At 60.2% G+C, this 102,471-nt stretch carries 85 protein-coding genes and 1 pseudogene (1 of these 86 only partly in view); 40 read left to right on the top strand and 46 right to left on the bottom strand.

The window, feature by feature from the left end:
• The first annotated feature begins 275 nt into the window (after positions 1-275).
• A complete protein-coding gene (locus IB245_RS18245; protein ID WP_192228219.1) occupies positions 276-1,919 on the top strand; it encodes an anti-phage dCTP deaminase in 1,644 nt (547 codons plus the stop codon).
• 526 nt (positions 1,920-2,445) lie between these two features.
• Positions 2,446-3,939: a YifB family Mg chelatase-like AAA ATPase gene (locus IB245_RS18240; RefSeq protein ID WP_008037951.1), complete on the top strand. Its 1,494-nt coding sequence runs from the start codon at positions 2,446-2,448 to the stop codon at positions 3,937-3,939.
• A gap of 5 nt (positions 3,940-3,944) precedes the next feature.
• Here IB245_RS18240 and IB245_RS18235 read toward each other — a convergent pair whose 3' ends face one another.
• The gene (locus IB245_RS18235) at positions 3,945-5,156 is read right to left on the bottom strand and encodes an aldose 1-epimerase family protein (RefSeq protein ID WP_192228218.1); all 1,212 of its coding nucleotides are present in this window, start codon (positions 5,154-5,156) and stop codon (positions 3,945-3,947) included.
• 266 nt (positions 5,157-5,422) lie between these two features.
• On the opposite strand from IB245_RS18235, the gene IB245_RS18230 reads away from it, so the two are divergent.
• The 11 genes from IB245_RS18230 to IB245_RS18180 are packed head-to-tail and all read left to right on the top strand — an operon-like array spanning position 5,423 to position 21,869.
• Positions 5,423-6,811: an SrfA family protein gene (locus IB245_RS18230; protein ID WP_192228217.1), complete on the top strand. Its 1,389-nt coding sequence runs from the start codon at positions 5,423-5,425 to the stop codon at positions 6,809-6,811.
• Positions 6,812-6,828: 17 nt separating this feature from the next.
• Positions 6,829-9,894, top strand: coding sequence for a virulence factor SrfB (locus IB245_RS18225; protein ID WP_008037957.1), 3,066 nt, complete (start codon positions 6,829-6,831; stop codon positions 9,892-9,894).
• Positions 9,891-12,605 (top strand): putative virulence factor, encoded by a 2,715-nt coding sequence (locus IB245_RS18220; protein WP_192228216.1) that lies wholly within the window; start codon positions 9,891-9,893, stop codon positions 12,603-12,605. Before IB245_RS18225 ends, IB245_RS18220 begins: the two co-directional genes overlap by 4 nt.
• A gap of 3 nt (positions 12,606-12,608) precedes the next feature.
• Positions 12,609-13,640: a hypothetical protein gene (locus IB245_RS18215; RefSeq protein ID WP_192228215.1), complete on the top strand. Its 1,032-nt coding sequence runs from the start codon at positions 12,609-12,611 to the stop codon at positions 13,638-13,640.
• A complete protein-coding gene (locus IB245_RS18210) occupies positions 13,640-15,631 on the top strand; it encodes a vWA domain-containing protein (protein ID WP_008037963.1) in 1,992 nt (663 codons plus the stop codon). Before IB245_RS18215 ends, IB245_RS18210 begins: the two co-directional genes overlap by 1 nt.
• A 10-nt stretch (positions 15,632-15,641) precedes the next feature.
• A complete protein-coding gene (locus IB245_RS18205; RefSeq protein WP_008030527.1) occupies positions 15,642-16,343 on the top strand; it encodes an ABC transporter ATP-binding protein in 702 nt (233 codons plus the stop codon).
• Entirely contained in the window at positions 16,327-17,550 is a 1,224-nt protein-coding gene (locus tag IB245_RS18200; RefSeq protein ID WP_192228214.1) for an ABC transporter permease, read from the top strand. Before IB245_RS18205 ends, IB245_RS18200 begins: the two co-directional genes overlap by 17 nt.
• Positions 17,540-19,084, top strand: coding sequence for an SUMF1/EgtB/PvdO family nonheme iron enzyme (locus tag IB245_RS18195; protein WP_192228213.1), 1,545 nt, complete (start codon positions 17,540-17,542; stop codon positions 19,082-19,084). Before IB245_RS18200 ends, IB245_RS18195 begins: the two co-directional genes overlap by 11 nt.
• Positions 19,085-19,118: 34 nt before the next feature.
• Positions 19,119-19,850 carry a hypothetical protein gene (locus IB245_RS18190; protein ID WP_008037967.1) on the top strand — a complete coding sequence of 244 codons (732 nt, stop codon included), beginning with the start codon at positions 19,119-19,121 and terminating at the stop codon, positions 19,848-19,850.
• A gap of 4 nt (positions 19,851-19,854) precedes the next feature.
• A complete protein-coding gene (locus IB245_RS18185; protein WP_008030533.1) occupies positions 19,855-20,361 on the top strand; it encodes a hypothetical protein in 507 nt (168 codons plus the stop codon).
• A gap of 56 nt (positions 20,362-20,417) precedes the next feature.
• Complete coding sequence (locus tag IB245_RS18180) at positions 20,418-21,869, top strand: vWA domain-containing protein (RefSeq protein WP_192228212.1); 1,452 nt, start codon at positions 20,418-20,420, stop codon at positions 21,867-21,869.
• A 114-nt stretch (positions 21,870-21,983) separates the two neighbouring features.
• Here IB245_RS18180 and IB245_RS18175 read toward each other — a convergent pair whose 3' ends face one another.
• Both IB245_RS18175 and IB245_RS18170 read right to left on the bottom strand, forming a co-directional pair.
• On the bottom strand, positions 21,984-23,960 hold the full coding sequence (locus tag IB245_RS18175) for a methyl-accepting chemotaxis protein (protein ID WP_192228211.1): 1,977 nt from the start codon (positions 23,958-23,960) through the stop codon (positions 21,984-21,986).
• Between the two features lie 181 nt (positions 23,961-24,141).
• Entirely contained in the window at positions 24,142-25,062 is a 921-nt protein-coding gene (locus IB245_RS18170; protein WP_192228210.1) for a LysR substrate-binding domain-containing protein, read from the bottom strand.
• A 158-nt stretch (positions 25,063-25,220) separates the two neighbouring features.
• Here IB245_RS18170 and IB245_RS18165 point away from each other — a divergent pair, with 158 nt between their 5' ends.
• A complete protein-coding gene (locus IB245_RS18165) occupies positions 25,221-26,618 on the top strand; it encodes a NorM family multidrug efflux MATE transporter (RefSeq protein ID WP_192228209.1) in 1,398 nt (465 codons plus the stop codon).
• 107 nt (positions 26,619-26,725) lie between these two features.
• Here the strand turns inward: IB245_RS18165 and IB245_RS18160 are convergent, their stop codons facing one another.
• Positions 26,726-28,399, bottom strand: a complete 1,674-nt coding sequence (locus IB245_RS18160; protein WP_008037990.1) for a putative bifunctional diguanylate cyclase/phosphodiesterase — start codon at positions 28,397-28,399, stop codon at positions 26,726-26,728.
• Positions 28,400-28,662: 263 nt separating this feature from the next.
• On the opposite strand from IB245_RS18160, the gene rep reads away from it, so the two are divergent.
• Together rep and IB245_RS18150 are read left to right on the top strand one after the other, a co-directional pair.
• Positions 28,663-30,672: a DNA helicase Rep gene (gene rep, locus IB245_RS18155; RefSeq protein ID WP_008030544.1), complete on the top strand. Its 2,010-nt coding sequence runs from the start codon at positions 28,663-28,665 to the stop codon at positions 30,670-30,672.
• Positions 30,673-30,741: 69 nt separating this feature from the next.
• Positions 30,742-31,314, top strand: a complete 573-nt coding sequence (locus IB245_RS18150; protein ID WP_084317786.1) for a xanthine phosphoribosyltransferase — start codon at positions 30,742-30,744, stop codon at positions 31,312-31,314.
• Between the two features lie 128 nt (positions 31,315-31,442).
• Here the strand turns inward: IB245_RS18150 and IB245_RS18145 are convergent, their stop codons facing one another.
• From IB245_RS18145 to dadA, 6 genes are all read right to left on the bottom strand, one after another.
• Positions 31,443-33,365: an acetyl-CoA hydrolase/transferase family protein gene (locus IB245_RS18145; RefSeq protein ID WP_192228208.1), complete on the bottom strand. Its 1,923-nt coding sequence runs from the start codon at positions 33,363-33,365 to the stop codon at positions 31,443-31,445.
• Between the two features lie 249 nt (positions 33,366-33,614).
• The gene (locus IB245_RS18140) at positions 33,615-34,028 is read right to left on the bottom strand and encodes a c-type cytochrome (protein ID WP_032828815.1); all 414 of its coding nucleotides are present in this window, start codon (positions 34,026-34,028) and stop codon (positions 33,615-33,617) included.
• A gap of 182 nt (positions 34,029-34,210) precedes the next feature.
• Positions 34,211-34,759 carry a cupin domain-containing protein gene (locus IB245_RS18135; RefSeq protein WP_007947433.1) on the bottom strand — a complete coding sequence of 183 codons (549 nt, stop codon included), beginning with the start codon at positions 34,757-34,759 and terminating at the stop codon, positions 34,211-34,213.
• A 124-nt stretch (positions 34,760-34,883) separates the two neighbouring features.
• The gene (gene alr, locus IB245_RS18130) at positions 34,884-35,960 is read right to left on the bottom strand and encodes an alanine racemase (protein WP_192228207.1); all 1,077 of its coding nucleotides are present in this window, start codon (positions 35,958-35,960) and stop codon (positions 34,884-34,886) included.
• Between the two features lie 97 nt (positions 35,961-36,057).
• On the bottom strand, positions 36,058-36,411 hold the full coding sequence (locus IB245_RS18125; RefSeq protein WP_008030554.1) for a RidA family protein: 354 nt from the start codon (positions 36,409-36,411) through the stop codon (positions 36,058-36,060).
• Positions 36,383-37,687, bottom strand: a complete 1,305-nt coding sequence (gene dadA, locus IB245_RS18120; RefSeq protein WP_008030556.1) for a D-amino acid dehydrogenase — start codon at positions 37,685-37,687, stop codon at positions 36,383-36,385. The genes IB245_RS18125 and dadA overlap by 29 nt, the downstream gene beginning before the upstream one ends.
• Before the next feature lie 156 nt (positions 37,688-37,843).
• Here dadA and IB245_RS18115 point away from each other — a divergent pair, with 156 nt between their 5' ends.
• The gene (locus tag IB245_RS18115; RefSeq protein WP_003177284.1) at positions 37,844-38,332 is read left to right on the top strand and encodes an Lrp/AsnC ligand binding domain-containing protein; all 489 of its coding nucleotides are present in this window, start codon (positions 37,844-37,846) and stop codon (positions 38,330-38,332) included.
• Between the two features lie 140 nt (positions 38,333-38,472).
• Here IB245_RS18115 and IB245_RS18110 read toward each other — a convergent pair whose 3' ends face one another.
• Positions 38,473-38,826 carry a YkgJ family cysteine cluster protein gene (locus IB245_RS18110; protein ID WP_007947437.1) on the bottom strand — a complete coding sequence of 118 codons (354 nt, stop codon included), beginning with the start codon at positions 38,824-38,826 and terminating at the stop codon, positions 38,473-38,475.
• A 147-nt stretch (positions 38,827-38,973) separates the two neighbouring features.
• Here IB245_RS18110 and IB245_RS18105 point away from each other — a divergent pair, with 147 nt between their 5' ends.
• The gene (locus tag IB245_RS18105; protein WP_192228206.1) at positions 38,974-40,266 is read left to right on the top strand and encodes an NAD(P)/FAD-dependent oxidoreductase; all 1,293 of its coding nucleotides are present in this window, start codon (positions 38,974-38,976) and stop codon (positions 40,264-40,266) included.
• Between the two features lie 118 nt (positions 40,267-40,384).
• Here the strand turns inward: IB245_RS18105 and IB245_RS18100 are convergent, their stop codons facing one another.
• Positions 40,385-40,630: a DUF1127 domain-containing protein gene (locus IB245_RS18100; protein ID WP_008030560.1), complete on the bottom strand. Its 246-nt coding sequence runs from the start codon at positions 40,628-40,630 to the stop codon at positions 40,385-40,387.
• A 179-nt stretch (positions 40,631-40,809) separates the two neighbouring features.
• Between IB245_RS18100 and IB245_RS18095 the strand changes: the two genes are divergently transcribed.
• Together IB245_RS18095 and IB245_RS18090 are read left to right on the top strand one after the other, a co-directional pair.
• Positions 40,810-42,243: a PLP-dependent aminotransferase family protein gene (locus IB245_RS18095; protein ID WP_192228205.1), complete on the top strand. Its 1,434-nt coding sequence runs from the start codon at positions 40,810-40,812 to the stop codon at positions 42,241-42,243.
• A gap of 60 nt (positions 42,244-42,303) precedes the next feature.
• Positions 42,304-43,872 (top strand): phospholipase D family protein, encoded by a 1,569-nt coding sequence (locus tag IB245_RS18090; RefSeq protein ID WP_192228204.1) that lies wholly within the window; start codon positions 42,304-42,306, stop codon positions 43,870-43,872.
• Positions 43,873-43,979: 107 nt separating this feature from the next.
• On the opposite strand, the gene IB245_RS18085 is transcribed toward IB245_RS18090, so the two are convergent.
• Both IB245_RS18085 and IB245_RS18080 read right to left on the bottom strand, forming a co-directional pair.
• On the bottom strand, positions 43,980-45,125 hold the full coding sequence (locus IB245_RS18085; protein WP_192228203.1) for an MFS transporter: 1,146 nt from the start codon (positions 45,123-45,125) through the stop codon (positions 43,980-43,982).
• A 189-nt stretch (positions 45,126-45,314) separates the two neighbouring features.
• Complete coding sequence (locus IB245_RS18080) at positions 45,315-46,808, bottom strand: aldehyde dehydrogenase (protein ID WP_008038003.1); 1,494 nt, start codon at positions 46,806-46,808, stop codon at positions 45,315-45,317.
• Positions 46,809-47,057: 249 nt separating this feature from the next.
• Between IB245_RS18080 and IB245_RS18075 the strand changes: the two genes are divergently transcribed.
• A complete protein-coding gene (locus IB245_RS18075) occupies positions 47,058-47,420 on the top strand; it encodes a cupin domain-containing protein (RefSeq protein WP_192228202.1) in 363 nt (120 codons plus the stop codon).
• 181 nt (positions 47,421-47,601) lie between these two features.
• Here IB245_RS18075 and rpmG read toward each other — a convergent pair whose 3' ends face one another.
• Complete coding sequence (gene rpmG / locus IB245_RS18070; RefSeq protein ID WP_007894709.1) at positions 47,602-47,757, bottom strand: 50S ribosomal protein L33; 156 nt, start codon at positions 47,755-47,757, stop codon at positions 47,602-47,604.
• An 11-nt stretch (positions 47,758-47,768) separates the two neighbouring features.
• Positions 47,769-48,002, bottom strand: coding sequence for a 50S ribosomal protein L28 (gene rpmB, locus IB245_RS18065; protein WP_003176907.1), 234 nt, complete (start codon positions 48,000-48,002; stop codon positions 47,769-47,771).
• Between the two features lie 446 nt (positions 48,003-48,448).
• Between rpmB and IB245_RS18060 the strand changes: the two genes are divergently transcribed.
• Positions 48,449-50,035 carry an ABC transporter substrate-binding protein gene (locus tag IB245_RS18060; protein WP_192228201.1) on the top strand — a complete coding sequence of 529 codons (1,587 nt, stop codon included), beginning with the start codon at positions 48,449-48,451 and terminating at the stop codon, positions 50,033-50,035.
• Positions 50,036-50,157: 122 nt separating this feature from the next.
• On the opposite strand, the gene radC is transcribed toward IB245_RS18060, so the two are convergent.
• Complete coding sequence (radC, locus tag IB245_RS18055; protein WP_008038019.1) at positions 50,158-50,832, bottom strand: RadC family protein; 675 nt, start codon at positions 50,830-50,832, stop codon at positions 50,158-50,160.
• 135 nt (positions 50,833-50,967) lie between these two features.
• Between radC and coaBC the strand changes: the two genes are divergently transcribed.
• The 4 genes and pseudogenes from coaBC (at position 50,968) to argB (ending at position 55,220) form a co-directional block, all read left to right on the top strand.
• Positions 50,968-52,176, top strand: coding sequence for a bifunctional phosphopantothenoylcysteine decarboxylase/phosphopantothenate--cysteine ligase CoaBC (gene coaBC / locus IB245_RS18050; RefSeq protein WP_008030577.1), 1,209 nt, complete (start codon positions 50,968-50,970; stop codon positions 52,174-52,176).
• Positions 52,177-52,181: 5 nt separating this feature from the next.
• Positions 52,182-52,637 carry a dUTP diphosphatase gene (gene dut, locus IB245_RS18045; RefSeq protein ID WP_008030580.1) on the top strand — a complete coding sequence of 152 codons (456 nt, stop codon included), beginning with the start codon at positions 52,182-52,184 and terminating at the stop codon, positions 52,635-52,637.
• Positions 52,638-52,893: 256 nt separating this feature from the next.
• Positions 52,894-54,297: pseudogene (locus IB245_RS18040) on the top strand (phosphomannomutase/phosphoglucomutase); the annotation flags it as partial.
• Between the two features lie 17 nt (positions 54,298-54,314).
• The gene (gene argB / locus IB245_RS18035) at positions 54,315-55,220 is read left to right on the top strand and encodes an acetylglutamate kinase (protein ID WP_008030582.1); all 906 of its coding nucleotides are present in this window, start codon (positions 54,315-54,317) and stop codon (positions 55,218-55,220) included.
• 170 nt (positions 55,221-55,390) lie between these two features.
• Here the strand turns inward: argB and pyrE are convergent, their stop codons facing one another.
• Entirely contained in the window at positions 55,391-56,035 is a 645-nt protein-coding gene (gene pyrE, locus IB245_RS18030) for an orotate phosphoribosyltransferase (RefSeq protein WP_008038033.1), read from the bottom strand.
• A gap of 82 nt (positions 56,036-56,117) precedes the next feature.
• Between pyrE and IB245_RS18025 the strand changes: the two genes are divergently transcribed.
• Entirely contained in the window at positions 56,118-56,897 is a 780-nt protein-coding gene (locus IB245_RS18025; protein WP_008030595.1) for an exodeoxyribonuclease III, read from the top strand.
• Between the two features lie 173 nt (positions 56,898-57,070).
• Here IB245_RS18025 and IB245_RS18020 read toward each other — a convergent pair whose 3' ends face one another.
• The gene (locus tag IB245_RS18020) at positions 57,071-57,439 is read right to left on the bottom strand and encodes a DUF4870 domain-containing protein (protein WP_008038052.1); all 369 of its coding nucleotides are present in this window, start codon (positions 57,437-57,439) and stop codon (positions 57,071-57,073) included.
• 29 nt (positions 57,440-57,468) lie between these two features.
• Positions 57,469-58,191: a ribonuclease PH gene (rph, locus tag IB245_RS18015; protein ID WP_008030600.1), complete on the bottom strand. Its 723-nt coding sequence runs from the start codon at positions 58,189-58,191 to the stop codon at positions 57,469-57,471.
• 281 nt (positions 58,192-58,472) lie between these two features.
• On the opposite strand from rph, the gene IB245_RS18010 reads away from it, so the two are divergent.
• The 6 genes from IB245_RS18010 to IB245_RS17985 all read left to right on the top strand — a co-directional run bounded on the left by IB245_RS18010 (position 58,473) and on the right by IB245_RS17985 (position 63,780).
• On the top strand, positions 58,473-59,336 hold the full coding sequence (locus IB245_RS18010; protein WP_192228200.1) for a YicC/YloC family endoribonuclease: 864 nt from the start codon (positions 58,473-58,475) through the stop codon (positions 59,334-59,336).
• 12 nt (positions 59,337-59,348) lie between these two features.
• Positions 59,349-59,969 (top strand): guanylate kinase, encoded by a 621-nt coding sequence (gene gmk / locus IB245_RS18005; protein ID WP_192228199.1) that lies wholly within the window; start codon positions 59,349-59,351, stop codon positions 59,967-59,969.
• A 167-nt stretch (positions 59,970-60,136) separates the two neighbouring features.
• The gene (gene rpoZ / locus IB245_RS18000) at positions 60,137-60,400 is read left to right on the top strand and encodes a DNA-directed RNA polymerase subunit omega (RefSeq protein WP_008030604.1); all 264 of its coding nucleotides are present in this window, start codon (positions 60,137-60,139) and stop codon (positions 60,398-60,400) included.
• Positions 60,401-60,457: 57 nt separating this feature from the next.
• On the top strand, positions 60,458-62,563 hold the full coding sequence (gene spoT, locus IB245_RS17995) for a bifunctional GTP diphosphokinase/guanosine-3',5'-bis pyrophosphate 3'-pyrophosphohydrolase (RefSeq protein ID WP_008038056.1): 2,106 nt from the start codon (positions 60,458-60,460) through the stop codon (positions 62,561-62,563).
• A 25-nt stretch (positions 62,564-62,588) separates the two neighbouring features.
• On the top strand, positions 62,589-62,969 hold the full coding sequence (locus IB245_RS17990; protein ID WP_003229509.1) for a RidA family protein: 381 nt from the start codon (positions 62,589-62,591) through the stop codon (positions 62,967-62,969).
• A gap of 70 nt (positions 62,970-63,039) precedes the next feature.
• Entirely contained in the window at positions 63,040-63,780 is a 741-nt protein-coding gene (locus IB245_RS17985; RefSeq protein WP_192228198.1) for a hypothetical protein, read from the top strand.
• 136 nt (positions 63,781-63,916) lie between these two features.
• On the opposite strand, the gene IB245_RS17980 is transcribed toward IB245_RS17985, so the two are convergent.
• Positions 63,917-64,774, bottom strand: coding sequence for an SDR family oxidoreductase (locus IB245_RS17980; protein ID WP_192228197.1), 858 nt, complete (start codon positions 64,772-64,774; stop codon positions 63,917-63,919).
• Positions 64,775-64,962: 188 nt separating this feature from the next.
• On the opposite strand from IB245_RS17980, the gene exbB reads away from it, so the two are divergent.
• The 6 genes from exbB to IB245_RS17950 all read left to right on the top strand — a co-directional run bounded on the left by exbB (position 64,963) and on the right by IB245_RS17950 (position 71,872).
• Positions 64,963-65,931, top strand: coding sequence for a tonB-system energizer ExbB (gene exbB, locus IB245_RS17975; protein ID WP_192228196.1), 969 nt, complete (start codon positions 64,963-64,965; stop codon positions 65,929-65,931).
• 6 nt (positions 65,932-65,937) lie between these two features.
• A complete protein-coding gene (gene exbD, locus IB245_RS17970; protein ID WP_008030611.1) occupies positions 65,938-66,366 on the top strand; it encodes a TonB system transport protein ExbD in 429 nt (142 codons plus the stop codon).
• Entirely contained in the window at positions 66,363-67,109 is a 747-nt protein-coding gene (locus IB245_RS17965; RefSeq protein ID WP_008038061.1) for an energy transducer TonB, read from the top strand. The genes exbD and IB245_RS17965 overlap by 4 nt, the downstream gene beginning before the upstream one ends.
• A gap of 269 nt (positions 67,110-67,378) precedes the next feature.
• Positions 67,379-68,308, top strand: coding sequence for a hydrogen peroxide-inducible genes activator (locus IB245_RS17960; protein ID WP_008030615.1), 930 nt, complete (start codon positions 67,379-67,381; stop codon positions 68,306-68,308).
• Between the two features lie 9 nt (positions 68,309-68,317).
• Positions 68,318-70,393 (top strand): ATP-dependent DNA helicase RecG, encoded by a 2,076-nt coding sequence (gene recG / locus IB245_RS17955; RefSeq protein ID WP_008038062.1) that lies wholly within the window; start codon positions 68,318-68,320, stop codon positions 70,391-70,393.
• A gap of 78 nt (positions 70,394-70,471) precedes the next feature.
• A complete protein-coding gene (locus IB245_RS17950; protein ID WP_008030618.1) occupies positions 70,472-71,872 on the top strand; it encodes an aminoacyl-tRNA deacylase and HDOD domain-containing protein in 1,401 nt (466 codons plus the stop codon).
• 98 nt (positions 71,873-71,970) lie between these two features.
• Here IB245_RS17950 and IB245_RS17945 read toward each other — a convergent pair whose 3' ends face one another.
• Positions 71,971-72,360: a hypothetical protein gene (locus tag IB245_RS17945; protein ID WP_008038063.1), complete on the bottom strand. Its 390-nt coding sequence runs from the start codon at positions 72,358-72,360 to the stop codon at positions 71,971-71,973.
• A gap of 487 nt (positions 72,361-72,847) precedes the next feature.
• Between IB245_RS17945 and IB245_RS17940 the strand changes: the two genes are divergently transcribed.
• Positions 72,848-73,231 (top strand): DUF6124 family protein, encoded by a 384-nt coding sequence (locus tag IB245_RS17940; RefSeq protein WP_192228195.1) that lies wholly within the window; start codon positions 72,848-72,850, stop codon positions 73,229-73,231.
• Between the two features lie 190 nt (positions 73,232-73,421).
• Here the strand turns inward: IB245_RS17940 and IB245_RS17935 are convergent, their stop codons facing one another.
• From IB245_RS17935 to tssA, 24 genes are all read right to left on the bottom strand, one after another.
• On the bottom strand, positions 73,422-76,052 hold the full coding sequence (locus IB245_RS17935; RefSeq protein WP_225609912.1) for a T6SS phospholipase effector Tle1-like catalytic domain-containing protein: 2,631 nt from the start codon (positions 76,050-76,052) through the stop codon (positions 73,422-73,424).
• Positions 76,037-76,519: a DUF3304 domain-containing protein gene (locus IB245_RS17930; protein ID WP_225609916.1), complete on the bottom strand. Its 483-nt coding sequence runs from the start codon at positions 76,517-76,519 to the stop codon at positions 76,037-76,039. The genes IB245_RS17935 and IB245_RS17930 overlap by 16 nt, the downstream gene beginning before the upstream one ends.
• Before the next feature lie 131 nt (positions 76,520-76,650).
• Complete coding sequence (locus IB245_RS17925) at positions 76,651-77,172, bottom strand: DUF3304 domain-containing protein (RefSeq protein ID WP_225609911.1); 522 nt, start codon at positions 77,170-77,172, stop codon at positions 76,651-76,653.
• A gap of 29 nt (positions 77,173-77,201) precedes the next feature.
• On the bottom strand, positions 77,202-78,008 hold the full coding sequence (locus IB245_RS17920; protein WP_192228193.1) for a DUF4123 domain-containing protein: 807 nt from the start codon (positions 78,006-78,008) through the stop codon (positions 77,202-77,204).
• Positions 78,009-78,019: 11 nt separating this feature from the next.
• Complete coding sequence (tssI, locus tag IB245_RS17915) at positions 78,020-80,086, bottom strand: type VI secretion system tip protein TssI/VgrG (RefSeq protein ID WP_192228192.1); 2,067 nt, start codon at positions 80,084-80,086, stop codon at positions 78,020-78,022.
• A 28-nt stretch (positions 80,087-80,114) separates the two neighbouring features.
• Positions 80,115-81,116: a serine/threonine-protein kinase gene (locus IB245_RS17910; protein WP_192228191.1), complete on the bottom strand. Its 1,002-nt coding sequence runs from the start codon at positions 81,114-81,116 to the stop codon at positions 80,115-80,117.
• Entirely contained in the window at positions 81,113-81,841 is a 729-nt protein-coding gene (locus IB245_RS17905; RefSeq protein ID WP_192228190.1) for a PP2C family protein-serine/threonine phosphatase, read from the bottom strand. The genes IB245_RS17910 and IB245_RS17905 overlap by 4 nt, the downstream gene beginning before the upstream one ends.
• On the bottom strand, positions 81,841-85,380 hold the full coding sequence (gene tssM / locus IB245_RS17900) for a type VI secretion system membrane subunit TssM (protein WP_192228189.1): 3,540 nt from the start codon (positions 85,378-85,380) through the stop codon (positions 81,841-81,843). Before tssM ends, IB245_RS17905 begins: the two co-directional genes overlap by 1 nt.
• A 13-nt stretch (positions 85,381-85,393) precedes the next feature.
• Entirely contained in the window at positions 85,394-86,269 is an 876-nt protein-coding gene (icmH, locus tag IB245_RS17895) for a type IVB secretion system protein IcmH/DotU (RefSeq protein ID WP_008030654.1), read from the bottom strand.
• 5 nt (positions 86,270-86,274) lie between these two features.
• On the bottom strand, positions 86,275-87,606 hold the full coding sequence (gene tssK / locus IB245_RS17890; RefSeq protein ID WP_008030656.1) for a type VI secretion system baseplate subunit TssK: 1,332 nt from the start codon (positions 87,604-87,606) through the stop codon (positions 86,275-86,277).
• A gap of 2 nt (positions 87,607-87,608) precedes the next feature.
• Positions 87,609-88,109 carry a type VI secretion system lipoprotein TssJ gene (gene tssJ, locus IB245_RS17885; protein ID WP_008030657.1) on the bottom strand — a complete coding sequence of 167 codons (501 nt, stop codon included), beginning with the start codon at positions 88,107-88,109 and terminating at the stop codon, positions 87,609-87,611.
• A gap of 5 nt (positions 88,110-88,114) precedes the next feature.
• The gene (tagH, locus tag IB245_RS17880; RefSeq protein ID WP_008030658.1) at positions 88,115-89,311 is read right to left on the bottom strand and encodes a type VI secretion system-associated FHA domain protein TagH; all 1,197 of its coding nucleotides are present in this window, start codon (positions 89,309-89,311) and stop codon (positions 88,115-88,117) included.
• A gap of 17 nt (positions 89,312-89,328) precedes the next feature.
• Positions 89,329-89,469, bottom strand: a complete 141-nt coding sequence (locus tag IB245_RS17875) for a hypothetical protein (RefSeq protein ID WP_008030659.1) — start codon at positions 89,467-89,469, stop codon at positions 89,329-89,331.
• A 93-nt stretch (positions 89,470-89,562) separates the two neighbouring features.
• Positions 89,563-91,080, bottom strand: a complete 1,518-nt coding sequence (locus tag IB245_RS17870; RefSeq protein WP_192228188.1) for a sigma-54 interaction domain-containing protein — start codon at positions 91,078-91,080, stop codon at positions 89,563-89,565.
• 10 nt (positions 91,081-91,090) lie between these two features.
• Positions 91,091-93,733 (bottom strand): type VI secretion system ATPase TssH, encoded by a 2,643-nt coding sequence (gene tssH / locus IB245_RS17865; protein ID WP_192228187.1) that lies wholly within the window; start codon positions 93,731-93,733, stop codon positions 91,091-91,093.
• Between the two features lie 13 nt (positions 93,734-93,746).
• A complete protein-coding gene (tssG, locus tag IB245_RS17860; protein ID WP_008030662.1) occupies positions 93,747-94,754 on the bottom strand; it encodes a type VI secretion system baseplate subunit TssG in 1,008 nt (335 codons plus the stop codon).
• Positions 94,718-96,505 (bottom strand): type VI secretion system baseplate subunit TssF, encoded by a 1,788-nt coding sequence (gene tssF, locus IB245_RS17855; RefSeq protein WP_008030663.1) that lies wholly within the window; start codon positions 96,503-96,505, stop codon positions 94,718-94,720. Before tssF ends, tssG begins: the two co-directional genes overlap by 37 nt.
• Positions 96,506-96,529: 24 nt before the next feature.
• Positions 96,530-96,997, bottom strand: coding sequence for a hypothetical protein (locus tag IB245_RS17850; protein ID WP_318652972.1), 468 nt, complete (start codon positions 96,995-96,997; stop codon positions 96,530-96,532).
• A gap of 280 nt (positions 96,998-97,277) precedes the next feature.
• On the bottom strand, positions 97,278-98,183 hold the full coding sequence (locus IB245_RS17845; protein WP_192228186.1) for a hypothetical protein: 906 nt from the start codon (positions 98,181-98,183) through the stop codon (positions 97,278-97,280).
• A 3-nt stretch (positions 98,184-98,186) separates the two neighbouring features.
• A complete protein-coding gene (locus IB245_RS17840; RefSeq protein ID WP_192228185.1) occupies positions 98,187-98,693 on the bottom strand; it encodes a PAAR domain-containing protein in 507 nt (168 codons plus the stop codon).
• Between the two features lie 10 nt (positions 98,694-98,703).
• On the bottom strand, positions 98,704-99,111 hold the full coding sequence (tssE, locus tag IB245_RS17835) for a type VI secretion system baseplate subunit TssE (RefSeq protein WP_008038101.1): 408 nt from the start codon (positions 99,109-99,111) through the stop codon (positions 98,704-98,706).
• A gap of 13 nt (positions 99,112-99,124) precedes the next feature.
• Positions 99,125-100,600, bottom strand: a complete 1,476-nt coding sequence (gene tssC / locus IB245_RS17830; RefSeq protein ID WP_008030678.1) for a type VI secretion system contractile sheath large subunit — start codon at positions 100,598-100,600, stop codon at positions 99,125-99,127.
• Between the two features lie 25 nt (positions 100,601-100,625).
• The gene (gene tssB, locus IB245_RS17825) at positions 100,626-101,129 is read right to left on the bottom strand and encodes a type VI secretion system contractile sheath small subunit (protein ID WP_008030679.1); all 504 of its coding nucleotides are present in this window, start codon (positions 101,127-101,129) and stop codon (positions 100,626-100,628) included.
• A gap of 32 nt (positions 101,130-101,161) precedes the next feature.
• A protein-coding gene (tssA, locus tag IB245_RS17820) for a type VI secretion system protein TssA (protein ID WP_008038109.1) crosses the window boundary here: on the bottom strand, positions 101,162-102,471 show its 3' portion. Its footprint extends 247 nt past the window's final position; only the last 1,310 of its 1,557 coding nucleotides appear in the window; its start codon lies off the right edge, out of view; it ends in the stop codon at positions 101,162-101,164.

The following is a 102,471-nucleotide window of genomic DNA, read 5'->3' as shown; positions in this document are numbered from 1 at the left end:
GAGCACAAGGTCGGCAGCCTCGCGCTTGAATTCAGGAGTAAAGGAGCGGCGTTGTTTGGTCATCTGACACCTCGATCTGGCGAGCATTCTCGCCTAAATGGGTGTCCGGTTTCATTAGACCACTACAGAACTCCAACATTGTTGGCTTCGCGTCCTTCAAAGAAAAAAAAGCCGAGTCTGAATACAAAAAAGCCATCGAAAGCATTTTAGCTAGGGCGCAAAAAGCAGACTGGTAACGCAATCGACCTTTTGCTAGTGCCTCAAGGACTCAGAGAATGTCAGCACCAGCAGCAGCACCGGCCCCCGCAAGAGCGCCGGCCAAGTCCGATTCAGCGACCGGTACACGCAACATAAGGGACCGCATTGAGGGAAGGCGTAGTGACGAAATAATCGTTGCGTTTTGCGGTCCGGTCGGATGCAATTTGGCAGACGTCATTCGAACCACCCGACTGCAATTTGAAGAATATGGATATTTAACTGTCCATATCAAAGTCAGCGATATCATCAAAGCCCATTATCACGAGCATGGGTTGCCAGAAAATCTCTCACACCTTTCTATAGACAATAACGTCGGAAAGGAGAGATATACTGCCCTGCAAGATTTGGGCAACGATCTTAGAAAACGCTTTGATCCACAAATTTTAGCTGCCCTTGCCATGGCGAAAGTTGCGGCAAATCGCGAAATCGCGATGTCAAGAGCCGACACAACAAAACCACCAAAAACGGTCTATATAATAGACCAGCTAAAGCACCCTGAAGAAGTTGAATTATTCAAACTGGTTTATGGCGACATATTCTATTTGATCGGTGTTCTTAGCCCTCAAAATGTTCGCTTCAACTACTTAACTCGAACCGAAAGAATTCCTGGCCATGAAGCGCAGTTCCTTATAGACAGGGACAGAAATGAAATAAACGCGACTTATGGCCAAAAGCTTGAGAAAACGGTTCAGCTTGCTGATTACTTTATTAGAAACAATCAGGATTCGATATCCAATCTGTTAGAGCCGTGCCAACGCTTTGTAGCACTAGTGCATGGAAAAAATGGTGTTACGCCGACCAAGGACGAGTCCGGCATGTACGCTGCGTATGCAGCCTCGTTGAAATCTGCGTGTCTCAGCAGACAAGTGGGCGCTGCTATTGCCAATAAAGAAGGCAACGTTATTTCACTAGGTTGGAACGACGTACCGAAATTTGGTGGCGGACTTTATACGTCTGACTCTGTAAATGACCAGCGGTGCATCCACCATGGAGCTAAATGCTACAACGACATCCATAAATCGGCGCTTATCCAAGACATTGTCAAAATCGTAAGCTCTAAAGTTGAAGTCTCTGACGAAATAAAGGACGAGTTGGCTAAACTCATCCAGAAAGAAACTAGAGCCGGGTCTATTATCGAGTTTTCGCGCGCGATTCATGCTGAAATGGAAGCGATTTTGGGATTAGCTCGTTCTCAAGGTAATTCTACGGACTCCTGTGAAATGTTTACCACTACGTTCCCATGTCATAACTGTGCAAGGCACATCATTGCAGCGGGTATTAAACGCGTAGTTTACATTGAGCCTTACGAAAAAAGCTTGGCCCTAGACCTGCATGAGGACGCCATCACAACTGACGTAAACCATGCAGGAAAAACACTCTTCGAGACTTTTTCGGGCGTTTCTCCAGGAAAATACGCATCATTTTTTGTTGCTCGTGGAAATCGTAAAGATAGCAGTGGGCAAGCTGTCGACATTATTAAAACCGATGCTTTACATATCGGAACCGAATACCTTGACCCTTATCAAACCATCGAAAGCAAAGTAGTCCAGGACCTGATGTCGAAAGTCGCGCCGACGTCAGCGTCTCCTCCTCCGTCAGCTCCAGATATACCTCCTACGCCTCCGGCTCCAAATACACCACCTACGCCTCGCGCGGCTTAAATCCAGCCTGCCCGTTGAAAAACTGGTGAGCCATCTAGACCCGTGAAGCCTGGCAACTGGCTTCACGGACAACCTGCTGTGACCTCCCCAATCATCGCTTGAACGTTAATCAGGCGAATCGCTGAATATCCCACTCAAACTGCCAACTCGCTAAGGCTCGATTGTGCGAGCTCGCGGATGAAAAGAGACGCAAAGTTGAGCCGTGCCCTATAACGCAGTGGTCTTTCATCGTATAAACGGGACAGATATTTAAATCGTTGGCTATGCTTGCATCGACGATCGAACATCCAGAAACTCAACACACGCGAGTGTATCCACCGAAGATGCACGGGCCATGGCCTCACCAAAGCCTGCAATCGAAAAACCGTCTCCTCAAGACGGTTTTTTTTCGCCCGCGATTCAGACAAAAGCCTTCGCAACATCCAGCGAAAGTTTACCCCCTCTCCCACCCCACCAGAATCTCCCTTCCGGTCTACCCTTCAAAAATCCGCAGGAAGCGGCTTCCCGTAAAGCTCAAGGAATGACCATGTCCCTCTCCATCGTCCACAGCCGCGCCCAAATCGGCGTGGATGCGCCCGCCGTCACCGTCGAAGTCCATCTGGCCAACGGTCTACCATCGCTGACCATGGTCGGTCTCCCCGAAGCGGCGGTGAAGGAAAGCAAGGATCGGGTGCGCAGTGCGATCATCAACTCAGGCCTGCAATTCCCGGCGCGGCGTATCACCCTGAATCTCGCTCCAGCTGATTTGCCGAAGGACGGCGGACGATTCGATCTGGCGATTGCCCTGGGGATTCTGTCCGCCAGCGTGCAGGTGCCAACGCTGACACTGGATGATGTGGAATGCCTGGGAGAACTGGCGCTATCAGGCGCGGTACGTGCCGTGCGAGGCGTGTTGCCGGCCGCACTGGCAGCGCGCAAGGCCGGGCGCTCGCTGATGGTGCCGCGGGCGAATGCCGAGGAGGCGTGCCTGGCGTCGGGGTTGAAGGTGATCGCGGTGGATCATTTGCTGGAAGCGGTCGCGCACTTCAATGGGCACACACCGGTCGAGCCTTACGTTTCCAACGGTTTGCTCTATGCCAGCAAACCCTATCCAGACTTGAACGAAGTACAGGGCCAACTCTCGGCCAAACGCGCGTTGCTGATTGCGGCGGCGGGCGCTCATAACCTGCTGTTCAGCGGACCACCTGGCACCGGAAAAACCCTTCTGGCGAGTCGTTTGCCAGGACTGCTTCCACCCCTGGCCGAACATGAAGCGCTGGAAGTCGCCGCCATTCAATCCGTCACCAGTTGCGTGCCCTTGAGCCACTGGCCGCAAAGGCCCTTCCGCCAACCCCATCACTCCGCCTCCGGCCCGGCGCTGGTCGGCGGCGGTTCGAAGCCGCAACCTGGCGAAATCACCCTCGCCCATCATGGGGTTCTATTCCTCGACGAACTGCCGGAATTCGACCGCAAAGTGCTGGAGGTTTTGCGAGAGCCGCTGGAGTCCGGCCATATCGTGATTTCCCGCGCCAAGGATCGTGTGAGGTTTCCGGCCCGCTTTCAATTGGTGGCCGCGATGAACCCGTGTCCCTGTGGATATCTTGGCGAACCCAGTGGTAAATGCAGCTGTACACCGGACATGGTCCAGCGCTACCGCAATAAATTGTCGGGACCATTGCTGGACCGTATCGACCTGCACCTGACCGTCGCCCGGGAAGCCACGGCGCTGAATCCTGCACTCAAACCCGGCGATGACACCGCCACCGCCGCGTTGCTGGTCGCCGACGCCAGAGAGCGTCAACACAAACGCCAGGGCTGCGCGAACGCTTTCCTTGATCTGCCGGGCCTGCGCAAACACTGCACGTTATCCACAATCGACGAAACCTGGCTGGAAACAGCGTGCGAACGACTGACCCTGTCGTTGAGGTCTGCGCATCGACTGCTCAAGGTCGCACGAACCCTCGCAGACCTTGAGCAGGTCGATGGCATCACCCGTGGTCATCTGGCTGAAGCGCTGCAATACCGGCCAACCTCCAGCTGATGAAATCACTCCTTCGTCAGATCCACCAACGGCGTCTGCCGAACCTCGGTTTCCCGCCCGCCCTGAATGTCACTCACCCGCTTCAGCGCCTGGTCCACAGCGCCCTTGTCCGCCAACAAGCTGTAACTGATCTGAAACTGCTTGTGCTCCTTCGGCGCAATCGTCGGCACCAGCCCCAGCGGCCGCTGATAGCGCCGGTTATAGGAAAAGCTGGTCCCCGGTTCGAGACCGGTGACATAGCCCTGGCCTTGGGTATCGGTGTTTTTCCACAGCGAAAACACGGGCAGCGTTTTAGTGTTAAAGCCGACCGAAACGCCGAGGCTACCTGCCTTGTTATGCAACACCGTCAACGTGTCACCCTTGGCGTCGCCATACGGCACCACGTTGTAAACCGTTTCGTCGTAGTCCTTGGTCGGCGCGCGGTAAGTCTGCCAGTCCGGCAGATCGCCTTTGGCCTTGTCGTTGAACGGCGACACCTGTTTGACCGGCGCAACGAAACGGGCGCCCTGCTCCAGGAATGGCGTGCTGAAATTACTGTGGTACAGCGCCTGATATTCCTTCGGGTAGTCGCCGTTATTGGTCAGGGTATCGTTGAGCGTGAACGCTGCGCTGCCGGGCTCAGTGACCAACTCGGTGATCACCGAGAAGTCGACTTTCTTGAAGGCCTGTTCTTTCAGTTCGCCACGCAGGCTGATGGCATAAGGCGGTTTTTCGTCGATATGCAGCGTGACTGTGCTGGCCGGAATGTTGGCGGCGCGACCATGCAGGGTCAGCAGTTCGCCGTTGTCGACGCCTGGGTGGCCGACCCATTCGTAACCGCAACGGGCGACCAGTTCGTTGAAACCTTCGAGCCAGCCGAGTCCGCCGCGACCATTGAGCTCAATGAAGGACGGATTGACCACGTCCTTGACCGGCGAATCCCAGCCCATGCGCACATTGCCGACCGATGCCTGCAGGACGTTCATGCCACGGGTCGGCACCACCGAGAGTTTCATCGTGCCGTTATCGATGTCGACGATGCTGACACCCTCCTGCCGACCACCGTGCAAGTTACGAAGGGTCACGGAGAAGGGTTTGTCGGTTTTCACACCGAGTTGCTGGCTGGTGATCTGCCAGTTTTGAGCAGCCTTGTCGCTGTCGAGCAGGACGTAATCCCAAGCCATGGCGTGGGAGGCGGACAGAGCGCCAAAGGCAACGACGAATTTGAGCGGAGTCATGGGGAGGCCTTTCTTGGAGTTGTGCATTTTTTATAGCGCTGATGAAACGATTCAGCAAGCTTAAAAAGCTTACACCCAAGCCTTCCCAAGCCAATTTAAATTGACCCCATGCAACCTCTGCACGCTTACGCTAGTCTCATACGGTTTTGGACCTCCGGATGATTGACGGCGACATCATTATGACATTAAGGTCGCCAGCTAATTGCAGGAGCAAGAACAGACAACTTTGTCTGTCATTTTTGCGCAACAGAACATATGGAGTTTGAATGCGCGGGGCACTATTACGCAGCGGTAAGAGCGGGTCATTCACAGCCTTGGGCGAAACAGGTCAACCGGTATACCGGGCGGCCCTGCAATTGCGCGAAGCCATTCGCCGCAAGAACCCCGAAATGGTCGATCATCTGGCCATCCCTCAAAGCGATGAGCTCGGTAACCAGATCGATTGGTACAGCGGCCTCGACGGCGATGTGATCCCGTGGAGCAGTGCGACCGAAGAAGAACGCGTCCCTGCCCGCCGCCAACTTGAAGCGCTGAAAACCGCGCTCGAGGAATTGAGCCAGCGTTTCCTGGGCACTGAATCCGGCGAACAGCAGCAAGGCGACAAAGCCGTGTTCGGCAAGCTGCTCAAGCGCGTGATTCATTTCCCCGATGAGAATTTCGTCTACCTGGTGCAAGGCAAGCCGGTGCTGACCTTTTGGGGTTTCGAGCATGCCGGTACCGGCAATCGCGATCCCCTGCACTGCCTCTATCAGGCTCCGCTCGCGTTTACGCTGCCCCCGGTGGTCGAAGCCGCGCCTGTCGTTGCGCCTGTAGTTGCGCCCGTCGTGCCGGTGGTTGCTCGTCCGTGGTGGCGTCGCTGGTGGTGGCTGTTGCTGCTGCCGTTCCTGCTACTGCTTTTGTGGCTGTTGCTTGGTCTGCGTGGTTGCGTGCCGATTCCGTTGGTGGCGGTAGACCTGCTGCCTGAGGGCATCGTGCCGGTGGAAAAACAGCTGGAAGAACCGCAACTGACCGGCAATGCCACGACGCTGAACGGCGTTCCGGTGACGGGCACCGTTGTAGGCTCTACCACTGGAACCGGCACCGGTACCGCCGTGACCGAAACCCAAGGAGTGGAAGCGCCGGCGGTCGAGGGCAACGAGGCAGATGCAGCGCCGGCCGACCTGGCCAAAGACCCAGCGAAAGACCCGGCAGCCGAATCGCCCGCCACCCCGCCCGAAAACAAAACCGCGCCGCCGGATATCACATCGCCCGAGGCCGAAAAATCCGCCGCCGCAAAACCCGGCCCTCCCCTGAGCATTCCACCGGACGCCGCCGACGGTGCCGCCAAGTTCCTCGACGGTCAGTTCCGCGCCGGCGCCGGTATTCAGGACCGCCGGACCGGCAAACCGCTGCGTCTGGAATACCAGCTCAAGGACGGTAAGGGCGAAGTCACCGTACACCAGGCCGACGGCACGAAATGCACCGGGCCGGTGAGCGCTACTATGAAGGGTGGCAGCTTGGCCATCGACAGTCAGGGCCAGGCCGTGTGTGGCGATGGCAGCACTTACGACATGCCCAAGGTCAACTGCCGCAAAGGGGCGACCACAGTCGCAGACTGCACCGGCGGTTACGGCAAAGAACAATTCCCCATGTCCATGCGGCACGTGGCCGAATAAAAACGGAATAACCCGACATGTTGCCTGAAGTCACCCAATTCGAAGACACCGTCACGCTGGTCAGCGACACCGGCATCCAGTTCATGGATTTCGCCCTGCGCCTGGACCCTCGCAAAGAACCGGCGGGCGAGTTCGCGCCGATGATCAGCGGGTTGATCTGCCGCCTGTCATATAACGAAGAGAAAGACTTCTTTTTCTACGAGCCGGAGCCGGAAAAGGTCGAAAAAGCCAAACCGGCGTTCAGCGTTGACATGAAAAGCAGCCTCGAGCTGCTCGACGGTGTCTGGCTGCCGACCCCGTTTTTCCGCTTCATGCCGCCGCACCGCTTCGACGAAGGCCCGACCAACTGGTCGCGCATGCGCCTGGTCAAACTGGCGACGCCCGACATCGACGGCAACACCCACCGCCTGACGATGGCCTTCGACAGCCGCGTGATGCCCAAGCGTGACGGCACCGCTTACCTGGCGCCAAACGAAGAAGACATCAGTTCCGGCGTGTCCTTCAAACTGGCGACGAAGGCCAGCGAAACCCGCTGGTTCCTGGCCCAGCCGTGGGTCAACGAATGGCTGCTGGAAGTATTCAACGAGGGCAATGCCCACCGTTCGCGCGCAGAGCTGGACACCGACATCCGCGCCAACTATCACCTGGCGCACTACCTCAACTTGCTGAGCCTTCTGAGCAAGCCATCGGCGGCGGAGCAGTCGACTGCCCGGCCGAAAGTCGAGATTCCTGAACTCAAAGTGGTGGCCAACGACAGCAATGGCCTGGTCAAACCGATCCCGGTGGACCTGGTGCTGGACGTCGGCAACTCGCGCACCTGCGGCATCCTGATCGAAAACCACGGTCAGGCCGGTTCCGGGTTGAAACAGAACTACGTGCTGGAACTGCGCGACCTGATCACCCCCGAACACACTTACAACCTGCCGTTCGAAAGCCGTGTGGAATTCGCCCAGGCGTATTTCGGCAAGGACCACTGCTCGGTCAAAAGCGGCCGGCATGATGCGTTCCAGTGGGCGACGATTGCCCGTGTCGGCAACGAGGCCAGTCGTCTGGCCAGCCGTCGTCGCGGCACCGAAGGCTCGACCGGGCTGTCCAGCCCGAAACGCTACCTGTGGGACGAAAACGCCTACGGCCACGGCTGGCGCTTCAACTGCTCGTACATCAAGACCGACAGCGAGCCGTACGCCACTGCCGCGCCGTTCTCGCACCTGATCAATGAAACCGGCGAGGCGCTTTACAGTCTTGAAGAAGACGATCGTCTGCCGGTGTTCATGCCGCGTTATTCGCGCAGCTCGCTGATGACGTTCATGCTCGCCGAGGTCCTGGCCCAGGCGCTGTCGCAAATCAACAGCCCGGCCCAGCGCTCGCGCCAGGGTCACACCCGTGTGCCGCGCCAGCTCAACAGCATCACCCTGACCGTGCCGCCGGGCATGCCGCAGGCCGAGCGCAGCATCCTCAATGAACGCATGCAGCAAGCCATCGGCCTGGTGTGGAAAAGCCTCGGCTGGCATGCCGGCGAGGAAGACCCGCATCAGGACCAGGCCGTCAGCCCGCGCACGCCGATCCCGAGCATCCGCGTCGAATGGGACGAAGCCTCCTGCGGCCAGTTGGTGTACCTGTACACCGAGGTCAACGAGAACTTCGCCGGGCACCCGGAAGAGTTTTTCGACACCCTCGCCCGGCCGGACAAAACCGACCGTGAACGCATCACCCTGGCGACCATCGACATTGGCGGTGGCACCACCGACCTGGTGATCACCGACTATCGCCTCGACCGCGCCGGCAACACCGGCAGCGGCAGCAACGTGCACATCGTGCCCGAGCAGCGTTTTCGCGATGGCTTCAAAGTGGCCGGCGACGACATTCTGCTGGACGTGATTCAGGACTTCGTCCTGCCGAGCTTCGAAAAAGCCTTGCAGATCTCAGGGGTCAAATCGCCCGTCTCGCTGATGTCGCGGCTGTGTGGCGATGAATCGGTCAGCGCCCAGGACATGATCCTGCGCCAGCAACTGAACCTGCAGGTTTTTGCCCCACTGGGCCTGGCGCTGCTCAAGGCCTACGAGCATTACGACCCGCAAGACCAGCAGGAAGTGAGCACCCAGACGTACCGCCAATTGCTGGGCGACAACGCAATCAGCCAGACCGTGCTCGATTACGTCAATGCCGCCGTGCGTCGTGATGTCGGCAGCCAAAGCGCCTTTGACCTCTACGATTCGTTGATCAGCTTCGACCTGCAAAAGCTCCATGCCGCATTCCTCAACGATCAGATCAACATCACCAAGATCCTCGGTGCGCTGTGTGAAGTGGTCGCGCATTACCCGTGCGACGTCCTGCTGCTGACCGGCCGCCCTTCGCGCCTGCCCGGCATTCAGGCGTTCATCCGCAAGGTGTTGCCGCTGCCACCGGGGCGCATCCTGGCGTTGCAGAACTACCGCACCGGCGGCTGGTACCCGTTCCACAAGAACGGCCTGATCGACGACCCGAAAAGCACCGCTTCGGTCGGCGCGATGCTGTGCCTGTTGTGCGCCAACCACAGTGTGCCGAACTTCTACTTCCGCGCTTCGGCACTCAAACCGTATTCGACGGTCAAAAACATCGGCGTTATCGACCTGAACAACGTGATCAAGGATGCCGACGTGCTGTACCGCGACATTCAGTCCGAAGACTACAAAATCAAGCTGCCGGAAATCGGCACGGGCGACGCCGCCGACACGCCTCAGCTGGAAATGCGCGGCGATCTGCGCCTCGGTTTCCGTCAGCTGGCCGCCGACCGCTGGGCCGCTTCGCCGCTGTACACCTTGCGTTTCACCAAGGCCGGTCGGGAGAAGTTCTCCCGTGCGATCGGTGAAAACGGCAGCGCGCCGCTGCTCAAGGTGCGCTTCGAGGTCAAACCGGCGGACAAGTACACACGCAAGCAGGATCTGGTCAGCGACCGCCTCTCGGTACGCAACATCGAATCCAACTGCAGCAACGTCAACTTCAACCCGCGCAGCGACCTCGAGCTGGAACTCAACACCATGCTCGACGCCGGCCTGAGCGAGACCAAGTACTGGCTCGACAGTGGAAGTGTGAAACGCAAATGAATGACCTGACCCCCGATCAACATCAGCTCTCTACCCGCTGGGCCGCTGTTTATGAAGGTGCCGGTCAGGCGCTGGAATGGATTGGCCAGACCCGTGTCAACGCGCCACGTCTGGACAGCGAAGCCGACAACCTGAACATCCGCCTGCATCGCGCCCGCAACCTGGCCCACAGCCTCGGTCGCGTGGCCTGCACGCCGATGACCATCGGCTTTTTCGGTTTGTCCCAGGCGGGCAAGTCCTACCTGATCTCGGCCCTCGCGGCCGGGCAGAACGGCAAACTGGAAACCGATTTCGGCGGCCAGCGCCTGGACTTCATCAAGCACATCAACCCGGTGGGTGGCGGCAAGGAAGCCACCGGCCTGGTGACGCGCTTCAGCCGGCGGGCCACACCGAGCCAGGACCCGGATTTCCCGGTGGAGCTGACGCTGTTCAAGGAAATCGAGCTGGCGAAGATTCTCGCCAACTCCTGGTTCAAGGATTTCGACCTTGAACGGATTTCCTACGAGATTGACGAAGAACGCATCCAGCGAGTCCTCAAGCCGTTCGAAGGCCGCGAGACCGGGCCGATGCAGCCGGGTGTCAGCGCCGACGATCTGGTGTCGCTGTGGGATTACCTGCGAGACAACTTCCGTAACTCGGTGAAAAAACTCGAGCACCTGTATTGGCCGAAAGCCTTGCAGCTCGCGCCGCGCCTGAATTTCCAGGAACGTGCCGAGCTGTTCGCCATTCTTTGGGGTGAGCAAAGCGAACTGACGCGCGTGTATCAGCAACTGGCCGGCGCGCTGCACAAGCTGGGCCTGCCCGAGACGGTATTCGCGCCGTTGAAGGCCTTGGTGAGTTTCGAAAACGACAATTACACCCAGCGCGACAGCATCATGAACGTCGACATCCTCGAGCGCTTCGGCAGCCCGCGGGACTTGCCGATCGACGTGCGGCCACGCATCGACGGTCGCCTGCAAAACAGCCAGGGCATTCCCGTCGCGCAACTGGCGGCACTCACGGCGGAAATGACGTTCGGCCTGATCGAAGCCCCGGCCGATGACATCGTCAACCAGGTCGATCTGCTCGACTTCCCCGGCTATCGCGGACGCAAGAAGCTGCACGAGATCGCCAACTCCAACGACCCGGAATCCGCCACCAAGGACAACTCCGTCTCGCAGCTGATTCTGCGCGGCAAGGTCGCGTACCTGTTTGAGCGCTACACCGACAATCAGGAAATGAACGCGCTGGTGGTGTGCACCGGCTCGACCAAACAAAGCGACGTCAACGACGTTGGCCCGGTGCTGACGCGCTGGATCGAAAAAACCCAGGGCGCCGACGCGGCCGCTCGCAGCAAACGCGACACCGGTCTGATCTGGGCATTGACCATGCTCGACCTGCGCATCACCAACTCCCTGAGCCTGACACCCGATCAGTACGACGAGAGCTGGAACGGCATGGTCAAGCTGACCATGCTGGAGCGTTTCGGCAGCTTGAGCTGGATGAACGACTGGGCCGGCACGCCGTTCCAGAACACCTTCCTGGTGCGTAAACCGCGCATGGACGCGGCATTCATCGTCCAGGACGCCAGCGGCGCCGAAACCGGGATCAACGCCAGTTACCAGGAACGCGTCGATGCGCTGGGCGAAAGCTTTGCGAGCAACGCGCTGGTGTGCAAACACGTCAGCAATCCCGCCAATACCTGGAAAGAAATGCTGCGCAACGATGACGGTGGCATCAGTCACTTCAGCGGCAGTTTCAAGGGCGTGGCCAATATCGAATTCAAGCTGCAGCGCATCCGCGAGCAGCTGGACGAATGCCTTGAAGGCCTGACCACGCATGGTCTGAGCACCTGGTATCACGCCGACGGTGACGGCGCCGCCGCTGCCAAGAAAGCCCAGGCACAGATGATTCTGTCGACCCTGGGCCGTCGTCCGGCGGTGCTGGGCGAACTCATCGATCAACTCGACATGCCGAGCGAAGAGGTGCGCGACCTGTACCTCAGCGGCGTGTACGAAACCGATGACGAGCCAGCGGTCAGCGATGAGCCGGTCGCCCTGACACCGAGCCAGAGCCTGTACGGCAACGACGCCGGTTTCGATTTCGATTTCGGCGATGACGCCAGCCCCGACAGCACACCGGCCAGCAGCAAGCCCCACACGCCGGTCCCGGAACTGCAAAGCAACGAACACCGTTTTGCCAAAGCGGCCTTCAAGGCCTGGGTCGCGCACTTGCGCGAACTGACCACCCGGCAAAGCCTGCTCAACCTGCTGGGGCTGGAAAAAGCCTTGCTCGAAGCGGTGGTCGACGAGCTGATCACTGCCGGTTATCGCCAGGATTTGCCGGGGCAATTGAGCCGCGCCGTCCTCAAGCGTGCCCAGAGCGGTGCGCGTCGCGATCAACTGGTCGAGCGCCAGGTTCTGGAAGTACAACGCGTGCTGCGCGATTTCGTGTCCTGGTTCGGCTACCTCCAGAAACCCGTGAGCGAGCGCCCACCTAGCCGGACCGGTGCCAAAGCGCCCTTGTTCTCGTTCTATACCGACATCGGTCCGGGACAGGTGCCGGAGTTGCCGCCGCAACCGGCGAACCAGGCGCAACGGTATCTCGGCGACTGGCTTTCGGGCCTGGCCTGTATCACGCAGGACAATGCCGGCCATGGTGCCGGTCGCGAAATCACCCCTGAACAGAACGAACGGCTGGGCCAAGTGCTGACAGCCTTCGCAGCGAGATAAGCAATGCCAATTCGTGTCGACCTGCTCGCCTTAGAGCCCAATGTGCCTGGCCGGGCCTGCCTTACTGTGAAGAAATGGCAGGGTGGCGAAGAACAGCTGGAATTCTCCATTCAGCGTAACCAGGACGGTTTCTACCTCCAGGACCAACAGGCCTGGAGCAACAACCCGTTCTGGTTCAAGGTTTCGCGCTTCACTGTCGCCGCCAGTGGCGAAGCTCTTGAAGCCCAGGTCGGCCCGGAAGTGGTCGACCCGCTGCTGGAAGGCAGCGCCAACTCGCAATTCCAGATCGAACTGCGCGAGCAGAGCCTGGGGCATGCCGACAAAGGCGTGGTCCGGCCAGGCGTCGGGCTGTTGCCATCCACGGCGGGTGGCCAGACGCGCTCGACGTATGGCGGCGCAGATTTGACCGCGCCGGCGGCACCGGCACCGGCACCTGAGATCCCGGAAATCCCGGAACTGCCGGAATTGATCTTGCCCACCGCCGAGCCAGAAATCGAACTGGAATCGGTGCCCAACGAACGCGAATACACGCCTGCTCCGCCACCGGTGAAGAAGAGCAACAAAGGCCTGCTCGGCCTCGCGCTTGTGCTGGTACTGCTGCTGGCGGCAGCGGCCGGGTTCTGGTTCTACAAACGCACGCCGGCGCCTGCCCCGACGGTCGCGGCCGCCGCACCGGCCGGTGCCGACGCACAAGCCTGCACGCTGGAAAGCATGAACAGCCTGCCCGAGCTGACCTTCGTCCAGACCTGCATCAAGGCGGCACCCGACAGCGCCAAGCTGCTGGAAATCATCAACGAAGCCAAGGCCGGCAAACACTGCGGTGTCGCCCAGCGCCTGTACGCCAACCGTGCCCAGGCCGGTGACGCGCTGATCGCCAACGCCTATGCCCGCGAATACGACCCGAAATACCTGAAGGCCAGCGAGTGCTTCCCGGTAGCGGATAACGCCACCGCGGCCTACTGGTACGAAACGATCCTCACCCAGGACCCGAACAACGCCGAAGCCAAGCAGCGTTTCGAGGAGTTGCAGAAGTGATGCGTTCACCCGTGAGTCGTTTCCTGCTGAGCAGCGCTGCGTTGTTGGCGCTGTGCATCAGCCCGTTGTCCCAGGCTGATGACAAACCGCTGATCCAGGCCGGTAAAAAGACCTTGTTCCAACGCGTATTGACCACCCCGGGCTGCAAGATCAGCCCGACGGCGGGCGGTGCGGCAGGCGAGGCGCAACCGGTGTTCAGCCGTTTCTACGTATACGAACGCGCCCAGGCGGCAAACGCCGAGTGGCTGAAAGTCGGCCCCGACAGTTATGGCAAAACCATTGGCTGGCTGCCTGCAAGCTGCACCACCGACTGGAAAATGCAACTGACCCTGGCCTTCACCAACCCGGCCAACCGCGACCGGCTGCTGTTCTTCAAGGAACGCACCACGGTCGAAGGCATTCTCAATGCACCGGACCCGGTGAGCAAAGTCGCCCCGCTGCGCGCCACGTTGAAAAAGGGCAAGCAAGCACCCGGCGTGCTGGCCGAAGAACCTGAATACTTCGTCGACCTGCAAAAGCAGTTCTACCTGTTGCCCGTGCTCAGCGGCGAAGAAGTCATGACCGAAGCCGGTTTCCGCACGCGCCTGCTCAATGTCGCATCGGTCAGCAAGCCCGACGAAAAAGACCCCAAGGGCGGTGCTGCCAACAGCGCGGCCGGGGGCAAGGAAGCTGAGGACAAAGCGGCCAGCCAACTGAAGGAATTCAGCGCGGCAGTGGTGTTTGTCATCGACTCGACGATTTCGATGGACCCATACATCGACCGTACCCGCGAAGCGATCCGCAAGGTTTATCAGCAGATCGAATCGCAGAACCTCGGCAAGCAGGTCAAGTTCGGCATGGTGGCTTTCCGTTCCAATACCCAGGCGGTGCCGGGCCTGGAATACACCACCAAGATGTACGCCGACCCTACCAAGGTGAAAGACAGCGCCGACTTTTTCGCCAAGATCGCCGACCTCAAACAGGCCAAAGTGTCGAGCAGCAGCTTCGATGAGGATGCCTTTGCCGGCGTCATGGAGAGCATCGACAAGGTCGACTGGAGCCAATTCGGTGCGCGCTACGTGGTGTTGATCACCGACGCGGGCGCCATCGAAGGTGACGACAAACTGTCGAAAACCGGTTTGAGCGCTGCACAGGTGCGTATTGAGGCTGCCAACCCAGGCGTAGCGATTTACACCCTGCACTTGAAAACCCCGGCCGGGGTCAAGGATCACGCCAAGGCCGAGGCGCAGTACCAGAACCTGTCGACTTACCCGGGCACCAACACCTCGCTGTACTACCCGGTGAATGCGGGTGATGTGCAGGAGTTCGGGCGCAAGGTCGACGCACTGGCCACCGCGATCACTACACAGGTGAAAGCCGCCTACATGGGCGAAGACGCCATCGGCAGTGCGGCGAACGCCAAGCAGGACCCGGCCGAGAAGAAAATGCTCGAGGACGCCGCACTGATCGGCCACGCCATGCAACTGGCCTATCTGGGCGAGAAGAACAACAGCAAGTCCCCGCCGGTGTTCAAGGCGTGGATCACCGACCGTGACCTGATCAAGCAGAACATCCCCACCACCGACGTGCGGGTGTTGCTGACCAAGTCCCAGCTCAGCGACTTGAGCGACGTGATGAAGAAGATTCTCGACGCTGCCAACGAAGGCCTGATTTCGCCGACGGAAATGTTCGACCGCCTGCGCTCGGTGGCCGCGACCATGGGCGCCGATCCGAACCAGCTCAAGCAGAACAACAACGCCAAACTGGCGGACATGGGCGTGCTCGGCGAGTACATCGAAGACCTGCCGTACCAGAGCGAAGTGCTGAACCTGGATGAAGAGACCTGGAAGAGCTGGGACGGCCTGGCGCAGGAGAAATTCATCCGTACGCTCAACACCAAACTGCGGCACTACCAGCGTTACAACGCTGACGTCGACCGTTGGGTGGCGCTGGCCAAGGACAGCGATGCGCGGGACAACGTGTACCCGGTGCCTCTGGAAATGATGCCTTAACGAGACGCCCATGCTCGATATCAGGAACTTGCTGGTGCGCCGTGGTGAAGGCGCGCTGGCCCATCACGTGCGCCTGCCGCACTTGCAGATCGGCGGCGGGGAAATCCTCGCCATCACCGGCGAGAGCGGCAGCGGCAAAAGCACATTGCTTGAGGCCATCGGCCTGCTGCTGGCGCCGGTCGAGCTTGAGCGCTTTCGCCTGGGCGCAACGCAGGATCAGGACATCGCCCGATTGCTTGCCACGGATGATCAACCGGCTTTGGCGGCGGTGCGTTCGCGGCATCTGGGGTTCATTTTGCAAAGTGGAGGCCTGCTGCCGTTTCTGAGCGTGCGCGACAACATCAGCCTGCCGCGCCGTTTGCTCGGCATGTCGGCACACAGCGCGCACATCGACCACGCGGTTGAGGTATTGCGTCTGCAAGGACTGCTGGATAAAAAGCCGCAGGCACTGTCGATCGGCGAACGCCAGCGCGTGGCCTGCGTTCGCGCCATTGCCCATGAACCGCTGCTGCTGTTGGCGGACGAACCGACCGCCGCGCTCGACCCGCACAGTGCCCGGCGCCTGTTTGAATTGCTGCTGAGCCTGGTGTCGAGCATGGGCCTGAGTGCGCTCGTGGTATCCCATGACTGGGCCTTGTTGAAGGATTTCGGCTTGCCGCGACTCGGCGCTATCAGCCGCCAGGGAGAGACTCTGTTTGAACCGATGGACTGACCGACTGCGCCTGCTGGGCACCCTGGCCCTGCAAGACCTGTGGCACGACCGCAAGGTGTCGCTGTGCATCGCCGCGTCATTGGTGGCGGTGATCGCGCCGCTGCTGCTGCTGTTCGGCCTCAAGCACGGGGTGGTCAGCCAGTTGCAGGACGAACTGCTGCGCGACCCGCGCAACCTTGAAGTGAAGATGCTCAGCAACGGCAACTACGACAGTGCCTGGATCGAGCGTCTGCGCCAGCGTCCCGAGACCGGTTTTGCCCTCGGCCAGACACGTTCGCTCAACACCCAGGCGGATTTGCTGATCGGCATGCAACGCTTCGTCGAAGGCGCAGAAATCATCGCCACCGAACCCGGCGACCCGCAACTGAACCTGCCGCAACTCAACCCCACCGGCGATCAAGTGATCCTCAGTGCCCGCGCCGCGCAACGCTTGCAGGCCAAGGTCGGCGATCGCGTGCAACTGCGCGTGCTGCGTCGTCTGGAAGGCGTGAATGAGCGCGGCGAGATGTCGCTGAGCGTGCTGGCGATTCTCGATGGCGCCCGTTTCGGCCGCGCCGCCGGGTTTGTCGCCCCGCCGTTGCTGCTGGACCTGGAGCGCTTTCGCGATGGCTATCAGGTCAGTGCGTTCGGCATCACCACCGGCAAGCCTCTGGGTGATCTGCAACCGCTGTATGCCCGCGCTCGCGTGTATGCAAACGACATCGACCAAGTGGCGCCGCTGGAGCGCTGGCTCAACGAACAACACATCGAAACGTCGAGCCGACTGGCCGACATCGACAACGTCAAAGCCATCAACCATGTGCTGGGGCTGATCTTCGGTGTTATTGCCCTGGCGGCATTGATTGGCTGTGTGGCGTCGATGGTCGGCGCGTTCCTGGCCAACATCGACCGCAAGCGCAAAAGCCTCGCGGTCCTGCGCCTGCTGGGGTTCAAGCGCACGGCGGTCGCCGGTTTCGTGGTCGTGCAAGCGCTGTTGCTGAGCCTGGCCGGCTACCTCGGCGGATTGGGGTTTTACGCTGTCGGCAGTCATCTGTTCGACTACTTGCTCGGCAGCAGCCAGGCCACCGGCGCCTTTGTCTGCCACATCACACTCTGGCATGGCCTCGCCGCCCTGCTTCTGACCTTTCTGGTCGCTACACTGGTGGCCGTGATCGGCGCCGTGCGCGCCATCAGCATCCAACCTGCGGAGAGTCTGCGTGAGCTATAAACGTTTTGGCTTGCTGTTGCCCCTGAGCCTGGGCTACTTGCTCGACGCTTCGGCGGCGGGCTGGGAAGAGAAGTATTACAACCCGATGCCCGAAGCCAGCGACGTCGTGTTGCCGATGCCGTGCGAAGGCTCGATGGTGTTTCGCAAGGTGTTCATTCCGGTCACCGGACCGCTCGACGACTACCCGATCAACATCGGTCAGGACGGCGCGGAATACGGCTATGTCGAACAGACTCGACCGACGTTTATCGCCGGCAGTTTCACCGGCGCCAAGAACGACAAATCCCGCTACTACCTGATGGCCAAGTATGAGATGAGTCAGTTGCAGTACGTCGCCCTGACCGATGAAACCTGCCCCACCGCCGCGACCAAGATGCGCTTGCCGCAAGTGGCCGTGAGCTGGGTGCAAGCCGTCGAAGCGGCTGACAAGTACAACCTGTGGCTGCGCAAGAACGCCGCCGGCAAGCTCCCGAAAGAAGACGGTGCCCTGGGCTTCCTGCGTTTGCCGACGGAAGTCGAGTGGGAGTTTGCCGCGCGCGGTGGCCTGGAAGTCGGTGCGGCGGAATTCCGTGATACACGCTACCCGATGCCCGACGGCATCAACGCTTACGAGTGGTTCGCCGGGGCGCAATCGTCCAACGGCAAACTGCAGTTGTCCGGCCTGCAAAAGCCCAATCCGCTGGGCCTTCACGACATGCTCGGCAACGTTGACGAAATGATGTTCGAGCCGTTTCGCCTGAACAAACTCGACCGCCAGCATGGCCAGGCCGGTGGTTACGTCGTGCGGGGCGGCAATTACCTGACCGCCCAGGCCGACCTGCGCACCGCGTTGCGCAAGGAAGAGCCGTACTACAACGCCGAAGGCCAGGTGAAAAACAAGACCACCGGCCTGCGCCTGGTATTGGTCTCGCCGACCCTGACCTCTCGCGAACGCGTGGCCAGCATCGAAAACAGCTGGAAGAAACTCGGCACCGGCAGCAAGGAAACCGAATCCGCCGACAAAGGCACGGTTCAGTCGCTGAACACGCTGGCCTCGGGCGTTGAAGACAAAGCGCTCAAGGAAAAGCTCCAGGCCCTGGAAAACCAGCTGCGCGCCAGCAACCAGCAGCAGGAAGAAACCCGCGACCAGGCGATTCGCGCCAGCCTAAATCTGGGTGCGTTCCTGTGCACCAAGATGCTCGACGACGGCCAGTACGTGGATTTCCTGCAGAAAAACTACAAGCTCAATTGCGAAGCCGCCGAAAAAGACGCCAGTTGCGACATGCGCAAGGGCAAGCTCGACGAGCAGAAGGATCGCCTGCACAAACTCAGCCGTTACTACGCCAGCAGCCTGGTGGAGTCGGCGACGTTGTACGGTCAGCCGCTGCTCGAGGCACAGGTTCCGGTGATGGAAGAAATCATTACTCGCAACAAACAGCTTCAGGACCTCAAACCCTACTTGCGCACGCACTGGGCGAATCAGAAGACCTTCCTGCAAAAACAGAAGATCGACACTGAGGCCTGGCTGACCAGCTGCAAGACCGTCACTCAATAACAACACGTCAACACCGTCATCGAGGAGTTTCACCATGTCGCGCAGCCTTTGGACTCGCTTCAAACTACAGATCGCATTCGTCGTTGCCGGCAGCCTGTTGCTGACTGGTTGCGCCAACACCGGCAGTTCGATGCTCGGCGGCAGCGACGGCGCAGACCCGCGCCTGACCCAAGGCAATGACGCGGAGTTCTTCAGCAAGTCCGGTTACCAGGCCTGCGCCGTCGGCGCCGGTGTCGGCATCCTCGGTTGCGCGCTGTCCAACAGCAGCAACAAGGCCGTCTGCGCCATCGCCGCCGGTATTACCGCGTGTGGCGTGGCCATGGGCGCGAACTATTATCTGGATCAACGTCGCAGCGAATACGCCGACACCTCCACCCGTCTGGCGAAGATGAACAGCGAAGTCGAGCAAGACACGCGCAATGTGATTGCCCGCACCGAGACCGCTCAGCAAGTGATCAAGGATGACCAGGCACGTATCGCCAAGATCAAACAGGACATCGCCAGCAAAAAGGTCGACAAGACCAAAGCCCAGACGCAAATCGCCGAGATCGACAACAACATCGCAATCTTGCGCAAAGACCTCAGCAACATGCGCAAAAAAGTTACCGAGTACAGCAAAGTGGCCGATGCCGAACGCGCCCAAGGCTCCAGCGCCGAGATGAAGCAGGTGGATGTAAGCATTCTGAAAATGAACGAGAAAGTCGCTGCCTTGCAGAAGGAAGTCGACGGTCTCTACAGCCAGCGCTCCGCAATCACTCTGGGTTAAGCACATGACGTTACGACAACTGGCGGTCCTGACCGCCGTCCTCGCCTTGAGCGGTTGCGCGACCCAGCCGGGCGAATGCGATGCGACCAATCGCGACAGCAGCATGCTGACCAAGATGAACTGCGACTACTCTGGTGGTTACAGCGATCAGGTCAAACAAAAGGAACAGGCCCTGGCCGAGTCCCGCCAGCAAAACGCGATGTTCCGTCAGGTGTACGAGAACATTCAGGCCCAGCAGCTCAGCACCAAAACCGATTTGGCCAGCCAGCAGAAATCCCAGGCTGAACTGAACCAGTCGCTGGGCAAGTTGCTGACCTCACTGAAGGCGCGCCATGGCAATGAAAGCCAGGTGCAGAAGCAGATCGCCGGGCTCGAACAGCAGCTCAAGGACTCGCAGACTGCACCGGTGGCCAAGCCTTCAAAGGCGGCCCTGGCCGCCAAGCAGGAACAACTGAAGGCGCTGCAGAAAAAGGTCAATCAACTGCAATTCAGCCTCGGTTACGAAGAGTAACTTTTCACCCGCAGGCCTCCCGCCGGAGGCCTGCAGCCTTTTCAGGAATCGACGTCATGCAGCGGGTCATCAGGGATGCGCAAGCCACACCAGAGGGGATGAGTGCGCTGCAAGCCAAAGTCGCCCTCATCCAGAAACACTTTCCGCCGACCGTCTCCAGCCTCTTCGCCATCCCGCGAATGGGCAGCGGCGAGGTGCTGGAATGGTGGACCGAACTGGGTGGCCAACCCACGCCCTATGCCGACCTCAATGAGGACGCTCAACGGCGATTGCTGGAAACCTATGAAGTGCGTCAGACGTCCCTTGGACAGTTGGCGGACGAACTGCAAAAACGCGGTCAGCCCACGGAGGCGGATGACCTGCGCAGCCTGCTCGGCGCTCCCGAGCTGGACAAACTCTACAGCCTCAACGGTGAGCCGTTGGTGGTGCGCTGGAACCAGCGCCCGCCAAAACCGGTGGTGCCGCCGGTGGTTCCGCTGGCTCCGGTGGCCGCCGTGGCGCCTTCGCGCCGTGGATGGTGGATCGCCGCGGCATTGCTGGCACTGCTGTTGTTGCTCCTGGCACTCTGGGCTTACTGGTGGTTTATGCACCGGGAAAAAGTTGTCCCGGTCGAACCGGTCGCCCCGGTGGTGACACCGATCGAGAAACCGGTTGAGCCTGTTCCCGAGCCGGTAGTGGAGCCGGAGCCTGTAGTGGAACCGAAACCGGAACCCGTACCGGTTCCAGAGCCAGAACCAGTGCCCGCCCCCAAACCGGTCCCGCCGCCAAAACCTGTGGTGGCCGCCCCGCCTCCACCACCGCCACCGCCGCCGCCGCCGCCGGCACCGACGCTGGACAACTTCGCGTGCCGCAAAAAAGCGCCAAACGCAGAGATCCCGCAGTTCGTGGTGGTGCTCGATACCTCGGGTTCGATGGATTTGAACATCAAGTCCGTAAAAGCCGATGAGGACTGGTTCTTCGGCAACGAGCTCAACAAGTACCTGGACGCGAACCGCACCATGCAGATCTTCGCCAAACCCAGCCGCATGGACGTCGCGAAGGACTCGCTGGCCGGCATGATCAACGGGCTGGACCCGAAAATCGACACGCGCCTCATTACCTTCGCCGGCTGCGAACGCACACCGGACCAGGGCGTGTTCAAGTTTGGCGACCGGCCACGGCTGATCAACGGGATTCGAGGCCTGGTTCCCAACGACGGCACACCGCTGGCCGACAGCCTGGCTTACGCGGCAAGCACCGTCGACGGGCGTAATAACGATGCCGTGATCGTGATGTTCGTCGACGGTGAGGACGGTTGCCAGAAAGACGCTTGCGCGGTGTCCCGCCAAATCGCCAGGGAACAACCACGCCTGCGGGTCAACGTGGTGAAAATCGGTGCCGGTGGCCCGTCGCGCTGCATTGCTGAAAACACCGGAGGCCGGGTTTACAACAGCACCAACGCGGCAGAACTGGCCAAGCAGTTGAAACTCGCAACCAAGGAAGTGTCGAGCAACGCCAAGTGTGATTGATTGGCTGATCTGAATATTGCGGTGCAGCCTTCGCGGGCAAGCCTCGCTCCTACAGGGGTCAACGCTGAACCTGTAGGAGCGAGGCTTGCCCGCGAAGGCTATTTCAGAGGCGACTCAACGAAACCGGTCAACCTCTTGGCGCAACTCCGCCGCCAGGCTCTCCAGCTCTTTGGCGGTCACCGCCAGGTTCGACACCACTTCCCGCTGCTCGCTGTTCGCCAGCGCAATGCTTTGCAGGTTGCTGCTGAGCAGGGTCGCGGTGCTGCTCTGCTCCTGGGTCGCTGTAGTGATCGCGGCGAACTGTTCACCGGCGGAACGGCTTTGCTCATCGATCCGCGCCAGTGCCGAAGCGACGTTGGCGTTGCGCGACAAGCCTTCCTGCATCAAAACTTTGCCCTGTTCCATGGTGCTGATGGCATTGCCGGTTTCCTGCTGGATGCTCTGAATCATCCCGGAAATTTCGTCGGTGGCCTGGCGAGTGCGTGAAGCCAGGTTGCGCACTTCATCAGCCACCACCGCAAAACCACGGCCCTGCTCACCGGCACGCGCCGCTTCGATGGCCGCGTTGAGCGCCAGCAGGTTGGTTTGCTCGGCAATCGAGGTGATCACCCCGACAATGCCACCGATTTCCTGAGAACGCTGGCCCAAGGTGTTGATCACCGTGGCAGTACTGTTCAGCGCGCCAGCGATTTGCTCCAGGGACGAGGACGCTTCACCCATCGATGTACGACCGATCTGGGTTTGCTGTGCGTTTTCCTGCGCCAGACGCTGAGTGCTGCCCATGTTGTCGGCAATGTTCAACGAGGTGGCGCTGAATTCTTCCACGGCACCGGCCATGCTGGTGATTTCGCCGGACTGCTGCTCCATGCCTTCATAGGCACCGCCAGACAAACCGGACAAGGCCTGGGCACGGCTGTTGACCTCTTGCGAGGCCCGGCGGATGTGCTCGACCATCGTCGACAACGCCTGGCTCATCTGGTTGAAGGCACGGGCCAGCTGACCGATCTCGTCGTTGCTCGACACGTCCAGGCGCACGCTCAGGTCGCCGGCCCCCAGGGCTTCGGCCTGACGCACCAGATCACCCAGCGGCGCGAGTTTGCTGCGTAGCAACCAGACGGCGGAACCCACAGCGATCAACATCGCCAGCAGGCTGCCAATCGCCAGTTGAATGCCGACGCTCCAGGTCACCGCGCTGATTTCGTCTTGCGGCATGCTCGCCACGACCGACCACGGGCCGTCCTGGAACGGCACGGAAACACTGTAGAAGTCTTCGGACGTGTCGCTCCAGAAACCGCCCTCGCTCGGGGTTTTCGCCAGGGCGGTGATGGCTGGAACGGCTTTATCCAGCGCTTCCACGCCGGCGATCGGTACCAGCCATTTGTTCTGCTCGTCGAGCAACGCCAAGGAACCGGTCTTGCCGATGCGGAATCGCTTGAGGTTTTCGAACTGGGCTTTCTGCGCGTCGGTGTAGTCGAAACCGACATACAGCACGGCAATGACCTTGCCGCCGCTGTCGCGTACCGGGGTGTACTGCGACATGTAGTAGCGTTCAAAAAGCAAAGACCGTCCGACGAAACTCTGCCCCGCCATCAAACGGGCGTAAGCCGGGTTCGCATGATCGAGAACAGTGCCAATGGCACGACTGCCATCCTGTTTGGTGACGTTTGTACTGACCCGAATGAAGTCCTCGCCGCTGCGCACGAACACCGTGGCCACGCCGGCGGTCATCTGCTTGAACTCGTCCACTTCCTTGAAGTTGTTGTTGAGCACTTCGCCGCCCAGTTGCAGGCCCGGAGTCTGGGTGCCCGCCACGTTCACCGGCGCATCCGGGTGCACGCTCAGCCCGCCACTGAAACGCTTTTCGAACAACCCCGCAAGGCGCAGGGTACTTTCACGCAACGTGCCGTGAAACGTACTCAACTGGTCGGCCAGCAACCGCGCCTCACTGGCCAGGTGCTCTTCGCGGGTGGCGAGGTTGGCCGTGTCCAGTGAACGCAGGGCAAACAGGGTACTGCCGCTGATGACAATCGCCAGGATAACGGCGAGCGCAAGGCCAAGCTGTGAAGCGATCCGGGCACGAGGTTGAGACATGACAGCTCCTGGCCGAGCGATCTGATCCTCCTTGATCGGCTACTCAGCAAAATTTCTAATAATGGGAATTACGTCGAACCTGCACGAAGGTTCCATCTGCAGATTTTCGGCGGCAAACCTGAATACTTGAGTAAATAGCCGGGATATGGCTCAAGGCCGCTATTTCAAGGGCTCTATCGATTCAGCACAAGTGTTCGACGTCCGGCAATTTCATCGCCCGCACTTCGCCTTGCAGGAAATCACTGAGGCGGCGCAAACGTTCACCTCCTGGGCGGGTTTTCGGCCAGACGAGGTAATAATTCTCACCACTGGCGACGGCGGTCGGCCACGGCAAACTCAGACGGCCCTGCACCACATCTTCGGCCACCATCAGCAGATCGCCCATCGAAACGCCATAACCCCGGGCGGCGGCGATCATGCCCAGCTCCAGCGTATCGAACACCTGCCCGCCCTTGAGCGACACCTGATCCGTCAGCCCCATGCGCTCCAGCCAGTTGCGCCAGTCACGCCGGTCCGGCGTCGGGTGCAGCAGTTCGGCATGGGCCAGACGCGCGACGTCCCACGGTTGGTCCTTCAGAAGATTCGGTGCACCGACCGGAATCAGCTCCTCCGGGAACAGCAGGCTCGCCTCCCAGTCCGGCGGAAAATGCCCGTTGCTGAGGATCACGGCGCAGTCGAACGGCTCATGGTTGAAGTCCACCGAGTCGACGTCCATCCAGGCGCTGGTCAGTTGCACTTCGTTGCCCGGTTGCAGGTGGCGGAAACGGCTGAGCCGCGCCAACAGCCAGCGCATGGTCAGGGTCGACGGTGCTTTCATGCGCAGGATGTCATCTTCGGCGCGCAAGGTATTGCAGGCCCGCTCAAGAGCGGTGAAGCCTTCGCGAATGCCCGGCAGGATCAGCCGCGCCGACTCGGTCAGTTGCAAATTGCGCCCGCTGCGATGAAACAGCCGACAGGCAAAATGCTCTTCAAGCGTACGAATATGCCGACTGACCGCACTCTGCGTAATCGACAACTCTTCAGCGGCACGGGTAAACGAGCTATGCCGCGCCGCCGCTTCAAATGCGCGAAGGGCATACAAGGGAGGAAGACGACGAGACATGCGGAAAGCTCCTATGGCGCAATTTCGTCAACTTATCAGAAACTCCACAGGATGAGTTTTAATCATGCCACCCATCCTTTTTATCCCTTTGTGCAAACCCCGCAGAGCGCCGAGAATCGACGCTTTCCTGTTCTCTTTGATAATCGGGCGTGATGACCATGCAGCATCCAGCACGTATTGAACTCTGGGCCATCCTGCGGCTGGCGGGGCCGTTGATTGCCTCGCAGTTGGCGCACATGCTGATGGTCCTCACCGACACCTTGATGATGGCGCGCCTGAGCCCCGAGGCATTGGCCGGCGGCGGACTCGGCGCGGCGACCTATTCGTTTGTGTCAATCTTTTGCATCGGCGTGATTGCGGCGGTCGGCACGTTGGTGGCGATCCGTCAGGGAGCGGGCGATATCGTTGGTGCGGCGCGGTTGACCCAGGCCGGGTTGTGGCTGGCGTGGTTGATGGCTTTGGTCGCCGGATTGCTGCTGTGGAACCTCAAACCGGTGTTGCTGATGTTTGGCCAGACCGAAACCAACGTCCAGTCAGCCGGGCAGTTCCTGTTGATTTTGCCGTTCGCCTTGCCCGGTTACCTGAGCTTCATGGCCCTGCGCGGTTTCACCAGCGCGATTGGCCGGGCGACGCCGGTGATGGTCATCAGCCTCGGCGGCACGGTGGCCAACTTCGTGCTCAATTATGCGTTGATCACCGGGATGTTCGGCCTGCCGAAAATGGGCCTGGTGGGTATCGGTCTGGTCACGGCAATTGTTGCCAACCTGATGGCCGTGGCGTTGGCGCTGCACATTCGGCGGCACCCGGCGTACGACGCCTATCCATTGCGCCAGGGCTTGTCACGGCCAAACCGGCAGTACCTGAAGGAGTTGTGGCGCCTGGGTCTGCCGATTGGCGGCACCTACGCAGTGGAAGTCGGGTTGTTTGCCTTCGCCGCGTTGTGCATGGGCACCATGGGCAGTACGCAATTGGGCGCGCATCAGATCGCGCTGCAGATTGTCTCGGTGGCGTTCATGATTCCGGCGGGGCTTTCCTATGCGATCACCATGCGCATCGGCCAGCATTACGGCGCCGGGCAGTTGCTGGACGCGCGGCTTGCCGGGCGGGTCGGGATCGCCTTTGGCGCAGCGGCGATGCTCGGTTTCGCGATGGTCTTCTGGCTGTTGCCGAATCAGTTGATTGGCCTGTTCCTGGACCACAACGACCCGGCCTTCCGCCCGGTCATCGAACTGGCGGTGAGCCTGTTGGCGGTGGCTGCTTGGTTCGAGCTGTTCGACGGCACGCAAACCATCGCCATGGGCTGCATTCGCGGGCTCAAGGACGCCAAGACCACGTTCCTGGTCGGGTTGGGTTGCTATTGGCTGATCGGCGCGCCCGCCGCGTGGTGGATGGCGTTCCATTTGCACTGGGGGCCGACGGGTGTCTGGTGGGGTCTGGCGTTGGGCCTGGCGTGCGCGGCGGTGAGCCTGACGCTGGCGTTCGAGTGGAAGATGAAGCGGATGATTCGGCGGGAGCCGACATCAGGGGCAAGTTTCCAGATCGCCCAGCCTGACTGAGATCCTTGTAGGAGCGAGGCTTGCCCGCGAAGGCGTCGTGTCAGGAACAACAATGTCGACTGACTCGACGCCTTCGCGGGCAAGCCTCGCTCCTACAGGGATTCGTGTCAGCTCACGATCTCTAGCATCGGCTGCTGACTGCTGCCAAAACTCAGATACTCAATCAGCTCCGTCAACGGTAACGGCTTGCTGATCAGATAACCCTGCACCTGATCGCAACCAAACCCGCGCAACAAATCCAGCTGCTCCGGCGTTTCCACGCCCTCGGCGACCACTTCAAGATTGAGGTTGTGCGCCAGGTTGATCATCGCGTGCACCAGTTTGCGATTCTCTTCGCGCCCTTCCATTCCGCCGACAAAGCTCTTGTCGACCTTCAACAAGGCAATCGGCAGGCTGTTGAGGTGCACGAAGGACGAAAACCCGGTGCCGAAGTCGTCGAGCGAGAAGCGCACGCCCAGGCGCCCGAGGGCATCCATGGTCTGTTTCACCAGATCGCTGCGGCGCATGACCGCCGTTTCGGTCAGTTCGAATTCCAGCCACTGCGCCTCGACGCCACGCTCGGCAATCAGCCGGCTCAGGGTCGACAGCAACTGACTGTCCTGAAACTGGCGGAACGACAGGTTGATCGCCATGTGCAGCGCCGGCAGACCGAGCTCGCGCAACGCCTGCATGTCGCGCAACGCGCGGGAAATCACCCAGTAACCGAGCGGCACGATCAAACCGCTTTGCTCGGCCAGTGGCACGAACTCGCTCGGCGGCAACAACCCACGCTCGGCATGGCGCCAGCGCACCAGGGCTTCGAGGCCGACGATCTGCCCGTCTTCAAGGTTCAGGCGTGGCTGGTAATGCAGCTCCAGCTCATCGCGACGCAACGCCCGGCGCAGCTCGCTTTCGAGGTCGGCCATGCTGCGGGCATTGCGGTTGATGCGTTCGTTGAAGATGTGAAAGGTGCAGCCTTGAGTGCTCTTGGCCTGCTGCATGGCGATGTGCGCGTGCCACATCAACGGATCGGCGCCGGCCTGGGCGCGAGCGTGGGCGATGCCCAGGCTGGAACCGATCAACAGGCTTTCGCCGTCGACCCAATAGGGCTCGGCCAACGCTTCGGTGATGCGTTCGGCCATCCATTCGGCGCGTTGCGGCGCGCGGCGGGTGTCGATCAGCAGGGCGAACTCATCGCTGCCCAGCCGTGCCAGTTGATCGCCGGCCTCGAGCTGGCTTTTCAGGCGCGCGACCACTTGCAGGATCAAGCGGTCGCCGGCCTGGTGGCCAAGGGCGTCGTTGGCGTGGCGGAAGTTGTCGAGGTCAAGGTGCCCGAGGGCCAGGCCACGGCCGTCGTTTTCCGCCAGTCGCGCGGCCAGCAAGGTCTGGAAACCCTGGCGGTTGGCAATGCCGGTCAGCGGGTCTTGCTCGGCCAGGCGTTGCAGGGTGTTTTCCAGCACGCCGCGCTCGCGCACGTGGCGCAGGCAACGGCGCAACATGCCGGGGTCGAGATGATCGCGCACCAGCCAGTCGCTCACGCCATCGGGCGGCAACAGCGGCTCTTGTTCGAGCAACAACACCGTTGGCAAACTGCAACGGCCGGGCGCCGGCTGAAGGGCCGGGATCGTCAACAACACCGCGCTGCGGTTGTCATCAAACAGAGCGCTGACCGACTCCCAGCTCGGAGCGCTGATGAGCACGGCCGAGCTCCCCATCGGAGCCAGACACTCGCGCAACAACGCTGCCCACGCTGGCTCTTCGGCCAATAGCAGCAAACGCAAGGGTTCGACAGGCGTAGACAAGCTAGCTCCCTAGACTCTGCAATGATGTAGGCGGCGGGCATTATGCCGTGCCAATAACTAATGACCAATGACATCAGTTATCAAACGAGGCTTTTGTATCCGGAATTACGAACATTAGCCGCAAATTCCTCCCGCATCCTGCGTGAAAGTAACAAAACCGGCAAATATAGATAGCGTATTGCGTCACAAGTCGGAGAGAGCAGCACAATTCGCTGAGCCTGTTAAAATGCCGGCCCATTTCGTACTGACTCCTGAATTTACGTATGTCCCGACTCAATCCCCGGCAGCAAGAAGCCGTGAGCTACGTCGGCGGCCCTCTTTTGGTGCTCGCCGGTGCAGGCTCCGGCAAGACCAGCGTGATCACGCGAAAAATCGCGCACCTGATCCAGAACTGCGGCATCCGCGCCCAGTACATCGTCGCCATGACCTTTACCAACAAGGCCGCGCGCGAGATGAAGGAACGGGTCGGCACCCTGCTCAAGGGCGGCGAAGGCCGTGGCCTGACGGTGTGCACCTTCCACAACCTGGGCCTCAACATCATCCGCAAGGAACACGTGCGGCTGGGCTACAAACCGGGCTTCTCGATCTTCGACGAGACCGACGTCAAAGCCCTGATGACCGACATCATGCAGAAGGAATACGCGGGCGACGACGGCGTCGACGAGATCAAGAACATGATCGGCTCGTGGAAAAACGACCTGATCCTGCCCGCCGAAGCCCTGGAAAACTCGCGAAACCCCAAGGAACAGACCGCCGCCATCGTCTACACCCACTACCAGCGCACGCTCAAGGCGTTCAACGCGGTGGACTTCGACGACCTGATCCTGCTGCCGGTGAAACTGTTCCAGGAACACGCCGACATCCTCGAAAAGTGGCAGAACAAAGTCCGCTACCTGCTGGTGGACGAATACCAGGACACCAACGCCAGCCAGTATTTGCTGGTGAAGTTGCTGATCGGCACGCGCAACCAGTTCACCGTGGTGGGCGATGACGACCAGTCGATCTACGCCTGGCGCGGCGCCCGCCCGGAAAACCTGATGCTGCTCAAGGACGACTACCCGTCCCTGAAAGTGGTGATGCTGGAGCAGAACTATCGCTCCACCAGCCGCATCCTGCGCTGCGCCAACGTGCTGATCTCGAACAACCCGCACGAGTTCGAAAAGCAGCTGTGGAGCGAGATGGGTCACGGCGACGAGATCCGCGTGATCCGCTGCCGCAACGAAGACGCCGAAGCCGAGCGCGTGGCCGTGGAATTGCTGACCCTGCACTTGCGCACTGACCGGCCCTACAGCGATTTCGCGATCCTGTATCGCGGTAACTATCAGGCCAAGCTGATCGAGCTGAAGCTGCAACACCACCAGATTCCGTATCGGTTGTCCGGCGGCAACAGCTTTTTCGGACGCCAGGAAGTGAAGGACCTGATGGCCTACTTCCGCCTGATCGTGAACCCGGACGACGACAACGCCTTCCTGCGGGTGATCAACGTCCCGCGCCGGGAGATCGGCTCGACGACGCTTGAGAAGCTCGGCAACTACGCCACCGAACGCAAAATCTCGATGTACGCCGCCACCGACGAAATCGGCCTGGGCGAGCATCTGGATGCGCGTTTCACCGATCGCCTGTCGCGCTTCAAGCGTTTCATGGACAAGGTCCGCGAGCAGTGCGCCGGCGAAGACCCGATTTCGGCGCTGCGCAGCATGGTCATGGACATCGACTACGAGAACTGGCTGCGCACCAACAGCTCCAGCGACAAGGCCGCCGACTACCGCATGGGCAACGTCTGGTTCCTGATCGAGGCGTTGAAAAACACCCTGGAGAAAGACGAAGAAGGCGAGATGACCGTCGAGGACGCCATCGGCAAACTCGTCCTGCGCGACATGCTGGAACGTCAGCAGGAAGAGGAAGACGGCGCCGAAGGCGTGCAGATGATGACCTTGCACGCCTCCAAAGGGCTGGAATTCCCCTACGTGTTCATCATGGGCATGGAAGAGGAAATCCTCCCGCACCGCTCCAGCATCGAAGCCGACACCATCGAAGAAGAACGCCGCCTGGCCTACGTTGGCATTACCCGCGCACGCCAGACCCTGGCCTTCACCTTCGCGGCCAAGCGCAAGCAGTACGGCGAGATCATCGACTGCGCGCCCAGCCGCTTCCTCGATGAACTGCCGCCGGACGACCTGGCCTGGGAAGGCACCGACGACACGCCGGTAGAAGTCAAAGCCGTTCGCGGCAATACCGCATTGGCCGATATACGGGCGATGTTAAAGCGCTAGAATTGAGCACTTTTTAACCGACACTTTTTCACAAACTAGGCGCACATGGCGCCAGTAGAGGAACGCTTCATGGAAGCACTGCACCAGAAAATTCGCGAACAAGGCATTGTGCTTTCCGATCAGGTCCTGAAGGTCGACGCCTTTTTGAACCACCAGATCGACCCGGCGCTGATGAAACTGATCGGCGACGAGTTCGCTGCGCTGTTCAAGGACTCGGGCATCACCAAGATCGTCACCATCGAAGCCTCGGGCATCGCTCCGGCGATCATGACAGGCCTGAACCTGGGCGTACCGGTGATTTTCGCGCGCAAGCATCAGTCCCTGACCCTGACCGAAAACCTGCTGTCGGCGACCGTTTACTCGTTCACCAAGCAGACCGAAAGCACCGTGGCGATCTCCCCGCGCCACCTGACCAGCAGCGACCGCGTGCTGATCATCGATGACTTTTTGGCCAACGGTAAGGCGTCGCAAGCGCTGATCTCGATCATCAAACAGGCCGGCGCGACCGTGGCCGGTCTGGGCATCGTGATCGAGAAGTCGTTCCAGGGTGGACGTGCGGAACTGGATGCGCAGGGTTATCGCGTTGAATCGTTGGCTCGCGTTAAGTCGCTGGCCGATGGCGTTGTGACCTTTATCGAATAACCAGCAGCACCGCATTTCCCCTGTGGGAGCCAGCCTGCTGGCGATGGCGTCGTGTCAGTCAAAATCTTCATGCCTGACAGACCGTCATCGCCAGCAGGCTGGCTCCCACAGTTGCTTTGGGTTGGCTGTTATTGCGCGGTGGCTTTGAGGCCGGTGAGCAGCAGCCGCTGAAACAGGTCCTCTTTCAACCCTTCCGGGTTGGTCAGTTGCATACGCTCCAGATGCTCGGGAAACGCTGCCGGTTCGGGCGCATCCAGTGCCGCCTTGCCCAACTCCAGAATCTCCGTCAGCTTGAACTTGCTCTTCAACCAGTTCAGCGCCCGCAACAAATCCCGCTCATGCGCGGTGAAATCACTCCCTAGCGGATACTCCGGAAACAACTGCGGATGCCGCGCCTGAATCGCCTGTAAACGTTCTGGTCGGTTGTCGGCAAAACGCGGATCAAGACGAAAACTCTTCGGCAGTTTCCCGGCACTCTGCGCCTGCTCGATCAAGCCGGGCTGGAACCGTGAATCGCTGATGTTCAGCAACGCCTCGATCACTGCCGCATCGGTCTTGCCACGCAAATCCGCGATACCGTATTCAGTGACCACGATGTCCCGCAGATGCCGCGGGATCGTGCAATGGCCGTACTCCCAGACGATGTTGGAACTGACCTCCCCGCCCGACTCGCGCCAGCTTCGCAGCAGCAGAATCGAACGCGCGCCTTCCAGCGCATGGCCCTGGGCGACGAAGTTGTATTGCCCGCCGACGCCGCTGAGGACACGACCGTCTTCAAGCTGATCGGCCACGCCGGCCCCGAGCAACGTCATGGTGAATACGGTGTTGATGAAGCGCGCATCCAGGCGCTGCAAGCGTTTGAGTTCCTCCTGACCGTACAGCTCGTTGATGTAGCTGATACGGGTCATGTTGAATTCGAGCCGCTTGCTCTGGGGCAGCTCTCGAAGACGCTCGTAGAAACTGCGCGGCCCCAGGAAGAACCCGCCGTGCACCGAAATGCCGTCGGTTTGCGCCGCTTCATCCAGCGTGCCGGCATTCGCCTGTTGTTGGGTTGGCACATCGGGGTAGACCTTGCGCCGCACGATACCGGCATCGACCAGCACCAGCAGGCCGTTGACGAACATTTCGCTGCAACCGTAAAGGCCTTTGGCGAACGGTTCCAACCCCCCTTCGCGGTCTATCAACTGCGCCCACTGGCTGAGATTTACGTCGGCCAACAACGCCTTGTATCCGTCGTTATCCGCCTGCCGCGCCAGCAACGCCGCCGTCAGCGCGTCGCCCATGGCGCCGATGCCGATTTGCAAGGTGCCGCCATCGCGGACCAGCGCGCTGGCGTGCAGGCCGATGAAATGGTCCTGGAAACCCACCGGCATGTTCGGCGTCGAGAACAGCGTGGTGTTGTCTTTCTCGTCGACCAGCAGGTCGAAAGTGTCGATGCCGATTTCCGCATCACCGGGCATGTACGGCAAGTCGTTGTGCACCTGACCCACGAGCAGGACCGTCTCCCCCGCCGCCCTGCGCTTGGCGATCATCGGAAACAGGTCGAGGGTGATGTCCGGGTTGCAACTCAGGCTCAGGCGATCCGGGTGTTCGGAGTGGCTGGCCACCAGTTGCGCGACCAGGTTCAAACCGGCCGCGTTGATGTCCCGCGCGGCGTGGCTGTAGTTGCTGCTCACGTAGTCCTGCTGGGCGGATTCGCTATGAAGCAGGCTGCCGGGCTGCATGAAAAACTGTTGAATATGGATGTTGGGCGGCAGGTTGTCCTTGCGCAGGCCCGCGAGGAAATCCAGCTCCGGATAATCGCCGAATACCCGTTCGATGAAGGGTTCGAGGAAGCGCTTCTGCAAGCCGTCGCCCAATGCAGGACGGCCCAGGCACAGCGCGGTGTAGATCGTCAGCTTGCGCTCGGGCAATTGCGCAACGCGTTGATACAGCGCGTTGACGAAGTGGTTGGGTTTGCCCAGACCGAGGGGCAGGCCCATGTGGATATGCGCCGGCAACCGCGCCAGCACCTCATCGACCGCTTGCTCGATAGAACACAGCTGCACCATCTGATCCTCCCTTACATTCCATGAATTGGGGTTGGACCGAGCTTGCCGGGTCTTTGCTGCAATGAACAGCCTCGGGCGGTAAATCGCTTTATGCCCACCACCTGTAGGAGCCGGCTTGCTGGCGATGAACGATCACACGGTTTACCTGGTTAACCGCGGCGTCTGGATCGCCGGCAAGCCGGCTCCTACAGGTGAACAGGCACAAAAAAGCCGCCCGGAGGCGGCTTTTTCGCTAACGATGCGGGCGTGTTACAGGCCGGACATCTCTTTGATGGCGCCCTTCAGCTCGTCGTCGGAGCAGTCGGCGCAGGTGCCTTTAGGCGGCATCGCATTGATACCGGTAATGGCTTTGGCCAGGATGCCGTCGAGACCGCCCTGGTGATCGGCGCGTTCTTTCCAGGCAGCCTTGTCGCCGATTTTCGGCGCGCCCAAAAGGCCGGTGCCGTGGCAAGCATTGCAATGTTTTGCAATAACGTCTTTAGGTGCCTTGGCACCGCCACCGCCGCCAGAAGCAGCAGCGACTTCCATTCCCTTGCACTCTTGACCCTGAACACAAACTTGGCCAACTGGATCAAGGCGTTTTGCAATATCGTCATTCGTCGCAGCTTGAGCGCTGACAGCCCAAAGGGCCAATACGGTTGCTGGTGCAGCCAGCATTTTCATAATTAGGTTCACGCGTTCACCCTCAATGGTGGCTAGTCACGCCTACGGCCACGGTTCGCAGGCGGGCGCAAGTATAGCGGTAAGCCCGCCGCACTGAAACAACCCCAAAGTCGAAGGGGTCTTGTTGCGCCGCGGAAAAACCCTTTGGGTGCCGCTGCCGTGCTGGCAGGACGCCTCTTCTCTTAGAAATTCGCTGGCGTGGCTGCGCTGATTAGTCGCGCCGGCGCGTCGAACGGATTACGGAAACGGTGCGGCTTGGTACTTTCAAAGTAGTAGCTATCACCGGCTTCGAGCACAAAAGTTTCCAGCCCGACCACCAGTTCCAGACGCCCTTCCACCAGAATCCCGGTTTCCTCGCCCTCATGGGTGAGCATCTCGTCACCGGTGTCGGCGCCTGGCGGGTAGATTTCATTGAGGAACGCAATGGCGCGGCTCGGGTGAGCCCGGCCGACCAGTTTCATGGTCACTGCGCCATCGGAAATATCGATCAGCTCGTTAGCCTTGTAGACGATCTGAGTCGGTTTTTCCTGCAGGATCTCTTCGGAAAAGAACTCGACCATCGACATGGGAATCCCGCCCAGAACCTTGCGCAGCGAACTGATCGAGGGGCTGACGCTGTTCTTCTCGATCATCGAAATGGTGCTGTTGGTGACGCCCGCGCGTTTGGCGAGTTCACGCTGCGAAAGACCTTTGAGCTTACGGATGGATTGCAGTCGTTCACCGACGTCCAAGCTTGCGCCTCCAGGATTCAGGTTGTAGGAATATGAGCGTTATCATGGCGACAGCGTTCAGTATTTACAACACTTTGGCCTGAATCCTGTTCGGCGAAGCGACTTCCGGTCCGTGCGGTTCGGGTCAAGCCCCGGAATAGAGCAGCGGAACCCGGCGCAGGTTGCAGAAGATCTGATAGGGAATCGTGTCTGCGGCTTCCGCCACGGTGCTGGCGAGCACGTTTTTGCCCCACAACTCGACGGTCGAACCCAGCCCGGCTTGCGGTACATCGGTCAGATCGATGCACAGCATGTCCATCGACACCCGGCCGATCAACTGGCTGAGCTGCCCGGCGACCATCACCGGCGTACCGGTCGGTGCGTGACGCGGATAGCCATCGGCATAACCCATCGCCACCACGCCAACGCGCATCGGCTTCTGGGTGATGAACTTGGCGCCGTAACCGATCGGCTCGCCGGCCGGCAGCTCTTGCACGCAAATCACTTTCGATTCCAGGGTCATCACCGGTTGCAGGCGCGAGGCCACGGCATTGGCTTCTTCGAAAGGCGTGGCGCCGTAGAGCATGATGCCCGGACGCACCCAGTCACTCGGGATCTGCGGCCAACCGAGCACTGCCGGCGAGTTGCGCAGGCTGACCTCGGCGGACAAACCCTGACGGGCCGCTTCAAACACGGCCACTTGCTCGGCACTGGCTTGACTGTGCAGCTCATCGGCGCGAGCGAAGTGGCTCATCAACACCACTTTCGCGACATTGCCGCTGGCCAGCAGCCGTTGATAGCCCGCCTGGTAATCCTTTGGTTGCAGACCGACCCGGTGCATGCCCGAATCGAGTTTGAGCCAGACCGTGATCGGCTTGCTGAGCGTGGCTTTTTCGATGGCTTCAAGCTGCCACAGCGAATGCACCACGCACCAGAAATCATGCTCGACGATCAGCGACAGCTCGTCGGCTTCGAAAAAACCTTCCAGCAACAACACCGGCGCGCGAATGCCGGCAGCGCGCAGTTCCAGCGCTTCTTCGATGCACGCCACGGCAAACCCGTCCGCCTCGGCTTCCAGCGCCTGGGCGCAACGCACCGCGCCATGGCCGTAGGCATCGGCCTTGATCACCGCGAGGGCCTTGGCCCCCGGCGCAAGCTCACGGGCGAGTTGGTAGTTGTGGCGCAGGGCTTGGAGGTCGATCAGGGCACGGGCTGGACGCATGGCGGCAGGGCTTCTAGGCGGTCATGGGAATAAAAACCGGCGCTGGCTGACAGCGTGAACCGCCAACAGCACCGGGAGAGGGATCTTTCTGACAGGCTTACGGCAGAGCGGCTACCACCGACAGCTCGATCAGGATTTCCGGTTCGCACAGCTTCGACTCAACCGTTGCACGGGCCGGAGCGACGCCTTTTGGCAGCCACTTGTCCCACACCGCGTTCATGCCTTCGAAGTGCGCGTCGATGTCTTTCAGGTAAATCGTCACCGACAGCAAATGGTGCTTGTCGGTACCCGCCATATCCAGCAAACGCTCGATATTGGCGAGGGTTTCGCGAGTCTGCTGTTCAATCCCGGCGTTCATGTCGTCGCCGACCTGCCCTGCCAAATACACCGTACCGTTGTGAGCGACGATCTGACTCATGCGCTCATTGGTGAGCTGGCGCTGGATTGCCATGTTTTGCGGGCTCCTGGACTTTGCTGCCATAACGGGAAATATCGAGGCCTTCTGCACTGATCTGCGGCGTTTTCTTCGCCATCAGGTCGGCCAGCAAGCGACCGGAGCCGCACGCCATGGTCCAGCCGAGGGTGCCGTGACCGGTGTTCAGGAACAGGTTGCTGAACGGCGTTGCACCCACAATCGGCGTGCCATCCGGCGTGGTCGGACGCAGACCGGTCCAGAAACTTGCCTGGGCCAGATCGCCGCCCTGAGGATAAAGGTCGTTGACGATCATCTCCAGGGTTTCGCGCCGACGCGGGTTCAGCGACAGGTCAAAACCGGCGATTTCAGCCATGCCGCCGACGCGGATGCGGTTGTCGAAACGGGTGATCGCGACCTTGTAGGTCTCGTCGAGAATGGTCGACGTCGGGGCCATCGCCGGGTTGGTGATCGGCACGGTCAGGGAGTAACCCTTGAGCGGGTAAACCGGTGCCTTGATGCCCAGCGGCTTGAGCAACTGCGGCGAGTAGCTGCCGAGTGCCAATACGTAGCGGTCAGCGGTTTCCAGCTTGCCGTCGATCCACACACCGTTGATGCGATCACCGGCGTAGTCGAGCTTCTGAATGTCTTGGCCGAAGCGGAATTCCACACCCAGTTTCACAGCCATTTCGGCCAGTCGGCTGGTGAACATCTGGCAATCGCCGGTCTGGTCGTTCGGCAGGCGCAGGGCACCGGCGAGGATGTCGGTCACGCTGGCCAGCGCCGGTTCAACGCGAGCAATGCCGGCACGGTCGAGCAGTTCGAACGGCACGCCGGACTCTTTCAGTACGGCGATGTCTTTCGCGGCGCCGTCGAGTTGAGCCTGGGTACGGAACAATTGAGTAGTACCGAGGCTACGGCCTTCGTAGGCAATGCCGGTTTCGGCGCGCAGTTCGTCGAGGCAGTCACGGCTGTACTCGGACAGACGGACCATGCGCTCCTTGTTCACCGCATAACGGCTGGCAGTGCAGTTGCGCAGCATCTGCGCCATCCACAGGTATTGGTCGATGTCGGCAGTGGCCTTGATCGCCAGCGGTGCGTGGCGCTGCAACAGCCACTTGATGGCCTTGAGCGGCACACCCGGCGCGGCCCACGGCGAGGCATAACCCGGCGAAACCTGCCCGGCGTTGGCGAAACTGGTCTCCATGGCCGCAGCCGGCTGACGGTCCACCACCACCACTTCGAACCCGGCACGCGCCAGATAATAAGCACTGGTGGTACCGATGACGCCGCTACCCAAGACCATAACGCGCATTTTCATATCCCTCATCGCGGCGTGCCGCTGACGTTTGTAGTACAGACCGTAGATGTGGGCAGTTTAAAAAAGATTAGCCAGTGCATTTCACTATATAAGCACCTATATTTGGCGACAATTCTCGGCAAAAACGCTTTTCACGGAGGCGCATCCCCTATGCGTACCAACACTCAGACCAAACGTGAGCTGGACAAGATCGACCGCAACATCCTGCGGATCCTGCAAGCGGACGGGCGTATCTCCTTCACGGAGCTTGGGGAAAAGGTCGGGCTCTCGACCACGCCCTGCACCGAGCGGGTCCGGCGCCTGGAGCGCGAAGGGATCATCATGGGCTACAACGCCCGGCTGAACCCGCAGCACCTCAAAGGTAGTCTGCTGGTGTTCGTCGAGATCAGCCTCGACTACAAATCCGGCGATACTTTCGAAGAGTTCCGACGCGCGGTGCTGAAACTGCCCCATGTGCTGGAATGCCATTTGGTGTCAGGGGATTTCGACTACCTGGTGAAGGCGCGGATCTCGGAGATGGCTTCTTATCGCAAGCTGCTGGGCGACATCCTGCTCAAGCTGCCGCATGTGCGCGAATCGAAGAGTTATATCGTGATGGAAGAGGTGAAGGAGAGTCTGAGTCTGCCGATTCCGGATTGAGACTTTGTGGTGCCTGTTCAGACCCCATCGCTAGCAGGCTAGCTCCCACAGTTGATCTTCAGCGGACACACATTCTGTGCATGACCCAGATCCAGTGTGGGAGCTAGCCTGCTGGCGATTACAGGCGACTCGGTCTTCCCTCAGACGAGCACCTGCCGGGTAGAAGCCATGTACTCATGAATCTGCTTCTCCACCCGCGGATGAATCAGCTCCACCGGCCCCCGCCCATTCGGGCACGGCAAGGTCTTGGTGGTGCCGAACAACCGGCAAATCAACGGTCGCTCGTCATACACCGTGCAGCCGTTGGGCCCCAAGTGCACACAGTTGAGCTCATCCATCGCCGCATCCTGCTCGGCGCGGGTCTTGCGCGGCAGGCGGGACATTTCTTCCGGCGAGGTGGTCACCGGCCCGCAGCAGTCATGGCAGCCGGGCACGCACTCGAACGAGGGGATCTGCTGTCGTAACGTGCGGATTTTCTGACTGTTGCAGCTCATCGAAACGGTGACCCAAAGCGGACTGGAGCGCGATTCTGACGCAAACGCGCCGATCCAGACAGCCACAACCGACCAGTGTTGCCCGCGCCGGAAGGTCCGGCTTATGCTCCGTCAAATTTACTAAACACAAAAACCAGGATGATGCGCATGAATGCCCGTGCTCAGCACACCGCCTCTTATTACGCCGCCAGCAGCCTGTCGCAGCCCGATCATCCGGTGTTGAAAGGCGAGCTGGTAGCCGATGTGTGCGTGGTCGGCGGCGGGTTTTCCGGGCTGAACACCGCGCTTGAGCTGGCGGAACGCGGCCTCAGCGTGGTGCTGCTCGAAGCGCACAAGATTGGCTGGGGCGCCAGCGGCCGTAATGGCGGGCAACTGATTCGTGGCGTCGGTCATGGGCTCGATCAGTTCGCCAACGTGATCGGCACGGACGGCGTGCGTCAGATGAAACTCATGGGCCTGGAAGCCGTGGAAATCGTCCGACAGCGCATCGAGCGTTTTCAGATCCCTTGCGACCTGACCTGGGGTTACTGCGATCTCGCCAACAAACCCCGCGACCTCGAAGGCTTCGCCGAAGACGCCGAGGAACTGCGCAGCCTTGGTTACCGCTACGAAACCCGATTGCTGCAAGCGCATGAGATGCACAGCGTGGTGGGTTCCAATCGCTACGTCGGCGGCCTGATCGACATGGGTTCGGGCCATTTGCACCCACTGAATCTGGCATTGGGCGAAGCCGCCGCCGCGCAGCAATTGGGCGCCAGACTGTTTGAGCAATCGGCAGTGACCCGCATTGACTACGGCCCGGAGGTGAGGGTCCATACGGCTCAAGGTTCGGTTCGCGCAAAAACCCTGGTGCTGGGCTGCAACGCCTACCTCAACCAACTCAACCCCGAACTCAGCGGCAAGGTGTTGCCCGCCGGCAGCTACATCATCGCCACCGAACCCTTGAGCGAAGAACAGGCGCATGAACTGCTGCCGCAGAACATGGCGGTGTGTGATCAAAGGGTGGCGCTGGATTACTACCGGCTCTCGGCGGATCGTCGCTTGCTGTTCGGTGGCGCCTGCCATTATTCAGGTCGCGACCCGAAGGACATCGCCGCGTATATGCGGCCGAAGATGCTTGAAGTGTTCCCGCAACTGGCCGGCGCAAGGATTGATTATCAGTGGGGCGGGATGATCGGCATTGGCGCTAATCGATTGCCGCAGATCGGTCGACTCAAGGACCAGCCTAACGTGTATTACGCCCAGGCTTACTCAGGCCACGGCGTGAATGCCACGCATCTGGCGGGCAAGTTGCTGGCCGAAGCGATCAGCGGGCAGCAGGGTGGCGGGTTCGATCTGTTTGCCAAGGTGCCGCACATTACTTTCCCCGGCGGGAAGCATTTGCGTTCGCCGTTGTTGGCGTTGGGGATGTTGTGGCATCGGCTTAAAGAGTTGGTCTGAGGGATTTGTGGCGTCAGTGATGACGCCTTCGCGGGCAAGCCTCGCTCCTACAGTTGAACGCGTATCCCTTGTAGGAGCGAGGCTTGCCCGCGAATGGATCTAATGAACACCACAAACCTCAGATCCGCCAGAAAGGCTTAAGCCCCTCCTCCCGCGCCTGTTCCCGGCTCAACCCGACATCCCGTAATTGCTCCGGCGTCAGCTCCAGCAACGCCTTGCGCGTGTGCAGACGATGCCAGAACAGTCCCCAGCGATTCAGGCCTGACGGTGCGTTGCGCATCAACGCCTCGCGCGTACCGTTGATTTGCCCTGCCGCCAGTTCCTGACTGCGTAACGTCAGCCGCACATCGCTCAAGCCGTTCATTTTGATTGCTCCTGTTTACTTGGGTAGCCAGAGCTTTCATGATGCGCGGACGGCGAAAAGCATTACAGATTCAACCAGCCTGTATTAATTCCATACAGATTTGCCGTTTTAACCTCTGAATTACAATTTTTTGCCTGATCTGTACTGGTTAACCGAATCACTCACACCGAGACTGCGCCATGACCCTTTACGTCAACCTCGCCGAATTGCTCGGCACGCGGATCGAACAGGGCTTCTATCGTCCCGGCGACCGGCTGCCGTCGGTGCGGGCATTGAGCGTCGAACACGGGGTCAGCCTGAGCACGGTGCAACAGGCCTATCGGGTGCTGGAAGACAGCGGCCTGGCGATGCCGAAACCCAAGTCCGGCTACTTCGTCCCGGCCAGCCGCGACTTGCCGGAACTGCCGGCAATTGGCCGTCCGGCGCAACGTCCTGTGGATATCTCGCAGTGGGACCAGGTGCTGGAACTGATCCGTGCGGTGCCACGCAAAGACGTGGTGCAACTGGGTCGCGGCATGCCGGACATCACCACGCCAACCATGAAACCGTTGCTGCGCAACCTCGCGCGCATCAGTCGGCGACAGGACATGCCCGGCCTGTATTACGACAACATCCACGGCACCCTCGAACTGCGTGAGCAAATCGCCCGCCTGATGCTCGACTCCGGCTGCCAACTGACGGCCAACGACCTGGTGATCACCACCGGCTGCCACGAAGCGCTGTCCACCAGCATTCGCTCCATCTGTGAGCCGGGCGACATCGTCGCGGTGGATTCGCCGAGCTTTCATGGCGCCATGCAGACGCTCAAGGGCTTGAACATGAAAGCCCTGGAAATCCCCACCGACCCGCTGACCGGAATCAGCCTCGATGCGCTGGAACTGGCCCTGGAGCAATGGCCGATCAAGGCCATACAGTTGACCCCCAACTGCAACAACCCGTTGGGCTACATCATGCCGGAATCGCGCAAACGCGCGTTGTTGACGCTTGCACAGCGCTTCGACGTGGCGATTATCGAGGACGATGTGTATGGCGAACTGGCCTACAACTACCCGCGACCGCGCACGATCAAATCCTTCGACGAAGACGGCCGCGTCCTGCTCTGCAGTTCGTTCTCCAAAACGCTGGCACCCGGCCTGCGCATCGGCTGGGTTGCACCGGGCCGCTATCTGGAGCGGGTGCTGCACATGAAATACATCAGCACCGGCAGCACAGCGCCGCAACCGCAGATTGCCATCGCCGAATTCCTCAAGGCCGGTCACTTCGAGCCTCATTTGCGGCGGGTGCGCACACAATACCAGCGCAATCGCGACATCATGATCGACTGGGTCAGCCGCTATTTTCCCGCCGGCACCCGCGCCAGTCGGCCGCAAGGCAGTTTCATGCTCTGGGTCGAACTGCCCGATGGCTTCGACACCCTGAAACTGAACCGCGCCCTGCATGACCAAGGCGTACAGATTGCCGTCGGCAGCATCTTTTCGCCCTCGGGCAAATACCGCAATTGCCTGCGGATGAACTACGCTGCCAAGCCAACACCACAGATCGAAGACGCGGTGCGCAAGGTCGGCGCGGCGGCAATCAAACTGCTGGCGGAAAATGAGAACTTCACTGACTGACCTTTAGCCGAGATCCAGCGTCCATATGTCGACACCTGCCGCCAATCGGACCGATCCCACGTGAGAGTCAGACAGCCCCTACTCGCTCTGCTGCTACTCGCCTCGCTCCTGGGCGGTTGCGCCAGTCTCGATGTTCAACGCGAACCGAGCCAGGCGCTGCCCGCCAGCGACTCGGCATTCGGTCGATCAATCCAGGCCCAGGCCGCGCCCCACGAGGGCAAGTCCGGCTTTCGTCTGCTGTCCAATAGCGGCGAAGCGTTCATGGCCCGTGCCGAGCTGATCCGCAACGCCCAAAGCAGCCTCGACTTGCAGTACTACATCGTCCATGACGGCATCAGCACACGGATGCTGGTAGACGAACTGCTCAAGGCTGCCGACCGTGGCGTACGCGTGAGAATCCTGCTCGACGACACCACCAGCGATGGCCTCGACTGGATCATCGCCACGCTGGCGGCGCACCCGCAGATCCAGATCCGCCTGTTCAACCCGCTGCACCTGGGCCGCAGCACCGGCGTGACGCGGACCATGGGCCGGCTGTTCAACCTGTCGCTGCAACACCGGCGCATGCACAACAAGCTGTGGCTGGCGGACAACAGCGCCGCCATCGTCGGCGGCCGTAACCTGGGGGACGAGTATTTCGATGCCGAGCCCAACCTGAACTTCACCGACATCGACATGCTCGGCGTCGGCCCGGTCGCCGAGCAGTTGGGCCACAGCTTCGACCAGTATTGGAACAGTGCGCTGAGCAAGCCGATCGATGAATTCCTGTCGAGCCGACCGACGCAAAAGGACCTGCAAAACACCCGCACGCGCCTGGAGGAATCACTGGAAGAGACGCGCAAACAGAATCACGCGTTGTATCAGCGGCTGATGACTTACACCACAAACCCGCGCATGGACACTTGGCGCCGGGAGCTGATCTGGGCCTGGAACCAGGCGCTGTGGGACGCACCGAGCAAGGTTTTGTCAGACGGCGAGCCCGATCCTCAATTGCTGCTGACCACGCAACTGGCGCCAGAGCTTAACGGGGTCAGCAAAGAGCTGATCATGATCTCGGCTTACTTCGTACCCGGTCAGCCAGGGCTGGTTTACCTGACCGGCCGCGCCGATGCCGGGGTCTCTGTCAGCCTGCTGACCAACTCGCTGGAAGCCACCGACGTACCGGCGGTGCACGGCGGTTACGCGCCCTATCGCCGGGCGCTGCTGGAACATGGCGTGAAGTTGTACGAATTGCGTCGCCAGCCCGGCGAAGGCGGCGGCAGCGGGCCGCATATTTTCTACAGCAAGCCATACCGGGGTTCCGATTCGAGTCTGCACAGCAAAGCGATGATCTTCGACCAGCAGAAATCCTTCATCGGCTCGTTCAACTTCGACCCGCGCTCGCTGCTGTGGAACACCGAGGTCGGCGTGCTGGTAGACAGCCCCGAACTCGCTGTCTATGTGCGCAAGGCGGCACTGGAAGGGATGGCGCCGCCTCTGAGTTATGAGGTGAAACTGGAAAACAATCGGATCGTCTGGGTGACCGAAGACGACGGCAAAATGCACACATTGACCGATGAACCGGGAAGCTGGTGGCGCCATTTCAATGGGTGGATGAGCACCGCCGTGGGACTGGAGAAGATGCTCTAACCCACAATAAAAACCCCTGTAGGAGCGAGCCTGCTCGCGATGGTGTGTCAGTCAAACCTACGTGGCTGACACACCATCGCGAGCAGGCTCGCTCCTACATTTCGGTTTCAGGCAGGCTCGGCCACCGTGCCGAACGCACCTTGGCGCGACAGCAAAATCACCAGCCCAAACGCACCGGCCGCCATCAACAGCGGCAACGCATGACCGCTGATCCACTGACTACCGGCGCCAGCCGCCAATGGTCCGACCAGGCAACCAATGCCCCACAACTGCGCAATATGCGCATTGGCCCGCACCAGCGCATCGTCGCGATAACGCTCGCCAATCAGGATCAGCGACAAGGTGAACAAGCCCCCGGCACTGGCGCCGAACAACACCCACAATGGCCAGATCAGCAACGTGTCGATCAGCAACGGGATCGCCAGGCTCGAGAGCATCAGCACCACAGCACAACCGGTGAACAACGTGCGTCGCGACAAGCGATCCGCCAGTGCGCCAATCGGCAATTGCAGCAAGGCATCGCCCACCACCACAGTGCTGACCATCGCCAACGCGATTTCCGTGGTAAAGCCCTGGCGCAGGCAATAGACCGGCAGCAAGGTCAGGATCATCGCCTCGAACGCTGCGAACAGCGCCACGCCCCAGGCAATCGCCGGCAGGCCTCGGCAAAAGCCCCACAAGTCGCTGAAAGTCACGCTGCAGGCTTCGCTGGTCGGCGCACCGCTGCGGCCGAGCAACAGGAACGGTGCCGCCGTCAGCAAACCGACCCCGACCCAGAATCCATAATCGTGCTCAGTCCCCAGAACACCCAACAACAAAGGCCCGGCCAGCTGACTCAGCGCATAGCTGCTGCCATACAGCGCCACCAACCGGCCGCGCCATTGCTCGACCACCAACTGGTTGATCCAGCTTTCACCCAGTATGAAGACGAGGGTCAGGATCACCCCGATCATCAGCCGCAGCACCAGCCACACCGGATAACTCGGCAACAGCGCGAGCAAACCGATGGACGCCGCCCCGGCCCAAAGGCACAAGCGCATCAGATTGGCCGTGCCGAGCCGCGCCGCCAGATGGCTGGAGATCTTCGCCCCCAGCAATACGCCAATCGCCGGCATCGCGGCCATCACGCCGATGGCAAACGAACCGTAACCCCAGCCTTCCAGGCGAAACGATACCAGCGGCATGCTGACACCCAGGGCCAGGCCGACACTCAAGACAGACGCCAACACGGCGAAATAAGTCGCCCAACGCATGTTCCACGCTCCTGTGGATATTATTTTTCGCAGACAACACAAAACAAATGTGGGAGCGAGCCTGCTCGCGATGACGGAGCAACATTCAACATTTTCGTCGACTGTTACACCGCTATCGCGAGCAGGCTCGCTCCCACAGGGGATTCGCGTCCTGAGGGGAACCTGTTTTAGACAGGCTCCCCTACTGGCTTACAACTTGATCCAGGTCGCCTTCAGCTCGGTGTACTTGTCGAACGCGTGCAGCGATTTGTCACGGCCGTTACCCGACTGCTTGAAGCCACCAAACGGTGCAGTCATGTCGCCGCCGTCGTACTGGTTGACCCACACGCTACCGGCACGCAATGCCCGGGCAGTCAGATGCGCCTTCGAGATGTCCTTGGTCCACACGGCTGCGGCCAGGCCGTAAGGCGTGTCGTTGGCAATCGCGACGGCTTCTTCGGCGGTATCGAAAGCGATGACCGACAGCACCGGGCCAAAGATTTCTTCCTGGGCGATTTTCATCGCGTTGCTGACGCCGTCGAAAATCGTCGGCTCAACGTAGGTGCCGCCGGTTTCCTGCAGCGTGCGCTTGCCGCCAGCAACCAGTTTGGCGCCGTCGGTGTGGCCGGATTCGATGTAGGACAGCACGGTGTTCATCTGCTGGGTGTCCACCAGCGCACCGACGTTGGTCGCCGGGTCCAGCGGGTTGCCCGGCTTCCAGGCCTTCAAGGCCTCGATTACCAGCGGCAGGAACTGGTCCTTGATCGAACGCTCGACCAGCAGACGCGAACCGGCGGTGCAGACTTCGCCCTGGTTGAAGGCGATGGCGCCCGCAGCCGCTTCCGCAGCTTCCTGCAGGTTCGGGGCATCGGCGAACACGATGTTCGGGCTCTTGCCGCCAGCTTCGAGCCAGACACGCTTCATGTTCGATTCGCCCGAGTAGATCAGCAGTTGCTTGGCGATCTTGGTCGAACCGGTGAACACCAGCGTGTCGACATCGTTGTGCAGGGCCAGGGCCTTGCCGACCGTGTGACCGTAGCCCGGCAGCACGTTCAGTACGCCTTTCGGGATGCCGGCTTCAACGGCCAGCGCCGCGATGCGGATGGCGGTCAGCGGTGATTTTTCGGATGGCTTGAGGATCACCGAGTTACCGGTGGACAGCGCCGGGCCGAGTTTCCAGCAGGCCATCATCAGCGGGAAGTTCCACGGCACGATGGCGCCGACAACGCCAACCGGCTCGCGAGTGACCAGACCCAACTGATCGTGCGGGGTCGCGGCGACTTCGTCGTAGATCTTGTCGATAGCCTCACCGCTCCAGCTCAGGGCTTGCGCAGCGCCGGGAACGTCGATGTACAGCGAATCGCTGATTGGCTTGCCCATGTCCAGGGTTTCAAGCAGGGCCAGCTCTTCGGCGTGCTGTTTCAGCAGGCCGGCGAAACGGATCATGGTGGCTTTGCGTTTGGTCGGGGCCAAACGCGACCAGGCGCCGGAGTTGAACGTGGCGCGAGCGTTTTCAACAGCGCGCTGGGCGTCGGCGGCGTCACAGCTGGCAATCTTGCCCAGCAGACGGCCATCGACCGGGCTGATGCACTCGAAGGTCTCGCTGGAGACGGCATCGGTGTATTCGCCATTGATGTAGGCACGGCCTTCGATCTTCAGATCGCGAGCCCGTTGTTCCCAATCGGCACGAGTCAGGGTGGTCATTCGAGTGTCCTCCTCTTATTGAATACGAGCGCCCCGCGTTCTTCGCGGACGTCCCCAGGAATTCTGCCCAGCCAGCCTGCAATTCGGCCGAAGGCAACCGTCACCCTAAACCAGTGGCCGGGGTTGTTTCAATATATTTGACATAAGGTCGGTAAACGGCCTTGCGGTGTTCATTTTAATAAACATAGACTTTGGGCTTTCCAGCCATCTTTCCAGCCACTCGCGCCGCAATCACGGGGGATAACAATAATGAGCATCCAGAATATCGTCGATTTTAGCCAGGCCACTACCGAGCCCGAGCGCTACAGGCCGGACCCGGCGAAAATCTTGAAGGGCGACCCCGAGCAAGTGGTTTACAACCACTACAACAGCCCTTGCGACCAGTTGAACGCCGGTGTGTGGGAAGGCGCTGTCGGTCAGTGGACGGTGAACTTCACCGAGCACGAATACTGCGAAATCGTTCAGGGTGTTTCAGTGCTGCGTGACCTCGACGGCAATGCCAAGACACTGCGCGTAGGTGATCGCTTCGTGATCCCGGCGGGCTTTCGTGGCACCTGGGAAGTGCTGGAGCCGTGCCGCAAGATTTATGTGGCGTTTGAACAGAAGGCCTGAAGATTTGCGTTGTTCGGGCCGGCCTCTTCGCGGGCAAGCCTCGCTCCTACAGTGGATTGCGTCCGCCCTGTAGGAGCGAGGCTTGCCCGCGAAGGCGCCCTGGCAGACAACACAAACCTCAGGCAACAAAAAAGGCCCGTATCTCGCGATACGGGCCTTTTTCGTAAGAGGGAAAAATCAATTACTTGATTTTGCCTTCTTTGTAGATCACGTGCTTGCGAACAACCGGATCAAATTTCTTGATCTCGATTTTGTCCGGAGTAGTGCGCTTGTTCTTGTCGGTAGTGTAGAAGTGACCAGTACCGGCGCTCGAAATCAAACGAATCAATTCACGCATGATTAGCTCCCTTAGATCTTGCCAGCGGCGCGGATTTCGGCCAGCACGACAGTGATGCCACGCTTGTCGATGATACGCATGCCTTTGGCAGATACGCGCAGACGCACGAAACGTTTCTCTTCTTCAACCCAGAAGCGGTGATGCTGCAGGTTCGGCAGGAAACGACGACGGGTTTTGTTGTTTGCGTGGGAAATGTTATTCCCAGTCACCGGACCCTTACCGGTAACTTGACATACTCTCGACATGCCTCAGCCCTCTAAAACCACATGCCCAACCCGGCATGGGTTGGCCGCTTAATCTCTCAGTCATTTGGCGCCAGGCGCCGCGTTTCTTTAGAGGTCTTACCGGCTACACCTACAGTGAAGGAACCGGGCCCCTAGAAAAGAGCGCTGCTTTATACCAGAAAGACTGAGGTGCAACAACATTCCGTGCGCACCGACTTGATAAAAACCCCATTTTTCAGGCTGCGAGCGCCTTGGGTAAAGGCTATCGTCGATAAAGACCGCTCGTCGCAGAAAATCGGCCAACCGGCCAATCCAGGGGTTTTCTCGGCCGGCATTCACCGAAAACGATCGCACATAGTCCCCTTAAAATGAAAAAGGGGATAGTCATTTACAAAAGAGCCCTCTAGGGTAAGCCTTTTCCAGACTGCACTTGCAGATGGGCCTTCGATCTGTAAAGGAATCCGACCATGCGCCTCGCTGCCCTACCGCTGTTGCTCGCCCCGCTTCTACTGAGCCCGCTGGCCCACGCCGCCGCCCTGAGCGTCTGTACCGAGGCCAGCCCGGAAGGGTTCGACGTGGTGCAATACAACTCGCTGACCACCACCAACGCTTCGGCCGACGTGCTGATGAACCGTCTGGTGGACTTCGATACCGCCAGCGGCAAAGTGGTCGCAGGCCTCGCGGACAGCTGGGAAGTCAGCCCGGATGGCCTGACCTACGTGTTCAAGTTGCACCCGCAGGTGAAATTCCACCGCACCGAATACTTCAGCCCGACCCGCGAACTGACCGCCGAAGACGTGAAATTCAGCTTCGAGCGCATGCTCGACCCTGCAAATCCGTGGCACAAAGTGGCGCAGAGCGGCTTCCCGCACGCGCAATCGATGCAATTGCCGGCGCTGATCAAGAAGATCGACGCGCTGGATCCGCTGACCGTGCGCTTCACCCTCGATCATCCGGAATCGACGTTCCTGCCGACCCTGAGCATGGGCTTCGCCTCGATCTACTCCGCAGAATACGCCGACCAGTTGCTGAAAGCCGGCACCCCGGAGAAGCTCAACAGCCAACCGATCGGCAGCGGCCCGTTCGTGTTCACGCGTTTTCAGAAGGACGCCACGATCCGCTACAAAGCCAACCCGGATTACTTCCGTGGCAAGCCTTCGGTGGACCCGCTGATCTTCGCCATCACCCCGGACGCCAACGTGCGATTGCAGAAACTGCGTCGTAACGAGTGCCAGATCGCCCTCTCGCCGAAACCGCTGGACGTACAAGCCGCGCTGAAAGAGCCGACACTGAAAGTCGAAAAGACTGATGCGTTCATGACCGCGTTCGTTGCCATCAACAGCCAGCATCCACCGCTGGACAAGCCTGAAGTGCGCCAGGCGATCAACCTCGCGTTCGACAAGGCCAACTACGTCAAAGCCGTGTTCGAAGACACCGCCGAAGCCGCCAACGGCCCGTATCCGCCAAATACCTGGAGCTACGCCAAAGGCTTGCCGGGCTACGCGCATGACGTTGAAAAAGCCAAGGCATTGATGGCCAAGGCTGGCCTGAAAGACGGTTTCCAGACGACGATCTGGACCCGCCCGTCCGGAAGCCTGCTGAACCCCAACCCAAGCCTCGGCGCGCAACTGCTCCAGTCGGACCTGGCGGAAATCGGCATTCAGGCCGAGATACGCGTGATCGAATGGGGCGAAGTGATCCGCCGCGCCAAGGCCGGCGAACACGACCTGCTGTTCATGGGCTGGGCTGGCGACAACGGCGACCCGGACAACTTCCTGACGCCGCAGTTCTCCTGCGCGGCGGTCAAGTCCGGCACCAACTTCGCCCGTTACTGCAACCAGGACCTGGACAAGCTGATCAGTGCCGGCAAGACCACCTCCGAGCAAGGTGTACGCACCAAGCTGTATGAACAGGCCCAGGCGCAGATCCAGCAGCAGGCGCTGTGGCTGCCGCTGGCGCACCCAACGGCTTTTGCGCTGATGCGCAAGGAAGTCGAGGGGTATGCGGTGAGCCCGTTTGGCCGCCAGGATTACTCCAAGGTCAACCTGAAGTAACACCACAAACCCTTGTAGGAGCCGGCTTGCTGCGGGCGGCGTTCCGACGATGGCATCACCGCGGTCAATCAGCCACACCGCGTTGTCCGGATCGCCAGCAAGCCGGCTCCTACAAAGTCCCGTTACATCCACCCATACTCCGCCATCGACAGCGGATCACCGTCGCCGATGATGAAATGGTCGAGTATCCGCACATCGATCAAGTCCAGCGCCTCTTGCAGGCGCTTGGTCAGCTTTCGGTCGGCATGACTAGGGTCGGGATTGCCTGAGGGATGGTTGTGGCAAAGGATCAAAGCTGCGGCGTTGTGAGCCAAAGCGCGCTTGACCACCTGACGCGGATAAACGCTGGTGCAGTCGATAGAGCCGCGAAACAGTGATTCAAACGCCAGCACTCGATGTTTCGAATCGAGAAACAGACAACCAAATACTTCATGAGGCTCATGTCGCAGCATCGACTTGAGGTAATCACGCACCATCAGCGGATTCTCCAACACGGAGCTGTGGCGCAAGCGCTCAGCCAGATGCCGACGGGCCATTTCCAACACTGCCTGCAACTGCGCAAACTTTGCCGGCCCGAGCCCCAACTGTCCGCTGAATGCCTTTAGATCGGCCTCCAGCAAGGCGCGCAGGCTGCCAAATTGACTCAACAAGTGTCGCGCCAGATCCACCGCGCTTTTACCCGACACGCCGGTCCGTAAAAAAATCGCTAACAGCTCAGCGTCCGAAAGGCTCGCCGAACCCAACTCCAGTAACCTCTCCCGCGGCCGCTCGGCCACCGGCCAATCGCGAATACTCATAGCACCTCCCTGTCTGTGGGCGCCGCTGTTCCGTAGCGGTCGCTGTGATATCGTAGCCCATCTTTTTTGTGGGCGATTTCACTCCTGGGGAGGGGGTATCGCTACGCAGTCATCAACGAAATGAAAGGCAGACCTATGCAGCGGCTGTATCGGAAACGCATCGTTCTGGGCGTCGGCGGCGGTATTGCTGCCTACAAGAGCGCCGATCTGGTTCGCCGCCTGATCGATCAGGGCGCCGAAGTGCGCGTGGTCATGACCCGTGGCGGCGCCGAGTTCATCACTCCGCTGACCATGCAGGCCCTGTCCGGGCACCCGGTCCACCTGGACCTGCTGGACCCGGCGGCCGAAGCGGCGATGGGCCACATCGAACTCGCCAAGTGGGCCGACATGGTGCTGATCGCTCCGGCGACTGCGGACCTGATCGCCCGCCTGGCCCAAGGCATCGCCGACGACCTGCTGACCACGCTGGTGCTGGCCACCGACGCCGTGGTTGCCGTCGCCCCGGCGATGAACCAGGCCATGTGGCGCGACCCGGCGACCCAGGCCAACCTGCAAACCCTCGAAAGCCGCAGCATCAAGGCCTTCGGCCCGGCCTCGGGCAGCCAGGCCTGTGGTGACGTTGGCCTGGGCCGCATGCTCGAAGCCGTCGAACTCGCCCAATGCGCAGCAGACTGCTTCCAGCGCCAGGCGCTGACCGGCAAACACGTGCTGATCACCGCCGGCCCGACCCAGGAAAACATCGACCCGGTGCGCTACATCACCAACCACAGCTCCGGGAAAATGGGCTTTGCCCTGGCCGAAGCCGCCGTTGAAGCAGGCGCCCGCGTGACCCTGATCACCGGCCCGGTGCACCTGCCGACGCCGGATCGCGTCACCCGCATCGACGTGGTCAGCGCTCGCGACATGCTCGCCGCCTGTGAAGCCGCGATCCCTTGCGACCTGTTCATCGCCTCGGCAGCAGTCGCGGACTACCGCCCCGAAGTCGTCGCCCCACAGAAACTCAAGAAAGACCCTACGAACGGCGACGGCTTGCTACTACAAATGGTCCGCAACCCAGACATTCTGGCCACCATTGCCACGCGCCCCGACCGCCCATTCAGTGTCGGTTTCGCCGCTGAAACCGAACACCTGCTCGATTACGCTGCGCGCAAGTTGAAAGACAAGAACCTCGATTTGATCGTCGCCAACGACGTCGCCAACCCGAGTATTGGCTTCAACAGCGAAGAAAACGCCTGCAGCGTGATCGACCGTGAGCTCCACGCCACACTTTTCGCCCAGACCAGCAAGAGCAAAATTGCTCGCCAGCTGATCACTTTTATCGCCGAACGTCTGAACCAGGTTTAATTTACATGCACGCTTTGCAAGCCAAGATCCTCGACCCACGCATCGGTACCGAATTCCCGCTGCCGCAATACGCCACACCAGGCTCCGCCGGCCTCGACCTGCGCGCCATGCTGGAAAAAGACATCGTCATCAAACCGGGTGAAACCGTGCTGATTCCGACCGGCCTGTCCGTCTACATTGGCGATCCTGGCCTGGCGGCGCTGATTCTGCCGCGCTCCGGCCTGGGCCATAAGCACGGCATCGTGCTGGGCAACCTGGTCGGCCTGATCGACTCCGACTACCAGGGTCCGTTGATGGTTTCGTGCTGGAACCGTGGCCAGACCGATTTCAACATGGTGGTCGGCGAGCGTTTGGCCCAGCTGGTTCTGGTGCCGGTGGTTCAAGCGCACTTCGAGATGGTCGAAGAGTTCGTTGAAACCGAGCGCGGTGCGGGCGGTTTCGGGCATTCCGGCAAGCATTGATTTCTGGTTTTCAGGCTGGGCGCCCTGCCCGGCCTGAAGGGTGCTCTGCATTTTCAGAATGAAAATTGCATAGCCGTCATCTGGAAGGTTTAACACTGGAAAACAAGGCATTGGCTGGCCAAATCCTGGTTGGCGTTGGTGGCATGGCCTTTTCGCACCACGAACTCTCTGCGAAAAACGCCGTCATACCCTTCAGTTCGAACCCGCCGAAGCGTTCTTCGCGCGCAGGTCCAGCCACTTTCGAGATGGAGCATTCCCACAGATGAGCACACCAGCCCAAGTCGCACCCAAGTTCCCCGACAGCATTTTCCGCGCGTACGACATTCGCGGTACCGTCCCGGAATTCTTGAACGCTGAAACCGCTTACTGGCTCGGTCGCGCCATTGGCGCCCAAAGCCTGGCCCAGGACGAACCGAACGTCTCCGTTGGCCGCGACGGTCGCCTATCCGGCCCGGAACTGGTCGAGCAGCTGATCAAAGGCCTGGCCGAGGCCGGTTGCCACGTCAGCGACGTCGGCCTGGTGCCAACGCCAGCGCTGTACTACGCCGCCAACGTATTGGCCGGCAAATCGGGCGTGATGCTGACCGGCAGCCACAACCCGTCGAACTACAACGGCTTCAAGATCGTCATCGCTGGTGACACCTTGGCCAACGAACAGATCCAGGCCCTGCACGACCGCCTCAAGACCAACAACCTGAGCAGCGGCAAGGGCAGCATCACCAAGGTCGAGATCCTCGACCGCTACAACACCGAAATCGTCCAGGACATCAAACTGTCCCGCCGCCTCAAAGTCGTGGTCGACTGCGGCAACGGCGCGGCCGGCGTGATCGCCCCGCAACTGATCGAAGCGCTGAACTGCGAAGTCATCCCGCTGTTCTGCGAAGTCGACGGCAACTTCCCGAACCACCACCCGGACCCGGGCAAGCCTGAAAACCTTGTCGACCTGATCGCCAAGGTCAAGGAAACCAACGCCGACATCGGCCTGGCCTTCGACGGCGATGGCGACCGCGTTGGTGTAGTGACCAACACCGGCAGCATCGTCTACCCGGACCGCCTGCTGATGCTGTTCGCCCGCGACGTTGTGGCGCGCAATCCGGACGCGGAAATCATCTTCGACGTCAAATGCACGCGCCGCCTGACGCCGCTGATCAAGGAATACGGCGGTCGTCCGCTAATGTGGAAGACCGGTCATTCGTTGATCAAAAAGAAAATGAAACAAACCGGCGCCCTGTTGGCCGGCGAAATGAGTGGGCACATTTTCTTCAAGGAACGCTGGTTCGGTTTCGACGATGGCATTTACAGCGCCGCACGGCTGCTGGAAATCCTCAGCAAGGAAAAATCCACCGCGGAAGAGCTGTTTGCGACCTTCCCGAATGATATTTCTACGCCGGAAATCAATATCCATGTGACCGAAGAGAGCAAATTCAGCATCATTGATGCATTGCACGACGCAAAGTGGGGCGAAGGCGCTGACCTGACCACCATCGACGGCGTGCGAGTCGACTATGCCAAAGGCTGGGGCCTGGTGCGCGCGTCCAACACCACACCGGTGCTGGTGCTGCGCTTCGAGGCCGATGACGAGGCTGAATTGCAACGCATCAAGGACGTTTTCAAAGTCCAGTTGAAGCGTGTTGCACCTGATCTCCAACTACCGTTCTGATTCACCCGGAGCCCTGAATGACCCTCGAACGCGAAGCCGCCGCCAACACCGCCAAGGTCCTGTCCGAAGCGCTGCCTTACATCCGCCGCTATGTCGGCAAGACGCTGGTGATCAAATACGGCGGCAACGCGATGGAGAGCGAGGAGCTGAAAACCGGCTTCGCCCGCGACATCGTGCTGATGAAAGCCGTCGGGATCAACCCGGTGGTGGTTCACGGCGGCGGCCCGCAAATCGGCGATCTGCTCAAGCGACTGTCGATCGAGAGCCACTTTGTCGATGGCATGCGCGTCACCGACGCGGCAACCATGGACGTGGTGGAAATGGTCCTGGGCGGCCAGGTTAACAAAGACATCGTCAACCTGATCAACCGTCATGGCGGCAGCGCCATCGGTCTGACCGGTAAAGACGCCGAGCTGATTCGCGCGAAGAAGCTGACCGTCACCCGCCAGACGCCGGAGATGACCCAACCGGAAATCATCGACATCGGTCACGTCGGTGAAGTGGTCGGCATCAATACCGATCTGCTGAACCTGCTGGTCAAAGGCGACTTCATCCCGGTGATCGCGCCAATCGGCGTCGGTGCCAACGGCGAGTCGTACAACATCAACGCCGACCTGGTGGCCGGTAAGGTGGCCGAAGCGCTGAAAGCCGAGAAGCTGATGCTGCTGACCAACATCGCCGGTTTGATGGACAAGTCGGGCCAGGTTCTGACCGGTCTGAGCACTCAGCAGGTCGACGACCTGATTGCCGACGGCACGATCTACGGTGGCATGCTGCCGAAGATCCGTTGCGCGCTGGAAGCGGTTCAGGGTGGCGTGGGCAGCTCGCTGATCATTGATGGTCGGGTGCCGAATGCGATCTTGCTGGAAATCTTCACCGATACCGGCGTGGGTACTTTGATCAGCAATCGCAAGCGTCACTAAGCGATAGCGCATACAAAAAGACCCCGCTCAGCCTGGCTGAGCGGGGTCTTTTTTTGCCTGCGCGATCCCTTGTAGGAGCGAGGCTTGCCCGCGAAGGGGTCGTCACATTCAACAGGGATGTGACTGCGAGACCGCCTTCGCGGGCAAGCCTCGCTCCTACAATGTCGGCGTCAGACGCCGAATTGGGCGCGGTAGGCTTCTACGGCTGGCAGGTGTTGCTTGAGCTGCGGGTCATCGGCGAGGAATTCCAGCACCTGATTCAGCGAAACAATGCTGATCACCGGAATGCCGAAATCACGCTCCACTTCCTGGATCGCCGACAACTCGCCGTTGCCACGCTCTTGACGGTTCAGGGCGATGAGCACGCCCGCCGCCTTGGCGCCGTCCTGGGAAGCGATGATCTGCATCACTTCGCGGATCGCGGTGCCAGCGGTGATCACGTCGTCGATGATCAGCACATCGCCGGTCAATGGCGCGCCGACCAGGCTGCCGCCTTCGCCGTGGGCCTTGGCCTCTTTGCGGTTGAAACACCATGGCAAATCACGGTCGTGATGTTCAGCCAGGGCCACTGCGGTGGTCGCCGCCAAAGGGATGCCTTTGTAGGCCGGGCCAAACAATACGTCGAAGGGAATGCCGCTCTCGACGATGGCCGCCGCGTAGAAACGACCCAGCTGCGCCAGGGCCGAACCCGAGTTGAACAGGCCGGCATTGAAGAAGTATGGACTGGTACGCCCGGACTTCAGGGTGAACTCACCGAAGCGCAAAACGCCGCGATCGATGGCAAAACGAATGAAATCGCGCTGATACGCTTGCATGAAAAAAACCCCAAATACCACGGATTTAGCTAATTAGGTTGACGCCGTGTATCATACACGCACGCGATTTTTGGGGCCATTTATGCGGATCATCAGTGTGAACGTCAATGGTATTCAGGCTGCAGTGGAGCGAGGTTTGCTCAGTTGGCTGCAAGCACAGAATGCCGACGTCATCTGCCTGCAGGACACCCGCGCCTCCGCCTTTGAACTGGACGATCCAGCCTTCCAACTGGATGGCTACTTCCTTTATGCCTGCGAAGCCGAAGTTCCCGCCCAGGGTGGCGTGGCTTTGTATTCGCGGTTGCAGCCGAAGGCAGTCATCAGCGGTCTCGGTTTCGAGACGGCCGACCGCTACGGGCGCTACCTGCAAGCCGATTTCGACAAGGTCAGCATCGCGACCTTGCTGCTCCCTTCGGGGCAGAACGGCGATGAAGACTTGAACCAGAAGTTCAAGCTAATGGACGACTTCGCCCGTTATCTGGATAAACAGCGACGCAAACGTCGCGAGTACATTTACTGTGGCTCGCTGTACGTGGCGCAACAGAAGCTGGATATCAAGAACTGGCGCGACAGCCAGCAATCCCCGGGCTTCCTGGCACCTGAGCGTGCCTGGATGGACGAGATTGTCGGCAACATGGGTTATGTCGATGCCCTGCGCGAAGTCAGCCGTGAAGGTGATCAGTACAGCTGGTGGCCGGACAATGAGCAGGCTGAGATGCTCAACCTGGGCTGGCGCTTCGATTACCAGATACTGACGCCGGGCCTGCGCCGCTTTGTACGTAGCGCTCGCTTGCCACGTCAGCCACGGTTTTCGCAGCATGCACCGCTGATCGTGGACTACGACTGGACGCTGACCATCTAGACGTCGTTACACAGACACAAAAAAGCCGACTTCACAGTCGGCTTTTTTGTGGGCGCTGATTTTGCTTTCTGTAGGAGCGAGGCTTGCCCGCGAAAGCGATTTAACAGCCGACATTTATGCCGGATGTGACGGCCTCTTCGCGGGCAAGCCTCGCTCCTACAGGGCGGTGTCGCCTATTTGATCAACCGCCAGGTGAACGGATACCGATACGGCACCCCCTCATTGGCCTTCACGCCAGCAATGATCGTCAACACCAACGCACCGATCGCCAGCAACCCGAACAGGAAGAACCCGATGATCAACACCATCAGCAGGAAGCAGATGGCCGAAGCGATGGCGACGGTGATCTGAAAGTTCAGCGCCTCCTTGCCCTGCGCATCGACAAACGGGTCCATCTCGCGCTTCATCTGCCAGAGAATCAGCGGGCCGATCAGCGTGCCGAACGGAATCCAGATCCCCAACAAGGCGGACAGGTGACAAAACATCGCCCATTGCCGAACTTCTTTGCTCGGGACGGGAAGCAGCTCTTGCTCGTCACTCATGTTGTCCTCCTTGTCTGGGATGGTTCCGGTCAGTCAGCCAGTGCAGCCTTTTGCAGTTCGAAGATTTCGGTCATGCCTTTCTTCGCCAGTTCAAGCATAGCGGTCAACTCTTCAGGCTGGAACGGCGCGCCTTCGGCAGTGCCCTGAACTTCGATGAAGCCGCCAGTGCTGGTCATCACCACGTTCAGGTCGGTCTCGGCAGCCGAGTCTTCCAGGTAGTCGAGGTCGAGCACAGGCTCGCCCTGGTACATACCCACCGAAACAGCGGCGATCATTTGCTTGAGCGGGTCGCCGCCTTTCAGGCCGCCGCGCTTCTTGATCACTTTCAAGGCATCGACCAGCGCAACCATCGCGCCGGTGATGGACGCGGTGCGGGTGCCGCCGTCAGCCTGGATCACGTCGCAGTCGACGTACAGGGTGACGTCGCCCAGCTTGGACATGTCCAGCGAGGCGCGCAGCGAACGGCCGATCAGACGCTGGATTTCCAGGGTGCGGCCGCCTTGCTTGCCGCGGCTCGCTTCACGCTGGTTACGCTCGCCGGTGGCGCGCGGCAGCATGCCGTATTCGGCGGTCAACCAGCCTTGGCCCTGACCTTTGAGGAAACGCGGCACGCCGTTTTCGACGCTGACGGTGCAGATGACTTTGGTATCACCGAACTCGACCAGTACAGATCCCTCGGCGTGTTTGGTGTAGTTGCGGGTAATGCGGATCGAGCGGAGCTGATCGGCAGCGCGACCACTTGGACGTTTCATAGGGAATACCTGTACGGGGGACGGAAAACTGCCGAGCATTATAGAGCCGCGCGCCAGTACTGGGCACTTCTAAAAAATCCGCCCGACGATTGAAGGCTCTGGCTTGAGCTTGGAACAGCGCTTTACCGACGGCCTGCAGCCCTTTGTCACACCGTGTGTTTGGGCGCATCCGCCCCACTGCGCTACAATCCTGCGCCTTTGCTGCCTGTCGGCTTTAATTCACAGATAGCGGGTCCGCGAAACCTTTGGTAACGCATCGACCTGCATTGCGAGGTACCTCCATGGTGCACAGCATGACCGCCTTCGCCCGCGTCGAGAAAGCCGGCGTCCAAGGCACCCTGAGCTGGGAACTGCGCTCGGTCAACAGCCGCTACCTGGAACCGCACTTGCGTCTGCCGGAGTCGTTTCGCGATCTCGAAGGCGCGGTCCGCGAAGCGCTGCGCCAAGGCATTTCCCGAGGCAAACTCGAATGCACCCTGCGCTTCACCGAAGAGAACACCGATAAACCCCTGCAAGTGGATCGCGAGCGCGCCGCGCAATTGGTTGCGGCTGCCGAGACCATCGCCGGCCTGATCAAGAACCCGGCCGCGCTGAACCCGCTGGAAGTGCTGGCCTGGCCCGGCGTGCTGGTGGGCGATGCCACCGACCCGCAAGCCCTGAATGCCGAAGCGCTGGCGCTGTTCAACGAATGCCTGAAGGAACTCAAGGCTGGCCGCGAGCGCGAAGGCGCGGAGCTGGCACGGTTGATCAACGATCGCCTGACGTCCATTGAAGAAGATGTGGTGACCCTGCGTGAACTGGTCCCGCAGATGCTCGCCACCCAGCGCCAGAAAGTCCTCGACCGCTTCGCCGACATGAAGGCGGAAATGGACCCGCAGCGTCTGGAGCAGGAAATGGTCATGCTCGCTCAGAAGAGCGACGTCGCCGAAGAACTGGATCGCCTGAGCACTCATATCATCGAAGTTCGCCGGGTACTCAAGTCCGGCGGCGCTGCCGGCCGGCGCCTCGACTTCCTGATGCAGGAGCTCAACCGCGAAGCCAACACACTGGGCTCCAAAGCCTTCGACCCGCGCAGCACTCAGGCGGCGGTCAACCTCAAGGTGTTGATCGAGCAGATGCGCGAACAAGTGCAGAATATTGAGTAAGGCAAACCCGACATGACCCACAGCACCGGCACCCTGTACATCATTTCCGCCCCTTCGGGCGCGGGCAAGAGCAGCCTGGTCAAGGCCCTGACCGACGCTGATGCGGAGATCCGCGTCTCGGTCTCCCACACCACCCGCGCCATGCGCCCCGGTGAAGTGGACGGCGTGAATTATCACTTCGTCTCACGAGAAGCATTTGTGAAGATGGGCGAACATGGTGATTTCCTGGAGCGCGCCGAAGTGTTCGGTAATCTCTACGGCACTTCACAAAGCCATCTGCAACAGACCTTGGATGCAGGCCACGACCTGATCCTGGAAATCGACTGGCAAGGCGCCGAGCAAGTGCGCAAGTTGATGCCCCAGGCCCGTTCGATCTTCATTCTGCCGCCGTCCCTGCAGGCCCTGCACCAGCGTCTGACCAATCGCGGCCAGGACAGCGACGAAATCATTGACGGCCGCATGCGTGAAGCCGTCAGCGAGATGAGCCACTACGTTGACTACGACTACCTGATCATCAACGACGATTTCGCCCATGCCCTGCGCGATTTGCAGGCGATTTTCCGTGCCAATCAGCTGCATCAGAAGCGTCAGCAGCAGCGCAACGGCAAACTTTTGGCTGAATTGCTCGGCTAAACAGCTCTTCCCAAAACCGCTGCAAGGGCTTTACATTGGCACTTGCAGCGCGTTGAAGGGCTTGGTCAAAAAATCAGCGCTTCCCTAATCGCTGGTGATTTTTTAAACTGTTGAGTCCGCTCGCCCAACCGGGCAGCGCGCATATTGCATTCGCTCCGAGGAATACCATGGCCCGCGTAACCGTTGAAGACTGCCTAGAACACGTGGAAAACCGCTTTGAGCTGGTCATGCTCTCTACCAAGCGTGCCCGTCAACTGGCCACCGGTGGCAAAGAGCCGCTGGTTCAGTGGGAAAACGACAAGCCTACCGTTGTAGCGCTGCGTGAAATCGCTGAAGGCCTGATGAGCTACGAGTTCATCGCCGAGCAAGAAATCGTCCAGGATGAACCGCTGTTCGCAGCGTTCGAGGACGAGTCCAACGAGGCCGTCTAAGCCTATGCCTGGTCGACGTAGCACGGCGCGGGGTCACAGCGAACGGCAGGAGTCATCATGCCGAGCATAGACGCCCTCGCCGATCGCTTATCGACCTACCTCGGCAAGGACCAGGTCAACCTGGTCCGCCGAGCGTACTTCTACGCCGAACAAGCCCACGACGGCCAACGCCGCCGCAGTGGCGAGGCGTACGTCACGCATCCTCTTGCGGTGGCGAATATTCTTGCCGACATGCACATGGACCATCAGAGTTTGATGGCTGCGATGCTGCATGACGTGATCGAAGACACCGGTATTGCCAAGGAAGCGCTGCAAGCGCAGTTCGGCGAAACCGTGGCCGAACTGGTCGATGGCGTCAGCAAGCTGACCCAGATGAACTTCGAGACCAAGGCCGAAGCCCAGGCCGAAAACTTCCAGAAAATGGCCATGGCCATGGCGCGCGACATTCGCGTGATCCTGGTCAAACTCGCCGACCGCCTGCACAACATGCGCACGCTGGAAGTCCTGTCCGGTGAAAAACGCCGGCGGATCGCCAAGGAAACCCTGGAAATCTATGCGCCCATCGCCAACCGGCTGGGCATGCACGCCATCCGCATAGAATTCGAAGACCTCGGCTTCAAGGCCATGCACCCGATGCGTTCCGCGCGGATCAACCAGGCGGTCAAACGCGCCCGGGGCAACCGCAAGGAAATCGTCAACAAGATCGAAGAATCCCTCGGCCACTGCCTGGCCATCGACGGCATTCAGGGCGAGGTCAGCGGTCGTCAGAAACACCTCTACGGCATCTACAAGAAAATGCGCGGCAAGCGTCGGGCCTTCAACGAGATCATGGACGTCTATGCGTTCCGGATCATCGTCGACAAGGTCGATACCTGCTACCGCGTGCTGGGTGCTGTACACAATTTGTACAAACCGCTGCCGGGGCGCTTCAAGGATTACATCGCGATCCCCAAGGCGAACGGCTACCAGTCGCTGCACACCACGTTGTTCGGCATGCACGGTGTTCCGATCGAGATCCAGATCCGCACCCGTGAAATGGAAGAGATGGCCAACAACGGCATCGCCGCCCATTGGCTGTACAAATCCAGCGGCGACGAGCAGCCCAAAGGCACTCACGCCCGCGCCCGCCAGTGGGTCAAAGGCGTGCTGGAAATGCAGCAACGCGCCGGCAACTCGCTGGAATTCATCGAAAGCGTGAAGATCGACCTGTTCCCGGACGAGGTCTACGTGTTCACGCCCAAAGGCCGGATCATGGAGCTGCCCAAAGGCTCCACGGCGGTCGACTTCGCTTACGCGGTGCACACCGACGTGGGCAACAGCTGCATTGCCTGTCGGATCAATCGTCGTCTCGCGCCGTTGTCCGAACCGCTGCAAAGCGGCTCCACGGTCGAGATCGTCAGCGCCCCTGGCGCACGGCCGAACCCGGCGTGGCTCAACTTCGTGGTCACTGGCAAGGCGCGAACCCACATCCGCCATGCGCTGAAACTGCAACGTCGCTCCGAATCCATCAGCCTCGGCGAACGCCTGCTGAACAAGGTCCTCAACGGTTTCGACAGCGCCCTGGACAAAGTCCCGGCCGAGCGCGTCAAGGCCATGCTCACCGAGTACCGCCTCGAACTGATCGAAGACCTGCTCGAAGACATCGGCCTGGGCAATCGCATGGCTTACGTCGTCGCCCGCCGCCTGCTCGGCGAAGGCGAACAGCTGCCAAGCGCGGAAGGCCCGCTGGCGATTCGCGGCACCGAAGGTCTGGTGCTCAGCTACGCCAAGTGCTGCACGCCGATCCCGGGCGACCCGATTGTCGGTCACCTGTCGGCGGGCAAAGGCATGGTTGTGCACTTGGACAACTGCCGCAACATCAGCGAAATCCGCCACAACCCGGAAAAATGCATCCAGCTCTCGTGGGCCAAGGATGTCACCGGCGAATTCAACGTCGAGCTGCGCGTCGAGCTGGAACACCAGCGCGGCTTGATCGCACTGTTGGCCAGCAGCGTCAACGCGGCCGACGGCAATATCGAAAAAATCAGCATGGACGAACGTGATGGTCGCATCAGCGTGGTCCAACTGGTGGTCAGCGTGCACGACCGTGTGCATCTGGCCCGCGTGATCAAGAAACTGCGCGCACTGACCGGGGTGATCCGCATCACCCGCATGCGCGCCTAAGCCAACCTATTACAAGGAGTCATTCATGACCAAGACTGTTATCACCAGCGATAAGGCCCCGGCCGCCATCGGCACTTACTCCCAGGCGATCAAGGCTGGCAACACCGTTTACATGTCGGGTCAGATTCCTCTGGACCCAAAAACCATGGAACTGGTTGAAGGCTTCGAAGCCCAGACCGTCCAGGTGTTCGAGAACCTCAAAGCCGTGGCTGAAGCCGCTGGCGGTTCGTTCAAGGACATCGTCAAACTAAACATTTTCCTGACCGACCTGAGCCACTTCGCCAAGGTCAACGAGATCATGGGCAAGTACTTTGACCAGCCATACCCAGCCCGCGCCGCCATCGGCGTAGCCGCCCTGCCAAAGGGTTCGCAGGTTGAAATGGATGCCATTCTGGTCATCGAGTAATGCGTTCGGCGCAGCCCGAAAGGCTGCGCCAATGCCGTATGTATAAAAAGCGTTTTGAAAGGATTCCACCATGCGCACTGCGCTTGCTGTCTCGCTGGTCGCCCTGTTCTTGGGCGGATGTGCCAGCAACCCTGCCGACCGCGACATCAGCGGCACCTGGATCAATCAGGTGGCGATCGATGCTGCGTCCAAAGGCGGCCCCCTGCGCGAAGCGCTCCAGGCTTATGGTCCGAACCTGGAATGGGACGTCAACACCAAGGCCGGTCAGGCCCGCTACACCAACGGTTTTGAGAACGTCGAAGGCAAGCTGCTGGGCGAAGCGTCCGGCGCATGGAAAGTCGACTTCTACGGCAGTTCCGCCAGCGAGCTGAAGCGTGATGGCAAGCAACTGGCCCAAGTCGCCAGCGACAACGAACCCGCACAGGTCTTCGACCGCGCGCTGATCCCGGTGCCGGATGGCGCGCCGATTGGCGCGAGCTTCGAACGTGCGCTGTATTCAGCCTACATGGGCGGCAGCTGGAAAGTCGTCAGCGGTCCTGGCGAAGGCAGCTCCGTGCAGTTCCAGGCCGACGGCCAGGTAACCGGTTTGCCGGGTGCGGATCGCTACGCGCTGTGCCTGGCGGGCGATTGCGCGTCGATGAGCGGCGGCAACGACAACATGTGGTTGCAACTCAAGGGCCAGGGCAACACCTGGATCTTTGCGCGCAAGGGCAAGGAACTGGAGATCCTCCAGGCTGTGAACACCGCGCAGGCAGACGAAATGCCGCAGTTCACGCCGGGTGATCGCAAGTGGTTGCTGGAAAAGCAGTAACCCGCAAGCCCCACGCAAAACCAACTGTAGGAGCCGGCTTGCTGGCGATAGCGTCGTGACATTCAACATTAATGTTGCCTGAAACACCGCTATCGCCAGCAAGCCGGCTCCTACAGTTGTATGTGGGGCCTCGAAATCAGCAGCGGCCTTCGAGAATGGCGGCATAACCTTCGCGATAGCTCGGGTACTTCGGCACCCAACCCAAGGCCTTCACCCGCGCATTGCTGCACTGCTTGCTGCCCGTGCGCCGCACACTCGCATCGTCAGCCCATTCGGTCACGCCCAGATATTCACGCAACCAGTCCACCACTTCGGCCAGCGGTGCAGGCGCGTCGTCGACGCCGATATAAACGTCATCCAACGCCACACCGCGCCGATCCGCCTCAAGCAGAAACGCCAACAAGCCAGCCGCGTCATCCACGTGAATCCGATTGCCATACAACGGCGGATCAATCGCCACGCGATATCCGCGACGAACCTGCGTCAGCAGCCATTCGCGGCCCGGGCCGTAGATGCCGGTCAAACGCACGATGCTTGCCGGAATGCCACTATTGAGTGCCACTTGTTCCGCCTCCAGCATCAGTCGGCCTGAATAGCCGGCAGCGATGGTCGGCGACATTTCGTCGACCCACTCGCCGTCCTGCTGGCCGTAAACGCTGCTACTGGAAACGAACAGCAGGCGATTGGGCACCTGCCCGTAGTCGTCCAGCCACTCGATCACATGCTGCAAGCCCTCGACATAAGCGGCGCGGTAACCGGCTTCATCGTGAACGGTGGCTGCCGCGCAATACACCAGGTAGTCCACCGCACCGACCGGCCAGGTTTGCGGGCAATCCTTGTTGAACAAGTCGCCGGCAACGCCAATCACCCCCTCGGGCAGACGCGAGACGTCACGGCGCAGGCCATGGACCTCCCACCCGCAAGCGAGCAATTGTGTAGCCAGACGACTGCCGACATCACCGCAGCCGGCGATCAAAACAGAGGGCGCGGACATCAAAAAACTCCTATCGGAAAGCCACAGACTAGCGCCGGCAATGGACGAGCGGCTAGCAATGAAGGAAAAAAAGATACTCTATTACTTCTGTTAACAAGAATTACTTGCAATAATGCCCGCCACTTTTGTTCTCGGCCTTCGAGGCCTGGAAGAACATTTACCGTCTTTTCCTCTCAGGTCCGGCCAGCATGACACGCAATCAACTCCTCGCTTCGCCAACCAATCGACCTCGCGCCTGGAGCGCGGTGGCCGCCCTGTTGCTCAGCCTGATGCTGGCGCCAACCGCCGCCTTCGCTGACGCACAAGCCCCGGCCACCCCAGCCGCTGCCACTGCGCCCGCTCCCGCCGAGCACTCTGCCGAACACGCAGCACCGGTTGCCACCGATCCGGCCCTGGCCGTAGACGCCGCTGGTGAAGACGCGCCGCAAGTCCTCGAAGCCGACAACAGCCTGGGCATGGCCCATGACCTGTCGCCGTGGGGCATGTACCAGAACGCCGACATCATCGTGAAAATCGTGATGATCGGCCTCGCCATCGCATCGATCATCACCTGGACCATCTGGATCGCCAAGGGCTTCGAGCTGATGGGCGCCAAGCGTCGTCTGCGCACTGAAATCGTCCACCTGAAGAAAGCGGCCACCCTCAAGGAAGCCAGTGTAACGGCAGCCAAGCCCGGCACCCTCGCCAACCTGTTGGTGCACGATGCGCTGGAAGAGATGCACCTGTCGACCAACAGCCGAGAGAAAGAAGGCATCAAGGAACGCGTCGCCTTCCGTCTTGAACGCCTGGTCGCAGCCTGCGGTCGCAACATGAGCAGCGGCACCGGCGTCCTCGCCACCATCGGCTCCACCGCGCCGTTCGTGGGCCTATTCGGCACCGTGTGGGGCATCATGAACAGCTTCATCGGCATCGCCAAAACCCAAACCACCAACCTCGCCGTCGTGGCTCCCGGCATCGCCGAAGCCCTGTTGGCCACCGCGCTGGGCCTGGTGGCCGCGATTCCAGCCGTTGTGATCTACAACGTGTTCGCCCGCTCCATCGCCGGTTACAAGGCGCAAGTGTCCGACGCCTCGGCAGAAGTCCTGTTGCTGGTCAGCCGCGACCTCGACCACCAGCCTGAGCGCAGCTCGCAACCGCACATGGTGAAAGTGGGGTAATCGGCCATGGGCCTGCATTTGAAAGAAGGCGCAGACGACGATCTGGCCGAGAACCACGAAATCAACGTCACGCCGTTCATCGACGTGATGCTGGTGCTGTTGATCATCTTCATGGTGGCCGCTCCGTTGGCCACCGTGGACATCAAGGTCGACTTGCCTGCCTCCAGCGCCAAGCCGGCGCCGCGGCCAGAGAAACCGGTGTTCCTCAGCGTCAAGGCTGACCAGCGCCTGTTCCTCGGCGAAGACGAAGTGAAAGCCGAAGCACTCGGCGCCACGCTCGACGCCAAGACCCAGGGCAAGAAAGACACGACGATCTTCTTCCAGGCCGATAAAGGCGTGGACTACGGCGACCTGATGAGCGTGATGGACAACCTGCGCGCTGCCGGCTACCTGAAGGTCGGTCTGGTCGGACTCGAGACGGCAGTGAAGAAATGATCACGACGCGCCATAAGCTGACGCGTTACGGCGGTAGCCTGGCCGTGGTGCTGGGCGTCCATGCGCTGGCCATTGCGCTGGCGCTGAACTGGACGTCGCGCCCACCTATCGAGCTGCCGCCGCAGGCGATGATGGTCGAGTTGGCGCCGGTTCCGGCACCACCTCCTCCGGCACCGCCGAAGGTGATAACGCCGCCACAACCACCTGCTCCGGTGGAAGAACTGCCGATCCCGAAACTGGCCGAAGTGCCGAAGGCAGAAATCACCGTACCGAAGCCGGTCAAACCCAAGCCCAAGCCTCAACCGCCCAAGCCTGTGGAGAAAAAGCCGGAGCCGCCGAAGGAAAAACCGTCCGAGGAAAAACCGAGCGAAGCGCAACCGACCCAGGCGCCGACGGAGAAATCCGCTCAACCGGCACCAGGCCCATCACCTGCGCAGCAAGCGGCCAAGGCCAGTTGGCAAGGCACCCTGCTGGCGCACCTGGCCAAGTACAAAAAGTACCCGGCCAGTGCACAGGCGCGGGGCAAGGAAGGTTTGAACCGTCTGCGCTTCGTGGTGGACGGCGAAGGTAACGTGTTGTCGTTCGAATTGGTGGGCCGCTCCGGCAACGCCGACCTGGACCGGGCCACCCTGGAAATGATCAAGCGTGCCCAACCGCTGCCCAAGCCACCGGCCGACATGCTAAACAACGGCTCCATCGAAATTGTTGCACCGTTTGTTTACTCGCTGGAACGCCGCCGCTAAAGAGAACCCTGTAGGAGCGAAGCTTGCTCGCGAAAGCGGTAGGTCAAACGAATCATTCGTGAATGACAAACCGCTTTCGCGAGCAAGCTTCGCTCCTACAGATTCTGCGGCGGTAACAAGATTTGTAAAAGGCACCCGAAAGGTGCCTTTTGCATATCCGCCAGCGGCAAACCGGCATTACCCGGTGTCACTCGACACACTCTCTCTGATAACGTGCGTCTATCGATTGCAGCCGGTATGCTTGGCCCGCAACTTCATGGACGCTCGCTATGACTCTTACAGAATTACGCTACATCGTTACCCTCGCCCAAGAGCAGCACTTCGGCCACGCGGCCGAGCGTTGCCACGTCAGCCAGCCGACCCTGTCGGTGGGCGTGAAAAAGCTTGAAGACGAACTCGGTGTGCTGATTTTCGAGCGCAGCAAGAGCGCCGTGCGCCTGACCCCGGTCGGCGAAGGCATCGTGGCCCAGGCCCAAAAAGTCCTGGAACAGGCCCAAGGCATCCGCGAACTGGCCCAGGCCGGCAAGAACCAGCTGACCGCCCCGCTGAAAGTCGGCGCCATCTACACCGTCGGCCCGTACCTGTTTCCACACCTGATTCCGCAACTGCACCGGGTCGCCCCGCAGATGCCGTTGTACATCGAAGAAAACTTCACCCACGTGCTGCGCGACAAACTGCGCAACGGCGAGCTCGACGCGATCATCATCGCCCTGCCGTTCAACGAAGCCGACGTCCTGACCCTGCAGCTCTACGACGAGCCGTTCTACGTCCTGATGCCGGCCCAGCACCCGTGGACACAAAAAGAATCCATCGACGCCGCCCTGCTCAACGACAAGAGCCTGCTGCTGCTCGGCGAGGGCCACTGCTTCCGTGATCAAGTGCTGGAAGCCTGCCCGACGCTGACCAAAGGCAACGACGGCGCCAAGCACACCACGGTGGAATCCAGCTCGCTGGAAACCATTCGCCACATGGTCGCCTCGGGGCTCGGGATTTCGATCCTGCCGCTGTCGGCCGTGGACAGCCATCACTACGCCCCCGGCGTGATCGAAGTGCGCCCACTGACCGCACCGGTGCCGTTCCGCACCGTGGCCATCGCCTGGCGCGCGAGCTTCCCGCGTCCGAAGGCCATTGAGATCCTCGCTGACTCCATTCGCCTGTGCTCGGTGGCCAAGCCGCCCGCGCCGGTGGCTGCGGCTTAAGTTGCTGTCATGACCGAGTTGTCGCAAGTGTCGGTCACGGCACTCAAGGGTGTCGGCGAGGCCATGGCCGAGAAACTGGCCAAGGTCGGCCTGGAGAATCTCCAGGACGTGCTGTTTCACCTACCGCTGCGTTATCAGGACCGCACTCGCGTAGTCCCGATCGGCCACCTGCGACCGGGACAGGATGCCGTGATCGAAGGCACCGTCAGCGGCGCCGATGTGGTCATGGGCCGGCGCCGTAGCCTGGTCGTGCGCTTGCAGGACGGCACCGGCGGGCTCAGCCTGCGCTTCTACCATTTCAGCAACGCCCAGAAAGAAGGCCTCAAACGCGGCACGCGGATTCGCTGCTACGGCGAAGCGCGGCCCGGTGCGTCGGGGCTGGAGATCTACCACCCGGAATACCGCGCCCTCACCGGCGACGAGCCGCCGCCCGTGGATGAAACCCTGACGCCGGTGTACCCGCTCACCGAAGGCCTGACCCAGCAACGCTTGCGCCAGCTCTGCATGCAAACCCTGACGATGCTCGGCCCGACCAGCCTGCCGGATTGGTTGCCGAACGAACTGGCGCGGGACTATCAACTGGCGCCGCTGGCCGACGCGATTCGTTACCTGCATCACCCGCCGGCCGATGCCGACGTCGACGAACTCGCCCTCGGCCATCATTGGGCGCAGCATCGTCTGGCCTTTGAAGAACTGCTGACCCATCAACTGTCCCAGCAGCGTCTGCGCGAAAGCATGCGTTCCCTGCGCGCGCCGGCGATGCCGAAAGCCACCCGATTGCCGGCCCAATACCTGGCCAATCTCGGCTTCAATCCAACCGGCGCCCAACAACGCGTCGGCAACGAAATCGCCTACGACCTCAGCCAGCACGAACCGATGCTGCGCTTGATTCAGGGCGACGTCGGCGCGGGCAAAACCGTGGTCGCCGCCCTTGCCGCGCTGCAAGCGCTGGAAGCCGGTTACCAAGTGGCGTTGATGGCGCCGACCGAGATTCTCGCCGAGCAGCACTTCATCACCTTCAAGCGCTGGCTCGAACCGCTGGGCATTGAAGTCGCGTGGCTGGCCGGCAAGCTCAAAGGCAAGAACCGCGTGGCCGCGCTGGAGCAGATCGCCAGCGGCACGCCGATGGTGGTCGGCACCCACGCGCTGTTCCAGGACGAAGTGCAGTTCAAGAACCTCGCGCTGGTGATCATCGACGAACAGCACCGCTTTGGCGTGCAACAGCGCCTGGCGCTGCGGCAGAAAGGCGTCGGCGGGCGCATGTGCCCGCATCAACTAATCATGACCGCCACGCCGATCCCACGCACACTGGCGATGAGCGCCTACGCCGACCTCGACACCTCGATCCTCGACGAACTGCCGCCCGGCCGAACCCCGGTCAACACCGTGTTGGTCACCGACACCCGGCGCGTCGAAGTCATCGAGCGGGTGCGCGGTGCCTGCGCCGAAGGGCGTCAGGCCTATTGGGTGTGCACGCTGATCGAAGAGTCGGAAGAGCTGACCTGCCAAGCGGCGGAAACCACCTTTGAGGACCTCACCGCCGCCCTCGGCGAGTTGAAGGTCGGGTTGATTCACGGCCGCATGAAGCCCGTGGAAAAAGCCGCCGTGATGGCCGAATTCAAGGCCGGCAACCTGCAACTGCTGGTCGCCACCACCGTGATCGAAGTCGGCGTCGACGTGCCGAACGCCAGCCTGATGATCATCGAAAACCCCGAACGCCTCGGCCTCGCGCAGTTGCACCAATTGCGTGGCCGCGTCGGTCGAGGCAGCGCCGCCAGCCATTGCGTGCTGCTCTACCATCCCCCGCTGTCACAGATCGGCCGTCAGCGCCTGGGCATCATGCGCGAAACCAACGACGGTTTTGTCATCGCCGAGAAAGACCTGGAACTGCGCGGCCCCGGCGAAATGCTCGGCACGCGGCAGACCGGTCTGCTGCAATTCAAGGTCGCGGACCTGATGCGTGACGCCGATCTGCTACCCGCCGTGCGCGATGCCGCCCAGGCATTGCTGGAGCGCTGGCCGGATCACGTCAGCCCGCTGCTCGACCGCTGGCTGCGCCACGGGCAGCAATACGGCCAAGTGTGAGCACCGTCGCAGTTTCTGGACCCTGCCCTTAAACAAGCTGGTTATACTCCTGCAATTGTTTGAATACGGATACAGACCATGACTGAAGCTGCCCTCGTCCCCGAAACCCCGCACGCTCCGTCTGTTATTCGGCTGCTGCTCGCCAAACTGGGCATCGCCTACGAAGAAGTCCTCGACCACCACGGCCTGAACGCCTCGCGCAAAGTGCAAGCGGTGTTGCTCGACGACGCCGTGGGCGCGCTGATGGTGCTGTTCCCGCAAAGCCAGTTGCTCGACCTCAACCGCCTCGCCGAACTGACCGGCCGCCGCCTCGCCGCCGTGTCGACCGAGCGCCTGGAAAAGATGCTCGGCAAACACAACCTGAGCCTGCTGCCCGGCCTGCCGGCGCTGACCAGCTCGCCCTGCCTGTACGAAGAAAGCCTGCTGCGCGAACCGAAGTTGCTGATCAACTCGGGCGAGCCGGGCGTGCTGCTGGAAATCACCAGCGAAGCCTTCAAGACCATGCTGACCAAGGCCAGCGCCGCCAACTTTGGCGAGAACGTGAGCAGCATCCGCCCGAACCTCGACCGCCCCGACGATGACCGCGAGGAAATCACCCAGGCCGTTCAAGCGTTCACCGCGCGACGCATCCAGCAACGCCTGGAAGCCACCATCGAAATTCCGCCGCTGGCCGAGACCGCCCAGAAAATCATCAAACTGCGCGTCGACCCCAACGCCACCATCGACGACATCACCGGCGTGGTCGAAACCGACCCGGCCCTGGCCGCACAAGTCGTGAGCTGGGCGGCGTCGCCGTACTACGCCTCGCCGGGTAAGATTCGTTCAGTTGAAGACGCCATCGTCCGCGTGCTGGGTTTCGACCTGGTGATCAACCTGGCACTGGGCCTGGCCCTGGGCAAAACCCTCAGCCTGCCCAAAGACCACCCGCAACACACCACGCCGTACTGGCAGCAATCGATCTACACCGCCGCCGTCATCGAAGGCCTGACCCGCGCCATGCCGCGCGCCCAGCGCCCGGAAGCCGGCCTGACCTACCTCGCCGGCCTGCTGCACAACTTCGGCTACTTGCTGCTGGCCCACGTGTTCCCGCCGCACTTCTCGCTGATCTGCCGCCACCTGGAGGTCAACCCGCACCTGTGCCACAGCTACGTCGAGCAACACCTGCTCGGCATCAGCCGCGAACAGATCGGCTCATGGCTGATGCGCTACTGGGACATGCCCGATGAGTTGGCCACCGCGCTGCGCTTCCAGCACGACCCAAGCTACGACGGCGCCTACGCTGAATATCCAAACCTCGTGTGCCTGTCCGTGCGCCTGCTGCGTAGCCGCGGCATCGGCTCCGGCCCGGATGAAGACATCCCCGACGCCCTGCTGGAACGCGTCGGCCTGACCCGCGACAAAGCCAACGACGTCGTCAGTAAAGTCCTCGAAGCCGAAGTCCTGCTGCGCGAACTCGCCTCGCAATTCACCCAAGCCTAAAAGCTTCGCGGGCAAGCCTCGCTCCTACAAGGGATCACCAAAACCCTGTAGGAGCGAGGCTTGCCCGCGAAGAATCCAACTCGGTCTAACTGACCACCTCAAACCTTAGCGGCAGCCTTCGCCTTGCGCGGCTTCAAATACTTGGTCAACCCCTGAAACCAGATCACCAACGCCGGGTTGCCCTTGATCTGAATCGACTTGTCCTGAATCCCCGTCATAAACGCCAACTGCTTGTTCTTCGCCTGCATCGTGGCAAAGCCATACGCCGCATCTTTAAACGCAATCGCAAACGCCGGCTCGGCATACACGCCCGACTTACTGGTAATGCGCTGATCCTTCACAAAGAAATGCCGCGCCACTTTCCCGTCCAGGGTCTGTAGCTGGAACACCAATTCCTTGTCACCCAACTGCTGCTGAAACGCAGGATTAGTCCGACTGGCCTTACCCATCAACAAACCCAGCATCCACAGAAGAAAACGAAATTTCATGCGCACAGCCTCAAGAGAAAAATGAACGGCCGGCGCAGTGTAGCGGCTTCGAGCGAGAACGCCACTATTGTGCAGTGTTAGAAGAAGATGCCGTAGTTTTTGACGCTGATGACTACCAAGTCATTGACGAAACGCAGTTGTTTAAAAGCCGAGGTTTTTTGGTCTTTCTACGCTCGGGGCTATCGGATATTTCCTTCAACATGCGGCGTTGTTCATGAACTAGGCAGGGATAGGCTTCACCGATAGTCTCTCTCCATCGCCGCAAAATCGGTGATACGGACGTGCAAGTCCGAACCCAGGTGCGCAATTGCTTATGGCTATTCGTCGAGTGTTTTCCTATGCTCGCGGGTCGTTATGGCGGCTGTGCGTCGGAGATCTTCGGGTCTGCCGGTTCCTGGATCGGTCTTGCACACCAACGCACAGCTGCCACCTCTTTCGAAGTGCAAAGCGAAACGGTGTCGGTCTCTTAATTCCAGGAGCTGCATCCATGATCAAGCCAACACCCAATCCTCCAGAACACGAAGCAACCTCCCCCTACGAATCCTTGGATTCCAAAAAACTCCACGAAGCCGCCGAGCGCGCCCTCGACCATCACTTCGGCACAGCACCGGATAAACCATCGAAATCCCGCAAGGGTGCGCTCTTCATCGTTGCTCCCGACCTCCACACCGAAACCCTCCTGGCCAATGCCTCCGAAGACCTGCTGTCCATCAGCGCCATCGCCGCCGACCTGGCCGACGGTGTAGAAGGCTCCCGCCGCTCAGTCGCCCTGGCCCTCAGCAGAATGGCGGACGGCGTGCATCTGTTGGTGGAGCGAGCGCTGGACCACATTGATTCGTCGACCCCGGAAGAGCATCGCGCCAAGGCGTGAAGCTGAACTGGCTAACCAAGCAAACAAAAACGGCCCCGATTGATGTTGCCAACAATCGGGGCCGTGTTCTTTTCTGGCTCAGGAACCCGGGCAGACCTTTGGTTACTTCACTTCAAAATAGGCTTTGCCAGGGTAATTGGGAACCAAACTAAAAGGGCGGCTCACCAGAGCCGCCCTTATCTTTGTACAGCTACACGTTCTTTTCAGACGACTTCAAGTTACTGGCCTGATCAGCCACCAAGTCGAGCCAGCCACCGGGCTTGTCCTCTTCGTTCGCCGAATTCGCCAGCATACCGGCCAATGCACCCACGTCTTTCTTGCGAGCAGCTTCGACTGCTTCAAGCGCCTGATGGGCTACCAGGATTTTCTGCAGCGCCGGGGTGTTCGCGGTGGCTTCGGTCAATGGTTTCAGCGGTGGCAAGGCTGCGACTTTTGCCACCAAGTCTCCCGGCTCTTTAGTGAACGTTCGTAACGAGTCGAGGCTATCCAGCATTGGCAGTGCAATCCCGGTCAGCGGATCGAAGGCACTGATTTGCGGCAACTCCGAAATACCCACACCTACTTTGCCGCTGAGCACTGGAAGTGCTAACGACGGCAAAAAGAGCCCCAACAGCATGCGAGGGTCTTTTTTCTTGATGCTCAGGCCGACACTGGCAACAGCAATACCCAGTCCAATCACTCGACCCGCTGTGGCTAGCAGAGACAATTGCTTGTTCGACTCATTATCGAAATGCACCAGACGAATTCGGAAGTAGTCCGTAAACGGTTCGCGGGGCACAATCCCGGAAGTGTTCATAAACCAAGCACGAGAGTCGTGAACCTGATCATCAAAGAGCGCTACGAGGTCTTCCTGACCTGTTCTCGGTTTGTTCGGTGAACTGAACATTTTTTCGTAACGAGCCGTCCCTTCTTTGTAAAGGTACGCATACTCCTCGGCTTCGTCTTCTTCGTTGATCAGATACACCGTACCGCCAAGCAACATATCGATCACAGCCACACTCGTATGACCGTCACCGACCAAGCCCCACTCTCTTCGATAGTCATGACGGAATTCCGCTGCGGCGCCGAGCAACTGCCGGTGGTCTAGCGGTGGTTCGAACACTTTTTCCCAGCGCGCATTTTCATACTTGTCCTTGCCGACAATTTGAATATTCAGCTGGTGCTCTTTTTCCTGTTCCTCTGTGTATGTTGGCGCTGGCTTGCCCTGTGCAGCCGCAGTAGTTTCAGCGTTGTGGCGCTTTTCCAGGTCCTCCCAAGCATCAATCTTGGCCTGTGGCATATCCGGAGCGGCATTTTTAAAAAATGATTGTTTTTCTACACCGCCAGCATACCGATCAATTCGCCATCCAGTGATCAGAGCGTGCTCACGTTTCATCATGTCCTCTAGCGGACCACTTTGGCCTTGTGCTTGCCATGCGTTGAAGCGTTTGATGAGCGTTTCGGAGATTAAAAACTCACCCTCAAGTTCTGTTGCCATCATTCTCCATTGGTCATGAACCCCTTCTTGCACCGCGGGCCCTGGAACTAGCAGTGGAGCGCCCGCCATGAACGCTTCGGCGTACATGTGCTGCAAAGCAATTTGGGATAAGACATGGTCTGACCCAGCGGTTGCCTTCCCTTGGTCATTTGGAGAGTACCCGCCACCTACGTCCGAATGAACCCCAGGATATATGTACTCAACTGTTCCTTGTCGATAACTTGAAGCTTTACTTTTATCACGACTGCCGTCTGCTGATTTTGGGCGGCGGCGTATTGAATCCAATGGAAAGCTTGCTCGCTGCTCATGGCCAGAAACCAAATGAACGCAGCGTTTTAGATAAGTACAATCATCAGGTAGCGCTGTGCTCTGAGAAAGGGATTCTGCTTCGTCGGGAAGGCGCATAGTGCCATCAGCCCAGTCCATATGCCCTGCTGCAAATGGAACACTGTCGGCAAGTCCAACTGCGGCGACGGTGTCAAAAACACCTAGAAAGTTGATCGATATTGGTAGTCCCGCAAATCGGTACTCAACGGCACCGTTTTCATTTTCGCAACGAACGAGCGTCTGTAACCAATTGACAAAAGTTCGGGCTTCAGCAGCCCCTCGGGAAAACCCGTAAACATAAAGTCGCATAGCTAAAATATGCGGTTTCTCTCCAGAGTCATCTCGCTTTTTCAGTTTATCCTGAAGATCCTGAATTGGTTTTCGCAACGTTGTTTCGCGTTTCTTTTCTCCGCTTTCGAATAAACCTAAGCCGAAGGTATTTGCGTAACCATTCGTCGCCATGTCTTTTAGCATTCGTTTGGTTATATCGATCGGCAGCCTCCCATCTCCCACACTTTGCTTTAACGCATCAAGCAATCTCGTAAGTGCCCAATTAATACGATTTTCGCCACCACTCGCACCAACTAATCCACTGTTATCAGGGACAAACTCTTCAACATCCGGAAATACCGTACCAACCCCAGGACAGTAATATTTCACAAACCCTTCTCGTACCATATCGGGCAGTGCCCCCAAACTGGCATGAAAAAGACGCGCAATGTTACTCCGTGAATTAGGTGTTGACGCTCCGTCCGCCTGATCGTTGTTATTGGTACCATCGAAAGCTAATGTGATATGCAGCGTTTTACAGCAGGGCGTACCACTATCCGCTCCCCCCTTGGCTTGAATGAGCTTACGTTGCTGACTACCAAATGCACGCTCGTCTTTTTTTTGCAATTGTATATTCTTGGTTAGCTGACCTGGATCATTTGGCAGTCGACGCGCAAGAGGAAAACTCGGAGCAACTAACGCACTATCCGGCGAAGGGGCGTCCGGCCCCATTAATGATTCGAACATGTGGCCGGCTCCTTAACTTTAAAGTACGCCTTGTCTGGATAATTTGGGTTTTCTGGAGTAAAACAAGTCGTGGATACTTTTACTTGATCGCAGGGTAGGAAGTGAACTTGCAAGGCACAAAGTTGCTCGGCATACTTCGGAATTTCAACCGTTGCTGTATGGTGAGAATAACCAGCGGAGTGACGAACCAATGCCTCTTTTAGAATTTGTCCGTATTGGTCACGCTTAATGGGGCCGTATGGATTTGGGTCTTTGTCCCACTCAATGATTGCTCTAACTCCCGGATTCCACTGAAGAGGGAGTGCGCCACAGCAAACTTCAGCTCCTCCACCAGCATTTGGTGGAATCCGGGGACCACCCGCACCATTAATACTAAACCGTATAATTTCCGCGGAGGTGTGGTTATAACCAGTAATCGGTGCAGACACCATTTCAGGGCCAGCATTGCAAGCGCTTACACCGAACATGCTGAATACAAGAACTAATGATCGCGCCACAATATTGGAACTGATTCTTCTTAGCCCCAAGCGAAGTTTCCGCACAAAAACGTCTTGCATAGCAGTCGCAAACAAGCGTACTTCTTTAACTACATCATTCATTATTGACATACCTTAGGCTCCTCCATATTCATTGAAAAGTTATACGGATAGGCTGGATCTCCGCGTTTAATGTTGTCAGCTGACACGCGAACTTGATCACATGGAAGAAAATGCACCTTCAAAGCACCCGCCGTTTCGTATTTTGGAATATCGACAGTTACTGAATGCTGGGTATATTGCACCGCATGCTTTTTATATTCTGCACGGTAAGCGTCCGTACCAATTGGTGGCCATTTGGCAGAAGGTCTTGCATTAGGGTCTTTCTCCCATTCAACAATAGCTCTCAAACCTGGAGTCCATGCTCTTGGCACAGCCCCACAACAAACTTCGCTACCACCGCCCTGATGAGGCCCTACGTTTGCACCACTTGCACCATTCACAGTAAAGCGATTGATGGCAGAAGAAGTATGGTTGTATCCAGTCACCGGTGCCGCCAGCATTTTCGATGGAGCACTGCTGCAACCACTCAACATCACCACACCCCCTAACACCCACCCACGAACCCGCCAGGAAGAACTCATCCCCCCCAGCCCACGAGCAAGCCCCTCCATCAAATCAACGCCTTCGGCGGCTCATCAATCACAAACGGCGAATTCTCCACCAGCCACTGTTCAATAAACGGTTCCCGCTCTTCCGGTTCCTTCAACCCCTTCTGATTCGCCGCGATCTGGCTGCGATACAAATGGCGAATAAGCCCCTCATTACGGCTCAAGCCGTAGTTTTGCGGCACGGCGCAGCGGTCGACGCGGTAGGCGTCGGCTTCGGTCCAGGCGAGCAGATTGGCGACTTGTGGGTGGTCGAACATGACGGGGCCGTTGGCCGGTGTGGGGGCGTGGCGGACGTAGTTGCCGGGCAGGCTTTGTGGGTGTTGGTCGCGGTCGAGCCAGTGCCAGGAGATGACGGCGGCGTGGAAGGCGTTGCTTTGTACCGGGGTCAGGGTTTCCGCGACGGGCAGCAGCATGCGCGGATCGTAGTAGCGCAGCACGCCTTCGGAGCGGCCCTGGTTCCATTTTGCCTGGGTGTAGCCGCGCAGGTGTTCGGCCAGCGCATCGAACGCCCAAGGGCTGAACAGGGCGACGACGTGTTTGTTGCAGTCGACGGCGCTGATGAAGGTTTTCATCCAGGCGCGTTGGGCCGAGTCGACGCGCAGCAGCAGCGGGCCGAAATCGGCGATGGCGACTTCCGGGGTGTTTTCAAACAGCTTGGACAGTTTTGGCCCGTCGGGCTGCTCCGCCAGTTCTTGCAGCAGCGGGTAGTCGAGGCTGGTGGCGTCGATCAACAGGTCGAGGTGCGACTGTTTCAGTTGCAGGGCGTTGACCCATAACTCATCCAGCCAGTGCACGTTGCTTGTGTACATGAAGTCGTCCTTTATCGTGCGGCCAGGGCCTGGGCGTTACGTTTGGCCCGGGCCAGGCATTCCTTGCAAACCGGGGGCGGCGCCATCGGTGCGTTGCCGAAAGCCTGAGGCGGCACTGCGCCGGCGATGTCCTTGTCCGCTGCGCCCGGCAGTATCGGCGGTTTGATGCCGATCCCGGTCCCCGAGCCTGCCGAGCCGCCGGCATTGATCTTCACGATCGGTCCGACCACGGTCACGCCGCCGGCATCCAGTTTGATGAAGCTGCCACCGCCCTTGATGGTCAGTTCCGAGCCGGCCTCGATAACAATCTTCGCCCCAGCCTTCAGGTGTATCTCTTTCCCGGCGCTGGTCAGTTGCGCGGTGCCGAGTTTGACATGCTGGTTCTGCCCAACCGTCAGGTGATCATCCACCCGCGTCTCAACCTTGCGATCAGCAATCGTGGTGCGATGCTCTTCAGCCTTCAGCTCGGTGTAGGTGTTCTTCACCACCGTGTCGTGCCGTTCATTCCCGACGCGAATCTTCTGGTCGTGCTCGATGTTTTCATCCCAATCCCGCTGGGCATGGATGAAGATTTGCTCCGCGCCTTTTTTGTCTTCTATCCGCAGTTCGTTGTACCCGCCACCACCCGGTGAGCTGAGGGTTTTGAACACCGTGCGGGTTTTGTTGGCGGGCAGGTCGTAGGGAACCTGGTTTTCCTTGTGGTACAGGCAACCAGTCACCAACGGTTGGTCGGGGTCGCCTTCGAGGAAGGTGACGAGCACTTCCATGCCGATGCGCGGGATGACGATTGCGCCGTAGCGGTCGCCGGCCCAGCTTGAGGAGACGCGCATCCAGCAGCTGGTTTTGTCGTCGGCCTGGCCTTCGCGGTCCCAGTGGAATTGCACTTTGATGCGGCCGTATTGGTCGCAGTGGATTTCTTCGCCAGCGGGGCCGGTGACTTTGGCGGTCTGGCTGCCGAGTACGCGGGGCTTGGGGTGTTCCAGCGCCGGGCGGTAGAACACGGCCCATGGGGTGGCGAGGAAGCGGTTGCGGTAGCCCTGGTGGAAGTCGTCTTTGTTGTCGGTGGTGTCGCTGGTCACGGACTCTTCGAGGACTTGCGGCTGTTTGCCTTCGTGGACGATTTCGGTGAGCAGCCAGAGGTCGTTCCACTCGGTGCGTGGGTGGTCGGACATTTCCAGGAAGTGGCCGCTGATCAAGCGGGTTTGATCACCGTGACCTTCGGCTTGCTGGTAGTCGGCGCGGTGGCGTTCGAGGATGCGCTGGCTGAGGAATTTGCCGCGCGCGCGGTCGAGGAAGCGGCCGGGGTAGTCGTAATCTTCGAGGTCTGGCTCGTCACTCTGAACATCGGGCTTGTAGGCAGCTTCGAGTTGCAGGCGTGGTTTTTCGAAGTCGTAGTCGCGGCGCGTGGTGCGACTGGTGCGGGTTTCCAGGCGCAGTTTGAAGCCTTTGATCACCGGTTCGTCGGCGACCATGCCGCTGCCTTGCACGTACGCGGTTGGCTGGCCGAGTTTGGGGAATACGGTCTGGTCGTCGCCGAACACCAGCAGGTGAGCTTTTTCGCTGTGCTGGAAGTGGTAGTGAATGCCTTCTTCTTCGCACAGGCGCTGGACGAAGTGCAGGTCGGTTTCGTCGTACTGCACGCAGTAGTCACGGTCCGGGCATGGCTGGCTGAGCTGGAAGTTGTAGGCGTTGCCCTTGATACCGTGTTCTTCGAGGATCAGCGCGATGATTTTCGGCGCGGACATCTGCTGGTAGATGCGCTGGTTGGTGCGGTGATGCAGGTATTGCAGGTGCGGCACCAGGGAGACTTTGTAGCGGGTCAGGCGCTTGCCGGCATCGCCTTGGGCAACGCGGTAGATCTGGCCGTGGATGCCGGAACCCTGCGGATCAAACGCGAGGAACGCTTGCTTGTGCAGGAGTTTTTCCAGGTCCAGATCGGGGTTTTCGCTGACCAGTTCGAGGTCGAAGCGATACGGCTGGCTGATGCCTTCGGTGCCGGTGAACGACAGCACTTGCAGGTCGCCGACGTAGTCTTCGACAGTCAGGCTGAAGTGCGTTTCGTTAGCTGGGTTGAACATTGCTTGCTCCCTGTTCGGTAGTCATCCGTTACGCCCGAAGTCGCAGACGTTGCAGCAAAGACAAAGTGGCGCCCATGGCGTCACGCAGTTGTGCGGCGGTGATCGTTCGATCGGCCGCATCGAATGCCAGCGCCGTTCGCAGGGCTGGCCAGCAGTGTTTCGGTAGATTTTTCGGGGCGTGCAGCTCGCGTTCCAGGTGTTCGTCACGGGCCTGGGTCGAGGGCAAGCGGCGGAACGGGTGTTTGCCGCCCGCCAATTCGTAAAGCACGCAGGCCACGCCGTAGACGTCGGCGCTGGCGGACAGCGGCTGGCCTTCGAGCAGTTCCGGTGCGGCATAGCCTGGGGTCCAGGCGTTGAAGCGGTCGCGGCTCAGGTGTGGCAGGCCTGGGAGGATGCCCTCCTCGGCCTGGCCCAGACCGAAGTCGAACAGGCGCACGCCTTCTTCGCTGAGCATCACGTTGCTTGGCTTCATGTCGCCGTGCAGCACGCCGCGCGCGTGGGCGTAAGCCAATGCGTCGAGCAGCGGCAGCGCGATGTCACGCAGTTCGTTCCACGGCAGGCCGAGTGGCCGCTCGCAGAGCAGTTTGTCCAGGGTCAGCCCACGCATGAGTTCCATGGTGATGAAGGCGCGCTGGCAATCGGTGTCCACTTCAAAGGTGTGCGGGCGCAGCACGTTGTTGTGGCGCAGGCGTCGGGTCAGGGCGAACTCGCTGTAGAGCAAGGCGCTGGCATCCGGCGATTCTGCAAATTCTTCGCTGAGGATTTTCAGCGCGATGTAAGGGTCGGGATCGCCGAACTGTTCGCTCAGCAAGTCCCGTGCACGGTAAACCGCGCCCATGCCGCCGGCACCGAGCAGGCGCTCGATGCGGTAACGGCCTGCCAGCACGTCCGGCAGTTCACCGACGCTGGCCCTTGTCGGCGCCAACGCGGGCTCAGCTTGATGCGACTTGGCAAACGCAAAGTAAGTCAGGTTATTGGCTTGCTCTTCGCTCATCAGCAGGTCGTCGAGCGGCGGCATGAGTTGGGTCATTGGCGGATCACCACGGCAGTCAGGTTGTCCCGGGCCGAACCACGCAGCGCGCCGTCAAACAGACGCTCAAGCGCGACATGCGGCGCGGTCAGGCTCAGGGCGCTACCCAAGGCATCGCTGCTCAGCCCGTTGTACAAACCATCGCTGCACAACAGAAACGCATCGCCGGGGTAAACCTCGAGTTCGAGCACGTCCAGCGTCAGTTGCTCGGCCGCCCCGACCGCACGGGTCAAGGCATGCGCGGCGGGATGGGCACTGGCGTCTTCGACGCTCATCTGTTGCTCGTCGATGAGTTGCTGTTGCAGCGAATGGTCTTTGGACAGCTGATACAAACGCTGGCCGCGCCACAGGTAACAACGGCTATCGCCGGCCCAGATGCAGGCCGCGCGATTGCCTTCCACCAGCAGCGCCACGACGGTGCTGCCCATGATGCTGTCGGGGCGCCCGGCGGTGACGGTCAACTCCTGACCCAAGCGGCGGTTCAGCCAGTGCAGGCACTGGCGAATGCCTTTGAGTCGTTCGTCGAAGTCATCCTGCGCCGGCAATTCCGCCAGGCTGGCGACGATCAACTGGCTGGCAACGTCGCCGCCCTGATGACCGCCCATGCCGTCCGCGACCACCCACAGCCCCTGCTGCGGACAGTCGAGGAAAGCATCTTCGTTGCGCGCCCGAACCTTGCCGGCATCGGTGCGCGCAGCGCTGCGCCAGGAACTGGCAACCAGCATCAGAGCTGCACCGGCATACGGAAGGTGCGCAGCACGCCCATGTCGAACGGGTTCGGCGTGCGCTGGCTGGTCAGCAAATAGTTGGCGCGCAGGCCACCGACGTCCGCCTTCAGCACCAGCACGTCACGACCGCTGAGGTACTCGGTCTGCATCAGGTCGAACAGACGGAACAGCGACCACGGGCCGGAGTTCTTCTCGATGCCGATCGGGCGGCCCGCCATCTTGTCCATCACAAGGCTGGTGCGCCCGTCCTCAGCATCGGTCGGCCATTTGAAGGACACCGGCACAATCGGGCCGTGACGGTACTCGATGGTCTTGTCGCCGAACTTGAACTCGGAACGGCTGACGGCCGGGTCGAGGGTGTACGGCTCCAGTTTGAACTGCACTTGCGGTTCCGCCGGGTTGATCGAGAAGAAGCTCTGGCGGATCACTTGTGCGGCGGCCATCTGGTCGAGGTAGACCTTGGAGATCGGCATGCTGTGACCGTCAATGCTGCGCAGACGGTAGTTGCCCGGATCGCCACTCACGAACGGACGCATGTAGGTATCAAAGAAGCGATCGGCAATGCCCTGCGCCTTGAAGAACTCGCGGAAGTCGCTGATCGCCACGTCGCTGGTGCTGTGGGCGCTGAACGGGTAGCGCTTGTTGATCGCCTTGCCGTAAAAGCTATACAGCTCGCTTTGATAACGCTGGTTCAGGTACTGGTAGGAATCGTTGAGCACCAGACGCCAGGTGTCTTCGGCCAGCACGTTGAACCACACACTGACCGGGCGCGGCAGACGGTTCGAGGCACTGCGCAGGTTGCTCAGCGCATCACGCTGGCCGCTCATGCGGGTCTTGGCCATTTCGAACGCGGCCTGCTCCGGCGCACTGGCGCGGGCGAGGCTCGACAGTTGCATTTGCAGGTCGTTGAGCGCCGTCAGCGCCGGGGTCAAATCAGCGGCGGGGCCGTTGTTGTCATCCAGCAAACGGTGCAGCGGTTCGAAGCGGCGTTGCAGGGATTTCTTCGCGGTGTCCGGCAGGTTTTTGATCGCCGCCATGTCCGAAGCTTTGTCCGCGGCGGCAGACGCCAGTTTGCCCAGCTTGCCCAACTTGCCTTTCTGCTCGCCCAGTGCTGCTGCGGCATCAGCCGCTTGATCGACCGCCTCGGCTTCTGCCGGGAACCGGGTGTTCTCGCGCACTTCCACCAGCAATTGCAGCACCGGCGAATTGGCCGAGGTCAGGCCCGCCAATTGCTCGGCGCCCTCACTGAAATCGCTGATCGGAGGCAGTGCAACCTGGCCCACGGCTTCGCTCCAGAAGTTGGCGTAGTCGCGGAAGTACAGTTGCTCCAGTTCTACCATCAGGCGACGCAAGTCCATGCCGCTGATGCCTGAACCTTCGCCCAGCACCCAGTTGTCACGCAGGATATCGGTGACCAGCGCACTGCCCTGCACCGAGAAATACTGCTGATAACCCTGCTGGGTGTAGAAGCCCGGGATCACGTAATCGGTGCCGACAAACAGCGCACCTTGCGGGCCCAGGTGTTGGCTCAAACGGTATTCCGGCAGGTCTCGGGCCTGCTCGCGCAGCATCCGGTAAACCACGTTGGCCAGCGACTCGCTGCGCAATACCTGACGCGCCTGAGCCACCAGTTGATCGTTCAGCGGGTAGATAAACGGAAGCTTGAGCAAGCGCTCGAAGTGCGTGTTCAGACCGTTCTGCACCGCCGTGTTGCCGGCGTAACGCAGGGACCAGTCAGTCGCGACCCAATCCTTGAGCCACACCGCATCGCGGCGATCTTTCATGTTCAGCATCAGGTACGCGCGCAAGCTGTTGAGCAGGCGTTCGCGGTCCTTCATGTTGGCGCGGATCTGCCCTTCCAGCAGGGTCGCGACCTTCGGCAGCAATTGCTTTTCGAGCTCGCGCTCGTAAGCCGCCTTGACCACCGGGTTGACGTCTTCGCCCTGATACAGACCGCCACGCTCGTGGTAACCCACGTCGCCCTTTTTCGGGAACACCTGGGTCGCTGCGTAGCTGGTGTCGAGGGTCTTCAGTACCGCCATCGAATCATCACGGGCGGTCAGGGCCGAGCGCTGTTGCGTCCAGGTTTGCGCCAGGTTGCGCAGGTTTTCCAGGCGCTCATAGTTGGCCGAGAAACCGCTCGCCCACAGCAGGCCGAACAGGCCCAACGCCGCCAAGGCGCCGACGTACAACGCACGCTGGCCCCAATGGATGCGGCTGCGTTCACGTTTGTCCAGACCGGCCAGATCGGCCTCAGGGAAAATCACCCGGCTGAGCAAATGGTGAATGAACCGCGAACGGCCACTGCGCAGGGTCGGCAATACGCCGGAGTTGATCCCCAGATTGGCGCCGATGCCGGCGGTGGTCTGGTCCATTTCCTGGGTCAGGTGCGGTGCGCTGGTCAGGTAGAAACCGCGCAACTGGCTGACACGCTGGTAACGGTTGCCGGTAAACGCCATGTCGACGAACAGGCACAGGCGTTCGCCGATCTGCCCCAGTTGATGCGGGAAGTCGAGGATGCGGCCACGGCGCTGGGTGTCGCGCTCCTGGTGCATGCGCATGATCACCTGGCTGTTCAGGCGACGCAGCAGCTCTTCGAACTCGGCGCGCAGCACGGTGACGTCGGTGCCGCTCTGCTCTTTGCGGAAGCTGGTGCCGAGCACCTGATCGCTTTCTTCGCGGGTCAGTTGGTCGAAGAACTCGTCGAAACCGAGCAACTGGTCAGCCTTGCTGAGGACCAGATAGATCGGCACATCGACGTGCAGTTTCTGATGCACGTCTTGCAGGCGCGCACGCACCTGACGCGCCAGCGTCTCCAGATCCTGCTCGTTAGCGCCCAGCAGCAACTCCACGGGAATGGTCACCAGCACGCCGTTCAACGGACGGTTGCGACGACGCTTGCGCAGCAGGTCGAGCAAAGTGCTCCAGGCACTGCCGTCAACTTCGGCATCCGCCTGGGTCAGGTAACGACCGGCGGTGTCGATCAGCACACCGTGGTCGGCGAAGTACCAGTCGCAATGCCGGGTGCCAAGGGTGTCGCGGGTCAGTTTGCGGTCGATCTTGTTGATCGGAAACTCAAGGCCCGAGAAGTCCAGCAGACTGGTCTTGCCGCTGCCTTGCGGGCCGATCAGCAAGTACCACGGCAAATCGCTGCGCCAGCGCTCGCTTCGGCCGCGATAGAGGCTCGAGGTCTTCAGGGTTTTCAGGGCGTCCTTGAAACGCTCCTTCAACTCTTTCTGCTCTTCGTCGATCAACTCTTCACGGCGGATACGATCCTGACCATCCTCAGTCTCTTCGACCGCTTTCTTGCGCACACCGGCACGCCAGCTGACGAAGACCATGGTCAGGCCCCAGATCAGGAACAGCACACTGATGGTCAGCAGGCGGGAGGTCGAACCTTCCCAGAACTTGTAGTCATCGACGGCCAACAGCGGCCCGACAAACCAGACCAGCAGCGCGACGAACAGCACCAGCAGCAAGGTCCAGACCCAGGTCTGGCGCACGAAGGCGCCGACTTTCTTGAAAAACTTTTTCATCACACGTCCCTGTTTACGGCTGCGACAGCGGCTGGGCCGCGGCGGAATCCAGCGGCTGATAAGGTTGCAGAACGGTGTCGCGCTGCTCGCCCAAGACCCAGGCGAACCCCGAATACATCACCACCAGGCAGACCACGGTGAACAGCACCACCATCCACGCCGGGACGATGCGCACCAGGCTGCGACGCTGGTCGTTCAAGCCTTCCCAATGCGGCGACAGTTCACGCGGCACGTCGCCGCGCAGCTGACGAATCTGCCGGTACAAGGCGTCGCGGATGCCTTCGAGTTCGAGCATGCCGCGCGCTTGCACGCGGTACTTGCCTTCGAAACCGAGGGACAGGCACAGGTACATCAGCTCCAGCATTGGCAGGTGCTTGACCGGGTTTTTCGACAGGCGATCCAGCAACTGGAAGAACTTCTCGCCACCGAAGGTTTCGTTGTGGAAGCTGCTGAGCAGGCTCATCTGCGACCACTCGCTTTCGTTGCCCCACGGCGTGGTCACGACGGCTTCATCGACCACGGTGCAGAGCACGTAACGCGCAGCCATCACCTGGCTGCTTTCGGCGCCGTTGTGCAGCGCGCGCACTTCAAACAGTTTCAGCCCGGCGGTCAGGCGCTCGTTGAGCGCGTACATGTCTTCGCGGCTGTCGCTGTGCTTGAGGCGAACCACTTCCGACAACAGGTCGGAACCGGCGGCCACCAGCGAATTGAGGCTGATGTTGAAGGTCTCTGCCGGGCGCAGGCGGGCGGCGTAGATCATCCGCTCTTCAAGTTGTTCGAAACGCGGCGGTGCGGCGAAGTCGGTCAGCGGACTTTGCGCCGGGCCGTGGCCCTGGCGGTCGAGCAAGACGGTTTTATCGTCCTGATGGTGTTCCATGTCCTTGATCATGTCGGTCAGTTCCTGATGGCCCAGAATTTCAATTCAAGCTCGGCGAATTCGCCGGACACGTGGAACGCGAAGCCGCCGGAGCGCTCCAGTTGTGCCAGGTCTTCGGAACTGAGTTCGAGGATGAAATAGGTTTTGTTGGAGTGGAACGCGATCTGCCGTGGGGCCACCGGCAACGGTTTGACCTTGATGCCCGGCAGGTGCAGGTTGACCAGTTGGCGGATGCGCTCCACCGGGCCGACCTTGAGGTGCGCCGGCAAGCGGTGGCGCAGTTCTTCGGAATCGCAGTTGGCGCTGGCCGCGAGCACGAACGACGCCGAGCCCAGCAGTTTGTGGTCGTGCAACGGCGAGACGATGATCCCGTACTGACGCGCTTGCAGGACCAGTTCGATGGCGTGCTGTTCGAGCACCATCGACAGCACCTGACGAATCGCTTCCATCAGTTTGCGGAAGCTCGCGCCCTGATCGCTGTGCTGGTAACGGCTGTCCAGACGCGGGCGTTTGCTGTCGCTGGAGAAGGTCGCCAGATCACCGAGCATGGTCAGCAGCGTGCGGTACAACTCTTCCGGGTGAACCTGTTCCAGACCGAGGTAGTGACGCAGAAGCAGCTCGGTGCGGTTGATCAGTTGCAGCATCATGAAGTCGCCGACTTCCGCGCCACCGACCTTGCCGTTGGAGCGGATGCGCTCGGCGATGGTGTCGCCCCGGTGACCGAGCATGCTGATCACTTCTTTCAGGCACGACAGCAAATAGCTGGAGGAATGCGCCTGAATGTAGGTCGGCACGAAATCCGGATCGAGGCTGATCACGCCGTCGGGCGTGGTGTCGAGCACGTCGCAGATCTTCAGCTTCACGTAGGCCTGATCGCTCTGCTGCTCGCCGAGCAACAGTTTGAAGTCCGGGCGACCGCAGCTGACCTGGCTGGCGGAGTCGTCGCCGGCGTTGGAGTCGGCCACTTCCGCTTCGTACGCGGTGTAGCGCGCCAGCACGTCGGATTGCTCCGGGCGGCGCGACTCGATGTGGTTACCGGTGACCAGCGGCAGCGCCAGGTAAATCGGCGTGTTGCCGGTGTTCGGCGGCACGTCCAGCGCCAGCGGCTCGGTGTTGCCGCCGAGTTCGAACAGGCTGCCGTCCGGCAGAATCCCCGAGGCCTGGCTGATCACCAGTTTGCCCATGTTGAGGAACTGCAAATCGATGTCGAGATTGAGGAAACCCCAGGTGTAACTGCCCAGCAACTGGGTGCGGGTTTTCATCTGGTGGTCGTAGTAGCGATCGTTGTGCTGGAAGTGCTGCGGACGCAGCAGCATGCCTTCCTGCCAAATGACTTTATGGGAATTCATGATCAGTCATCCGCCTTGGCGAGCTTTTCGTTGCTGTTGCGAATACCGGCCTGGTCGAGGGTCAGGTCAGCCTCGGTGACTTCCAGCGGGGTGACTTGCACCGTGTAGCGCCATTTGGTTTCCGGCAGGTCGCGGTAGGCCGCGAGGATCCCGACGTAACGGCTGCCCTCCTCCACACTGAGTTTCAGCTCAATGGTTTCGCCCGGGCGCAGTTCGAGTTCTTCGCTGGCCACCAGGTCTGGGGCCAGGGATTCCTTGGCGCGCTCGTACAGGCTGAAGAAGTCGGCATTCTCGAACGTCACCGGGTGCTTGAGCTCGAACAGACGCACGACAACCGGCGACGGGCGCCCGTTGAGGTCCGGGTTCAGCTGATCGCTGCCGGTGAGCTTCAGGTTGACCTTGGTCACTTTGGAATACGGCGACAGCGACGAACAACCGGCCAGCAGCACCAGCACCGCGAACGCAGTCAGCATCTTGAAAAAAGCGGTCGAGCAGCGAGACATGCGCATCATCCTTGGTGGTCGGTGTGAAGGGTGGAAATCAGGCGGATCTGTTCTTCGTAGGCCTGAGCGAAGTCGCGGGCCAGCAGGCGCTCGCTCCAGTCATCGTCCTGACGCAGGGCCTGGTGATAACGACCGTACGCTCTCCAGCGGCTGCCGGAGGTGGCCAGCAACGGCTTGTTGTCGCGCTCGAAACGCAGGGTCAGTTGCTGCGGCGAGAAGTGCTCCAGGGTTCCGCGAACGGCGGCGCGGCTGGCGGTCAGCAAGGCCACCTGATGCGCCTGCAAATCGCGGAACGCACGGGAAATCGACTGCTCGGCCGGCAATTGGCCCGGCTTGTTCGGCTGCAGCAGAATGCCCAGCGCTTCACCGGCATCGACGGCGAATTTCAGCGGGTTCTTGTTCGTGCCTTGCACGGTGGTCTGGGCCAGACGCAGTTCGTTTTTCAGTTCGCTGCGGGTGCGCAGGCTCTGCTGCAAACCGCCGACGCTTTGCTTGAGCAGGCGTGCCGCGTTCAGCGCCAGGGCTTCGCGGGCGTCGTGGTCGAGGCCTTTGAGGTCCACGCCCAGCGCCGCACCGAAGTGCTCCCAGAAACCTTCGCTCTGGCGCTCAGGCGCTTTTGCGACAGGGCTTGGCGCAGGTTCGGCGGGGGCGTTGATCAACTCCGGCACCATCAGGCTTTCCATGTCGATGCGCGCATAGTCGGCGCGCTGACGGGTGTCCTCGATCGTGGTGCTCGGGGTGATCAACTCTTCGATTTCCGAGTACACGCGCTCTTGCTGATCAAGGGCGTTCAGCGGATCGAGATCAAGGAACGCGTCATCCGGGATGATGCTGCCCGCCGCTTGTGGGCGACCGACTTCAACGTCGAAGGTCGCCGGGTCGCGTACCAGCCGCGCACGGATCTCGAAATCACCCAGCACGTAGGTGCTGCCATGCTCGATGCGCATCGGTTCGCCCTTGCGCAGGCGTGCGCCGCTGCCGCCATCCTGGACACCGTTGCTGCTGGTGTCGGTCAGGAAGAACGTCCCTTCGCGAAAGCTGATGTCCACATGGTGATTGGACAGATGACGCTTGCGGTCCGGGATGATCCAGTCGCAATCCTCGCCCCGGCCAATCACGCCGCCGGCCTGCTTGAAGGTCTTCTGGCACAGCTCCGTGGGCACGAACTGCTTGGTGTTCAGCATTTCGAAAACCAATTCCATGGTGATACTCCTTGCGGTCACTTGCCGCGATTGACCGCCTGCGGATCACCCAATGGGCGATAGGTGTTGTCGTTGAATTTGTAATTGCCGCTGCAGCCGCCAAGGCCGCATAGAACGACGAGGGTCAGCAGGACGGCTTGCCAGTGACGAACAGACATCAGAGGGTCTCCAGGGGTAGACAAAGCACAAAGCGCCGGCCCGTTCGGGCGGCGCTATCAGAAGCGAATGAGGTGAAATCGACGGTCATTTGCCTAGCCATCGAAGTCACCGAGATTGATGTTCAGGCGCCCGAGGCGGTACAGCAGCGTGCGACGCGGCAGCCCGAGTTCGCGGGCGGCGAGGGTCTGGTTGCCGTCGTTTTTGCGCAGGCAATCGAGCAGCAGGCTGCGTTCGACCTGCTCCAAGCGTTCGCGCAGGTTCAGGCTGTTGTCTTCCGGCACGGCTTCCATGCGCAGGGAGAAATGCTCGGCCAGCAACTCGCCGCCCTCGCACAGCAACACCGCGCGCTCGACCAGGCCTTTGAGTTCGCGCACGTTGCCGGGGAAGGCATAACCGGACAGGTGATCCAGCGCCGCATCGGACCAACGCACCGCATCGCGCTGCAAGAACGAGCAGGCCTTGTCGGCGAAGTGCCGGGCCAGGTCGAGGATGTCGCCTTCGCGCTGACGCAGGGCCGGCAGTTCAATCGGGAATTGCGCGAGGCGGTAGTACAAGTCCTCGCGGAATTTGCCTTCGCTGACCAGCACCGACAAATCCCGGTGCGTCGCGGCGATGATGCGTACGTCGATCTTGTGGGTGTCGTTGGAACCCAGCGGGCGGATCTCGCCTTCCTGCAACACGCGCAGCAACTTGGCTTGCAGCGACAACGGCATGTCGCCGATTTCATCGAGCAACAAGGTGCCGCCATTGGCCGCGTCGAACAGCCCGGCGCGGTCGCGATCCGCGCCGGTGAAGGCGCCTTTGCGGTAGCCGAACAGTTCGCTTTCCAGCAGGTTCTCGGGGAACGCCGCGCAGTTCTGCACGATGAACGCCTGGGAACGGCGCGGGCCGCAGTCGTGAATGGCGCGTGCGACCACTTCCTTGCCGGTGCCGGTCTCGCCTCGCAGCAGCACGGTGTAGGGGCTGTGCAGGACTTTGCTGATCAGCGAATAGGTTTCGCGCATGGCCTTGCTCTTGCCGATCAAGCCGTAACCACTGGCACTCGGGACGCTGGCCTTCAATGGCCGTGCATCCCCGACCGGCTGACGCAGACGTTGCAGCAGATGCAGTTGGCCGAGCACAAACGAACCCAGTTGCCCGAGGGAATCGGCAAAGCCTTGCAGGTCGATGTGTCGGCGACTGGCGCACAGCAGCAAACCTTCGACCGCCTTCTGCTGATTGACCAGCGGCACGCACAGCAGCGACTGCCACGGCGTGGCTTGCGGCGGCAGGAAGCTGGTTTCGTGCAGGCTGCCGCTCAGTTCGCCGAGGCTCACCACGCGGTTCTGGCACAGGGCGAATTGCAGCAGTTGTTCACCGTTGTAATCCGCCGGCAAGCTCGCCGATTCGCGCGGCTGCAGAATGCCGTTCAGGCACTCGGCGTTCATCCCCAGGCACGTGTGGGTCGCGTCCAGCAAATACAGCTGAGTCAGCTCGCAACCGCTGAGTTCCGCCACGCCGCGCACGAAGTCACCCAGCAGCGCAGCGCCGTCCGCCGCACGCGACAGGCTGGCGAACTGCGCCAGCAACGCTTCGGCATACACCAGCGGTTGCGGCACTTGAGTGAACATCACACCCACCTCAGGCGAACTCGCAGGTCACGCTGGCGCCGCCGTCGAGCGTCGCGTGGACGCGCTTGAGGCTTTCACCGGTGGCCATCGCGTCGAGCAAGCGGTCGGCCACCAGCGGCAGTACGTGCAGGTCCAGCAAATGGTCGATCAGACGCGCGCCGCTGTCGCTTTGAGTGCAACGTTCGGCCAGGTGATCGACGAGGTCTTGCGAGTAGGTGAAATCCAGCTGACGACGGTTCAGTCGTTCGCCCAAACGGCCGAGTTTGATTTCGATCAGCTCGCGCAGCACCGGACCGCCGACCGGGTAGTAAGGCACCACGCGCATCCGCGCCAGCAGCGCCGGTTTGAAGTGTTTGCTGAGCACTGGGCGAATGGTTTCTTCGAGCACTTCGGCGGTTGGCCGTGCGCCGTTTTCGCAAAGGTCGCTGATGCGGTCGCTGCCCAGGTTCGAGGTCATGAGGATCAGCGTGTTACGGAAGTCGATCTCGCGCCCTTCGCCGTCGTTGGCCACGCCTTTGTCGAAGATTTGGTAGAACAGGTTGAGCACGTCCGGGTCAGCCTTTTCGACTTCATCGAGCAGCACAACGGAGTACGGCTTCTGCCGCACGGCTTCGGTGAGCATGCCGCCCTCGCCGTAACCGACGTAGCCCGGCGGCGCACCGATCAGGCGCGACACGGTGTGCTTCTCCTGGAACTCGGACATGTTGATGGTGGTGATGAAACGATCACCGCCGTACAACAAATCGGCGAGGGCCAGCGCGGTTTCGGTTTTGCCGACGCCGCTCGGGCCGACCAGCAGGAACACGCCCACCGGCGCATCCGGCTTGTTCAGGCCGGCAGCAGTGGCGCGCATCGAGCGGTCCAGTGCGTGCACGGCTTGTTCCTGACCACGGATGCGGGTACGCAGGTCGGTGGCGAAACTGGCGACCTTGGCGTTGTGTTCGCGGGCCAGTTGCGCCAGCGGCACGCCGGTCCAGGCGCTGATGACTTCGGCGACCAGACGCGGGCAGACTTCGAAACTGACCAGGCGTTCTTTGACCTGAGCATCGGTCAGGGCTTTGTGAGTTTCGTTGAGCGCGGTTTCGAGGCACGCGACGTCATTCACCGCTTCGAGGGTTTCGATCACGGTGCCTTCGGCGTCTTCTTCAACCGTGACGGTCGGTTCGACGGCAGCAGCCTCGCGAGCCTTGGCCAGTTGCTGGCGCAGATCCAACAGGCGCTCGGCCAGTTCTTTCTGCTCGGTCCACAGCGTTTCGAGGGCGACCATTTCGTCTTCGGCGGCGGCCAGACGATCTTCCAAAGCATCCAACGCTTCGTGATCAATCAACAAACCGGCTTCAGCATCACGACGCAGCGCCTGACGCTGACGACCCCCTTCAGCCAGTTCGCCACGCAGACGTTCAAGGCTTTCCGGGGCGGCCGCGAGGCTGATGCGAACGCGAGCGCAGGCGGTGTCGAGCACATCGACGGCTTTGTCCGGCAGCTGACGGCCCGCCAGATAGCGCGCGGACAACTCAGCCGCCGCCACCACCGCGTCGTCGCGCAGGTAGATGCCGTGGCTCTTCTCGTACACCTGAGCCAAACCACGAAGGATGGTCACCGCTTCGCTGACGGTCGGTTCGTGCAGTTGCACCGGTTGGAAACGACGGGCCAGGGCAGGGTCTTTTTCGAAGTACTTCTTGTACTCCGCCCACGTGGTAGCAGCGATGGTGCGCAACTCGCCACGGGCCAAGGCTGGTTTGAGCAGGTTGGCCGCATCGGAACCGCCGGCATTGCCGCCCGCGCCGATCAACGTGTGGGCTTCGTCAATGAACAGGATGATCGGTTTCGGCGAGGCTTTGACTTCGTCGATCACGCCTTTGAGGCGACGCTCGAATTCACCTTTGACGCTGGCGCCGGCCTGCAACAGGCCCATGTCCAGCGACAGCAGCTCGACGCCTTTCAACACTTGCGGCACTTCGCCGGCAGCGATGCGCGAGGCCAAACCTTCGACAATCGCGGTTTTACCAACACCAGCTTCACCGACCACAATCGGGTTGTTCTTGCGGCGACGGGCGAGGATGTCGACCATCTGCCGGATCGCGCCATCGCGGCACAGCACCGGGTCGAGTTTGCCGTCGCGGGCCTGTTGGGTCAGGTTGTGGGTGAAGCGCTGCAGCAGTGATTCACCCGGCACGGCAGGCTTGCCGGTGGCCGGTTGCTCTTTCTGCGACAGGGCAAATTCTTTCAGGCGCTCGATGTTCAGCTTGGCCAGCAACGACTGGTAGCGGCTGCCGGCGTAGCGCATCGGGTTACGCAGCAGCGCGAGGATCAACGCGGCTTGCTCGACCTGGCTCTGGCCCAGTTCAAGGTTGGCCACCAGCAACGCGTCTTGCAGCCACTGCACCAGTTCCGGGGCGAACACCGGGTTGCGCGAGGCGCTGTGCTCGACTCGCGATTGCAGCGCGGCGCTCAGCTCGCCGGCATCCACTTCGGCGTCTTGCAGCGCGCGTGCGAGCAGGCCTTGCGGGCGCTCCAGCAGGCCCAGCAGCAAGTCTTCGACGAGGATCTTGCTGCCGCCACGGGCGACGCAACGCTCGGCAGAACTTTCCAGATCACGACGGGTTTCGGCGTCCAGCGCCTGGATAAGTTGTTGCAGGTCTACGTTGATCATTGGTCATCTGTCCTTAATGAATTTTGCTGCCCAGGGTCACCACGCCGTCCGCTTTTTCGCGGCCCAGCCAACTGGTCCATCCCAGGCGACAGGCGTTCTGCTCACCGATGCGCAGTTCGCGGATTTCTTCCTGGCGCAACACCAGGCGAATGTCGTAGTCGAGCGGGTCACGCAGGGTGAACCGCACCAGCGCGCACAACGGCTGGTAGCCGAAACCGATCGGCAGGAACTCGTGAAAGCGTTGCCAGTCGAGTTCGCGGATGTGAATGCGGAATTTGCCGCTGCGGTCGCGCACGTGTTCGCCCAGCACCAGGTCTTCGCCGAGCAGGCTGTTGGCACGGCCCAGACGGTTGCGCTGCTCGTCGAGAATTTCCACCCGGCGCTCGATGCATTGCTCGATGGTCAGTTCGGCGTGCTTGAAGTAGTAACGCAGCACCGCTTCGATCAGCGCCGCCGAGTGCGCCCGCAAGCTGAGCAAACCGAGGTACGGCAGCAGGCGTTTCCAGTTCAGTTCCTGGGCCTTGCGGATCTCTTCGCCGCCGAGGCCGATCAAGGCAAACAGCTGCGCCGAGAACGGGTCGAGCGCGCCGCTCTGGAAGCTTGCGCGGTAGCGGTACTTGCGCCAGATCGGCAACATCAGCCGTTGCAGGCGATGGTGAAACAGATCGAGGAAGTTGCGGGTCGGGTTGCCGTCTTCGCTGTCGCCCAACGCCTGTTCGCCGTAGAACGCCGGCAGCGGCGAACCGGAACCGACCAGGCCGATCAGGTTGAACCGCAGGCGCGCACGCATGTGCCCGTGCTCTTGGAAAAACTCCACTCGATCAACGTCGCTGCCAGGGAAACCCAGGCTCGGGTTGGCCTGGAATTCCAGCTGGTCGTACAGGTCGTCTTCGCTCAGGTGCGGGTGGGCCTCGCGCAGCCGGTCAATCACCAGCAGCACGGCCTGAAACAGCGAGTACTCGCGTATTCCTCGGGTCAGTCCGCTTAAAGAAGCGGCTGCAGGCCCATACGTGGTGTCCATTGGTACACCTCTCCCTGTGTGCTTTTTACCCGCAGCTCGTGGTACGAATTGAGACTGGCGTAAAGCGCGAAAAACTCATTGAGAACCGAAGCGAAAACGAACAGGTCGCCCTCGCCGATATACCCTTCCGGGTCGATGGTCAGCTCGGTGCGCAACCCGCGAACCGGCAACCCTCTGTGCAACCGGTCGACGTGGTGGTGCTTGATCGACTTGAGCCCGCCGAGCAGGCGCTTGCTGACTTTTTCCGCGTGTTGGTCGTAGTAGCGCGGCAAGTCGTAGGTTTCGAGAATCACCTTCAACGCATTGACGTCGGCCAGGGACAAATAGTTAAGCGACATGTTGCTGATCAACTTCCAGAGGAAGTCGCGGTTCAGCGGCGGCGCGAAACTCGACGTGGCCGGGGTGATGTTGCGGAAGCTCAAAAACTCCGGCGTCTCTTCGCAGGCCATGCAGATGTCGCCGAGCTTGAGCTTGCGCGGCAGGTTCTGGTTGGTGCACATCAGCTCGATCGACAGGGTTTCGTGGGCTTCGGTGTGGCGGATGCCGAAGCTCAGGTAGGTGTCGAGGCCGTCGTGCAGCAAGGAGGAACGCTGACGAATGCTGTAATGCGGACGGCTATTGGGCACGTCGAAACTCGGGTCGTGCTCGAAGGATTCGAACGGCACGTACTCCTGATAACCGAGGCCGCCGGGCTTCCAGCCGGTCACGGTTTCCACTGAGAACACGCCGCAGTTTTGCAGATCGAATTCGGCGGGCAGCAGCAGGTATTCGTCCTGCTTGCCGTCGAGGCGGATCGGCAAGGCGTCGTGCTTGAACAGGTTGACGATGGGCGTGCAGTAGAGTTTCACGTTATCCAGGGTCGGACGCATGCGCATGATGCCGCTCTTGCGAATATCGAAGCGCAATTCGAGGCCGCGCATCTGCTTGAGCGTGTCTTCCGGCAGGGCTTTGAGCAGGTCCAGGCCGTTGATATCAACGAAGAGGAATTTGTCCTGGAAGGCGAAGTATTCCTGCAAGTAGCGGTAGCCGCGGAAGGTGTTCAGCGGATACGGGATCAACGCTTCTTCTTCGGCAAAACCCACCGGCTGCACACGGTCGCCGGGCATCTTGAACGCCATCGGCGTGCCGTTGACACCGTTGATGGGCTTGCCGGCGCCGTCCAGCGGAATCAGCTCGATGCCTTCCAGATTGCGCAGCAGGCTCAGGTACAGCATCTGGCTGATGTAGCGCTCACCGGCGAAGTGCAGACGCAGGCGGCTCAACTCCAGCTCACCGAGGTGACCGTCGGCGCTCATCTCCAGACGCAGGCTCAACAGCGAACCGTCGCCCTTCACCGAATAATTCAGCGCGGCCAGATCCAGCGGCAACACCTCGGTTGGGTAGCAGGTGCGGAAGCGGCAACGCACGTCATCGATTGGCACGCTCTCGATCGGCGTGTCGCGCTCGACCCTCAACGCAGGCCCCGAACGCTTCAACGGATCGAACTGCAAAATGCTAAACGCCGGCAACGGCCGCATGTAATTGGGCCACAGCAGGTGCATCAGGGAATGGCTGAGCTCCGGCAGCTCGTCGTCGAGCTTCTGACGCAGGCGGCCGGTCAGGAACGCAAAACCTTCCAGCAACCGCTCCACGTCTGGATCCCGGCCGGCCTGGCCAAGGAAAGGCGCCAACGCCGGGCTACGCTCGGCGAATCGACGACCTAACTGGCGAAGTGCGGTGAGTTCGCTTTGGTAGTAGTGGTTAAAGGACACGGGGTACCTTCCTGGTGGTGGATCTCATGAAAAAACTGTCCTGTAGAGCGCGACTGTCACACCGGAAATCACGTAACCGGCGATGAGCAGGTACGGTAAAAAAGCCAGCCAGCCAAACATCATCGGAAACCCGGCGAAGCTCCCCAAAAACACATGGGCCATTCCATAAATCACCCAAGGGGCGGCGTAAAAAGGGATGAACGTCAGCGGCGCGCGCCACACACTTCTCAAAATTTGCTGTTCGGTTTTTCCGTTCATTACTCGCGTTGCCCACAGGGCAAAGGCGATGTAGGCCGGGATTCCAAATGAGAGGACGTAGATCAACAGCCTTTGTTGCAAGTCCAGAATTGCTGCGTGTCCATTGCCCTGCTCGACCAGTGTCAAAGCCAACATCACCAAGAGTGGAGACCAGAGCGCTACTCTGAAAAAATTTGGATTAGGGCAGCATTCGATTTTTTGAATGCTCTGCGCCGAATCATTAGTAAATCTCACTGAACACCCAGTGATTAAAACTGTAAAGAGCAACAACTCCCACAACAGAAAAAGCCAAGAACGACAAACCATCGCGCGTGCTTTTATATTTAAAAAAATTCATTAGCGACTTTAAAAAATAGTAAAAAGAAAAGACCATCATCGGAATATAAAAAATCATACAAAAAACAAACAAGCTGCCGTAAACATCAACCCCAACCATTGACCATTTAGTTTTCGGGTTGGTAAACGACATCAGCAGCAAAACAGAAGCCACAAAAAAATATAGATAACGAAACATTTAGCGCAGCCCCTTTGAGAAGAGAAGCCTGGCAAGTTCTCGACGCCTTACTTTTCCTTCCGCACTATCACCGGAATAGTAAAAATGTCCTTCCGCCGTAGGCATTTGCCTACCAAGTTCAAGAGCCGAGTCGACAAGCTCCTTGTCAGTCATACCTGCATAAATTGGATCACCCTTATCCTTCAAATCGATGATTACTGCACTACCGATATTTGGATGATTACTCACAGCTTCTTTCAGGCTTTTATTAATCGGAGCACCGATGAGGACAAGGTGGTCGATTTTAGTGCCTGCACGGGCGTAATGCATTGCCGTACGGGCCGCGACTACACTGCCCCAGGAGTAGCCCACAATATTGAATTGTCCGACCTTGGGTATTGGCTTAGTGATTTCCAGTGCACTCAACGGAAACTCCGTGGCCTTAATTTTTGAAATATCCCGCCCTATCTTGATCGCCAACATATCGCTTGTCGGTGTACATTCCACTACGCTATTGCTTTTGATAGTGATCAAACCATAGATGTATTTTTTTTCTATATATTCACCACCGTACTTGCACTTTTGAATCTCACCATATTCAAATACGACTGGATCGCTTTCGTCTTGGTTATAGAGCACCACAGACGCAGCATCACTAAGCATGTCAACCAAATCAGGCACATGCTTATCCCACCCATTTATTAGAGAGGAGTAGTTCCCATAAACAGCATTTGAAATTCCAACTTCTTTGAGTGCAGCTACCATGTCCGCGTTGTACGCACCAATCATCCCCGCGCCGCCCAAAAACACCGTCAAACCTTGTTCGACAACAATAGGCTTAGGCGTCAGATCCTTGGTCGGAGTACTCGACATCGTAGCGATTTTTGTAAAAGCACCACTTGAAGTATTGATGACATCGGTGCCCATCTATCAATCCCCTTTTGCAACATAAATTTCAACTTGCTCTGCACTTTCGTGACGAGCTAGTCGGTGAGTGAAACCTTTTTCATTGGTCACTCCCTCTTCCTGCGTACCGTCTTGGCGAACGAGCAGGTATCTACGATTTGCAATGGGCGCACCAGCCTCATCCGTCAGAGCGAACTGCTCATCAAATCCAGGAAAAATCAAAGGTAGCGGCGCCACAAACGGCACCGGCGAATGCGAATTCCCGATAATCACCGTCCCGGACCCGGCCGTAACCTTGTTGCCATGAGTCCCGACGGAATCCACTGTCGCAGCCGGTTTCCCGTTAATCAAAACCGTCGTCGCCAACCCGCCCGACATCGCACCACCACACGCCGAGGCATCGCCTTGGCGGGCGGCCGCGAGGCCGTCGAAGAAGACGTCGCCGGAACCGGCGGCGATCGGGTTGGTGCCGTGGCCGGGGAGCGGGCAAGCGGTGGGGTCGGATACGCGTGCTGCTGGTTTGCCGGACATACGAATCTCCTTAAGTGACCTTGACTTGACCGCTGCCATCCAGGCGCGCGGCGAAACTGACCTGGCGCTTGAAACCATCAACTTCCAGCAGGCCTTCGATGCTGAAGGACAGGCGAAGCTGATCGTTGTCACGCGGCAGGGAGATGACACGCACGTTGCTCAGGCGCGGTTCGTAGGCTTCGATGAAGCTTTCGATGGCCAGGCGGGCCTGACTCAGGGAGTCGTGCAGGCTCAGGCGCATGTCATTGAGATCGGGTAGCCCGTAATCGGACAGCGTTTGCACGCTGCCCGCACGGGTGCTGAGCATCTTGGCCAGATGGGCAGCCACGGACGCCATGGCGGAGACCTCGCGGCTCCAGCCGACGCGTTTGTCCGCGTCGCCACCCAGGCGTTCGAAAAGGCTGCCGTATCCAGTCATGAGTTAGCTCCGCTTACTCTTTGTCCAGCTTGCCAACCAGCGACAGGGTGAAATCGGCACCCATGTACTTGAAGTGCGGGCGCACGTTCAGGCTGACGCGATACCAGCCAGGCTCGCCTTCGACATCGCTGACGATGATCTGGGCAGCGCGCAGTGGACGACGGCCACGAACTTCGGCGCTCGGGTTTTCCTGATCGGCCACGTACTGGCGGATCCACTTGTTCAGTTCCAGCTCGAGGTCGGTGCGCTCTTTCCACGAACCGAGTTGCTCGCGCTGCAGCACTTTCAAGTAGTGAGCCAGGCGGTTGACGATCATCATGTACGGCAGTTGGGTGCCGAGCTTGTAGTTCAGCTCTGCCGCCTTGCCTTCTGCGCTGATGCCGAAGAACTTCGGCTTCTGCACCGAGCTTGCGGAGAAGAACGCCGCGTTGTCGGAGCCTTTGCGCATGGTCAGGGAGATGAAGCCTTCCTCGGCCAGTTCGTATTCACGACGGTCGCTGACCAATACCTCGGTAGGGATCTTGGTTTCGATTTCGCCCATGCTTTCGAAATGGTGCAACGGCAGGTCTTCAACCGCGCCACCGCTCTGCGGGCCGATGATGTTCGGGCACCAGCGGAATTTGGCGAAGCTGTCGGTCAGCTTGGTGCCGAACGCGTAGGCGGTGTTGCCCCACAGGTAGTGCTCGTGGCTGTTGGCGACGGTTTCTTTGTACACGAACGATTTGACCGGGTTTTCTTCCGGGTCGTACGGGTTGCGCAGCAGGAAACGCGGCACGGTCAGGCCAATGTAACGGGAGTCTTCCGACTGGCGGAAGCTCTGCCATTTGGCGAATTGCGGGCCTTCGAAGTGATCTTTCAGATCCTTCAGGTCCGGCAGGCCGGTGAAGCTTTCCAGGCCGAAGAATTTCGGGCCGGCGGCGGCAATGAACGGCGCGTGGGACATGCACGCAACGCTGGACACGTACTGCATCAGTTTCACGTCCGGCGAGCTTGGGGACATGAAGTAGTTAGCGATGATCGCGCCTACCGGCTGACCACCGAACTGGCCGTATTCAGCGGTGTAGATGTGCTTGTACAGGCCAGCCTGCATCACTTCCGGCGAATCTTCGAAATCGTCCAACAGGTCTTCTTTGGAGACGTTGAGGATTTCGATCTTGATGTTTTCGCGGAAGTTGGTGCGGTCGACCAGCAACTGCAGGCCACGCCACGACGATTCCAGGGACTGGAAGTCCGGGTGGTGGAGGATCTCGTCCATCTGACGGCTGAGCTTGGCATCGATCTCGGCGATCATGCGGTCAACCATGGCTTTCTTGACCGGCTCGCCGTTGTTCTGCGGCTTGAGCAGCTCTTCGATGAAGGCCGACACACCGCGCTTGGCGATGTCGTAGGCTTCGTCGTCCGGGGTCAGGCGGGTTTCGGCGATGATGCTGTCGAGAATGCTGTATTCGCCGTTCTCGTTACTCTTTTGCTGCGCTGCACTCGTGCTCATGTTGGCTTCCTTGGCTGATGGAGACTCAGACGTCCTGGGCTGCGGCGTTCAGGCCCAGCTCACCCAGTACGCGACCGCGGGATTCGTCGTCGGCGAGAACGCCTTCGATGGCTTTGCGGAACGCAGGCGCGTTACCCAGCGGGCCTTTGAGGGCCACCAGCGCGTCGCGCAGTTCCATCAGTTTTTTCAGCTCAGGCACTTGCTCGACCAGGCTGGCCGGGTTGAAGTCCTTCATCGAGTTGACGCGCAGTTTCACGGCCAGTTCTTCAGTGTCGCTTTCTTCCTGAAGACGGTTCGGTACGCTCAGTGTCAGCTGCAGCTCTTGCTTGGCCAGCACCTCGTCGAAGGTCATCTTGTCGATGCTGATCGGCTTGCGATCTTCGACTTTGCGTTCGTCCTTGCGGTGGGTGTAGTCACCGATTGCCAGTAGTTTCAACGGCAGTTCGATCTCTTCCTGGGCACCACCGGTGGCAGGTTTGAACGTGACGTTGATGCGTTCCTTGGGGGCTACCGAGCCTTCTTTGGCCATGGCTTTTCTCCTTGCGGTTGTGGCCCTGGGGCCTATTCGAGTACCACTTCGAGATCGAGGTGGCACAGCCTGCGATAAATCTCTTCCTTGCGTTCACGTACGGCATGGTTCTGCGGCAACAACTCGCAGCAGCTATGCAGTAAATGCAGCACTTCCAGCGCAAGATCGGGCTCCCAGGCGTGCAGGCCTGAGTCCTGTAATGTTTGGTCGAGGGTTTCGAGTTGGGTCTTGGCCAATTCGTACTTTTTGGCCATGAAGCACAGCCGCGCGAGGGCGAACTGCCAGAAGAACCTCACGCGCCCGCCGTTGGCGCTTTGCAGGCCCTGCTTGAGGATTTGCACAGCGGCCTTGAGGCCGTCCTTGCGCAGAATCGGCAGGACCTCTTCGAGGGCCAGTTCCCAGGCGGGCTGGGTGTCGGCGACTTCGACTTTGCGCGGCGCACTGGCGCTTTGCAGGTGTGGCATGACGTTGGCGCTGATCCAGGCGCGAGTGGCCGGATCGGCAAACGGCGCGCCGTCATGGAAGCGCAATTCGACAATACCGGGCAGGCGCTGAACCAAAAGCGCGAAGTGGATTTCCACTTCGCGCATCGCCATTTCTGCGTTGAGTGCCTGGAGGCATTCCCAGACCATTCGCTGGCCATCGAACCAGAACGGCGCCTTCGCCAGGCTCGCCTCCAGTTCCACCAACAGGTCGGCGTATTTGCCTTGATCGTAACGGTCCTGATAGGCCTTGAGCTTGTCCGCCGGCAAACCGCGCAGCACGGTGATCTGCTCGGCGTTGCGCTCGGGGACAGCGTCGATGGGCAACCACAACAGCGTGCGATTGAGGCGCAGGGCACGCAGGTCGGTGGCTTTCTGCTTGAGCCACCAGGCGCACAATGGCCGGGCGCTTTCTTGCTGCGCGCGCAGGGCTTTGTGGGCTTCTTTTTCGTTGTCGATCGGCGCGCCGGGCGTCAACAGTTGCGTCGCGACTTGTTTGACCTGAGCCACGGCCGCACCGACCACGCCTGGTTCCGGCTGGTTGTCGGCGGCGCGTTGCACCATGTTTTTCAGACGGCGGGAGATTGGCAGCAGCAACGGCGCGTCGTCACCCAGGTGCTCGGTGCACGCGGCGTCGAGGCCTTCCAGGTGTTCCACCAGACGGCGGAACATCGGCAACTGCTCTTTGATCGCGACGTTTTCGGTCAGCACCTGCTCAAGACGCGGCACCAGCCAACTGATCGCAGCGGAGCGCGTACGTGCCTTGTTCGGGTGGACTTCGGCCCAGTGGCTTTCGCACAGGTAGTGCAGCAAACCGAGGCCGGCGAGCAGGCCTTGGAAGGATTCGCGCTGGTACAGGG

It is taken from the genome of Pseudomonas sp. PDM02 (assembly GCF_014852285.1).
In the GTDB taxonomy this organism is placed as follows: domain Bacteria; phylum Pseudomonadota; class Gammaproteobacteria; order Pseudomonadales; family Pseudomonadaceae; genus Aquipseudomonas; species Aquipseudomonas migulae.
The sequence above is the reverse complement of the archived record's forward strand: the minus strand, read 5'-3'. Positions and strand labels throughout refer to the sequence as shown.

Bases quoted from the DNA above. Each gene is read 5' to 3' on its own strand.
- IB245_RS18245 (WP_192228219.1), top strand. From the start codon at position 276: ATGTCAGCACCAGCAGCAGCACCGGCCCCCGCAAGAGCGCCGGCCAAG.
- IB245_RS18240 (WP_008037951.1), top strand. From the start codon at position 2,446: ATGTCCCTCTCCATCGTCCACAGCCGCGCCCAAATCGGCGTGGATGCG.
- IB245_RS18235 (WP_192228218.1), bottom strand. From the start codon at position 5,156: ATGACTCCGCTCAAATTCGTCGTTGCCTTTGGCGCTCTGTCCGCCTCC.
- IB245_RS18230 (WP_192228217.1), top strand. From the start codon at position 5,423: ATGCGCGGGGCACTATTACGCAGCGGTAAGAGCGGGTCATTCACAGCC.
- IB245_RS18225 (WP_008037957.1), top strand. From the start codon at position 6,829: ATGTTGCCTGAAGTCACCCAATTCGAAGACACCGTCACGCTGGTCAGC.
- IB245_RS18220 (WP_192228216.1), top strand. From the start codon at position 9,891: ATGAATGACCTGACCCCCGATCAACATCAGCTCTCTACCCGCTGGGCC.
- IB245_RS18215 (WP_192228215.1), top strand. From the start codon at position 12,609: ATGCCAATTCGTGTCGACCTGCTCGCCTTAGAGCCCAATGTGCCTGGC.
- IB245_RS18210 (WP_008037963.1), top strand. From the start codon at position 13,640: ATGCGTTCACCCGTGAGTCGTTTCCTGCTGAGCAGCGCTGCGTTGTTG.
- IB245_RS18205 (WP_008030527.1), top strand. From the start codon at position 15,642: ATGCTCGATATCAGGAACTTGCTGGTGCGCCGTGGTGAAGGCGCGCTG.
- IB245_RS18190 (WP_008037967.1), top strand. From the start codon at position 19,119: ATGTCGCGCAGCCTTTGGACTCGCTTCAAACTACAGATCGCATTCGTC.
- IB245_RS18185 (WP_008030533.1), top strand. From the start codon at position 19,855: ATGACGTTACGACAACTGGCGGTCCTGACCGCCGTCCTCGCCTTGAGC.
- IB245_RS18180 (WP_192228212.1), top strand. From the start codon at position 20,418: ATGCAGCGGGTCATCAGGGATGCGCAAGCCACACCAGAGGGGATGAGT.
- IB245_RS18175 (WP_192228211.1), bottom strand. From the start codon at position 23,960: ATGTCTCAACCTCGTGCCCGGATCGCTTCACAGCTTGGCCTTGCGCTC.
- IB245_RS18170 (WP_192228210.1), bottom strand. From the start codon at position 25,062: ATGTCTCGTCGTCTTCCTCCCTTGTATGCCCTTCGCGCATTTGAAGCG.
- IB245_RS18165 (WP_192228209.1), top strand. From the start codon at position 25,221: ATGCAGCATCCAGCACGTATTGAACTCTGGGCCATCCTGCGGCTGGCG.
- rep (WP_008030544.1), top strand. From the start codon at position 28,663: ATGTCCCGACTCAATCCCCGGCAGCAAGAAGCCGTGAGCTACGTCGGC.
- IB245_RS18150 (WP_084317786.1), top strand. From the start codon at position 30,742: ATGGAAGCACTGCACCAGAAAATTCGCGAACAAGGCATTGTGCTTTCC.
- IB245_RS18145 (WP_192228208.1), bottom strand. From the start codon at position 33,365: ATGGTGCAGCTGTGTTCTATCGAGCAAGCGGTCGATGAGGTGCTGGCG.
- IB245_RS18140 (WP_032828815.1), bottom strand. From the start codon at position 34,028: ATGAAAATGCTGGCTGCACCAGCAACCGTATTGGCCCTTTGGGCTGTC.
- alr (WP_192228207.1), bottom strand. From the start codon at position 35,960: ATGCGTCCAGCCCGTGCCCTGATCGACCTCCAAGCCCTGCGCCACAAC.
- IB245_RS18125 (WP_008030554.1), bottom strand. From the start codon at position 36,411: ATGGCAATCCAGCGCCAGCTCACCAATGAGCGCATGAGTCAGATCGTC.
- dadA (WP_008030556.1), bottom strand. From the start codon at position 37,687: ATGCGCGTTATGGTCTTGGGTAGCGGCGTCATCGGTACCACCAGTGCT.
- IB245_RS18115 (WP_003177284.1), top strand. From the start codon at position 37,844: ATGCGTACCAACACTCAGACCAAACGTGAGCTGGACAAGATCGACCGC.
- IB245_RS18110 (WP_007947437.1), bottom strand. From the start codon at position 38,826: ATGAGCTGCAACAGTCAGAAAATCCGCACGTTACGACAGCAGATCCCC.
- IB245_RS18105 (WP_192228206.1), top strand. From the start codon at position 38,974: ATGAATGCCCGTGCTCAGCACACCGCCTCTTATTACGCCGCCAGCAGC.
- IB245_RS18100 (WP_008030560.1), bottom strand. From the start codon at position 40,630: ATGAACGGCTTGAGCGATGTGCGGCTGACGTTACGCAGTCAGGAACTG.
- IB245_RS18095 (WP_192228205.1), top strand. From the start codon at position 40,810: ATGACCCTTTACGTCAACCTCGCCGAATTGCTCGGCACGCGGATCGAA.
- IB245_RS18085 (WP_192228203.1), bottom strand. From the start codon at position 45,125: ATGCGTTGGGCGACTTATTTCGCCGTGTTGGCGTCTGTCTTGAGTGTC.
- IB245_RS18080 (WP_008038003.1), bottom strand. From the start codon at position 46,808: ATGACCACCCTGACTCGTGCCGATTGGGAACAACGGGCTCGCGATCTG.
- IB245_RS18075 (WP_192228202.1), top strand. From the start codon at position 47,058: ATGAGCATCCAGAATATCGTCGATTTTAGCCAGGCCACTACCGAGCCC.
- rpmG (WP_007894709.1), bottom strand. From the start codon at position 47,757: ATGCGTGAATTGATTCGTTTGATTTCGAGCGCCGGTACTGGTCACTTC.
- rpmB (WP_003176907.1), bottom strand. From the start codon at position 48,002: ATGTCGAGAGTATGTCAAGTTACCGGTAAGGGTCCGGTGACTGGGAAT.
- IB245_RS18060 (WP_192228201.1), top strand. From the start codon at position 48,449: ATGCGCCTCGCTGCCCTACCGCTGTTGCTCGCCCCGCTTCTACTGAGC.
- radC (WP_008038019.1), bottom strand. From the start codon at position 50,832: ATGAGTATTCGCGATTGGCCGGTGGCCGAGCGGCCGCGGGAGAGGTTA.
- coaBC (WP_008030577.1), top strand. From the start codon at position 50,968: ATGCAGCGGCTGTATCGGAAACGCATCGTTCTGGGCGTCGGCGGCGGT.
- dut (WP_008030580.1), top strand. From the start codon at position 52,182: ATGCACGCTTTGCAAGCCAAGATCCTCGACCCACGCATCGGTACCGAA.
- argB (WP_008030582.1), top strand. From the start codon at position 54,315: ATGACCCTCGAACGCGAAGCCGCCGCCAACACCGCCAAGGTCCTGTCC.
- pyrE (WP_008038033.1), bottom strand. From the start codon at position 56,035: ATGCAAGCGTATCAGCGCGATTTCATTCGTTTTGCCATCGATCGCGGC.
- IB245_RS18025 (WP_008030595.1), top strand. From the start codon at position 56,118: ATGCGGATCATCAGTGTGAACGTCAATGGTATTCAGGCTGCAGTGGAG.
- IB245_RS18020 (WP_008038052.1), bottom strand. From the start codon at position 57,439: ATGAGTGACGAGCAAGAGCTGCTTCCCGTCCCGAGCAAAGAAGTTCGG.
- rph (WP_008030600.1), bottom strand. From the start codon at position 58,191: ATGAAACGTCCAAGTGGTCGCGCTGCCGATCAGCTCCGCTCGATCCGC.
- IB245_RS18010 (WP_192228200.1), top strand. From the start codon at position 58,473: ATGGTGCACAGCATGACCGCCTTCGCCCGCGTCGAGAAAGCCGGCGTC.
- gmk (WP_192228199.1), top strand. From the start codon at position 59,349: ATGACCCACAGCACCGGCACCCTGTACATCATTTCCGCCCCTTCGGGC.
- rpoZ (WP_008030604.1), top strand. From the start codon at position 60,137: ATGGCCCGCGTAACCGTTGAAGACTGCCTAGAACACGTGGAAAACCGC.
- spoT (WP_008038056.1), top strand. From the start codon at position 60,458: ATGCCGAGCATAGACGCCCTCGCCGATCGCTTATCGACCTACCTCGGC.
- IB245_RS17990 (WP_003229509.1), top strand. From the start codon at position 62,589: ATGACCAAGACTGTTATCACCAGCGATAAGGCCCCGGCCGCCATCGGC.
- IB245_RS17985 (WP_192228198.1), top strand. From the start codon at position 63,040: ATGCGCACTGCGCTTGCTGTCTCGCTGGTCGCCCTGTTCTTGGGCGGA.
- IB245_RS17980 (WP_192228197.1), bottom strand. From the start codon at position 64,774: ATGTCCGCGCCCTCTGTTTTGATCGCCGGCTGCGGTGATGTCGGCAGT.
- exbB (WP_192228196.1), top strand. From the start codon at position 64,963: ATGACACGCAATCAACTCCTCGCTTCGCCAACCAATCGACCTCGCGCC.
- exbD (WP_008030611.1), top strand. From the start codon at position 65,938: ATGGGCCTGCATTTGAAAGAAGGCGCAGACGACGATCTGGCCGAGAAC.
- IB245_RS17965 (WP_008038061.1), top strand. From the start codon at position 66,363: ATGATCACGACGCGCCATAAGCTGACGCGTTACGGCGGTAGCCTGGCC.
- IB245_RS17960 (WP_008030615.1), top strand. From the start codon at position 67,379: ATGACTCTTACAGAATTACGCTACATCGTTACCCTCGCCCAAGAGCAG.
- recG (WP_008038062.1), top strand. From the start codon at position 68,318: ATGACCGAGTTGTCGCAAGTGTCGGTCACGGCACTCAAGGGTGTCGGC.
- IB245_RS17950 (WP_008030618.1), top strand. From the start codon at position 70,472: ATGACTGAAGCTGCCCTCGTCCCCGAAACCCCGCACGCTCCGTCTGTT.
- IB245_RS17945 (WP_008038063.1), bottom strand. From the start codon at position 72,360: ATGAAATTTCGTTTTCTTCTGTGGATGCTGGGTTTGTTGATGGGTAAG.
- IB245_RS17940 (WP_192228195.1), top strand. From the start codon at position 72,848: ATGATCAAGCCAACACCCAATCCTCCAGAACACGAAGCAACCTCCCCC.
- IB245_RS17935 (WP_225609912.1), bottom strand. From the start codon at position 76,052: ATGTTCGAATCATTAATGGGGCCGGACGCCCCTTCGCCGGATAGTGCG.
- IB245_RS17930 (WP_225609916.1), bottom strand. From the start codon at position 76,519: ATGTTCGGTGTAAGCGCTTGCAATGCTGGCCCTGAAATGGTGTCTGCA.
- IB245_RS17925 (WP_225609911.1), bottom strand. From the start codon at position 77,172: ATGAGTTCTTCCTGGCGGGTTCGTGGGTGGGTGTTAGGGGGTGTGGTG.
- IB245_RS17920 (WP_192228193.1), bottom strand. From the start codon at position 78,008: ATGTACACAAGCAACGTGCACTGGCTGGATGAGTTATGGGTCAACGCC.
- tssI (WP_192228192.1), bottom strand. From the start codon at position 80,086: ATGTTCAACCCAGCTAACGAAACGCACTTCAGCCTGACTGTCGAAGAC.
- IB245_RS17910 (WP_192228191.1), bottom strand. From the start codon at position 81,116: ATGACCCAACTCATGCCGCCGCTCGACGACCTGCTGATGAGCGAAGAG.
- IB245_RS17905 (WP_192228190.1), bottom strand. From the start codon at position 81,841: ATGCTGGTTGCCAGTTCCTGGCGCAGCGCTGCGCGCACCGATGCCGGC.
- tssM (WP_192228189.1), bottom strand. From the start codon at position 85,380: ATGAAAAAGTTTTTCAAGAAAGTCGGCGCCTTCGTGCGCCAGACCTGG.
- icmH (WP_008030654.1), bottom strand. From the start codon at position 86,269: ATGATCAAGGACATGGAACACCATCAGGACGATAAAACCGTCTTGCTC.
- tssK (WP_008030656.1), bottom strand. From the start codon at position 87,606: ATGAATTCCCATAAAGTCATTTGGCAGGAAGGCATGCTGCTGCGTCCG.
- tssJ (WP_008030657.1), bottom strand. From the start codon at position 88,109: ATGTCTCGCTGCTCGACCGCTTTTTTCAAGATGCTGACTGCGTTCGCG.
- tagH (WP_008030658.1), bottom strand. From the start codon at position 89,311: ATGGAATTGGTTTTCGAAATGCTGAACACCAAGCAGTTCGTGCCCACG.
- IB245_RS17875 (WP_008030659.1), bottom strand. From the start codon at position 89,469: ATGTCTGTTCGTCACTGGCAAGCCGTCCTGCTGACCCTCGTCGTTCTA.
- IB245_RS17870 (WP_192228188.1), bottom strand. From the start codon at position 91,080: ATGTTCACTCAAGTGCCGCAACCGCTGGTGTATGCCGAAGCGTTGCTG.
- tssH (WP_192228187.1), bottom strand. From the start codon at position 93,733: ATGATCAACGTAGACCTGCAACAACTTATCCAGGCGCTGGACGCCGAA.
- tssG (WP_008030662.1), bottom strand. From the start codon at position 94,754: ATGGACACCACGTATGGGCCTGCAGCCGCTTCTTTAAGCGGACTGACC.
- IB245_RS17845 (WP_192228186.1), bottom strand. From the start codon at position 98,183: ATGGGCACCGATGTCATCAATACTTCAAGTGGTGCTTTTACAAAAATC.
- IB245_RS17840 (WP_192228185.1), bottom strand. From the start codon at position 98,693: ATGTCCGGCAAACCAGCAGCACGCGTATCCGACCCCACCGCTTGCCCG.
- tssE (WP_008038101.1), bottom strand. From the start codon at position 99,111: ATGACTGGATACGGCAGCCTTTTCGAACGCCTGGGTGGCGACGCGGAC.
- tssC (WP_008030678.1), bottom strand. From the start codon at position 100,600: ATGAGCACGAGTGCAGCGCAGCAAAAGAGTAACGAGAACGGCGAATAC.
- tssB (WP_008030679.1), bottom strand. From the start codon at position 101,129: ATGGCCAAAGAAGGCTCGGTAGCCCCCAAGGAACGCATCAACGTCACG.